Raw genomic sequence first — 115,343 nt, 5'->3', positions numbered from 1 at the left:
TCTGGCAGGTAACCTGATGAATTATGAGTTGAAAGACGAAGACATCCAGAAGAACCTGGACGAAATAAAGAATATGTAACTGTAAATTCACTCTAAAGGAAGCACGGACCACACAGAATTCCAATCCGTATTTGTGTTCGTCCGTGCTTTCTTTTTCACCTTAGAAATTATATTGCGCACTCAGGTTTATCCGGTTCGCTTCACGACTCAAGTCGTTGAAGTCCTTACGCCATCCGTGCAAGTATTCCGCACCCACCTGCAGATTGTGCGAAACATTCCAAAACACGTTTGCCACCAGATACTGACCCTTTTTATACTGAGTCTCATTAAAGTGAGCATAGCAATCTTCAGTAAACAAACGTGACTGGCTATAGGAAGCGGAAGCAAAAACACGTTTCGAAAAATTATATTGCAACCCTGCAAACCATCCGCGCATGGGAAGCACCTGCATCCGCCCGGCCTCATCCGCCACCGGCACAATGTCCACATTCAAATTGCTTATGTCATTCAGATATTGGGCAATACCCTTACCGTATGTAAACTGTCCGTATGCACGGAAATTGCCCCATCCGGCCGTAGCCGATGCCTGAACACCCCATCCGGTAATGGATTTCGCCTTGTTGCTGACCTCATCTTCATAAGTCATGCTACGCAAGATTCCGCCCACACGCACATGGCTACCCTTTGTCCAAGAGTACTGCACATAAGCAGGGATATCCGGCATACGCTGTTTACTGATTCTTACCTCTTTGGCCGGAGTTCCGTCTACGGAAGGCATTTCCACACCCACTCCCACTTTCAGTCCTTTCACCAAATCAGCCTCGTAACGCAACTGGGTGGCACGATAGAAAGTCATGCCGTCCGGACCCTGAAAGTCGATGGTCGGAGGACAAGCCGCCAGGTCCATGAACAACCCCGTGTCATACCCCATCGTGAATCCAAGAAAAGAAAGATAAGCGTTCTGAAGCTCGAAAGTTTTGCCGCTACCCCGAAAGTTGCCTGCTGTATAGACAATGAAATTGCCCAGATGCTTGGTGCGCCCCACTAATTTAAGGAAGATGGTAGACGTGCTGGCATCCATCTGGAACTGATTGCGCACTTGGGTGCTTCCCAGTTGCGGAATAAGAGCAGGAATAAAATCGATATCATCCACCGTTCCGTCAAAATCATACTCCATGGTAGTCTTCAAATAACCGCCAATACCGAGGGCAAATTTCCCCTGCTGGTCAGTGAGCAAGAAACGCGGTGCACGGGGATCATGGAAATGCGGACGTTGTGTTTCATTAAATACATCGATTAATTCTTGCTTTCCATTTTTATCCTTCGAGATAATAATTACCGGACCGGGCCCTTCAAGTTCCGGATAGTTGTCTTTTTGTTGCGCAACGGCCGGTGCAACCATCATTGCGCCGACAGCAACGCAAATCATTGATTTTAAGATTGTTTCCATAAAAATTGAGTTTAGGTAAATAGTCAATTCAATGGAGTATGAACAAAAAGTCAGAAAAAAAGTTTGGGAAATATTTGGTAATTCAGAAAAAGTCACTACCTTTGCACTCGCAATCGAGAGAGAAATCATCGATGCCAAGGATGGCCCCTTCGTCTATCGGTTAGGACGCAAGATTTTCATTCTTGAAAGGGGGGTTCGATTCCCCCAGGGGCTACCAACTAAAACGAGCAATCAAAATTTTGATTGCTCGTTTTAGTTTATCAGGGTAATTGAAACTCTCCCCACACAAAAGTAGGGTTCGTCAACACGGGCCAAGTCAAAAAGTATGTGGACATAATATTTGAGAAACATTTAAAGTTTGCAATACTAAACNACGGGCCAAGTCAAAAAGTATGTGGACATAATATTTGAGAAACATTTAAAGTTTGCAATACTAAACACATACATCCTTCCAAAGTATTATAAATCAAGTACATCAGACGAGCACTTGATTGGACGTCAGCATTGTAACTCAGAGTTCATGCTTATCGTCACAGGGTTTTCAGATTGACCCTTTTTAAACTCTGCATCGTTTTGAGCTCCCTAAGTCGTTTCATTAGGCAGCCTAAGCGTTTTCGTCCTTTCGATTATGCCTGTGTGTCCGTCGGATTACTACAGTCTCCGGCAGCGGACTGTATAGTCCGTTGCAGTGGACCGTACAGTCTGCTACAGTGGACTGTACAGTCCATTGCCGGAGTCTGTAATAATCTTCCATTCAAAAGACCTTAACCGACCCTATGAAACGGCTTATTCTTCCCTTTGCTAGTGAATATGATATGTAAATCTCCAAAAACAAGTGACCTAGCCCGACAGCTACTTCTCTCCTTTTTATTTCTTAATCAGTTGGAAAGCTTTAGCCAAAGCATCTTCCTGTGGCACTGTATAATCAGGCAATGTACCATGTATTTTCTTTTCATCCGCACCATATTGCCAAAAACGTTTGAACGAAATAGTACATCTCAATCCCGACACCGGCAACTTATAATAGACGATATCACCGAAACTCACATTCATGCCACCGGATTCCTCCCCGATAACCGTCCCCATACCAAACTCCTTAAAAGCCCAGGCAAACGAACCGGCAGAAGAGAATGTATGATGACTTATCAACAGATATACATCACCTTCGTAATGGCCTTCTTCTTTGGTGAGCGGAGAGATAAGATTTTCTTTTGATTCATCATTATAAAAGGACCATCCGGGAACCATTTGAGTTCTTCCCGTCAAGCGTATGGTGGTGGGCGTAACACGTACCAAAGCCTTGCCCATTTGCTTAAAAGGCTTAGGAGAGATATAGCGGAAAAGAATATCTCCTACCAACGAATTACCTCCACCGTTATTGCGTAAATCAATGATTAAATTCTTAATGCCCTTGTCGCGCAGGACGACAAACATAGAATCAGCAAACATCTTCATTCGCTGTGGATTGTTAAAGCTTCTAAAATCCATAATGGCCACATTCTTCTTTTCATCCACTCTGAAAGAATAATCCTGCACCCGAGTCTGTTCTTTCTTCTTCGGCATACGGGGGAGAAGTTCCGCCCATACAGTAGGATACAAGGTAGCTTCAAGTTTCTTATCACTACCTTTCATACGATAAACTACATCGTATTTATCAGCAGCATACATCATTTCAAAAAGTGCCGAAAAATCAGTGTTAATACGTTCTATACGGAAGAAATCGCGTTCTCCGCTTGCATAATCCATCATCGATTCTATCAACTCCCTACTCCCCTTTCCGTTGATGGAAAGGACTTCAGCATCTTGGGGTATCAAGTTGTCAATGCATGCTCTTGCGCGCAGTGTATAGTCGGACATTACATTGACAAACAAAGGAAACCGGACAGTAGATGGAGTAAAATAATCATTAAAAGGGAAACGAAGCATAGTGTGTCCATCGCCTAACTTTGTAACCAACGGAGCCGCATACTTAAACAGTTCCACTGTTGTAACAGAATCGGGCAACTGCTGTTTCACCTTATTTACCGATTTAAACCATTCGCTTTGTCTGCATACGGAAAACATATCGGGATGAACTTCGCTGAGAGTATAAACTAAGGCGTCGATGTCGAACTGTGCTTGCTTCTTTGAAAGCAATCCACCGGCAGAGCGCTTCAACATATCCCGCGAAGGTTCTTCCAAAGGATTTGCCGATACCCATTTTATTCGAGTCATGGCGGAATCACCTTGATTAGTGACCACTACAAAATCATAACATCCTTCTCGGGCTACATTGAACCGGATGGTATCTATTTTGCTTCGAAATACAACTTCCTCTCCCGATGTTTCAAATATGTCGGGACGAAGAGAGGGAGTAATCACCCATGGGCTTTGTTGTTCTTTACCATCAACTGTAATGCGCAGCACTTTGCCATCAGTTTTAAGTACTTGCATTTGTTCTACTTTCTTTGCTTTTTCTCCAACGACCTGTGCAGCCAATGGGCTTATCGCACCTGAAAGACATAGCAGCAACGCCCATCTGAAAAATTTTGTTTGTGTCATGTTGTTTCTTATTATTTTATACATCAATCTCTCTACATTCACAGATGGCAAAAACGTCTGCAGTCCATTCCATACTTAGTCTGTGAATATATTCAGTTCCAAAGTTATCTTTTTAAATCAATAAAACAAACGAGTCAACACTTTAATATGGGGATTTTACCATTTTTATAGCCAATGCCTCATTTATCTCTATCCACAACAGGAGCAGTCTCTTCTTTTCGCATACTAAACTCGCAACCGCAATATTTTTGGTTGTAAAAATCATATTCCTTAATAATGGCAATGCGACGCTCACTTAAACCGCCTTTACGCCAGTTCTGCTCCCAATAAGTAACGTCGGGATAACAGGCAGTAGCATAGCGTCCCGCCTCTTCTATCTGTTCCAGGCTTTTCCATCGGCTGGATGCCAGTGTGGTGGTTATCACCGAGAGACCATGCTCGTGAGCATAACGCGCCGTATCCAACAAACGCATCTTAAAACAACGGAGACAACGCCCTCCACGCTCAGGTTCCTGCTCCATTCCCGACATTTGACAGCGCCAAGCGTCATGGTCATAATCGGCATCTATAATCTCCAATCCCAAAGAGCGGGCATAACGGGTACATTCATCTTTCCTTATGTTATACTCTTCAAGCGGATAGATATTCGGATTACAATAATAGATGACAGGAGTAATGCTGTGTTGCATCAAACACTCAATGATGGCTGACGAACAGGGGGCACAGCAAGTATGGAGCAACACTTTGTCGGCTCCTCCCGGAACTTGAAGTTGGAATTTCTTTTTCATACGGCAAATTTAATAGATATTTGCCATACTGACCAGCGGCTCGTACAATTTTTCAATATCCCTGGCATCTATTTCTATCTCCACTTGGTCGCCGGGAACAAGTGTCTCACCTGCAGCAGGCAGAGTTTTGCGATCACGGTGGATGCTAAGAATAACACAGTTGTTGGGCAAAGTCAGTTTATCCACTTCTTTTCCATCAAAATAAGAGCCATCCATTATTTCTACGTACAGTTGATAACGTGCCCCCTCGACTTCGGGGAACTCCGGATTGTGGCTGCGAAACATCCTGTCATAAAGCAATACATTGTAAGGCTTAATCTGAAGAAGTTCCGTAAAATAATAAGTTAGTCCACCCACTACGATAGAAGGATAAAACACCTCAAAATGACCTGTTATTTCTGTTATCAGCACAATGGCGGTCAACGGAGTACGCACCACTGCTACTAAAAAAGCCACCATCCCGACAAGCATCATATAACTGACATTTTCATATCCTATCACTCCGTGCTGTACCAATATGAGTCCGAATAATTGTCCCAACAAACCTCCTGTCACCAGGGTCGGAATAAAACTTCCTCCCGGTAAGCCTGAAGACAATGAAAGCAAAGTGAATACAAAATGAATCAATATCATGAGGCCAAGCCACTGGATGTCATGCGTCCCATCCATTCCCTGCATCATCAAAAACTGTTCTCCACCTCCCGTCAAGTTTGTCTCGGTCAGAGAAATAGCGTATGCCACAATCAGCAAGTACAACATTTTAGTGTAAACAGAGAGTTTCAACGCCGGCAACCACCGCTGAAAAAAGGGAACAATAAGCGAATAGAACTTTGCTATGGCGGCAACCACGGCAGCAAAAAGAATATAAAGTTCTGCCTGTTGCTGAAAGGACAAAGCGGGAGACACGGCATTTATCAGATGATAAGGCGTAGTGGGAAACATCCAACTCGCCACACCGCCCGCCACCACGCCTGCCAATAAAGTGGTAATGGCGGTTTTGGGAGCATCAAACCGTTCAATGGATTCAATGACCAACAAAGAGGAAGACAAGGGAGCGGCAAAAGCTGCAGAAAGTCCGGCACCGGCTCCGGCAGCCAGCAACTGCTTTCTTTCACCCCGCAGAATATGTCCCCAGCGAGATACCAACGTGCCGATATATGAACCAATCTGGACGGAAGGCCCTTCACGTCCCAACGACAACCCTGCACTCAAAGCTAATATTCCCCCAAAAAACTTTGCAATCAATTCCTTGAAAGGATGGTCATAATGAATACGTCCGTTAATGACAGCCCTCGTTTGAGGAATACCGCCTCCGGCTATTAAAGGCATCTTCTTTACCATCAGGGCAACTCCGACAAGAATGCCCCACAGGAAAAAGAATAAGACAACATGACAGTACCACGGATAATGGGCTGTGAAGAATGCTTTTCGGATATCAAAGAATTCCCATAACAAATAATGATAGGGCACAGCAATCAGTCCCGTAAGCAAACCTACAAATATACTTACGAAGTAAAGGCGGGCATCAATCAGCTTCAACCTCCAGACACGCCATTTCCGCAGATTGCTCAACTGCTTCCATTTCTGTTTCCACTTGTCCAGTTCCATTGCGAGGAATAAACAAATGAAAAAGAAGAAGGTTTGAAACTATTGATAACCTTAGTCTACCGGAGAGGAAAAATAGAGATAAATCCTGAAATCTTTTCCTGCATCCGTATCCAGTTCTACCTTATAACGTTGTGGATATAATAATTCCAGTTTTTCATATACGCTCTGTATTCCATATCCTGGAATAAAATTTTCCGGGAAAGGCTTTCCATCATCCTCTACAGACAAAAGAAGTGTTTCATTAAATATAGAACAAGATACGTTTATTGTTAAAGTTGTCATATCAGGTTTCATGCCATGCTTCACACAATTCTCCACTATGGGTTGAAGCAACATTCTAGGTATCTTATAATGCTCTGTTTCAACCGGAAGCACAATCGTATAATTCAAAAGTTCACCAAAACGAATCTTTTCAATTTCCAAATATGTTTTCATCATTTCCACTTCCTCTTTCAAAGAAACCATAACTTGTTGCTCACGATTCATACTATACCGAAAAAAACACGAGAGTGCCAATGCCATTTGCCTGGTCTTTTCACCATCGACCGTAGCTAATCCGGCAATAGAATTGAGAGAATTATATAAAAAGTGAGGATTAACTTTGGCTTGCAATGCTTCAAACTGTGTTTTAATATTCTGCTTCTGATATTGAAGATCCTTATATTTACGATTTTGCCGTTCTTCCCATTTACTTAAAAGATAAATATACAGATACTTGTAATTCACTATAAGCAGTGATAAGATTATACTTAATACAATCATCTCATCCAAGTATCCCGGAGAGAAAGTATAACTACCGTCCGGAAATCGCTGATGAACAATTTGTTTAATGGGAATATCATCCAGTTCTGCCACAATACAAGCAGATAAGAACAATGTAAGCGAACACACTATAAAATCGATGACAGCATAATATACTTTCAAATGATTTCCTCTTTTATCCGTGTAAAACAAATAAAGATTGAAAATCAAAAAAATGAAGCTGACTGCCCACAAATAAGAAAGCATAAGTCTGTTGACAAACTGTAGGACCAAACCAACAGAAACTAAAAATAATAGATTTCTTTTATAAATGGCTTTCACCTTTAACATTCCCGGCAAATAAACCAAGGTATACCCCACAGCAAAAACAAGCATGAATGCGACCAAGAATTCAGTATACAGATTCATAAAGAATTATTTTAAGAGCGTTTGTAATTGTTTTCTTACTTCAATAGGATTTGAAGGCGAAGCTGCATTCATAAATGCAATTTTTCCATTCTTGTCAACGATAACATAACGTGGAATAGTCAATATCCCTTTAGAATCCTTAAAAGCAGAATATATGATTTGGGAGGTATTCTTATTCACCCGATAATGATATCCTTCTAAATTATAATAATTTATCATCCGGTTCCACTTCTCGTGCCTTTCATCTCTATCTATAGATAGATACAAAAGTACAATATCTTTTGAATCAGGAAAATGTTGTTTCATAGCTGCTACATTAGAAAATGACTGGATGCAAGGAGAACAGGTGGTTGCCCATATATCTATATAAACTATCTTTCCGGCAAACGGACGCATCATATCAGTAAAATCTTCGGGTTCTGTTTCATAACAAACTATCTGTATTTTATCATTACCGGTTTTCTGATGATAAAGAGCCGAAATCTTAGTCACTCCAGGAAGCAATATTTCGATATAGGGATTATCGGGAAATAAAGCAATATATTTATCGTATAACAAAGGAATATCCTTACTGTATCTTTTTTGAAAAATATCATCGTACAATAAATGGGCGGCTACATACTCCAGATTCTTATCTGAAAGCAGATGGCAATAATTTTCAAACAAAAAGGTATTCACAGATTCTTCGTCTACTGTTTTCGGATCTATTCCATCCAATACAAAACTCTTAATAAAAACATAATCCTTCAATATTTTAGGAAAGAATCCTGATTGTCTAGATATAGAATCTGAAAAACAAAAATCCATAGCTTTGAATTCATTCATCCAATCATCCGAAAAACTAGAAGACGCATACAAAGAAATGGCTTTTTTCAGAAACAATGCCTTATATCTTAAATCAATAAAATGCTGTTGTTGCAACATAAATCTTCCAGCCGGTATTGCTTTTTTAAGCAGGGCTTCCTCTTTGGCCTTTCGGTCGGCTATATTTTTTTTAAACATTGCCAATGATTGTACCTTTGCAAGAGGGTGGTTACGGGTATAGGAATAACTACGGCAATACTCATCTGCTCTTTCTGCCTCTTTCAGATATAAATTACAGGCCTGGTTATGACCACTAAAACAGATACTATCCCGATAGAAGAAAACTGTATCTACAGAGCCGGCAGTTGCGTAAACCAATGCTGTCTTACCCTTCCCTAATGAGAGTTTATATATAGTGTCACTACATGGGAGCTCAATCTCTGTCATCTGTCCGCAAACAGCAGTAACAGATGAATATAAACTATAAAAAGGTAGTTGTTTTCCGTCCAAAGGCCAATAACGCAATTCGGCAGATTCCTTGTCTGTTTTAATAACAAGTTTTTGTGACCGACCGTAGACAAGTGCGGTTACTGATAACAATAAAAAGAATGCAAAGTACTTTTTCATGATTATTTTGTTTTAATTATTTCAGATACAAAGATATGCTTCGGCAACCGCCATGAGAAGCTATTTTCCTTGTACCTGAACAATACTACAATAAACCTGAAAAAAGAAAGATTATCCCAGCATAAGTTCCTCTCTAATCTTATCAATATAACTTGTACCAGACGTTATTTTCGTATGATTATAATCCCTCATTTTTAGTATAAGCCGATTATTAAAGTATTTCTGTATCTCTTCTATTTTTTCTTTGTGGACTATATAAGACTTTTGTACACGAATAAAGTCGTCAGATAACCGTTCTTCTAATTGCTTCAAAGTAAGATTACAAACATACTCTTTTCCTTCATCGGTGATTAAAGAAACATATCCATCTTTTGCCACGCAATAAGTAATTATGCTGCACTGAACAAATACTATTTTTGAACCGATATTCACAGGTATTGCAAATGCTTTTTTAGGGGGATTAAGAAGTTTACCGAGTTCTTGCAGTTGACAAATATCCATTTTCCGCTCTTTGGGAAATAACCTTTCTATTTTCGCCATACATTGGGCAAAACGTTTTTCATCAACCGGTTTAAGTAAATAGTCAATAGAGTTTTGATTAAAAGCATCTATTGCATATTGTTCGTATGCCGTACAAAAAACAATGTAAGGCTGATAATCTAAATGATGCAATACATCAAAACCATTCATATCAGGCATTTGAATATCCAAAAACAATAAATCAGGACGCAACCTGTTTATCATTTCAATAGCTTGTTTGCCATTATAAGCCTGTCCGACAAGACTTATGTTGTCATACTCCTTTAGTAAAACTTGAATGGCATAATGGGCAGCTTGTTCATCATCTACCAATATTGCAGAATAAGCAGATATACTCTTCATCACCAAATATAACTCTATTTAAATAACGGTTTCAACATCTTGGGAACTTCTATTTCGTTCTCCTTCAACTGATTCAGACAAATCTTTCCCTTATCCGATAAAGTAAAATACATCTGCCGCTTGTCTTTATCGCCCAAACTGCGAACTATCAACTCTTTATCTTCTATCGAGCGAATCACCTTCGAAGCATGGGAAGCCGATAAACCCGTATTCTCTGATATAGCACTCGCCGTCAATCTGTCACCACCGATACAGCAAAGTGCCATTGCTTCATTCAATGACACCCCATGTTGCTCTATCAAATTTGTTTCCAATTCAGAGAGAGCTTTAAAAAGCTCTCTCATGACACATATTGATTTTATTTTCTCCATACATTCTTAAATAAACAAATTCACGTTTGCCTGCTCTGCGCGATTCATATAAGTAGCCACACCGCCAATGGTCACATTATCCAACAACTCCTCGCGCTTTACGCCCATCACATCCATCGACATCTGACAGGCTATGAACTCAACACCATTTTGAATGGCCTGTTCGCGTAACGATTCCAATGACTCAATATTCTTCTTATTCATTATATAACGCATCATTTTACTACCCATACCACCCATATTCATCTTTGAAAGTTTCAGTTTTAATGAACTGGAAGGAAGCATCATACCAAACATTTTGCCAAAGAAATCTTTCTTCACTGCAGGTTTATTCATCTTTTTGATGGCATTCAGTCCCCAGAATGTGAAAAAGATAGTCACCTTCTCCCCTGTTGCCACCGCACCGTTTGCAAGTACAAAAGTAGCCAAAACTTTATCCAAATCATCACTGAACAGAATAAAAGTTTTCCCTTTGTCTGCTTTACAAGTCTCTGTAGTACACATTTGAGGAGTATTCTTCTCCACTATTACCTGATATTTTCCTCCTCCTGAATGAACAGAGACAAAACGATTGCCGGTGGTCTGACACCATGCCTCAGCATCGCGAGGGAAGCCGGCATCCGTCGCCACAATCTCAAGACGCTCCCCGTCTGCCAGTTCTTCCATACTCTTCTTTAGCTTCATGATAGGGCCGGGACAAGATATGCCACAAGCATCTACTTTTATTGCTTTTATAGAAGGAATAACGGTGGATGGCACAACTTGTTTCCCTCCATCCGAGAGAGTTGCTGTAAAAGTCTTCGGTTCCGGCAGAGGAGCTGTTGCTGCTTTATAAAGTTTCAGACCACCTATTAAATTCTTTACTTCCTTATATCCGTTCATCAGCAATATATTGGAAGCCAGATAACCTCTCAAACCTACTCCGCAATACAAATAAACCGGCTTATCCTGAGGAATCTCTTGCATCCGCTCACGCATATCATCCAAAGGAATATTGACAGCTCCCTTCAAAGAGCCAAGCGCAAATTCATCAGGAGTACGAACGTCAACCAATGTAATCTTACTCAAGTCGGCAACCTGTAACTCACGCCAATAAAGAGGATGCATCTTTCCATTCAATATATTCCCGGCTACATATCCGGCTACTGCCACAGGGTCCTTGGCCGAAGAGAAAGGAGGAGCGTATGCCTGCTCCAAAGCCATCAAATCATAAACAGTCCCGTTATGCTTAATCACTTGCGAAAATTCATCTATGCGCTTATCCACTCCGTTATAGCCCACAATCTGTGCTCCCAGCAGCTTGCCGTCGGTAGGAGAGAATGTTATTTTGATGGACATTTGTAAAGCATCAGGATAATATCCGGCATGTGAACCTGAATGGATGGTTGCCGACAGGTAATCGATGCCCGCTTGCTTCAACCGCTTGGCCGGAAGGCCTGAAGCAGCGACAGTCATATCAAAAACTTTGGCTATAGAAGTACCAATGGCTCCTTCATACGTAACTTCATTCCCAAAGACCATGTTATCTGCAACAATGCGCGCCTGACGGTTGGCCGGCCCTGCCAGATAGTTCAACCAGGGTTTATCGGTCAGCGGATGGCGGAACTCAATAGCATCGCCCACCGCATAAATATGTTCATCGGAAGTCTGCAAGTAATCGTTCACCTTGATGCCACGCATCTCCCCTATCTCTAGTCCGGCCTCTGTTGCCAATGAGGTATTGGGACGCACACCGATAGACAACAATACCATATCCGCCGACAGTCTTTCGCCCGATTTAAAAATAACCTCCAGTCCATTGGCTGTACGCTCGAAAGCGTCTACCGCCTTTTCCAAATAAAGGCGCACTCCTTTCTGCAACAAATGCTCGTGCACCAACGATGCCATAGAGAAATCAATCGGTGCCATGACTTGATTTGCCATCTCGACCACCGCTACTTCTGCACCGGCTTCCTGCAAATTCTCCGCCATTTCCAGTCCGATAAATCCGGCACCGATTATCACTGCCCGTTTTACCTTATGCTGCTGCAGATAACCTTTGATGGCATCAGTATCATTTACATTACGAAGTGTAAAGATACCTTCATTGTCAATGCCCGGCAAGGGAGGACGGACAGGTGACGCACCCGGAGAAAGCAATAACTTGTCATAATGTTCCGTATAAGTTTTTCCGTCTGAAGTACGAATATCCACTGTCTTTTTAGTAGGATGAACGGCCACAACTTCAGACTGTGTACGCACGTCGATGTTGAACCGCTTGCCGAAAGCCTGCGGAGTCTGCACAAACAGTTTCTCACGCTCTGCAATCACACCACCTATATAATAAGGTAAACCACAATTGGCATACGAGATATATTCTCCTTTTTCAAACAGAATGATTTCGGCATCTTCTGTATTTCTCCTGATACGTGCGGCAGCGGTTGCACCTCCTGCTACGCCTCCTACTATTACATACTTCATAAGCTTAACTATTTTAATTCAATTAATATTTTCCCTTGGAAACTTTATGCAAACATACATGATATTTTTCACAAACAAAAGTTTCTTATGGAAAATATTATCCGGTTAACTCTTTTTAAAAGAAAGGGCGTGTAGAAACTCTCATAAACTAAAAATCACCCTCGTCACAGTAGTTGTAGCGAGGGCGATTTCGATAAAAGGGAAGTTTTGATACATCCCCCTCTTTTACATGATTCAGACCATAAATTCCTTCACTGCTTTTTCCAGTCTGTCCAACCCCAACTCGCCGGTCTGCCGCCATAACTGCTCTCCTTTCCTTAAGAATATATAAGTAGGAATATGCACGATGGTATAAAATTCGGCAAGCGGTTTCTCTTCGTCCACATTCACCTGTACGACTTCTACCTTCCCTTCCATCTGTTTTTTAAACTCCTCAATCACGGAATGCATACGGCTACTCTTCAATGAATTGATAGAATAAAATTCAGCCATCACCCAGTCTCCTGTAGTCAGTTTCTCTTTGTTCCGTTCTTCACGGGCTACTTTCTTTTCTTTCATCTTGATTCGTTTTTAAAAGTTATGTTTTGCCTATCAACAAGATTACCGGAAGAAAGTTTGCCGTGACAGGAATCGTTAGCAAAGGTTTATCCTCTAATTCTTCTACAAAGAAGCGAACATTCAGAAAAGTGTTTATTACCTTTGGGGCAAAATTCAAATTGAACAAACACGTATCATGTTATCCAAAGTAGACTTGACACAAGGAAACATCACAGGCACCCTGCTACGTTTCACCTTACCTATGATTATAGGCTCACTGCTGCAACAGTGTTACAATATAGCCGATACACTGATTGTGGGACAATATATCGGCTCCGGCGCATTGGCTGCTGTCGGATCTGCTTACACACTAATGGTTTTTCTTATTTCCATCCTGCTGGGATTGTCCATGGGAAGCGGTACTGTTTTTTCCCTGCAATATGGTGCAGGACAGATGAAGGCTTTACGACGAAGCATTTATGTATCGGCCGTGCTCATCGGAACAGTGACAATCGCACTAAACATAGTAGCTCTGTCTTTCATTCATCCTATTCTCAAACTATTACAGATTCCCAATGATATTTATCAGATGATGTATGATTATTTGTGGATTATCTTTTGGGGAATCGGCTTTACTTTTATCTATAATTTCTATGCCGCACTTCTGCGTGCCATCGGTGATGCGGTCACCCCTCTTTGGTTTCTGGCAGTTTCTGTTGTGCTGAATATAAGCTTGGATTTGTTTTTTATCTTACAGTTGGATTGGGAAATCAAGGGAGCCGCCATTGCTACGATTGTTGCACAAGGAGTATCTGCACTGGGAATTATGGGATATACCTATATTAAATGTCCCGAGCTGAGATTGCACCGCAGCGACCTGCATTTTGACCGCCGCTGCCTGAAAGAAATCACTTCGTTCTCTGCACTGACCTGTGTGCAACAGTCAGTGATGAACTTGGGGATTCTGATGGTACAAGGGCTGGTCAACAGCTTTGGCACTATGGTTATGGCAGCTTTTGCGGCAGCAATAAAAATTGACTCTTTTGCTTATATGCCGGTACAGGAGTTCGGAAATGCTTTTTCCACCTTTATCGCTCAAAACTTCGGAGCAAAGAAATATGAACGAATCCGCAAAGGAGTAAAGAGTGCACTGATTACGACAGTCGTTTTCTCCCTGTTCATTTCGGTTCTGGTCTTTTTATTTGCCAAACCATTGATGTTGATTTTTGTACGTCCACATGAAATAGAGATTCTGAATGTAGGTATCGGTTACCTGCGCATCGAGGGCGCATTCTATTGCGGCATCGGGATTCTATTCCTTTTATACGGATATTATCGGGCTATCCGTATGCCGGGAATGTCTGTAGTACTGACCGTTGTATCGCTGGGAACCCGAGTCGCTCTTTCGTATGGGCTTGCCGCCATCCCCTCTATTGGAGTAACCGGAATTTGGTGGTCTATCCCCATCGGATGGTTTATAGCGGATATGATTGGAATTATTTATTATAAATATAAGAAAAGGCTGAAGACCAGCGGCGTATATCACTCAAGCACGGATTACACGGTTAATGCGGAAAGAGAATAAACTTATTCGTGCAAACCCTATAATCCGTGCCTGAAAATCATGAGAAAATGCCCCGGCATACCTCCGGAAAATATATATCTCAGAAAGGAAACAGCAACGGAAGTACCAGCACCATCACGATTCCCATAATAATCTGCAACGGCAAACCTACCTTTACATAATCCATAAAAGTATATTGGCCCGCAGGCATCACCAGTGCATTAGGCGGAGTGGAGAACGGTGAAGCAAAACACATACTTGCCCCTAATGTCACCGCAAAGAGAAAAGGTACGGGACTCACCCCTATCTGCGCTGCACTTTGCATTGCAATGGGAGCAAGAAGCACCGCAGTGGCCGTGTTACTGATAAACATCGTCATCAGGGAAGTGGTAAAATAAATACCCGCCATCAAAGCCAAAGGCCCATAAGCCCCCAACTCGCTGACCAAACTGTTCGAGATATATTCGGAAGCCCCTGTCTTTTCCAAAGCTAATGACATAGGCAGCATAGCAGCTATCAGCACGATACTTTCCCAATTAATAGTCTTATACGCTGCCTCCACATTACGGAAACATCCCGTCAATACCATTAAGATGCCTGCAATCATTACCGCTGTCACCGGAGCCACCGGAATAAAGTCAAATACCATCATCGCCACCATCAGCACCATAATCACCGCAGCTACCGGAGCCTTGTAATCCAGCGTAACTTTCGCAGCCTCGGCCAGCGGTTGTCCCAATACCACCCAGTCGGCATCCTCCTTGCTCAGACGGGCGATATTGTTCCATGTACCCTGCACCAGCAATACGTCACCACTATGAATCCGTTCATAACCCAAATCCTGCAACAGATATTCTTTCTTCCGGCGGATGCCCAACACATTCACATTAAACTTATCACGAAAACCCGCTCCCTTGATTGTCTGGTTTATCAGATTAGAAGAAGGCATCAAGACTATCTCGGCAATACCTATATCATAGAAGTCCAATGAATTGGCGGAATCTTTCGCTTCTTCCGTCATATGCTCATCCAGCATTTCAAGTAAATAATCTTCGGCAAACGACTTTATCTTATTGAAATCGCCCGTTACATAAAGAATATCCTCTTTCTGCAGCACGGTACTCGGGTCTGCCAATTTCTGTGTTATCGTTTTCAAGAAACGATGTTGTGACATATCTCCACGGCGCACCTCCAGAATATTAAGTCCATACTTGCGACGGATGTCGAGTTCGATTATTGTCTTTCCATGCAAACGTGAGTCGCCTATCACTTTCAATCGAAAGAGATTGCTGGACAATCCGTATTCCTTCACTAACTGTTTCAATGATTTACCTGAATGTACATTGTCTTCTCCGCTTTGTCCACGCTTGGAGAGAAACCATTTGCTGAGCGGCATCAGTACCAATGTACCTACAGCCACACAAATCAGGCCCACCGGAAGAAAGGAGAAAAACGAAAGCGGAGGGAAACCTGCCGATGTCAATGCGTTCTGAATGACAAGGTTGGGAGGTGTACCGATAAGGGTCATCATACCTCCCATACTGCTGGCAAAAGCCAACGGCATCAGCAGGCGGCTGGGATTCATGTTGGCACTGACAGCCAGACTGACCACAATGGGCAACATCAAGGCTACCGTCCCCGTGTTGCTCACAAAGGCTCCGATAGCAGAAGTCACCAGCATAACGAGTAAAAATAATTTCAATTCACTCTTACCCGCCAACTTCAGGATATGCGAACTGATCATTTTGGCAAGCCCTGTCTGAAAAATCGCTCCCCCGACCACAAACAGGCCGACCATCATAATTACCACCGAATTGGAGAAACCGGACAAGGCCTCATCGGGAGTCAATATCTGAAAGACCAACAAGGCAACCAAGGCACAAAGCGCCACAATATCCGACCGTATTTTACCATTCACGAAAAACACGGCAGAGAGAACAAGAATAATAATGGTTATAAGCATAAGTATTAAATTATTATTTAATGATTCGTCATTGTATTTGTATAAGTACCGTTTGCAAAATTAAAAATATCTTCCAAAAACAGAAACAAAAAATAAAATGTTTTTGTTGCTAAAAGACATCCTTTCCAAGCAGTTGCATCCAAATTTTATGTATTTTTGTAGCCCTATAGAAAGAACAGACATGCAAATGAAAGAAGAAACAACTTGCAAACCCGATTATTCAAACTCAATGGCAGAACACTTGGGTATCCGGTTCCTGCCGTCTGCCACCAATGAGGTACGTGCCGAAATGCCTGTCGACCACCGTACCTCACAACCCTTTGGCATGCTGAACGGAGGTGCATCATTGGCACTTGCCGAAATTGCGGCCGGACATGGGTCAATGTCTTTATGCCACGAGAGAGAATATGCATGCGGTGTACAAGTAAGCGGAAATCATATATCATCGGTTCCTCTGGGTGGAAAAGTGATTGCCAACGGCCAATTAATTCATCGCGGCAATTCCTCACATATATGGAACATAGATATCACCACTCCAGAAGGAAAACTTGTTTCTACCGTTCGTGTCGTTAATTTCATACTTAAAAAGAAATGAATCTACCTAATAGACATACACAGAATTTATTGGATTGCCTTACACGCAGCCGACTCAGCTTCGCTCTCTACCGGTTGCCCTGGACAGACGAATGCTATTTTGTGCTGCAAACATCGGACGATGTGGAACAGCTAGCCGAGATTCAGGAGTTAAATGGAAAGAAAGGGTTTGTCATGGCTCCTTTCCTTCAGTCCGACCACCATCCATTGGTAGTGGTCCGTCCTGATATCACAGCCTATGACTGGAATGAAATCAGCGAAGCTATTTCCTCTTTAGAGTGTGCCGATGCCTTGTTGACATGCAAAAACCAGGCCAATGAACTGTCTCCTTTTATTTCGGAAGAAACAGATAAGGAACGATACGCTCAAGCTTTTGAACGCTTCATTACTCCCCTTCGGGAGAAACGTTTCCAAAAGCTTGTCTTGTCACGTTCTTCCGCCAGGCATATCAATGATGACTTCTCGCCATTGGCCGCATTTGTACGTGCCTGCAACAATTATCCGCGTATGATGATTTATTTGTGTCATACTCCCGTTTCCGGCACATGGTTGGGCAGTACACCCGAAATCCTACTAAGCGGACATGGCAAAGAATGGCACACCGTAGCCTTGGCAGGCACCATGCCGATGCAAAATGAAGTAATGCCGACAGACTGGGACAAGAAGAATCAAGAAGAGCAAGGCTATGTGGCTGATTATATCCGCCGTATTGTCAAAAAGTTCGGTAATAAGATGAATGAAAAAGGTCCTTATACAGCTCGTGCCGGACAATTGGTACACCTCAAGACCGACTTTTATTTTTTATTAAAGAACACGGATAATATAGGAAATTTACTTCAGGAACTTCATCCTACCCCTGCCGTTTGCGGATTGCCGAAAGAAGATGCTTTCCGGTTTATTCTGGAAAATGAAGGATATGACCGCAGCTATTATTCCGGTTTTACAGGCTGGCTGGACACCGAAGGGCACACAGATTTATATGTCAACTTACGCTGCATGAAGATAGAGCCGGGAGAAACCACTTTATATGCAGGCGGAGGAATTCTTGCCTCTTCTGAAGTAGAGTCGGAATGGACAGAAACAGGAGACAAGATGAACACGATGAAGAGCATACTTCATCCTGAATTTATAAACAGATAGCCTGTTATCGTAAGGAATTCAATTCCTCCCTACAGAGCAAGAACGATAAAAGAGAAATACATTTATATTAAAGTAAAAGAATTATGTATTCAGACAAAAAGAACATACTTCAGCTGGCAGCACTTCTCAAGGCACACGGTGTGCGGAAAATAGTGCTTTGTCCCGGCAGTCGTAATGCTGCCATCGTACATACACTGGCCAATATAGAAGATTTCACCTGTTACTCCGTAACTGATGAACGCAGTGCAGGATTCTTTGCTATCGGGCTGTCGCTACAGGGAGGAGGACCTGCTGCCGTATGTTGCACTTCCGGTTCGGCACTGCTGAATCTGCATCCGGCCATAGCCGAAGCCTTTTACCAACAAGTACCTTTAATCGTCATTTCCGCCGACCGTCCTGCCGCCTGGATAGGACAAATGGACGGACAGACTTTGCCTCAGCCCGGTGTGTTCGGTTCGTTGGTCAAGATGTCGGTCAACTTGCCCGAAGTACAAAGCGATGAAGACGAATGGTTCTGCAACCGTCTGATTAACGAAGCCATACTGGAGACAACCCACCACGGCAAAGGCCCGGTACATATCAATGTGCCCATCTCCGAACCCATCTATCGTTTCACCGCCAAAACGCTTCCCGAGGTGCGCGTCATCACCCGCTACCAAGGATTGAGTGTGTACGACCGCGACTACAAAGTACTGATTGAACGTCTGAATAAATATAACAAACGCATGATAGTGGTGGGGCAGATGAATCTGATTTATCTGTTCGAAAAGAAATATGTAAAGCCCCTCTACAAGCATTTCCTTTGGCTGACGGAACACCTGGGCAATCAGACCATTCCCGGCATTCCCATCAGGAACTTCGATGCAGCCATCTATTCCATGAGTTCCGAACGTCAGGACGATATGGCCCCCGAACTATTGATTACTTACGGTGGCCACATTGTATCCAAGGAACTAAAGAAGTACCTTCGGAAGCATCCTCCGCGTGAACACTGGCATATTTCCACCGATGGAAAGATAGCCGACTTATACGGTTGCCTGACGACCGTCATCGAGATGGACCCGTTTGAGTTTCTGGAAAAGATTGCTTTCCTTTTGGACAACAAACCGACCAACTATCCATTGATGTGGGAGAACTACTGCAAGACTGTTCCGATGCCGGAACTGCCCTATTCGGAAATCTCGGCTATCGGAAAACTCATTCAGTCATTGCCGGAGCCCTGTGCGCTGCATCTGGCAAACAGCTCTACGATACGTTATGCCCAGTTATTCACCATACCGCCAAGAGTAGAAATTTGCTGTAACCGAGGTGTGAACGGCATAGAAGGTTCACTTTCCACCGCCATCGGATATGCCGCAGCGTCCAGTAAACTAAACTTCATCATCATAGGTGACTTGAGTTTCTTTTATGACATGAACGCACTGTGGAATCAAAATTACGGTGCAAACATCCGTATTCTGCTACTGAATAATGAAGGCGGAGAGATATTCCACACTCTGCCGGGCATGGACAAATCAAGCCGCTCACGAGAATTCATCACAGCCGAACATTACACCACCGCCAAAGGGTGGGCGGAAGAGCGCGGTTTCATCTATATAAAGGTGAGCGACGATGAGGAACTGGAAGAAGCGATGAAGCAATTCGCCACACCGGAAACACTCATGCAACCCATGCTAATGGAAGTCTTTACAGACAAAGAAAAAGATACAACCCTATTAAGAGAATATTATCACAAGCTTAAAAATAAATAATTCCCCTACGGTGGACCATAAGCCCTACAATAAATAAAAAATAAGAATATATGGAAACAAGAGAATGGAAAACCATCAAAGAGTATCAGGACATACTTTTCGATTTTTATAACGGCATAGCCAAAATCACTATCAATCGTCCGCGTTACCGCAACGCATTCACCCCCACCACCACTTCCGAAATCAGTGATGCCTTATATTACTGCCGCGAGTGTCAGGACATTAATGTAGTGGTACTGACCGGAGCAGGCGACAAAGCCTTCTGCAGCGGAGGAGACATGCACGTAAAAGGTCATGGCGGCTACATCGGAACAGACGGTGTTCCCCGACTGAATGTGCTGGACGTACAAAAACAAATCCGTTCCCTCCCGAAACCTGTCATCGCCATGGTCAATGGCTACGCTATCGGTGGCGGACACGTGCTCCATGTGGTTTGTGACTTGACCATCGCTTCCGACAATGCCATCTTCGGACAAACAGGTCCCAAAGTGGGCAGCTTTGACGCCGGCTTTGGTTCATCATATCTGGCACGAATCGTAGGACAAAAAAAGGCACGGGAAATATGGTTCCTTTGCCGTCAGTACTCAGCACAAGAAGCACTGGAAATGGGATTGGTAAATACCGTTGTTCCTTTTGAATGTCTGGAAGACGAGACAGTGGCATGGGCAGAAAAGATGATGGAACACAGTCCGTTAGCCCTCCGTATGATTAAAGCCGGACTCAATGCCGAACTGGACGGACAAGCCGGAATCCAAGAGCTTGCCGGAGATGCCACCATGCTTTATTATATGACAGAGGAGGCACAGGAAGGAGGAAAGGCATTTCTGGAAAAGCGCAAACCACGGTTCCAAGATTATCCCAAATTTCCGTAATCACCCAGCTTTCCATTTAAACCACTAGCAGCCATGTTCCAAACCCGAATTATAAAGAAACAATTACACTTTAAACAACCTGCAGGCACATCGAGAGGAGTATATACCACCCGAAACGTGTCTTATATCGTTCTCACCGACACCGACAGCCGACACTATGGTGTGGGCGAATGTGCTCCTCTCCCCGCCCTGAGTTGTGACGATGTTCCCAACTACGATGAACAGTTGGCTACCGCCTGCCAGAACTTCGAAAAGACCGGAGAAATAGACCGGGAAGCCTTGCTTCCCTATCCGTCCATCCTGTTCGGTCTGGAAACTGCCCTGCTGCATTTCCGGGCACGCAGCCTTCAATTCTGGCACACTCCATTCAGTAAAGGAAAGGCAGGTATCCCTATTAACGGACTTATCTGGATGGGGAATTTTGACGAAATGTATCGGCGCATCGAAGAAAAGATGCAAAAAGGATTCCGCTGTATCAAACTCAAAATCGGTGCTATCGACTTTGAAAAGGAACTGGAACTATTGGCGCATATCCGCCGACACTTTACCCCCGAACAGATAGAGTTGCGTGTGGATGCCAACGGCGCTTTCACCCCCACCGATGCTCTCGACAAATTACAACGCCTCTCCGAGTTCCACCTTCATTCCATCGAGCAGCCTGTCCGCGCCGGGCAATGGCAAGAGATGAGTGCACTTTGTGCCTCCTCACCTTTTCCCATCGCTCTGGATGAAGAACTAATCGGTATCAACCAACGTGAGCGCAAGATTGAGCTTCTTGAAACCATCCAGCCGCAATATATCATTCTGAAGCCCTCCCTTCACGGTGGAATCAGCGGTTCGGAAGAATGGATAGAACTGGCTGCAGAAAGAGGTATAGGCTCGTGGATTACCTCTGCCCTAGAGTCAAATATCGGACTAAATGCCATAGTCCAATGGTGCGCCACCCTGCACCCTACCCTCCCGCAAGGCCTTGGGACAGGATTACTGTTTACAGACAACATAGACTATCCGCTACACATCGAAGGTGACTGTTTATGGTTTCATCCCGAAGAGCAAGAACCTGATTTATTACAATGGCTGTCACAATGAATACTTACTATACAGACATAACCACCCAGCGTATCCAAATAGAAGGAATCTTTTATACCCATTGGGAAATAGCGATGATACGCATGAATGTTCCTGCCGACAAGCAAAGCTTCCGGCAAGAACTTTTTACTTTCCTCGCCGAATGGTTCAACCATCAATCCACCGTCCTTGTCCACACCTCCGGTTCGACAGGCCAACCTAAACCGATGCGTGTAGAGAAAGAAAACATGATGGAAAGTGCCTGCCTCACCTGTTCATTCCTCGGTCTGAAAGAAAATGACACAGCACTACTGTGTATGCCTCTGCAATATATTGCGGGAAAGATGGTGGTGGTACGCTCACTGGTTGCAGGGCTGAACCTTCTCCCGGTCACCCCTTCAGGCCATCCATTGAAAGGACTGAAGGAAGCACCCGTATTTGTTGCCATGATTCCGATGCAGGTATATAATTCCCTCCAAGTTCCCGAAGAAAGAGAATTATTGAAACAAGTCAAACATCTTATCATCGGCGGAGGTGCGGTTGACAATGCATTGGCACACGCTCTAAAGGATTTTCCAAATCATGTATGGTCTACCTATGGTATGACAGAAACTCTTTCACACATTGCCTTGCGCCGAGTAAACGGAGCGGAAGCCTCCGAATGGTACACTCCTTTTGAAAGCGTCTCCATCCGGTTGAGTAAAGAAAATACACTGATTATCAATGCTCCCAAAGTGTGTGACAAGATATTACACACTAACGACATTGCAGAACTGAACGACAAAGGGCAATTCCGCATATTAGGAAGAAAAGACAATACGATAAACAGTGGTGGTGTGAAAATACAAATAGAACAGGTGGAAGCCGCACTGAAAGAACATTTCCACATCCCATTTATGATTACATCAGCTCCCGATGCGAAATTCGGTGAGATAGTGGTTCTACTCATTGAGAACAAGCTCGGAAATGAAGAAAGCTATGAAAGAATTCAAAAAATTTGTGAGGATGTATTGCCTGCCTACTGGTGTCCCAAACGTATCATACCAGTCGAGAACCTGCCTCTTACAGAAACAGGAAAGCCCAATAGGGCAACAGCTAAATTATTGGCACAAACATAATCAATAAAGAGAAAATGCAGATAAATCACCAAAACTTATTGTTCTCTTGGCTATATTCAAACCCCACGGAGTTCAGTTTTCGTATCAAAGAATCCTTATCTACATTCATATCTTCACAAAGCTCATCAAGCGAAGAATAACAATCGCGAAGTTTCATATTCACCATGCTGAACAGCATCATCGGGTCTTCCGGTAGTTCCATAACTTACAATCTTTTATTCATTTTCTAAAACCGGATGCAAAGGTACAAAACTTTTGCTTTCCGGTTATAGTTATGACTGAAAAAAAGATATAGAATCAAGTCAAAAAGTGTGTGGGCATCCTATTTTGAGAAAATTCGGGTCATTTATTATTCTTGGGGGGAGTAGATATCATATTCACTAGCAAAGGGAAGAATAAGCCGTTTCATAGGGTCGGTTAAGGTCTTTTGAACGGAAGATTATTACAGACTCCGGCAATGGACTGTACAGTCCACTGTAGCAGACTGTACGGTCCACTGCAACGGACTATACAGTCCGCTGCCGGAGACTGTAGTAATCCGACGGACACACAGGCATAATCGAAAGGACGAAAACGCTTAGGCTGCCTAATGAAACGACTTAGGGAGTTCAAAAACGTATGCAGGGGTTGAAAACCGGAGGAGACGACATCAGGAGACAGGTGTTTGATTGATATGTTAAATTCCCCAAGAATAATGACTGCCCCCTTATCACCTACAGGGTTTTCGGATGAATCCGTTACTTTCTCTTTATTGAAATCGGGATAAGGCTGCTGTGCGGTCATGGTGTACCCCATGCCGATGCATAAAAAAATAGAAGAAGAAAGCGAACTTTCCTCTTCTATTTATCAATAAACATTCACAGATATTATACTTGCTCACAAGTATACCTCATCAATCACCGCTATTTCCACTCGGGATGCTGTTCCAACATCGGATTGGTATCAATTTCACTTTGCGGAATAGGCCATACCAAGTCTTGTCCACCACGTAAGTTTCCACGTGTCACAGCACCGAAGCCATAGAATGACAAATCATGCTGCATACGTTTCTGAGCATTCTCAAACTCATTCCAACGATACAAATCGGCAAAGCGCAAGTCTTCAAAAGCCAGTTCTACGCGACGTTCGTGACGCACGATGGCACGCAACTCTTCCTGTGTCAGATTGGTTCCTTCCACATCTTCCACTGCAGGCATACCTACACGTGCACGCACCTCATTGATATATCGTGTAACTTCGGACTGCGGGTAACCGCCTTTCTCAATCATTGCCTCAGAAAGAGACAACAACACTTCCGCATAACGAATAATGTAGAAGTCAAGGCTTCCGTCATATTCGTTGGCCGTATCTTCAGGAGTATACCATTTGCGGATGCAGGCAGTAGAACTAGCCGGCAAATTATTGGTATAAAGTTTGCCGTTCCATTCCATACCGGGCAACATCAATGTGCCTTTCATACGAGGGTCACGGTTCTCATAACGTCCCATATCAGGTTTTTCCTTTGTATGTGCACCTGCCTCCAAGCTGCCTTTAAACAGAGGCGACTTATCTATCGGCAGTCCGTCTATGCAATAAAAGTCATCACAAAGATTCATTGTACCTTCAATGGCATTCATCGGACCCGACCAGCAAATACCGAAGCAGCTGCCCTCGCCCAGTCCGGGACCTTTATAGTGAACACTCAACAAGACTTCCGCTGCTGTCTCATTTTTCTCTTTAAACAAATCGGCAAAATTGGCAGCATAATCAGAACCATCTCCCGACTTAAATAACTGCACCTTACCTATCACATTCTGATAAGCAGCTATCGCATCATCCCAGCGCTGGTTAAAGAGAGCGATACGTCCCATAATGGCATACGCCGCTTCTTGAGTCATACGTCCTGTTTTGGCTTTGCCAATCACCGGAATTTTAGGAATCCATGTTTTCAAATCTTCCAATACAGACGAAACAATCTGTGCACGTTCCGTTTTCGGAGCCTGAGCCTCGGCCAGAGTAAGCGGTTTTGTCAAATAAGGAACATCGCGGAACACTGAGGTCAAGTTGCAGTACATCAATGCCCGCAGAGCAATGGCTTCTGCTTTATAAGCATCTATCTTGTCCTCTTCCATCGGAACACGGTCTATGTTATCAATCAACATATTGCAACGCTTAATCACTTCATAATTAGCATTCCAGTACATTGAAAAGCATTCGTCTGTTGTAGATGACGTACATTTGGAAATAGTACTTCCCAACATCCAGTCTCCCCACGTATGGTCTCCATTATCCGTACAAGTCTCACGACAGAGGAAACCATAATTCCAACCGTCGATATTATCGTCATACAGATTTCTGCTCTGCATGGCATCATAGCAGGCAGTCAGAGCCATCAAAGCGTCAGACTCAGTTTGCCAATAGGTACTCTGTGAAGGTTGGTTCGGAGAATCCGTCTGCAAAAAACTGTCCGAACAGGCACCGGTAGCCAATAAAGTACCGGACAATAATAAAATCTTGAATATATTTTTTGTATTCTTTACCATAATCTGTGTCCTCCCTATTATTAGAATTGAACATTTAAACCAAATGAATAAGTGCGCATATTGGGGTGCACGTCATTTCGAGCATCACCTGATGTCTTTTCAGGGTCCCAGTTCTTCAATGAAGTAAACGTCAGAAGATTAGTTCCTGCAAAATAAACACGGATACTGGAAACACCAAGTTTTGTCAGTCCGGGCTGGCGGAAAGTATAGCCGAACTCAAGATTCTTCAAGCGTAAATAACTGGAGTTCTCCAACCAGAATGATGAGTATTGGTCATTGATTGTATTACCCAGAGCAGGCATTGAACCATTTATATTGTCGGCTGAGTAACGATCCAACCAACGGTCGGTGAAGTTACCGCGAATATCCGTGGTTGTCTCCCAACTATAACGATAGATTCCTGCAACTCCCTGCCAGAAAGTAGATAAATCAAAGTTCTTCCAAGAAGCGCCCAGATTGAAACTGTAAGAGTACTTGGGGAATGGGTTACCGATAATGTCACGGTCGTCGGCTGTTATATTACCGTCGTCGTTCAGGTCAGCATACATGATATCGCCCAGTTTTGGAGCTACACCGTTTTGCTTTATCACTTCACCTTTTGAATTAGTGCGCTGCAAGTCAGCTTCCGTACGGTAGATGCCGATAGATTTATATCCAAAATAAGCTCCGATAGGCTCACCTACCCGATTGATTGAATTACCGCTGATGGTTTCTTTCAAACCGCCCATTTCAAGAATTTCATTGTTTACATGAGAGATATTAAAACCTGCATTCCAAGCCCAGTCACCTTTACTGTCCGAGTAGTTCAGGTTCCATTCCCAACCACGGTTACGTACGGCTCCCACATTCTGATAAGGAGCAGAAAGAGAACCGAGGAAAATGCCCGGCATGGACAAACGCATCAAGATATCGGATGTCTTTTTATCGAACCATTCGAACGTGGTCTGCACTCTGTTATTAAAGAAACCGAGGTCAATGGCAACATTGACTGAACGGGTTGTTTCCCATTTGATATTTTCATTGGGAACAGAGGTCTGCACCATACCCGCCTGCTTGTCTGCATTCTGATCGAAAAAGTAATTGCCACTGGCGCCCAATGTAGCCGCATACGCATAGTTACCTATTTCCTGATTTCCCAATTTACCCCAAGACAAGCGCAACTTTCCGAGTGACAACTCTCTGAAGTCTTCCATAAATTTTTCGTTTGAGAATACCCAACCTGCCGATACAGACGGGAATGTGGCATAACGATTGGCTTTAGGCATACGTGAGGAACCATCGTGACGGATATTGAATTCAAACAAGTAACGTTCTCCATAGCTGTAATTCAAACGGCCGAAGAAAGATTGCAGTTTATATTCTTCCGAATTTCCTTTGGCACTCGGATTAATTGTACCACCATTTAGTTCATAGATATTTTCGGTGGGGAATCCTTGGATAGCTGCTGTTGTCGTATAATAACGTGAACCGATAATTGAATGTCCCAGTAATACACTGATATTATGTTCATTGAATTGCTTATTATAAGTAAGCAGGTTTTCATTTGTCCACGTTGCATTTCTATACCAATAGTCGCTTGATTGATTAGTGGCGCCTTCCACCTTCTTCACATTGCCTTCGGCATCATAACGGGCTGGAGACTTGGGATTGTATGATTTCGTTGCATTCAGGTCGAACGCATAAGCGAAATTTGTCTGGAACTTTAATCCGTCTATCAAATCAATTCCTGCAAATGCCTTACCGTTAAAACGCCAATATTCGTTAGAACGATACCCCAAAGACATCAGTTCCACCGGGTTTTTCACATCCTCTGCATTAGTCATCGAACCGTCTACATATCCATAATGTCCGTTAGAGTACATCACCGGAACCGTGGGACGGGTAAACCATGAGACATATCGCATGATACCACCTTCACCCGACGGAGCCACGGCAGGAGCAGTCACATCGTTCTTATTACCAGACAGGTTCAAACCAAAAGTAAAACGTTTGTAACGAGTATCCACGTTTGAACGGAAAGATACACGTTCCACGCCCGTCTTCATCATAATACCATCTTGATTAGAGTAAGATACAGAAGTCATGAAATGTGTATTCTCACTACCGCCCGATACCGACAGATGGTGTTGATGCATACTGGCATTGCGCAATACGGCATCCAGCCAGTTGGTGTTTGCATAATGGTCAGGGTCAGAGCCGTCCTGCAATTTTTGCAAAGCCTCTTCCGAAAAAGTTCCCGCTTTTACTTCATTTCTCATCAAGGCCCAATTATAGCTGTCAATATAGTCGGGAACGATACCCGGAGTCTGCAAGGTATAACTACCTGAATAAGAAACCTTCACCTTACTTGATGCTTGTCCGCGTTTAGTAGTTATCAAAATAACACCATTGGCAGCACGAACACCGTAAATAGCAGCCGAAGCCGCATCCTTCAACACAGAAATACTTTCGATATCAGCAGATGGAATTTCCGCGATTTGAGAAATAGAACCTTCTATTCCGTCTATCAATACCATCGGATTGTTATTGCCGAATGTACCGATACCACGAATACGTATTTCGGGATTGTCATTACCGGCCTGTGCACCGTTCTGGGTCAATACCAATCCAGGCAAGCGGCCCTGCAACAAAGTGGTGGTATTGGCCACCGGAATATCCTGAATATCCTTGGCCGATACAGAAGAGACAGAACCCGTCAGATTGACTTTCTTCTGTGTAGCATAACCGACCACCACTACTTCGTCTAGTTTTTCCGAATCTTCTTCTAGTACGACTTTAAAGTTTGTCTTATTGCCAATGGAAAGAATCATATCCTTATAGCCCAAAAAGCTGATAACCAAAGACTGAGAAGGGGCAGCCTTTAGCTGAAACGCACCTTCCATATCAGTTATCACACCTTGTGTTGTGCCTTGTATGAGCACACTAGCACCTATGATAGGTTCACCTGCCACATCATACACCTTACCTGTTATTGTCCGTTCCTGTGCATTTACTGTAAATGTGAACAGCATTAGAACGCCCGCCAAAAACATACGGAATAATTTTTGCATTTGTCCATTCATAATATTAAAATTAATGATTATAGGTTTTTATATTAGATTTTGAGAGATTCAAATAGATTGAGCTTCAGACTGTTTTACTCCCACTGATAGTGCCGCACCCAGTCAACTTCCATTTCTACCGGTAAGTCAGCCGGTTCTACCGCTCCTACCCAAGTACCGCCCAACTGCATGTCAATCAACAGATATTGTGCAATATCGAAAGGGAACTGGCCTTCTTGTTCCGTTTCTATTCTCGGATAAGCAAAATGACGTTTGCCATTGATATGAAAAACCAGACTGTCCGGCCAGAAGTCCACACCGTACACATTGAAGTCGTCACGGTTAATGGGAGCAATACCTCCATGAGGCGGATTATTCTCAATGCCCAATGTATATGTATAATGTGAGTGCACCGTCTGATAGGCAATAGAATCATTGTTCAGACGTTCCATTATATCCACCTCGCCCCCTGTAGGCCAATGATACTTATCCGTTTCATAAGGCAAAGTCCAAATAGCGGGCCATGCTCCACGCGCTCCATGCAGCTTGGCACATACCTCAATGCGTCCGCGATGAAAGGCATGTTTGCCTTTCGTCCATACACCTCCGGTCAGATAAGCGGCTGTATCCGCCTCCCGGTTATCATTTACAATACCTTTTAGGATGAGAAGTCCGTTACGCATTTCATAGCAACGGTCATCAAAAGATTGTGTGTTCTGCCAGTCTGCCCTGCCCCGAGGGATACGGCTCCATACTGTGGTATCCAGTTCCGTACCGTCAAAGTTCTCTTCCCACACCAATTTCCATCCGGGCTTATGGCTGCAAGAGAGCATAACGAAGACTGTAAACAATAAAAGCATAATTTTTTTCATAATACTTTAATTTAGATTCACAAATTATCACTTCATAAATTATGGAGCAAACGTAGCTGTTTTGTACCAAAAAGGACTCAAAAATCGTATTAAACGAGTCAAATCTTGTCCAAACCTTCCATTATTCACCTCTAAGACACCCTTTTTTTGTAAAAAATCAGAAGAGGATGATTGCACAACTGAAAGAAAAATGTATTTTTGCCTAAAAATACAGTGACCATGTATCGGACCTTAATTATTATACTATTCCTGTTTTTGGGAAAAACCGTTTCTGCAACCAACCACAACACCGGTTATTCATTTACCCAACTTTCCATACAGCAAGGCCTCTCCCAACCGACCGTGCAATCAATCTTATTGGATGAAAGGGGAACGTTATGGATAGGAACTAAAAATGGATTGAACATTTATACTCAAGAAGGATTAAAAAAGTATCTTCACCATTCAGAAAACCCATATTCTCTGCCCGGCAACTATATCAATCATATTGCCGAGGACTCTATCGGCAACATTTGGGTAGCTACCCAAAAAGGATTGAGTATGTATAATTATGAACAGGACAATTTCACAACTGTTCTCCCCGACGCAATGTATTCTTCCATTTGTGTAAAAGGGGGCATCTGGTTTGGCGGCGATAACACCATCTGCTATTACGATTATAAAGACAAAACGCTGAAAAATATCCCGATAAAGAAAGAGGATAAAGACGCCAACCCGGTAGACTACAGAGTGCAAAAAATGCTCTACCTCGAAAAAGACAAGATACTGATAGGCACACGGAAAAAAGGAATGTACCTATACGATTGCCGCACACAACAGCTAACCGGCTTCATTTCGGACAAGCAGTATCTGCTTACGTCACTCTACATCACTGCAGACAAACACATCTATGCCGCCTTTTACGGACACGGTTTATACTATTATGACTCCAATGGAAATATGCAGGGGCATTACGATCAAAGCAATTCACAGTTACAAAACAATTATATCCTCGACATAACGGAACATAACGGATACTTATGGTTGGCAACAGACGGAAGCGGAATATTCATGCTTGACCCCCAATCCCGCCAATTTTCCCAATTATATCACATTGTCGGTGACTACTCCTCTCTACCTGTCAATTCCATTACCGTATTATATAAGGATAAAGAAGACGAACTATGGGCAGGAAGCGTACGCGGAGGCATATTCAGTATCAAAGAAACTTATATAAAGACTTATAAAGATGTAGCTTTGGGAAATACCAATGGACTGAGTGAAAAATCGGTCATCAGCCTCTATGAAGAAAAAAACGGTAATCTATGGATAGGAACCGACGGAGGAGGAATCAATCTGTATGATGCGCGAACCGACAAGTTTACCCATTTTCCATCTACCTATGGAGATAAGGTCGTTTCCATTTCAGGATTTTCCGAGAACGAACTATTAGTGTCCCTCTACACGAAAGGAGTATTTACATTCAATAAACAGACAGGAACCTACCGTCCTTTCATTATTGTAGATCAAGCTACAAACTATAAAGAATGCTTTTACGGTTATCTTCCCCTGGCCAATCAGGTGGCAAACGACAAAATCTATATCATCAGCAATAACGCTTATGCTTATCACACCCCTACCCGCACATTTACCCGAATGTGGATGGACAAAGAATACGACTTGTCAAATGACGCTCTGTGCCTCTCCTACTCCAACGACAAATTCTCGCTGTTGAAGTGCGCCAACCAAGCTTTCATCGTCAACCAGAAAAACGACAGTATCAAACTCCTGTTTGAATTGGACAAAAAAGAAACAATCACGTCAATGTCTTATGACGGTGACCGCATGATATGGACCGGCACAGACAAGGGGCTAGGCTGTTTCGACATGGAAAGAAAAGAGTACCACATTATCCATACCAAATTATTCAATAACATATCTTTTCTGACGGCCGATGGCAAAGGACGTTTATGGATTTGCGCCCAGAACATGCTGTTTTCATACATCATCAAAGAGAACAAGTTCACCTTGTGGAACGCTTCCGACGGTTTTCCGTCCAATGAAATTCTATTTGCCTATCAAAAGCCTTTCAACCGTGATTTCATCTATCTGGGAGGAGCTGAAGGATTAGTCAAAATCAATACAAATATCCCTTATTCCGAAGTAAAGACACCGGAAATATATCTATCCGATATTCTCTTCAATGGCAGCCCTTATATAAAAGAGCTCCAAAACAATACAATCGAGATTCCCTGGAATTACAATTCACTCTCGGTCCATTTTCGAATAAAAAAGAAAGATATTTTCCAAAAGAATCTGTTGCGATATACGATTTCAGGCCGGGGAAATCAAGAAATAGAATCATACGACCCATTCTTGAATCTGTCTTCCCTATCGCCAGGGAAATATGCGATATGGGTGTCATGCAATATGAAAAACGGAAACTATACCACTCCTAAACGCCTGGTTGACATCATCGTTACACCTCCATGGTATAAGACCGGATGGTTTATAAGTATAATTATCCTCATTTTCATATCTGTAACCGCAAGTACAGGGTATATCATATTCCGATGGAGAGAGCAAAGCATGAAAGGCAGCATGAACCATTTTCTACAAGCTGTCCTAAATGATATTCTAAAAAATAAAGAAGAAAAGTTTCAAGCAACAGTAGTAGAAGAAGAAGAACTTCAAAACACTACTGTTCCATTAAATGTCTTATCGGAAAAAGTAAAAGAAGATAATAACGAACCGATGCAACAGAAGCAGACTTTTACCAAAGAGGATGAAGATTTTATTGAGAAACTAAACAAACTCATCAATGACAATATGGCGGGCGAAGAACTCTCCATTAAATTCCTGACCGATAATATGGCTATGAGTCGGGCTTCTCTTTATCATAAGGTGAAAACACTGACCGGACTGGGTGTGAATGACTACATAAACCGATTACGTATCGAGAAATCAGTATACCTACTCACAAATACCAATCTCAATATCAATGAAATATCCTATGAAGTCGGTTTTACCTATCCCCGTTATTTCAGTACCTCTTTCAAGCAAATAAAAGGGATGACTCCCACCCAGTTTAAGGAAGAAAAGAAAAAGAACAATGCTGACTCAAAATAAAAAAGAGCGATTTCCGGTCGCTCTTTACATATATTATATACAATCGTTGATTAACAAGCCTTGAAACTCATATCCAATCCTTTTACAGAATGTGTCAATGCTCCGAATGATATAAAGTCTACCCCTGCCTGTGCATAAGGTAGCATCGTCTCATAAGTGATGCCGCCGGAAGACTCAGTTTCACAACGTCCACCCACAATCTCTACTGCCTTACGTGTATCTTCGGGAGTAAAGTTGTCAAACATAATACGGTCTACCCCTTCTGCCAATGCCTGATTCAGTTCATCAAAATTGCGAACTTCCAATTCTATCTTCAAGTTCTTGCCTTTGGCTTTACAATATTCTTTAGCACGGGTAACCGCATTGTGTATGCCTCCTGCAAAATCCACATGATTGTCTTTCAACAGAATCATGTCGAACAGACCGATACGATGATTGCATCCTCCACCTATCTTTACAGCCATTTTCTCCATGATACGCATCCCCGGAGTAGTCTTACGAGTATCAAGAACCCGAGTTTTGGTACCTTCCAACTTCTTCACATATTTATGGGTCATAGTAGCAATACCACTCATACGCTGCATGATATTCAGCATCAAACGTTCTGTCTGAAGCAGAGACTGGACTTTACCTTCAACCACCATCGCCACATCACCCGGCTTCACATGACTGCCATCCTGAATAAATACCTCCACTTTCATGGTAGGGTCAAAACGGTGGAATACTTCCTTAGCCACATCAATACCTGCCAATATACCTTCTTCCTTAATCAATAATTTTGATTTACCCATAGCATCCGCAGGGATACATGACAAGGTAGTATGATCTCCATCACCTATATCTTCGGCGAAAGACAAATCTATCAGTCTGTCTATCAAATCTTTTACTACTAATTCATCCATTGTGTTATTGTTTTTTTATGAATTGATAGGCAAAGGTACAGATTTTCCGTACTTTTGCAAAGTAAACAAGAGAAAGAACGTATGAAATTTACATTATTAGTCGTAGGACGCACGGTTGAAAAACACTATATCGCTGCCATCAATGATTATGTGGAACGTACCAAACATTTTATTTCCTTTGATATGGAGGTCATTCCCGAACTAAAAAACACGAAGAGTCTGAGCATGGAACAGCAAAAGGAGAAAGAAGGAGAACTTATCTTGAAAGCATTGCAACCGGGTGATGTAGTGGTTCTGCTGGACGAACACGGCAAAGAATTCCGTTCTGTCGAGTTTGCCGAGTGGGTAGAAAGGAAAATGCATACGGTGAATAAAAGGCTGGTCTTTATCATAGGGGGCCCTTATGGGTTCGCTCCGAAAGTATATGATATAGCACAAGAAAAAATTTCACTGTCCAAGATGACTTTCTCTCACCAGATGATACGACTCATTTTTGTGGAACAGCTCTATCGAGCTATGACCATTCTGAATAACGGCCCTTATCATCATGAATAAAAACATTAATGTGTCACACCTTAAAATATAATATCTATGACTGAAAGTAACACCCCATTAAATATAGAAAAAGTTATTTCTTTTATAAAAGAAGACATTTTCTCCAAAGATTACCATTGCCCTTATGCAGAAGCAGAAAGCATTTTGAAAAATCTCAAGAAGTTACATGAAGAACATGATTTAAAATGGATTGAGCAAGCGGCCCGATATTATGCTTTATACAGCCACTATCTCCTTCAAGACGAAGCAGAAGACCCCGGATATCATCAAACAGCCTATCGGCTATACACTTGGATAAGTGAAGGGTCACGCTACCTGCAAACAGTCTATCCCGAACAGTTGACCGCCAAACGGGAGGAGATGGAACAGTATATAGAAAGTTTACGCGCCAGACGCAATGCATTGAACCTTATCGGAGACCAGCAGTCAGACTCTTTTATCCGTACGATGCTTTATAAATTGCAGGCAAGTGATTATCTGCTATACGCTTCTCATAAAATAGAAATGTTTCTCTATTTTATGGCCTATGACAAATCCTTGTTGAGAAAGCAATTGCCCATGATTGCCGAAACAATTTATCTGATGAAAAAGAATGGGATGATAAACGACTATCACAACGCTACCCTGCAAAACATATTAAAGCTGGAAATAGAACAATATGAAATCATTATTTCGGAACTTTGGTACACAAATGCACAATGTGTATTGCAAACAAAGATAGAGGAAGCAATCCATCTCATTGTTTTGTCATTACTCAGCAATAAGGTGCCTTTCGAAGAAACCGATAACACCAGAATCCTGTCTGCACGCATATACAGATACTTGTCAAGACTGGACACTCCCTTTAGTTCTCAGCTGAAAAACAAAGCATACACGATGCTCACCGGTGAAAGTTCTTTGGAAAAAAGACTTGACTGGGAACATCTGTTGAACTTCGAACTGAACCGATTTATAGCTCAAATAGTAAACATACGCATTGACGAGCTTAATATGACTGCCGAACCTCAAGATAACAGATGGCAACAATATAGCAACGGACATAATACACTGACGCTCGATAAGGATGGATTTACGCTCAGTACCCTATTTCCACATACCGCACATACATGGAAAGGCAGAAAAGAAAGAGCGGCACTGATGGAGAACAGGGTTTTTATTGCCTTATTCAGTAAACCTACTTACCTATTCAATAATTGTAAAAGCATTGCTGAACTACAACTTTATTGGCATCAGTTGACGGAAGACTATCCTTTATATGAACGCAACCAGTCGGAATACCCTCAAAACAGTTCTATTTCGGGAACTTCTTCCATCGAGACCAAAGCTATCGATACAAAATATCCTTCCGCAAATGAAGAAATCACCATTGGAATTATCGGGCCGGACCGTACCCGGCAATATATAGAAGGAGTCATACTCGATGAACAATACCGAGGTCTGAAAGCTATTCTTCCATTGACACAAATCAATGCCTGTTACTTTTGCATCGAGAACTTTGAAAACTACTTCTCGAGTAATGATACTTATAAAGTAAAGGTATTAAGCAGCAGTAATGAAGGGGTCAGGGTCTCATTGGCATCGTGCTACAATGAATTTGTATATGCAGAAAATGTAAAAAGGAAAAAGATGCCGGCTATGATTGCCGACTGTGAAGGGAATAAAATAAAATGGCTTCTTATTACAGGAGCTACTGCCACCACCTCTGTCAATAGATGGATTAAGCCCCAGACTGGAGATATATACCAAGTAGAATTTCCGGATAACAACACTTCTCTAAACAATAACATCAATATAGGAAAAGTAAAAGCAGATATCTCTGTGGAAGCGTTCTACCAAGAAGTACACGCTCACTTACAGGAGTTTTTCACCCATCTGCGCGAATATCAAAACAACAATCTTGAACGGCAAATAAAAGAACAGACACTGAAACTAAAAAACAACCCTTTTGTTAATGCTCTGCAAAAAATAGATATACAGTCTTTCCTCGGTTCGGACGTACCGGAAACCCATACAATGGAAGAGGCGGGAGAAATGGAAGAAAAAACAGAGAAGTCTGGAAAAGCAGAAAATAAAACATGGCTGATAAACGAAAAAGTTGCTACAGAGTTGATTTTCTGTCTTGACCAACTATCCAAAGACTTGAATGAGCCCGATGAGCAATTTAATGCTTATAACTTTCTGCGACTGCTGTGTCTCTTCTCTGGTGAAAAAGAAAAAGCCACTTATTATGAACTGTGTGCCGAATATATTTATGATATCAACCAAATCGCCGTCCTGCCATCCGGTGAACGTTTTTCGCATGACAACATTCAGCGATTCAATATTCTCTTGGCACGCATGGAGCAATTAGGCATCAAACAGTACGGAATTACGTTTGAATTCTGTCAAAAGATTACCCATATCCTCTCTCTAATGGCAGACAATAACACCGACCGTCTGAAACAGCTTATGCAAAGTGAAGACCTGACCATTGCCGAGCTAGCCCGCTATTTTTGCATGAGCACACTCCTTTCCAAAGAAGATGCCGAGCTGCAACATATCATCTACAAAAACATTAACTCCCTGCTTGGCATCAAAGAACAGAAAAAAGAAGAAGCCCCTTCCATCCCTGTTTATTTCGGACACGAAGGAGTAGAACGCGAATTTAAATCATCAGCATTCAGTCACGCCAAAAAAGACGCTCACGAAGATCAAAGTATGGTGTTGGCCCGTGTCATCGCTTCATTTATGAACACCGACGGAGGTACTCTTTATATCGGTGTGAACGATAAAGGATATCTGACAGGAATCCAAGAAGACATGAAGTTGGTGCACAACGACTGTGATATTTATCTGCGCACTGTGAATCATAATATAATCTGCCTGCTGGGTGAAGGAAAAGAAGATTATAACCGCTATCAGGAATACATACGTTGCAACTTTCAAGAATACGGCAAAGGACGCATCGTACTGGCTTTTCGCGTAGCCCCCATCAATGAGGCAGTAAAAGTGAACGGTAAGATTTATACTCGTTCGGGAAGTTCGTGTATCTGCAAGCCGGAACAAAATATCCAGGAGTTCATAGCGACACGACGTAATCTGAAATTAGACTCTGTGCCTCGAAAACCGGAATTTCCAACCTTGTTCTCTGCCGAAAGAAACGAATATATCTTTGATGAGTCCACTCCGGTAGCAACCACTCCCGATGCCCCCGAAAGCAATTCTCATGAGAGTATTTCACTTTCTCTTTTTGACAATCCGCAAGAAGAGGATGTAAATGCGCCTGCCCCAGTCCTTGCAGCACCCACTCCAAAAAAGAAAAAAGCTACTTTCAATATTCAAACATCTGCATTACGCCCCAATCCCCTACAAAAGAAAGCGGAACTGGGCTATAACAGTAATTTCCAATTCATATCATTTTTCAACAATGGTAAAATAGCCGGCTCCGCCAGTCCCAAAATCGGAATATGGGGAGAAGATAGTGGAAAAGTAATCTGTTCGTATGATACAGAAGGAGATGAAGAACTGCTGGTCAGCGTTTTTAAAACAGGAGAAATCGGTATTTCCAACTTGAAAAAAGGTTTTTCACAGCTTAATTCTCCTATTGCCTTTATCGATAATATCAATGAATTGTTCTTTTGCAGTCCGGCGTCAAAAGACAAGTTCTTGCTTTTGATAGCCGAAAAAGACGGAGTCAAACGCTATCGCATTATCCGCCTAAGTGATTTTGACAAGCCTTTGGGGATACAACCCAAACTGTATACCCTTTTGGTTCCGGATAAAGGAGAATACATATTTGCTGAGATATTGGACAAAAATATAATGGAAAAAATAGAAGATGACAAAATAGCACTTAATAGTTTTGACCAATACAATGCCGGACACTACTGGGAACATACCTCTTATAAAAATGGCTTAGACACCATTAGCAAATTATGCAACCTTCCCTACTAAAAGGGAAAGGTTGCATAACCTTTATTTTCCTATTTCAAAATCTACACTTACCGGCAAGTGGTCGCTAAAACCGCCATGATATTTCCTTCCCCAATAAGTACGGAAAGGAATGTCACCGCCATATTTTTCGTCTTCTTCCAACAAGAATGGGAATCTCACTATCTGTGCTTTGTCGTAAGAAGTCCGAATGCCGTCATGTCCCTGCAACAGGAAACCGGACACAATCAACTGGTCAAGTACTCCCCACTCGCCACGGTAACGGTAAGTTCCGTCTTTACGGCCGTCCATCAGGTTGTATAACTGTGTAGCTTGCACCTCTCCTTTCGGAGCAACGGCCCCCAAGACTTTGGCTATCGAATTATTGGTAGGATAATCATTGAAATCACCCATAATCAAAATATTGGGATGCCGACGGACGTTCATCAAAGAATCGACCGAAGCATGCAGTATCTGTGCAGTAAACAAACGATAAGGCTCGCTCTTTTCCTCGCCTCCGGAACGTGAAGGCATGTGACAGACAAACACATCCAACGTATCGCCCGACAATACCTGCCCTGCCACATGAAGAATATCACGGGTAGGAGTTCTGTCAATTTCTTCGTGCGGAATACGAATGGAGTTCTTATCCAACAATTTAAAGCTTCCGCGCTGATAAAGCAATGCCACATCAATGCCGCGCTGATCAGGAGAGTCAGTCATGACATATCGGTAACCGGCTTCACGTAACAGTGAATGCTCGGTCAGGTCTTTCATACAACGGTCGTTTTCCACTTCACACAAACCAACCAAATCCGGTACATCCTTCACGCCTGTCGCCACAATTACTTTGGCTATCTTTTTCAGTTTATCATAGTATCTTGCCTGAGTCCATCCTTTGGCAGCATCAGGCAAGAACTCATAGTCGTTTTTCAATGTATCATGCTGACAGTCGAACAAGTTTTCCACATTATAAAACATGACTCTGAAAGGTTCTTGAGCATAAGCAACCCCGACCCAACAACATACACATAGAAATAGGATAATTTTCCTCATGTCTTATTTATTAGAGTTATTTTTCGGGTACATGCACCAGTACATCCAACAAATGACGCCAGAATTTGTCTACCGTAGGTATCAGCATACGTTCATCCGGCGAATGGACGCCACGCAAAGTCGGTCCAAAAGAAACCATATCCAACGAAGGGTATTTCTCAAGGAACAAACCACATTCCAGTCCGGCATGAATAGCTTTTACTTTCGGCTCCACACCAAATAATTTCTTATAGCTGTCTACGGCAACTTTCAGAATGGGTGAAGACGGATTCGGTTTCCAACCCGGATAACCTTCACCGGTAGTTACTTCAGCACCACCCAGCATAAAAGCAGAACGAATCATTTCGGACATATCCTTGCGGGAGGACAAAATAGAACTACGCTGACTTGTCACAATCTTTATCTTTCCGTCTGCCTGTTTGATAGAAGCCAGATTGGAAGATGTTTCCACCAGTCCGGGGATATCCTGACTCATCGCATACACACCGTTATGAACAGCATAAACCGCTTTCAGCAGACGACCGGCGGTTACCATATCAATAGCCTCCTTACAGGGAGCTTCGGAAGACAGCTCGGTTTTCAGATTAGGTTCGGTCACTGCAAATTCATTCTCTATCTCAGCCGTATAGATGTTTAAATCCACACGCACCGACTCTTTATCCTTCATCGGAACCGCACAAAGTGCGCGTGCTTCACGCGGAATGGCATTGTGAAGATTTCCTCCGTCTATTTCACACAAATACATCGAATACTTAGCAGCCAACTGAGTCAGGAAGCGAACCAATAATTTATTGGCATTAGCTCTTCCTTTATTTATATCATCACCGGAATGCCCACCGGTCAAGCCCTTTACTGATACACTAAAATAAAAATAATCCTGTGGTGCAGGAACCGGCTGATAAACAAATTCAGCCGTCGTATTAGCTCCTCCGGCACAACCGATAAACAGTTCACCTTCGTCTTCCGAATCAAGATTAATGAGAATATCTCCACTCATAAAGCCTCCCTTTAATGCAAATGCACCTGTCAATCCGGTTTCTTCGTCTACAGTGAAAAGACATTCCAACGGCCCATGTTCAATATCGGCAGATGCCAATATAGCCAACTCGGTAGCCACGCCTATTCCGTTATCAGCACCCAAAGTCGTACCTTTCGCCTTCAACCATTCTCCGTCAATCACAGTCTCGATTGGATCAGTCAGAAAGTCGTGCTCCACATCGCTGTTCTTTTCACAGACCATATCTATATGTGATTGCAGAATCACCGTCCTCAGATTCTCCCTACCCGGAGTTGCCGGCTTCTTAATCAATACGTTTCCGGCTTCATCTGTCTTAGTTTCCAAGCCGTGTTTCTCACCAAATGCTTTTAGATAAGCAATTATTTTCTCTTCCCTTTTTGAGGGACGGGGTACCTGGCATATTTCTTCAAAATAATGAAAAACAGAGGCCGGTTTCAAATCCTTTTTATCCATGTCTATAATTGGTATTAGTGCAAAATCCAATTGTGTTTTTGCAAAAATTAGTTAAATCAGTATCTTTAACTGACTCCTTCCTCTTTTTTAATGGAAAAAGAGAAAGCTAAGTCACTGCAAAAGTCTATATTTGCTCCGCGAATTTAGAGTACGGTTCGGAAATGCTCAAATAAATTTGGCATTTAGCTCACCTTACACTAACTTTGCACCACAAAAATAATAGAAATGCTTGATACTCTCTTTATAACAGTGTTAATAGTTGCTATATGCATAGCATTATTATGTATAGGAATCTTCATAAAAGGAAAATTCCCCAATACACATGTCAGTGGTAACAAAGCACTTCGGAAGAAAGGAATCGGATGCGTGCAGTCGCAAGACCGTGAGGCACAGAAAATAAACAAAAGAGCGATTCCCGAAGTAGAGAAACAAGACAAAGAAGAAGAATAACTAATAAAAAACATACGTAAAAAAGATTATGAAAAGAACAAATTTCATCCTGAATGGATTTTTAGCGTTGGCTACCGTGCTGGTATTTGCACAATGTACCGACAAAAACAACAATGCTTCCACTACTTCTACTGTTGCTCCCGTTGCGGGTGTTGCCGGTTCTTCCAACATGAAGATTGCTTACGTAGAAATCGATTCATTGCTCACCAAATATAGCTTTTGGAACGACTTGAATGAAGCCATGATAAGCAAGGAAGAAAACATCCGTACCACCTTGAATGAAAAAGGTAAAAAACTGGAAGTTGAATTCAGAGAATTTGAACGCAAACTTCAGAACGGAGGTTTCGCAAGCCGTGAACGTGCAGAACAAGAACAGATGCGTTTAATGAAACAACAGCAAGATTTGCAGGCTTTGCAACAGAAGTTAAGTGCAGAACTTGCCGACGAGAACCAAAAGAACAGTTTACAATTGCGTGACTCTATCAACTCATTCCTGAAAATCTATAATCAAAACAAAGGTTATGATTTGATTATCAGCAATACCGGTTTCGACAACTTGTTATATGCAAACCCTGCATACAACATCACTCAGGAAATCATCGACGGATTGAACGCACGTTACACCTCGCCTACAACAAAGAAATAAATCGGGAGTATCCCTATTAAAATAATAAGAATCCGAAATGGCCAAGCTGTTTCGGATTCTTGTTTTTTAGCCTGTCGCTCAACAAAAAGCTTTCTACAGGCGTTTATTATAAAGAATGAATTAATAATGAAAGGAGATAATATGGAAAAATTCGACGATTTAATCACTTCAAATATTCCTGTGCTGGTAGATTTTTATGCAGAATGGTGCGGCCCGTGCAAAATGATGAAACCAATCTTGGAAGATGTAAAAGCAATGAAAGGCGAAAAAGTAAGAGTAGTTAAAGTAGATGTAGACAAACACCAAGAGTTGGCTGCCTACTACCAAATACAATCAGTTCCCACACTCATGATTTTTAAAGATGGCAAGCAGTTGTGGAGACAAAGTGGTGTGCTACAAGCCAGAGAGCTAAGTGAACTGTTAGCACAATACGAATAACCTATGAAGAAGAACAAATAAAAAAGCCGTGCAAAACAAATCTGCACGGCCTTCTTTATTTATAATATAACAACTTGTTATTTCTTGAAATATCTGTTGTACAAGCCTTCGAAACCTTTGCCATGACGAGCTTCGTCTTTAGCCATTTCGTGAACAGTATCGTGGATAGCATCCAAGTTCAGAGCTTTTGCACGAGTAGCAATACGCTTCTTGTCAGCGCAAGCACCTGACTCTGCATTCATTCTCTTTTCCAGGTTAGTCTTAGTATCCCATACACAGTCACCCAGCAATTCAGCAAATTTAGAAGCGTGTTCTGCTTCTTCCCAAGCATATCTCTTGAAAGCTTCAGCAATTTCAGGATAACCTTCGCGGTCAGCCTGGCGACTCATTGCTAAGTACATACCAACTTCTGTACATTCACCCATAAAGTGGTTGTTCAAGTCTTTAATCATTTCTTCATCACAACCTTTAGCAACACCGATTACGTGTTGGTCAGCAAATTCCAAACCACCTTCAGTTTCTACCATTTCGTTAAACTTAGAAGCGGGTGCTTTACACAATGGGCACTTTTCGGGAGCTGCATCACCTTCATGGATATAACCACAAACTGTACAAATAAACTTTTTCATAATTTCTTTTTTATTAGTTAGTCAATATTTTATTTATTAGTCAATCTCAATGTTGTCAGCTTACTTCTTTTCCCTGCTCTTTTGCAGCACAAGCCGGACATATTCCTTTGTAATATTGATGTATTTCTTCAATAAAGAAACCATTCATATCAATACGTTCCACCTGTTTCATTTCGCCACTAAAAGGCAAATCATATATTTTGCCACATTTCTTACATAAAAAGTGAGCGTGCAAAGAGGTTTCCGCATCAAAACACGCATTCTTTTCATCAATTGTAAGCATTAAAGCTGCGCCATGTTCCACAAAGAGCTTCAACGTATTATAAACCGTAGTTTTCGATAAGGTAGGGATATCGTCACACAAAGCCATGTAAATTTCATCGATACACGGATGAGTTTTATGAGTTAGCAAATAGTCCATAATAGCTATTCTCTGCACAGACGGCTTTATATTATGACTGAGTAAATAATCATAAGTCTTCATAGGAGCTTTCTTTCATATTTGTAATTGTTACAACTTTATTTCACGTGCAAAGATATGTACTTTCTAGTAACTAACAAATAATTTCCTTACTTTTTTTTATTTTTTTTCTTTCATGCAATAAATCAATCAGGAATGATTATTTTTGCACCTATATATAATAAGGTATAATTATGAAATATGGTTTTGTAAGAGTAGCGGCGGCTGTTCCGACAGTGAAAGTAGCCGACTGTAAGTTTAACGCACAACAAATTGAAACCCAAATTGCTATTGCTGATGGAAAAGGTGTCCAAATCATTATTTTTCCCGAACTTAGCATTACCGGATATACTTGTGCCGACCTGTTTGGCCAAACATTGTTATTGGAAGAAGCAGAAATAGCTTTAATGCAGATTATGAATAATACCCGACAAATGGATATTATTTCTATCATAGGTATGCCGGTCATCATGAACTCCACATTGCTTAATTGTGCCGTAGTCTGCCAAAAAGGAAAGATTCTGGGTATCGTTCCCAAGACTTATTTACCTAATTATAAAGAATTCTATGAACAACGCTGGTTTACCTCCGCATTGAATCATCCTGATACCAACATACGCCTTTGCGGACAAAATGTACCGGTCAGCGCCAATCTGCTTTTCGATACTCCTGACACTTGTTTCGGCATCGAAATATGCGAAGACATGTGGGCACCTATTCCGCCCAGCTCTTCATTGGCGTTGAAAGGAGCGGAAATCATTTTCAATATGTCGGCCGACAATGAAGGGATAGGAAAACATGCTTATGTACGTTCACTTATCAGCCAGCAATCTGCACGCTGTCTGGCAGGATATGTATTCAGTTCCAGCGGGTTTGGAGAATCTACCACCGATGTGGTTTTTGCCGGCAATGGACTTATCTACGAAAACGGTACCCTATTGGCTGAGTCTGAACGTTTCTCATTCAAAGAGCAACTGGTAATCAGCGAAATAGATGTAGAACGTATTCGTGGCGAACGCTTGACCAATACCACTTTTGCAGCCAACATCGGCAACTGTCCCGGCCGTCCTGCCATCCATATCGGTACCGAATTTGTCAATGCACGCGATTTAACGCTGACACGCGCCATCGAGCCGCATCCATTCGTACCTCAAGGAAGTGAATTAGACCAGCGATGCGAAGAAATATTCGCTATCCAAATAGCAGGTTTGGCCAAACGGCTTGTACATACCAACTGCAAAACCGTAGTAGTGGGTATCTCGGGAGGGCTGGATTCCACTTTGGCATTACTGGTATGCGTCAAGACTTTTGACAAGCTGGAACTTCCGCGCAAAGATATCATCGGCATCACGATGCCCGGTTTCGGCACAACCGACCGCACCTATAATAATGCGCTTCACCTAATGGCTTCATTGGGCGTCACCATCAAAGAAATAAGTATAAAGGAAGCCTGCATTCAGCACTTTAAAGATATCGACCACGATATGACTGTTCATGACGTGACTTACGAAAACGGACAGGCACGCGAACGTACACAAATTCTGATGGATGTGGCAAACCAGCTGGGCGGTTTGGTCATCGGCACAGGCGACCTTTCCGAACTTGCTTTGGGATGGGCTACTTATAATGGTGACCACATGTCCATGTATGGCGTCAATGCCAGCATCCCCAAGACATTGGTGAAATATTTAGTGAATTGGATTGCCTTGAATGGTGTGGACAATGAATCACGCATTACGCTGCTGGACATTGTAGATACCCCCATCAGTCCCGAATTGATTCCGGCAGACGAACAAGGCAATATCAAGCAAAAGACAGAAGATTTAGTCGGTCCTTACGAACTGCATGATTTCTTCCTTTACCAATTTCTGCGTTTCGGCTTCCGCCCCGGCAAGATATTCTATCTGGCAAGCCTCGCCTTCCGCGACACATACAACGAAGAAGTCATCAAAAAATGGCTGACCACCTTTTGCCGCCGCTTCTTCCAGCAACAGTTCAAGCGTTCTTGCCTGCCCGACGGTCCGAAAGTAGGTTCCGTCTCTCTCAGTCCACGGGGAGATTGGCGTATGCCCAGCGATGCCAGTGCTGCCATGTGGTTGAAAGAATGCGAGGAGTTATAACTTTTTATCCTTCTACCGACTCATTCGCCAAGCTCTGTCGATGCGTATATCCGCGCAGGCTCACACATACGTTCACGCAGGACCACACATATATACGCGTAGGCTTACACGAACGTACGTGTAAGCCTATACGTATATACGTGTGGACACCTGCATATTATCAGTATTTCCGGTACACTCGTTATCGTTAAATGCACCCTTTGCTGGACGGTACCTCAAAATGATAGATATCTCTTCGGACCGCCATCTTCATGGCACGCGCCAGAGCCTTAAAGATGCCTTCTATCTTATGATGTTCATTCTGACCTTCCGCCTTGATATTCAGATTCATACGCGCTGCATCGCTCAGTGACTTAAAGAAATGGAGAAACATCTCGGTAGGCATCTCTCCTATCTTTTCACGATGAAACTCGGCATCCCATACCAGCCACGCCCGACCGCCGAAGTCCAAAGCCACCTGACAAAGACAATCGTCCATGGGCAGACAATAGCCATAACGTTCAATTCCCCGCTTACTGCCCAATGCCTGATAAATACACTCTCCTAATGCAATGGCCGTATCTTCGATGGTATGATGTTCATCCACCTCCCAATCACCCTTCACGCGGACAGTAAGGTCAATGCCGCCGTGCTTGCCAATCTGCTCCAACATGTGGTCAAAGAAACCGAGCCCGGTAGAGATATCGCATTGACCGCTACCATCCAGATTAAGACGAACCCATATATCTGTTTCTTTCGTTGTACGGCGGACTTCGGCAATACGCTCTCCGGCAAACAGAAATTCTGCTATCTTGTCCCAATCCGTCGTGGCCAACACACAATATGCTTCCAGGTTCTTTTCCTTCAGAATCTCTTTATCGTCTTGAAGCAAAATAGCCTTGCAGCCCAAATTCTTGGCCAGTTCCACATCTGTAGCACGGTCGCCGATAACAAAACTGTTCGCAAGGTCATATTCTCCCGTCATGTATTTGCCCATCATCCCGGTACGCGGTTTGCGGGTTGGAGCATTGTCTTCGGGAAAGCTGCGGTCTATCAGAATATCATCGAATGTGATACCCTCCCCTTCCAATGTCTTCAGCACCAGATTATGCACCGGCCAGAAGGTGTCTTCCGGGAAAGAATCTGTTCCCAACCCATCTTGGTTGGTAACCATAACAAACTCATAATCCAACTTACTCCGAATGAAGCCCAGATTGCGGAATACTTTAGGACAAAACTCCAGTTTCTCGAACGAATCGAGCTGATAGTCTACCGGCGGTTCCACCACCAATGTACCATCACGGTCTATAAATAATGCTTTCTTCATCTGTTACAATCTTTTTGTTTACCAAGCTACACGGCAAAGGCATTCAGTGCTTCCAGCAACGTATCATTTTCGGGACGAGTACCGATAGTAATGCGTAGGCAGTCACGGCACAAAGAAACGTTGGTGCGGTTGCGTACAATGATTCCTTTGCTTACCAAGTAAGCATATATTTTCTTTGCATCCGTTACTTTTGCCAAGAAGAAATTGGCATCTGTCGGATAAATCTTCTCACAGCACGGCAATTGAATAAACTCATTGATGAGGCGTGCACGCTCTTCCAACAGTGATTTCACCCAACGGTCTACCTCATAATGGCGGTGCATCATGGCAATGGCTTCTTTTTGCGTCAGCAGGTTCACATTATAAGGATACTTTATCTTGCTGAAAATCGAGATAATTTCGGGAGAAGCAAACGCCATGCCCAACCGGATAGCAGCACAGCCCCATGCTTTGGAGAAGGTCTGAAAAACGATAAGATTGGGATACTTCTCCAAATCAGGCAGGAAAGAAGGTGCATCCGAGAAATCGGAATAAGCTTCGTCAATGATAACCAAACCCTGAAAAGCGGATAATGTTTTTTCTATTTCTTCACGGTCCAATGCATTCCCGGTCGGGTTATTGGGCGAACAGAGAAATATTAATTTAGTATCATCATCCGTCGCCGCCAACAGTTTGTCTGCGCTGAACTGATAATTCTCGTCCAGCAAGACTTTACGATACTCCACATCATTCACTTCGGCACACACCTGATACATGCCGTAGGTAGGGTCGATAGCCACCACATTATCCACTCCCGGACGACAGAAAGCACGATACACCAAATCAATCGCCTCATCGCTGCCATTCCCTAAAAAGATATTCTCCGGTTTGACTTTCTTGACAGGTGCTATCATATTCTTCAGTTCACGCTGCATCGGGTCAGGGTAGCGATTGTTCGGAGTATTGTAGGGATTTTCGTTCGCATCCAAAAAGACAGACGCTTCCGCCCCATTATATTCGTCACGTGCCGATGAATAAGGTTTTAAAGCCCGGATATTGGGGCGCGTCAATTCATTCAACTCTTTCATATAGTCTCTTTTTTACTTTGCTTTTAATCTGACAGTAACAGCATTTTTATGCGCATCCAGCTGCTCGTTGGCCGCCATAACTTCGATGGCGGGACCGATAATCTGAATACCTTCAGGGGTAATTTCCTGAAACGTTATCTTCCGTATAAAACTATCCAGACTCACTCCGCTATAAGCTTTGGCATAACCGTTTGTGGGGAGCGTATGATTAGTGCCCGACGCATAATCGCCCGCACTCTCGGGAGACAGAGCTCCCAGAAACACAGAACCGGCATTGACGATGCGTTCGGCTTGCTCCGCATAATCCTTGGTTTCGATTATCAGGTGTTCGGGAGCATATTCATTGGTCAAAGCAATTGCCTCATCCATATCTCTGACTAATATCAGTTTGCTGTTGGCCAAAGATTTCTCCGCGATTTCCCAACGGGAAAGCAAAGCCAACTGCCGTTGTACTTCGTATTCCACTTCTTTCGTCAGTTTTTCGGAAGTAGTCACCAGTATCGCCTGACTATCCACTCCGTGTTCTGCTTGCGAAAGCAAATCAGCGGCAACAAAGGTGGGATTGGCCGTCTCGTCTGCCAGTACTTCCACTTCTGAAGGACCGGCAGGCATATCGATGGCCACATCACGCAGAGAAACCTGCTGTTTGGCAGCCGTCACGTATTGATTGCCGGGGCCAAATATTTTATAGACTTTCGGCACACTCTCCGTCCCGTATGCCATTGCACCGATAGCCTGCACTCCGCCTGCCTTGAATATCTTATTGACTCCCGCCAACTTTGCCGCATAGAGGATGGCAGGATGAATCTTGCCCGCTTTATCGGGAGGAGTACAAAGAACTATTTCTTTGCAACCGGCTATTTGTGCAGGAGTAGCCAACATCAACACGGTAGAGAACAACGGAGCCGTGCCACCGGGAATGTACAACCCGACTTTCTGAATGGCAACCGCCTTTTGCCAGCAAGTGACTCCCGGAACAGTCTGTACTTTCTTTCCTTCAAAACGCTGCGCAGCGTGGAAGGCATGAATATTCTTCTGTGCAAGCATGATAGCAGCTTTCAGTTCGATAGGAACTTCTTTTTCCGCCTCCGCCATCTCCGCTTCAGTCACAGCCAACGAGTCAAGTTTCACTTTGTCAAATCGTTCCTCGTATTCAATGACGGCTTTATCTCCTTCTGCTTTTACGCAGTCCAGCACTTCCTTCACGGTGTCGCGAAGCGTTTCGGTATTGAGGGCAGGACGGCGGAGTATGTCCGCCCATTCTGCTTTATCAGGATATATAATTTTCTTCATAGTCTTTCTTTTTAAAGATGGAATACCTTCTCGTTTTACACTATCATCTTCTCTATGGGCAATACCAGGATACCTTCCGCTCCCAATGCTTTCAGTTTTCCGATAATCTCCCAAAAACGTTTCTCATCCAACACCGTATGTACAGAGCACCAACCTTCTTGTGCCAAAGGCATCACCGTGGGGCTCTTCATGCCGGGCAATACTGCAATAATCTCTTTCAGCCGGTCGGCAGGCGCATTCATCAATACATACTTCTTATCTTCCGCCGCTTTCACCGCTTCAATGCGGAACAATAATTCATTCAATATCTCCTTCTTATCTTCGGACATATTCTTGTTTCCAATCAGTAATGCCTCGCTCTTCATCACCACTTCCACTTCCTTCAGACTGTTGCTGACCAATGTAGAACCCGAACTCACAATATCAAAGATAGCATCTGCCAAACTGATTCCCGGAGCAATCTCCACCGAACCGGTGATGACATGAATATCTGCATTGATGCCATTCTTCTGCATAAATTCCTTCAAGATACCCGGATAGGAAGTGGCAATCTTACGGCCTTCAAACCAAGGCAAGCCCTGATAATCCACATCCTTGGGGATGGCCAAAGACAAACGGCACTTACTGAACCCCAGCCGTTTAATAACGGCTGCATCTTCTTTGCGTTCCAAAAACTCATTCTCCCCCACAATGCCCAAGTCGGCCACACCGCTAGCCACGGATTGGGGAATATCATCATCACGAAGAAAAAGCACCTCGATGGGAAAATTAGAGGATTGTACCAATAAGATTCTTTTGGAAGAGGAAATCTTGATATCCGCTTCCTGTAGCAATGCCATTGTCTCTTCAAACAAACGGCCTTTGGATTGTACTGCAATTCTAAGCATATTTTCTATCTTTTGATTATTATTGTTCAAGTGAATAAAAAAGGGCTTACCGCATCGGCAAGCCCTTATATCATCATACTACAATATCATCACAGCCCACCGCGTTATTCGTTAGGAAAATGATGATGATGTGTAGCTGTTCTAACCATAGTTTTTCTTTTTATTTGCGACAAAAATAAAGTATTAAAATGAATACAGCAAATAATTATCATAAAAACTTCGGTTTTTCTTTCAAATTAAAGGAAGCTGCTCGTCGTTCTCCACATCGCAATGCAAGAAGTGCATCTCTTCTTTTGCCTTCTCCTGCGAGAAAGTAAAGTAAGTGCAAAGCGCTTTGGTACACAATTCCTCCTTATTGTTATAGATAGCCGCATCCACCAAAATGATATTGCGCTTCACTTCCCTGATAGAAGCACGCAGCACGATATGTGAATCATTCGTACTGATAGGTTTCATATAGCGGGTTTCCATCTTCGAAGTCACACCGGTGGTCTGCATCTTGCGCAGAATCACCCACGCACAAATCTCGTCCAGCAACACAGCCTGTATGCCGCCATGCAGCGTGTCAATCCATCCCTGGAACTGTGGCTGAGGTTTCCAAATGCTGATTACCTCGTCGCCATCTTCATAAAATTCCATCTTCACTCCGGCTTCGTTATTGGGTGCGCAGCCAAAGCAATTATATCCTTCCATCCCCTTCCAGGGATTGATTATCTTTTTCATAAGCTACATTTAGAATTCGTAATCCACGCATGCGCGTCCTTCTTTCGCATCTTTCAGGATGCCGGCAGCCGCCACATGATTGGGATGAGTTGCATACGCATTGACGTCTGCCAATGTATCAAACTCACTCTCCAAACAAATATCCCACGCTTCGGCAGAATTGATATTCAGACCGACAAATATCTTGCGAATGAAATTAATCTTTGCGGGCAATGCTTCGATAGCAACCTTAAAATCATTCATCACTTTCTGTTTTTCTTCCTGCGGAAGTGTTTCTTTCAATTTAAATAAAACTATATGCTTTACCATACTTGATATTTTAATTAATTATTCTACTTTTGTAACTAAACACCGGCTAACGCAAGTAGCCTGATGCAAAAATAACAGTTTTGTTTTAAAATACATCCTATTATTATGATAATTATTGGTATAGCCGGAGGAACCGGTTCAGGAAAGACCACCGTAGTCAAGAAAATAATAGAGAGCCTGCCCGAAGGTTCCGTTGCTGTTATTCCACAAGATTCTTACTACAACGACCAATCTTCCCTTCCTTTGGAAAGGCGTAAACAGACTAACTTCGACCATCCCGACGCTTTTGACTGGCCGCTTTTTGAGCAACAGATAGCCGAGCTGCGCAAAGGACACTCCATCGAGCAGCCCACCTATTCCTATATTGTATGTACACGTCTTTCCGAAACCATTCATATAGAGCCAAAGGAAGTCATTATCGTAGAAGGGATTATGAGTTTGTACGACAAAGAATTGCGTGACCTGATGGACTTGAAGATTTTTGTAGATGCAGAACCCGACGAACGTCTGTTGCGTGTCATTACCCGTGACATGGTGGAAAGAGGGCATCCTCTGGAAATGCTGATAGACAAATACCGCAATGTCCTGAAGCCGATGCATGATGAATTCATCGAGCCGACCAAGCAGTATGCCGACATTATTATCCCCAATGGAGGCAACAATCAGAAGGCGATTGAAATCCTTAAGTTATATATCGAAAAGATTCTGGGCAAATGAAACAAGTCTGGCTACTTCTTCTCGCCTGTATCTGCATGATGGCGTGCCGCCCGAAGCCGCAGAGCAATGAAGTGACAAATTATGATTTGCCGCAAATAAAAGACAGCGGGGAATTAGTAGTGCTGACCCTCAACAGTTCGACTTCTTATTTCAACTACCGGGGCGAACCGATGGGGTTTCAATATGAACTGGCCGAACAGTTCGCCCGTTCACTCGGTGTGAAACTAAAGGTGGAAGTTGCCAAGAATACACACGACCTGGTACATAAATTACTGGCCGGCGAAGGCGATTTAATAGCTTATAACCTTCCCATCACGAAGGAGTTTAAAGACAGCGTAGAGTTTTGCGGTGAAGACATCATCACCCACCAAGTGCTGGTGCAACGAAACGGCAACAAGGTGCCCCCCCTGAAGAATGTGACCGAACTGATAGGTAAAGAAGTGTATGTGAAACCCGGCAAGTACCTCGACCGCCTGATAAACCTGGACAAGGAACTGGGCGGCGGCATCCTGATTCATAAAGTAGAGAACGACAGTGTTACCACCGAAGACCTCATCATGCAGGTGTCCAACGGCAGCATCGATTATGCCATCTGCGACAACGACCTGGCCAAACTCAACAAAACATATTATCCGAATCTGAACATTTCCCTTGCCATCAGTTTCGACCAACGTGCTTCGTGGGCGGTAAGAAAAACCTCTCCCCTGCTGGCAGCTGCAGCTACCCGATGGCATCAGGAGAACATGACTTCTCCGTCTTACCGGGCAAGCAGTAAACGTTACTTTGAAATCAGCAAGCGGATGCCTCACGGCTCTATCCTATCCGTACAGAAAGGAAAGATATCCCACTATGACCCGTTATTCAAGAAATATGCCAAAGAGATTGACTGGGACTGGCGGTTGCTGGCTTCGCTGGCCTATACGGAATCGAACTTCGACACTACCGCTGTCTCATGGGCAGGTGCCAAAGGATTAATGCAACTGATGCCCCGCACCGCATGGGCCATGGGTGTTCCCGCCGGAATGGAACAGAACCCGGAAGAAAGCATTAAAGCAGCCGTGAAATATATTGCCGCCACTGCCAACTCTTTCAGCCGTATTCCCGACCCCGACGAACGGATTAAGTTTATTCTGGCAGCCTACAATGCCGGTATCGGACATGTCACAGACGCCATGGCACTGGCCGAGAAATACGGAAAGAACAAGTACATTTGGGACAACAATGTGGCCGACTACATCCTTCTGAAAAGCAATGAAGAATACTTCAACGATCCTGTTTGCAAGAATGGCTATTTCCGTGGAGTGGAAACTTTCAATTTTGTAAAGGAAGTAATAGGACGGGGTGAAGTCTACAAGAGCAAGATTAAACATTGAAACGGATACGGAAGCGGGTCAATCCGTCAGAATAAGTGCGCAAAGAGAACGTACATCCATGCTTCATCAGCACTTCACGAATAAATATCAAGCCGATACCCTGTCCATTGGGCTTGGTGGAAAAGAAAGGACTGAACAATTTCGCCTCCACCTCTTTACTGATGCCGGCCCCTGTATCGGCAATTTCAAGCATGGTGGGAAAGACAGAGGTGCGGATAAAGATATTGCCTTCTCCACCGATACTCTCGGCGGCATTCTTTATAATATTCACCAGCACCTGTTCAAATAGAGATGTATCCATATTGACACGCGGATTTTCATCACATAAAGTCATGTGCAGCGTAATATTACGATTGCGGCAAACAGTCTCCATAAACATTTTACAGGCTGCCACACGCTCATTCAGACAAACCGATTGTAACTGTGGTTCGGGGATTTTCACCACATTGGCAAAGTTTGTGATGAAACGGCTCATACTATAACAACGATCCACACATACCTTCATCACTTCGCGCAAATCTTCGGTATCGTCCATACATTCCAAAGCACCATCCACCGTATCAAGGGTAGAAGTAATGCCCGCCACCGTATTGTTGACTTCGTGCGCAATCATGCGGATTACCTTCTCATAAGCCTTCTTCTCCGCCTTTACCACCTCGGAAGTCAGGCTCTCTATCAAGATAAACGGATGGGCAAATCCCCTGTCGACAAACGAAAGCCGCGAACAACGGTAAATCATGGAGTCACTCAGGCGAACCGTCTCACTGGCATCTTTCGGTATGCGTTCTATCTCTTCCGCCAAAGGTGAGGTAAGCTCACAAAGCAAACGCCCCTTCACTTCATCACCTGCCGCATAGTCCAAATAACGGAGCGCAGCAGCATTAATCATTGAAATATGTCCGTCAAGAGTGAGGATAATCAGTCCCATTGGAGATACGCTGACCAGCAAATCAAGAAAATGATTCTGCTCGCGCAAGCGCAGTCGTTCATCTTTCAATTGCTCCATCATGCGGTTGAAGACGAGAACAATGCGATCCGCCTCTTTCTGTCCCACCAGAGTGAGCCGGCTACTGAAATCCTGTTCGCGAAGCAAATCCATACCATTGCCGATAGTATCCAACGGTTTAACCACCTTACGGTAAAAAAAGACAAGAAAGATGAGGCTGAAAGTAATAAGTCCCTCCACCATATAAAAAAGCATGCCACGTTCCTTAAGGGAAAGCACCAGCAAGACTCCCCAGACAGCCAGCAACAGTAATGAGAGTATAAAGAAAAAGAACTTCAGCTTCATGTTCCAATTTAATCGTTTACCACAATATTATACTTCTCCAATCTACGATAAAGGGCAGCGCGGCTGATACCGAGTGCCGTTGCTACCTGAGACATATTGTTACCATACTTCTCCAATGTCTGCAAAATGGTTTGCTTTTCAATCTCTTCCAGTGTCATACCCTGTAAGTTGGCAGTCACTTTCGGCTCCAACGGACATTGGTATTGCGCTTTAAAGTCTTCGGACATCAGCACCTGTTTACCGCTCACCAGCAACGTGCGCTCCACCAGATTCTTCAATTCGCGGATATTCCCCGGATAAGGCAATCGGCTGAGGTAGTCCATCGCTTCTACCGTAAAGTCCACTTTAGGCAAGCCGTTTGCTTCACATTGCTTATCGGCAAAGTGACGCACCAACAAGGGAATGTCTTCACGGCGTTCGCGCAAGGCAGGAAGATGTACCGTTATCAGATTAATGCGATAGAACAAATCTTCACGGAAAGTATGCTCCTGAACCATTTGGGCGAGGTCGGCATTGGTAGCGCTCACCACACGGATATCCACCTTACGGGGACGACTGTCACCCAAAACCTCAAAGGTCTGCTCCTGCAACACCCGAAGCAATTTCACTTGGCAACTCAAGTCCAAGTCTCCTATCTCATCCAAAAAGATAGTTCCTTTGTCTGCCAGTTCAAAACGTCCCATACGGTCGGAAGTGGCATCCGTAAACGCTCCTTTCTTATGGCCGAACATCTCACTCTCAAACAATGTATGCGAAATGCCTCCCAAATTTACTTTTACGAACGGTTTCTTGCCACGGGGACTATTGATATGCACCGCTTCGGCTATCAACTCCTTGCCGGTTCCACTTTCGCCCGTAATCAGCACAGACGCATTGGTGCGGGCTATCCTCTTGATGGTAGCCAGCACATCCATCAACGGCTTACTCTTTCCGATGATATGGCTGCGGTCAAAACCGTCATTGTCCACTACCGGCACTTCAGGCTTCTGCTTATCGGCAGTCAGTTCGAGAGCCGTTTCTATACGTTGCATCAAAGCGACATTGTTCCACGGCTTCGTGATAAAATCGAAAGCTCCTGCCTGCATACCCTGCACGGCCAACTGAATACTTCCCCATGCGGTCATCAATATCACAGGAACATCGGGTTGGAATATCTTTACTTGCCTTAAAAGCGTCAATCCTTCTTCTCCGGTGGTGGACAAAGTAAAATTCATATCCATCAAAATCAATTGAGGAGCCACAGAACGGACAATTTCTATCGCTTCCCGCGGACCTGCAACCGCCTGAACCTCATACTTTGCTCTTTTCAGCATAAAGCTGAGAGAAGAACGGATGGCACTATCATCGTCTATAATCAATATCATAATGATGCAAAAATAGAAATTATTATTCAATTACTGCTTGATAATCTTCTCAAAATCCGCATCAATGCCTGTATTGTCCGTAAAGTCCCATAAAGTAAGGCTGCGAATCTGATAGTAATAAGACCAATAGGCATACAATTCATTGATATGCTTTTGCCGCGCCTCGTCCTTCTTCAACTGAGAATCGTTCAGGTCGAGTGTGGAAATCTTTCCAATCATAAAAGTCTCCACATTGGTATTATAACGCTTCTCGGCAATCTTATCCGCTTCATTGGCTATCTGAAGCTGCATCTGCTGATTGTTAAACTGCTCTACAAGGATGAAAAGATCCTGGTTGAAGTTCATTGTTTCCTGACGCAATCTGCTTTCCACCACATCGCGGTTGCTCTTTGCAATCTTTACTTTCCCCCTGCGCTTGCCCCAGTCCAGAATAGGAATCTTGAAGCCGACTTCCACTATCTGATTATCTTTCAGATTACGGTATGCGGTGTTCAGCTCATTATTCGTTCCCGTAAAACCGACCTGCGCATACAATGTTATCTCGCGAAGGTCACCTTTGGCCTTTGCCACTTCATAATCAGCCTCCAACTGACGGCGACGGATATTCTGAGCAAAAGAGTTATTAGTCAGTGCCTTGTCGAGCACATCATCGTAATTAAGCAAAACCGAAGGGATACTTCCCGGAACGACCGGTTCCAAGTCTTCATCCTCGCTCAACGCCAAAAAAGAGCGAAGTTGGAACATACGGCTTTTCAAGGTACTCTCGTTATCGGTCAAGGTAGAACGGGCATCCAGCACATTCAATTCCAATTGCAATAAATCATTTTCACTAATTTGCCCCATACTGCGCTTAGCCTTTGCCACTTCGTGCAACTTCTTGGCATTCTCCAAGTTCTGTCGGGCTATATTTACATTTTCTTTTGCCAACAAAAGATTGAAGAAATAATTGATGGTCGTTCTTGTCACATTCTCGGTAGCACTGAGGAATGAGGCTTTTGCTTCGGCATATCTCACAGGCTCTATACGGCGATCCCATTTGATGTTATTAACGCCGAAGATAGGCTGGTTCAGCGTCAAGGCGATAGGCACAGACATGTAGCGTTTAGACTTGTCACCGTCCAATTGTTTCAGGAAATCAAGAGAAGAGTTCAACGAAAGCGTACCGCCTGTGAACCAAATATTTTGGTCAATGGACAATTCGCCACTCATCTGCAAGTTATTATTACGGACATAGGTATAAGTACCGTCCTCCTGCTGATATGAATTATATTTTTTGTTATAGCTGGGCAGTGTAGCCTTCAGATTCATTTCCGGCAACAGATTGGCACGAAAAGTACGATATTCCCAATAAGCGGTTTTCAATTCATTCAATGCCACGGCTGCATCCACACTCTGAGTGCGGGCTATCACAATTGCCTCGTCAAGCGTAATGGGACGTTGATGTTCTTCAGTCTGTGTCTGCGCTCCGACGGTCATTGAAAGGCCGATGGACATAAACAGAGATATTACTTTTTTCTTCATTGTCTTATGATTCTTTTTTGCAAGAGAACAGACAAATGGCATGCCAAAAGTTTATATCATTGAATAATAAGGAGTTAATATAAAAATAGAGTGTCCGAAATCGAACACTCTATTCATATACGAACAGCTGATTATTTATCTTTGTCATTGCCTCTTAACACTACTCTCTTGATTCGACAAGAAAGGAATCCAAGTTAAGCGCATTACCTTTACCATTAGTCCGGGTTCTTAATTTCTTGCATTTTCCCGCTACAACCAAATTACTTGCGGCATTCAAGCTGATATTTAAAAAATTGGCATCGACTGCAATTGCTCCATGCGAAGAACCCAAAGTTATATTCAGTGAATCAACCGTGAATGCCTTCTCCATGGCCAACACCGAATAGTCCATCCTTATCTCTCGAATAGCATTGGTATACACGATGACAGTATCCTTGGGCATTTTTCCTTCCGCATCTATCAACTTCAGACTCAATGTATTTCCCTTTATCTTCTTTTCTCCCAATTCCGGGTGTTTGATATCGATACGGAATTCTTCAGATGGTATAACCACAACCCTATAGCCGGCAAAATAAAATCTAGTAATATCTTGAGCCATACCTACGATACACACTACAGATAGGAGACAAATAAAAAATAGTTTTCTTTTCATTACATATTTATATAAAATGATTAATAATATACCATCAGTACATCATTGTGTTTGTCTTTTAGAAAAAAGACCTAGGCCTTTTAAAAAAAGACCTTGAAGCTTTCAAAAAAGACCTTGAAGCTTTTCGAAAAGAACAAGGTCTTTTTAGGAAAAGAGAACTGATGAAATCTCCTTTCACACATAACGGTGCTCAAACCTCCTATTCATGGGGATTCCCGTGTGAAAGCAACCTTCACCGCTTCCTTTCACATCAAACACCGATAAACAAAGGGATTCAATGGGTGCAATGCGTGAAAGCAACTTTTATCAACTTTCCTTTCATACTCTTATTCCCCATGCAACGCCTCGGCCGGCTGAATCTGCATAGCCTGACGAGCCGGGAACCAAATACCTAATAAGATAATAACCACTAATAACAGTAAGGCCACCAAGAAACAGAAAACAAACCGCCCTGAAGTGGCATCCATCAATGTATGTACATTTAAATCAGCCAACTGCATATGAATGCAGATAACCACAGCCGGAACCGCCGCTGATAACAAAAGTAGAATTCCTTCCAGCGAATAATATATAAATACGCCTATTCTGCTGCTTCCCATTGCCATACGTAAAGCAATCTCCCCTGCACGTTTCCTTGTGCGAAACCAAAATGTACCCAACATTCCCAAAAAGACATTGAATATAAAGAATACAATAACAGCATAAGCAGTATTCAAATAGTTCACTGTTCCTTCCTCAATATCAAAAGCCTCTTTCATATCCGCATACGAGTTCATGTCATACAAATAATAAGGCCCAATGGCCAGCTTCACCTGCATTTCCTTCATAAAACGTTCTTTAAAACCAACTGTGGCATCGGATGAAACACGTACTGCTATATGATGCCAAGAAGTTAAAGTAGAACTAGGCAAGTAAATAAAAGGCTTGTATCTCTCATAATCATCTGTCTTATGAGCCGGCAACACAGTCATTACTTTATAATTGGTTACAGGATATTGACTTTGGAGAAAATAAGGATTAAAACAAGTCGCTCCAATGCAGCCCCTATCGCCAAACAATGAGTCGCTTAGCGTAACACTCATCATTACAGGTATCGGGTATTCGCCTTCACGCCAACGAGTTTCCTCAAAAGTACCGGCCGATGGTTTCAAACGAAAAACTTTAAAATAAGTCGGGCTAACATATCGAATATAACAATTTACCAAATGAGTGGAATCCGAATGGGGGGCGTAACCTTCATGCATGGTATGTTTGGAATAAGGAATTGTACCATAATAAAAGCACGCTTCCTCCACTCCCCTATATTCCTGAATCAACTTGTAAATCTGTTCCAAATATGCCGATGAGCGACTCATCAGCACAGAATCATTTTGTAATTCAGATTTTATGCCCAACTCAACATCGAATACGTTTTCAGTATCATATCCTTTGGGCTGAATAGCTGCCGCCTCGTAATTATAGACCAAATCCACTCCATACCACAACAACACAAGTACCACCATCAATTCCATCCATACCCAAGCATTGGAGTAACGCTGATTCCATATCTGTCTAAATAAACTTTTTATCATATTTCCTCCTTCCTATTCTCCTTTGATAGCCACTGCTATATTCCGCCGGGTAGTAATCCAGGCAGGCAACAATACCGACAGCATATTAAACAAAACACATATACCGAATACCAATGCAAACAAATTGGGACGAAGCAGCAAGCCGCCCTCCAGACTGATGCCTGACAATTCCACATCACCGCTTCCGAATAACCATACACGCCCTATCCACACCATACAACAAGAAAGTACATACCCCAAAATACCACCCACAATAGCTGTCAACATATTTTCGGCAAACAAACGTCCCATTATAGAAACACGCGATGCACCATACGCCTTACGAACGGCAAATTCAGTGACACGCTCCTGCATCTGTGCATGCATCATGCCCGAAATGTTAATGGCAGGAACAATGAGCAATATTATTATCAACAGACCGTAAACCAACGATGCACTGATATCCTTTCCACGAAAGAAAGTATATTCTGTATGCGTATAGAGTTCTTTCATCTCAAAAGCATACTCGAAGGCAGCACTATTCAAACGGTCTTGCCTGCGTTGCACTTCTACACGGATATCATCGGGAGTGATGCCTGGCTCCAATTTCAGCAAGCCTAAACGAATCCCTCCCAAGCCACCTGTCCACGAAGAATATAACTCTTCGTCCTCTAATGAAAAGGGGATAAAAATATCCGCATAAGCAGTCTGAAAAATAGCACTCACATTTCTGATTACACCCACCACTTTAGCAGAAACGAAATTACACAAGAACTCTCGGCCAATCACATCCACTGTCCCAAACAATTGCAATGCCATCCGCTCGGTAATCACACTTACCCTACGGCGTGCATCGTATTCTTCTTTCGTAAATGCCCGGCCGGATACAAATTCATAATCAAAGAATTTAAACCAATTGGAGGCTACCGGTCGCACAAAACAATGAAAGGTTTCATTGGAAGCAGCCATGCTGCAAGGTGTCTTTGACACACCCCGATACCAGGTCACCTCTTTTACTCCGGGCAGGCTGTCAAACAGCACCTCAAATGCCTTGCGCCCCATCCCTGAGCTTATATTGGTATGGTCCGCTTTGCGATAGGTCATCCCTCTTCCTGTATAAACCATACAGCTACGAGAGTTTTCAGGCGAGATGTCTGCTGTCCGGAAATCATAAATCATCACCACTGCCATAATAAAAGCAATGGTCACAGCCGTTCCCATAATGCTGATAACCGTGTGAAACGGATTTTGCCGCATCAAATGCAATGCTTGTGTTAATAACTGTTTCATCAATCCTGTTGTTTTTTATACTTATTCCCCATGCAACGCCTCGGCCGGCTGAATCTGCATAGCCTGACGAGCCGGGAACCAAATACTGAACACCACTACCAACAACAAAAGCAGATAAGTGAGTATTCCTCCGATAACAAAACGCCCGATACTCCATTCCACCGGCCACGTGTTTACCAAATCGGAAACACCCAGATTATAGGCAACGAACAATGCCGGAATATAAGCAAAGGTAACCAACAAGATGCCCTCTCCCATCAATAGCCCCATAAGACTACGAGGCGTAGCTCCCGAAGTGAGTCGGATGGCAAGTTCCTCCCGACGGTGTTGGGTACGGAACCAGAAAGTGCCAAGTACCGCCAAGAATGCATTAATCAAGAAGAAACCGGCAATAGCCAGATAAGTATAAAGTTCGCTGCGGTAATCCGACAATTGTTCATTGCGGAACTGGCTCATCGGACGCATATCCGCCAAATAGAGATTGCCCACCCGAAGCTGCTTCTTCATCTCCTTGCGGAAAGACTCTACAAAGCCGGGGCGGTCGGCATCCGCCTTTACGCGAATGAACAAGTCCTGATAAGGAATACTGGCATACGTACATTTAAATCCATCATTACGGACATAATAAAATGCCGCTTGTTGCGAAGTATATTCGTTGTATTTCTGATTTTCGCAAACAGCAGATACCCGGACAGAATCGCTTCCATCCTTATTGAAGCTCACGAGCTTGCCTACCATTTCCACACCTTTGCGGGGCGTATATTCCTTTCTTCCTTTTCCACTTATCAGGTAACGTGCAAGATTGTCCGTCATCACCATTTCTTCGGGGCGGGCACGTTTCGAAAGTTCTTCGGGAGAGCATCCGTCTGCCCCCTTCACCCCGAACACGGCGAAATAACCGGGACTGACCATGCGCGTATAAGCACTTGCCTGCAAAGTATCACGAAAGACAGTCTGAGTCCCATTCTTCCACACATAATGGAAATGCATACGGGTATAGCACAAATCCTTCACTGCAGGATGGCGCCGCAAGCGACTGCAGAATTCCAGATATTCACCGGTCATCGTCTCGGGAGAACGGCTGGCCGTATCACGTTCCAAACTTTCTTGAGGCAACACACCCACTTGTATATAATAAACATTCTCCCATTCAAAGCCGAGAGATTTCTGTCCGTTGACCGCCACAGCATATACATAGTCTACGGCATACCACAAAGAAGTGGCAATCACAAATATTCCAGCCACCAAAAGCAAATTGGCGCGAAGGTTGTTCTTTATAATCTTTAATATATGTATCAGCATGGTTTCAGAGTTTTTCGTTCAACGAATCTACAATTGGAGTATGCGCCACTCTCCATGCAGGCACATAGGCCGAAAACATATTGAGTATCAGGCAAAAGCCAAATGCAACAAGAAATATCAGGGGGCTTATCATGGAAACGTTCATCGTAGCGGTGGCTCCCCATACCGTCTGTAGCAACCAGTCACTCATCAGCCACAAGAACAGATAGGATAATGCCAATCCTAACAGTCCGCCCATAACGGTCAGTACCAGATTTTCGTTCAATACTTGCCATACCAGTTCATTGCGAGTCGCACCAAAAGCCTTGCGGATGCCCAGTTCTTCCAAACGGCGGCGCATACGGGTATTGGTCAGCCCACTCAAATTGATGGCAGGAACCAAAAGAATAATCAGTATCATAATACCATACTTCCAGAAATTGGCATTCAGGTTCTCGTATTGATTGGCAAACTTACGATTGAGCTGCATACGGAAATTATCGGGCTGCCCCATCAATTGCAATTCCATATCACCCAAGGTCGTGTTTATCTGCGCCACGCTACGAGCCACTTCATTGCGGATAGCATCAAAGTCGTCGGTGGAACGGGCAAGGATGGTAATGACATTATTGCCGCTGGTCTGCCCCGCCTCCGCCTCGTTAGCCACAGCATTAGAGGTGTAGGGCGCATATACTTCGCTCCAGGTAAACTCACAAAAACGATTCACGTCATCCACCACACCACATACTGTATAGGTGGCAAAGTTAACCAGAATATCTTTTCCTATGGCATTCTCCACCCCTCCGAAAAGCCGGCGTGCCACACTCTTGGCAATGACTGCCTGCTTCAATCCCGATTGGAAATCGGCTTCAGTAAAAGGCTTGCCCGCCAAGAAACGAAATTGATATACTTTCCAGAAAGCGGCATCGGTCAACATAAGCGGAGTATTCATTTCTTCATCGGAACCGATGGTACCCACAAGAACCTCTCCTCCCTCGTAAGTGGCGGTAACCGCTTCCGGAGTAGTCAAGGGATAGAATATCTCCTTTACCAGCCACAATGAAGGACGAGAGTGCCCCGCACTGTTGGGGTCTTTTTTATCATAGACAGTACGTTCCCACTTGACGTAAAGCGAACGGGAACGGTTCACTTCAGGGGCATAATCTGCCGTCTTTGCCTGATATACTATCAGTATCACCATAATCAAGGCGATGGCAAGTGCGGTACCCAAAATGGTTATCACACTGAGCAAGGGCTGATTACGCAACTGAAAAAAGGCTTGTTGTATTATCTTCTTCATTTACACTAAAATTTATTTCATCATTGTATCTATATATATTCTTATTCCTCATGCAACGCTTCGGCAGGCTGAATCTTCATAGCTTGTGTAGCAGGCATCCAAATGCCGAAAACAATCATTAGCGCCATCAATAACCAGGTAACGCTAATGCCTGCCACAAACCGGAATGTACTCCATTCTACCGGCCATACGGCTATCAACGGACTATTGCCGACAGAAGGTTCCACCAATGCCACATTCAGGCATACAATAGTAGCAGGAATTGCAACAACCGTCAACAAGATAAGCCCTTCGCCCAGCAGCAACCGCCTCACTTGTCTGCGACAGCTTCCCATACTCATGCGTAAAGCTATTTCACTACGGCGCCGGCGAGTGCGATACCAAAACGTACCGACAATGCCCATAAAAACATTCACCAACAGGAAGAGCGCCACAAAAGAATGGGTCTGCAAACGGTCACGGCTGCCATCAGATTCATGGCTGTCCACAATCTTTTCATAGGGCACCAGATTCATCACCATTACATTATCCACCTCAATGGCAGGAGCTATCTCTTTCAAAAAATAAGCCGGGAAGTCACTTCTGTCCGCTTCGGGAAGCACACGTATCGTCACCGTAAGCGGCATATTTATCGTAGTAATGAGATTGTCATCAATACGTTTGATAAACCAACCTTGTGATTTTTCAAATCGTCCCGGACGGAAATCATCCAACACGGAATAGATGCGTATGCCGCGCTCGTCGTCTTTGCCGGTACGGAGAATGGAATCTCTGGTAAAGGCCGGATTACGCTGCTGCATCCAATGAATCAGCATACGGGTAACCATACCATAAGAATCCGACACAGGCATCGAAGCAAAGTCAGGTTGCCCGGGCTCCGGACGGAAACGGAAGACCTTCATCATATCATTGTCCATCATGGCGTAACGTACAGACACCGAAGTCGAATCATTACAGAAAAAAGCACTCCAACGATTGGAAGCTCCCATCGGATCGGAACTATAGTGCAAACCTACCGCTTCCACCACTCTGTCCATCCGGCGAAGACGGTCACGAACCATCAATACTTTCTCTATATAAGAGTGCGTGGTATCACGTTCCTCACCTCCGGCATCCAATTGCAACTCATACACATGGCTATAATCGAACCCAAGCGGACGAGTAAACGTATAAGTGAAACACCCAATGGAATCACACAAAAACCACAGGACTATGAACACCACAAAAAGCTCGCCCAACACCCAACCATTGTTACGTGCCCGGTTCATCAACATCTTCAAATTGTGATAAATAAATCTCATAAAGCTAATTATCGTTTAAAGAAACAACAATGGGTTTTCGGGAAGCATACCATGCCGGGATACCGGCACTGAGCAGGTTCATCAGCAAACAGAACAGCAAAGCATAAGCAAAAACGGCCGGGCTGAACAAAGAAGAAACCGGAAGTGTCATTTCCCCATGAGAATATACCGTCCAGAAGGTAGAGAATATCCACCCCCGCAACAGATACACCGCCCCATAACTGAAAGCAAATCCTACAATTCCACCCAATATCGTCAATATCAGGTTTTCATCCAGTATGCGCCGCACCAACATCATACGAGTGCTTCCATACGCCTTTCTCACTCCCAACTCACTCATCCGTTGCTGCATACGGCTGCCCGACAAACCGCAAAGATTCAATGCCGGAACCAACAAAATAATAAACAGGACAATGCCATATTGCCAATACATTCCTTTCATGTCAGGATCAGGGAATATACGGTTGCGTGCCGTCATCGAATCGTCAGGCTGATTGTATATATTCAATTCATAATCGGCAAGAGAAGTATTCATTTGTGCTTTCCGGTTATGAATATCATCATAAATCGATTGAAAATCTTTCGCATTGCGGGCAAGAATACTTATTTCGAAGTCGCCTGCATATTCACCCGCCTCTTTAGGAGTCTGTAACAAATTTGCCGGATACATACACCATAGTTGTGCATAAGCATGGATAGCCGTCAACGAAGGATTACGCACCACCCCCACTATACGTTTGAAATGACGGTTCATCAAAACCGAACGACCGGCAACATGCTCCGTACCAAACAGGCGCCGTGCTACGCCGGCAGATATGACAATGGCCTCACTGCCGTCATCCTGCAGGTCTGTATCTGCAAAGGGACGTCCGTCTATAAAGTCAAATTCATACACTTTCCAAAACATGGCATCCGTATAACGAAAGTCCACACTGGCACGCGCAGATTCATCGGGCGTGGCAAGCACAGCGACCGAAACTGCCGTAGCCGATGTAGCCGTTTCTATATAAGGAGACGGAAGCACCAAGTCTTTCATCAGTGCCGGTGTGCAATACCACGAAGTATACCATCCATTCTGTGAGGTGAGCCCGATGGTGAAGGATTTGATAAACATAGTACGCTCCAGATTCGTTTCGGGAGAGGCACCACGGTATTTTACCTGCCAAGCTATCACCATGACCATTATCAGGCAAATGGCAAAGGCTGTACCCAATATGCTGATGACACTCAGTAACACGTTATGGCGCAATAACTCTATGGTCTGTCTTATTAATTGCTTTATCATTGCTCTTATACACTTTTTTATACCTCGGCATAGCGCATTTTCATCGTGGAAGCAGGTGGAAAGCCCGCATCTACGAGTGAGAAATGCACGATTTTACATCACCTGACGTCCGTCAAAGAAGCGAATCGTGCGTGAAGTCTGTTTGGCTTGTTCTTCATTGTGAGTTACCATTACAATGGTGCGTCCGTCTTCTTTATTCAGTTTATGCAATAGTTCCATCACTTCCGCACCCATCTTTGAATCCAAGTTACCGGTGGGCTCATCGGCAAGGATTATTTCAGGATTACCGACAATGGCACGCGCAATGGCTACACGCTGGCATTGACCACCGGACAACTGAGTGGGCATGTGGCGCATACGATGGCTCAGCCCTACACGCTCCAACACTTCCTTTGCCAAACGTGTACGTTCTTTGGCCGGCATTTTTCTATAGAGCAAAGGAAGTTCCACGTTGTCAATCACATTCAATGAGTTAATCAGATGGAAAGACTGGAAAACAAAACCAAGCGTCTTGTTACGGAAAGCCGCCAGTTCTTTGTCTTTCATGTTTTCCACCGACGTACCGTTTATCTCAATCTTACCGCTACTGGGCGCATCCAGCAGGCCCATGATATTCAGAAGGGTAGATTTTCCACATCCTGAGGGCCCCATGATACTTACAAACTCACCTTTTTCCACGTCCAGATTTACATTCTCAAGTGCCAAGGTCTCAATTTCATTTGTACGGTAAATCTTGTTGATACCGGTTAATTTAATCATTGCCATAATCGTTTTTATTTTTAATTGTTATTATTATCTTTATCTAATCCATTATCTTTTAATGTTCAAAAGCTATGCCAAACAGATAAACATCTTATTTTCAACAGCTTGAATCCAGTCTAAAGTGTCCGAAAACGAACACTCTGCCCGATTTCGTGAGTATCGGGAACTATTCGTCACGCAAAGCATCGGCAGGCAATATATGTGAAGCGCGCTTCACCGGTATATAGGTACCTATCAAGGCGATGACGAGCAATATGATATAAGTTATCAGTGTAACGATGCAAAAATGGGCTACAGGTTGGTTTTGCCATAAACTCATATTATATCCTGCCATTCCGCCTCCCGAAGAGAAAGTGGCAAACCCTATTTCGTGCACCAGATGGACAACCGCCGGAAGAGCCGCCACAAAAGCAACCGTAACCAATAAAAAAGCTTCCGTCAGGAACTGATTACGGACTGAATTTTCTGATGCTCCCATGCTACGCATGATACCTATCTCCTGACGGCGTGCATTGCAGCGAATCCAGAAAGTACCTACCATCCCCAAGAAAATACAGAGTAGCGCAAATCCGGCTAACGAATATTTCAGGCGAAGCTGATTGATGACACCACTTCGTTGTGCATACAGATAACTGACCTCCTCGAAAGACTGAAGCCCGGCACAATAAAAGTTACCCGCTTTAAGTTGGAGCATCACTTCTTTATTGAAACGTTGCTCAAATACATCGGCATCTACTCCCTCTTTCAGCGAAAAAGTGATGCTATATCTCCAATGCATATAAGTGTTACCTTCTATCTCACTATACGCCCATACCAACAAAGGGTAAGGCTGCTCATACTTGCGGTGCTTATAATCTTTAAACACACCGGCAATCTCAAAACTATTCTTATTCCTAAAATATATCTTCTGCCCCACCGCATCCGTTTTTCCATAAAGAGCCCGTGCCAAAGACTCCGATACAAACACTTTATGACGCGTTGCCACATCTGCCGGTATATGTATCTCCTCTCCCGTAAAAGCATCTTTCATGCCGTAAGTGCGAAACATATTACTGCCGTCCTGCATATACATTTCATAATACTGCGTATGCACGTATTTATCATTTTCAATGTTTGCCGTGTCACTAAATATCTGTGCTCCGTTCCACGAACCACAATTGGGGAAACTGGCAGTGGAAGCGACAGAGAAATCTTTCACCTCAGGAAGCTCACGCACCACACGGATAATGCGACTATAAGCCTCTTTGTTGAGAGAATCTGTAGCCATTTCCTGCTGATAGTTCGTATTGGAAGCATCATAAGCATCTATCTTTACTACATATTTTTCATGCGCATCATACCCCGGATCAATAAGCCCGGTAGCGGTCAGCACATAAATAGGGTCGACCACCGTCCAAAGGAAAACGCTGACAATAACCAGTTCTATAAATATCCAGCCATTCATTCTTCGCTGGTTCCACAACTGACATATAATTTTCTTTATCATAATCGTATCTCCATTTTAGCGTTTTGAATTAAGTGACTGAATGATAGTGCGGCGCAAAGACCATACGGCAGGTACAAATGCCGAAATAAGGTTAAGCAGCACACAAAGCCCGAAAGCAAAGCCAAACACTGCCGGATTGAACAACATCTCGAAGGTGAGGAACGGAGTCTTTGTCGGATCATCGACATAATTATCAAACAAGGTAAGTATCCAGTCACTTGCGCTCAGTACAATCAAGTAGGATATGAAGATACCGACCAACCCGCCCAGGCAAGTCAACAGCAGATTTTCCCACAACACCTGTCCCAACAATATTTTATTGGTGGCTCCATACGCCCGGCGTACACCCAACTCACACAAACGATGATCCATACGCGATGAAATCATGCCGCTCAAATTCATGGCGGGAATGAAAAGCAGGGCCAACAATATATATACTATTCCCATCACCTCCCCTTTTATATCGGGTGCACCACAAGAATTCTTTCGGAACGTGCTTTTCCAAAAATCATCAGGCTGCTCCATCAAATCATTTTCATATTCGGAAGTCTGAAGATTGTATTTACGAAAAACATCCTGTACTTCGGCACGCAAAGCTTCTTTATCAGCCGATGTCGGAGCAAGCATATAAATATGGGCATTACCTATCAGTTTCTCACCCTCAGACGTTCGGGACACCCATGATTGTAAAAACAAAGGTATCCATAAGTCACCTGCCGTATCAGGAGTGGCATTCGACACATCTTGCACAACTCCACACACACGAAACTCCTTACCATTGAGGGTGAAATATTTCCCTACTACATCTGTCGAAGCAAAAATGCGTTTAGCAAGGCTTTCCGACAAAACAGCTACAGGCAAACTGGCATCTACATCAGCCTGAGTAAAAGGTTTCCCGGTCAAAAAGCGAAAAGAGAACACAGACCAGAACCCGGAATCAGCATAGTATGGATTTACCGTCATTACCTCTTTCTTATCAGGCAAAGCTATCGTATTATTACCCATAAAATCCTGTGTACCGGCACCGATAGCTTCCAAATGAGGTAAATCTTTCAGCATCTTATCCACCAGATAGTAGGAAGCACCGCTATTACAATTCCAACTTTCCTTATTTGTCCTAGGATAACATTTCATTGCCTTAATTGTCAATATCCTATCACGGTTGTACTCCGGATAAATCGGAGCAAACTTCACATAAAAGATAATGAATATAGTCATGGTCAAGGCAATGGAAAGCCCTGTACCCACCACATAGATAGAAGTAAAAAGCTTGTTTTGCTTTATCAGTGTCCATGCTTGTCTTAAATATTGTTTTATCATTTCTTAGATAGATTAAAATGTTTATTTTATTCATCGCGAAGCGCATCTACCGGTCTGATGCGGCTGATATTACGTGCCGGTATATAAACAGCCATAATCATGGTAGTGGCAATGGCAAGGGCTGTGCCAGCTACATAAATGGAGGTGAACAATTTGTTTTGTTTCACCATTTCCCACGCCTGTTTTACATAAAGTATAATCATATCGAGAACGAATATAGATTGAAGGTTGATTAAAACCAAGAACCCGGCAAAAGACCCGGGTTCTCCGTCAATCCCCCTATGAAATACTTATTATTAAAGAGAGAGTTTTATTTCTTCGTTTATGTTGTAACTGTCCCTACTTGACTTTCAACTTGTTCTTGTTCTTATAGTTGCTCATATCGCTGACCACCACTTTATCACCGGGTTGCAGTCCGCTCACCACCTCCACATATTCAAAGTTGCTGTCGCCAAGCTGTACCTTACGCTTTATAATCTCATTATCACTGTCCTGCACGAACAATTCATATTCGCCACGGCCTACATAATAAGAAGCATTTGCTATTCTCATCACATCCTCTTTCACGGCATTCATTACATATACATCTGTTTTCAGTCCTGAACGGAGACGCTTGTTATTGTCTTCCACCAACTGAACGGTAAACGAAATTACACCATTCTTTGACAGCGGTGTGACACTGCTCACGGTGCCTTCGAGTTTTTCATTACCGATTTTAACAATGGCTCGTCCTCCTGCCGCTACACGGTCGCCATACGTATCGGCTATTTCACCTTCCACCTTAAAATGGCTCAAATCTGAGATGACAGCCACCTGTGTGCCTTGCGGGACCTGTGCACCGACCTGATTATTAATATAAGTAAGAATGGCTTTGCGCGGCGAACGAATTTGGGCGTCATCCAATGTCCGCTTCATTTCGGCCAGACTCTTTGTAAAGATATTAAATTCCAATTCCTTCACTTTGAGGTCGGCTGCCTTAACTTCTTTTTCATTCGCATACTGCTGGCGGAGCTGTTCCAGCTCCAACTTTCCCGTATTAAAGTTCAATTCAGCCTGACGCACTTTATCCGTAGTTCCCGACCCCAGACTATCCAAATATCTTTCATTACGAAGTTCCACTTCCATACGGTTCAATTTCATGGCAGAAATCTTCACCTGCATTGCCAAATCACTCAGATAAGTATTGTTGTTCACCTTCAACTGCTCCAACTGATAACGCTTCATCTGCTCCTCATCCAGCAATTTCTTATATTCCGTCTCCGTACTCTGAAGATCCAGCTTAAGAATCGGTGTTCCCACATCCACACTATCCCCCCCCTTCCGGTAGATTTCTACAATACGGGTATTGATAGGCGAATTGATAATTTCCTCAAAAGCCGGAACCACCTTACCGGAAGCACTCACACTTACTTCTATTATCCCGCTATCCACTTCCGAGAATACCAGATCCTTCCGGTTCACACTGCTCCGCATAAAAGAAATCAGCAAAGCTATGCATACAACGCCGGCAATGCCTATCGCACCATATTTAACCAACATTTTCTTACGCTCTTTATCACGTACCTCTTTTGGAATTTCTCTGTCCATAATTCTATTGTTGTTTTATTATTTTTTTCCGTATCAAATATGAAGCAACATTCATGCCAAAGGAACAATAGTTTGATTATCAACACCAAACAAAAAAGAAAGGGTGTCCGATATCGAACACCCTGTACGTTTTTAAACTTCTGCAAACGGACATCCTCCCGGTTCCGTTTCATCGCAGACGCAATATTTCCCCCACCTTCGGTGCTGCATCCTCAGGCTTCATTTTATTCATTTTATATAGATTCTTCAGACGGATTCCATATTTCTGTGCGATGGAATACATGGAGTCTCCACGACGTACCACATGGACAATATGCTCTTTGTCGGCACGACGGTGTTTCTTATCCAAATAGATAATATCTCCCGGTTTCAATACATATCCTTTATACAAGTCATTATACTTTCTAAGTTTACGCTGGCTGATACCAAACTCTTTCGACAGGCTTTTAAAAGTATCCCCGCTACGCACCACAATATATAGCAAATCATTTGCCAAATAAGGCTGGTGTGGGTTTGGAAATTCTTTCATCCACTTGATACCGTCACGAGTATCGAATTTATGCAAATCATACAATTCGATAATGTCAATCAAACGATAGGCATAGCGGGGATCTGTTGCATATCCGGCTTTTTTCAGTCCATGCGCCCAACCTTTATAATCCGTTATCTTCAACTTAAACAAAGAAGCATAACGCGAACGCCCTTTCAAAAATTTGGAATGGTCTTCGTATGACTCACGCGGATGCTTGTAAGCACGGAAACATTCATTACGGGCATCATCATCATAACGCACCGTACGTCCCGTCCAGTCTCCCCCGCACTTAATGCCAAAATGATTGTTCGACTTACGGGATAAAGTACTTTTTCCGGCCCCCGATTCCAACAGCCCCTGTGCCAGTGTGATACTGGCAGGGATGCGATAACGCTTCATTTCCTCAATAGCTATATCCTTATACTTATGAATGTATTCTTCGTATTGGCGGTTACGCGTCTGAGCCTGTGCCGTAAAGAAACAGCATCCGCACAGCACCATAAGAATAATATATCCAAGCGTCGTTTTCATCTTCTAGAATTGTTCCAATATTTGTATTCGTTTTTCGATAGGAGGATGTGTCGCAAACAGTCCGCTCAGCCCACTCAATGCACTCTCCGCCTGCTTTCCCGGATGCTGAATAAAGAGCTGGGCCACATCTTCACGCTTCACCGCTTCTATATCAGGATCGGCCGATATCTTACGCAAAGCACTTGCCAAAGCCAAAGGATTCTTCGTCATCTCCGCCGAACCTGCATCTGCCAAATACTCGCGTTTGCGCGAAATGGCAAAACGCATCAATATGGCAAAGAAATATCCGACAGCCGCAACCAACATAGTCAACAGAATAATCAAGGCCGCCCCTCCTTTGTCATCACGTTTACGTGTAAAAGAAGAATAATAAGCGGAGCGCAATGCTATCTGTGCCAACATCGAGAAAATTCCCACAAACACGATGGAGATGATAAGCAAACGTACATCATGATTACGGATATGGGACAATTCATGGGCGATAACAGCTTCCAGTTCTTCATCATTCAGTTTCTCAATGATGCCTTTAGACAATGTTACGGTGTAGCTTTTCTTATTTATACCACTGGCATAGGCATTCAGTGAATCATCATTTATAATGTTGATTTTAGGCATCGGCATCCCCTGACTCATACAAAGATTTTCCACCAGATTATAAACACGTTTATTTTCTTTCCGCTCCAAAGGACGGGCGCCCGTAGCAGCATTGATGATGGAAGTATTGGCAAAGTAGGCTATCAGAAACCAAATGAATACGCCTCCCAATACATAAGGAGCCATTTCTATAAATAAAGCCATTGACCGGTCGGTGACACTCACCTGATAATAATGGGGGGCATCACCTTGTGTCAAATAAACCAGCAAATAACAAAACACAAACAAAAGCCCCACTACCAGGCAGGGAAACAAACAGAGCAGAAGCAGCGAACGAAGGTTATTCCTGCTCTGCTGTGTGTGTATGCCAACATATTGCATCGTCCTTAAAATTTAATTTTAGGAGCTTCCTCCAAAGTAGCGCGTTGCTCTCCCAAGTCAAACATCACTTCTTTACGGAAACCGAACATACCTGCCAAAATATTGGAAGGGAATGTCTCTACTGCATTATTATATTCTTTTGTAGCAGAATTAAAATAACGGCGCACGGAAGAAAGCTTATTTTCCAAATCGGCTATTTCTTCCTGCAACTGAAGAAAGTTTTGGTTTGCTTTCAGGTCCGGATAGGCTTCCAATGTTATTTTCAATCCACTCAAAGCAGAAGACAAGGCATTCTCTGCTACAATTTTCTCATCAATGGTTTTGGCACCGATAGCCCCGTTGCGAGCATTGATAACCCGTTCCAACGTATCTTTTTCGTGAGCCGCATATCCTTTTACAGTTTCCACCAACTGAGGGACCAAGTCATGGCGCTGCTTTAGCTGAACATCGATGTCTGCAAACGCATTCTCGCGGTTATTACGCATTTTAACCAATGAATTATACATGGAAACCAACCAGGCCACCAAGATAACGACTACTACAATCACGATAATTGCTGTCATAATTTTCTCATTTTAAATTGTTACTCGCAAACATACTGATTTTATCCGGCAGTATGTATTCTTTTTCAAATAATTCACGTTTTTACTCAAATTCCAAGGAACCAAAGAAATCGGGTCTGTGGAAATCCGGTTTTTCTATATTAATGGGGTTCCACGACAAGAAATGTGGAGTTTGCAATTCATCACCGCATTTGTAAAAGTTAGCCTTCACCGTATGCCCGTCCAATGAAGTAATCCGGTGCTTAAAGAATACGGCATAAGGAATGACCAAAGCCACTTCCCACGTACATTCCCCTATCCGTTCTTCAAAAGGTGTACGGCCCAAGCTCGACCAACGGGACACTTTTTCCATCACTTCACGCGGTGCATGTTCCCGATTATTCCGCCCAGCTCCTGCCCCAACCAGAAATGTGCCGATACAGCTACACTCCATATTGTAATACACACCATCGTCTGCAGGAATAGAAAAAAACTCCATGCATGAATCAGTCCAGACCGCTCCGTTATCTTCGCCATATTTGGCACGAACACTGCCTTCGGTCACTTTATAATGTATTAAAATGGAATCAGCCGTATGCGCAATGCGAAAAGCAGCTTCAGGGTGATAAGGATATTCTTTCCAATTTACAGTATCTATCTTTTGAAATGATACGCCTTCATTGTCCAGCACTTGGGGCACAGCTTGTGCATCATTAACAGATGTAGTTATTTTCTTGACTTTCATGGTTTTCTTTTTAGATTATTGAATTCATTTTGGTTTTGTTCTCGCAAACATACAAAAAAGAGTCGACACTCGGAAAGAATCTTTCTTTTTTTCGAGAATGATGAAAGGATTATTCATTCTCTTTACGGCGGATAAAAAACTTTTTTGTATCTGTCCGGTTGGACAGCATACAGCAGAGCCCATACGTCCGCACAGGCTTATGCGTACGCATGTCTTTTATGAAAAATGCTAATACAAAAAAATATATTGGCGGACAGGTATCTAATCCGTTGTTAAATAATCTCCGTCGAAGGACAAAGGCAACAAAGCACTTACCCCTTTCATGATATAAATGTCTGATTTGCTGTAAAGTAAGATGCGCATTGGGTGTCCAAACCGCTTTTCAGTTTCCAGTAACACTTGCCGGCAGGCACCGCAAGGAGGAATAGGAGTGTCAAGGAAGTCATGTTCGGTACGTGCGGCAATGGCAAGCACTTTTACCGCTTGGTCGGGGTATTGGGAATTGGCATAAAATAGAGTAGTGCGTTCGGCACATAATCCGGAAGGATAGGCCGCATTTTCCTGATTGGTTCCCGTTACCACAACGCCGTTTTCCAGCAGGGCGGCGGCTCCTACCGAAAAATGCGAATAAGGTGCATAACTCCTTTGTGTTGCTTCGCACGCTGCATCCACCAATTTACGGTCTTCTTCCGTTAATTCGTCATAATTACGTGCTTCGATATTGATTTCCAGTTTGATTTCTTTCATGGTGTTTAAGCCTTGGTTTATATGCAAATGTAATCTTTTGTTTTTGATTTCCAATTTCTTTCTTTTCATTAATTTCCAATTTCTTGCAAATGCTGTTCATTACACTTCTTCTTTTCGTAAAATAATCACCGTATATGATTAAAAGTCATTAAAAAAGCTGTATATTTGTGCTTCGTGATAGAAAACGAAGAACGGAAAATGATAAATCAAGCAGTAATTGACAGAATAAATAAAGGCGATGTAAAGGCTTTCGAGCGTCTTTATAATGACTATTTCGTTTATTTATGTGCTTGTGCTAATTCTTATATCTTCAATTCTCAGGAGGCTCAGGATATAGTGAATGAAGTCTTTATGAAATTGTGGTATAAACGTGGTGATTTATTATTTCCTATTCATTCTTATTTAGTGCGCAGTGTGCAAAACGGATGTTTGAATTATTTGCGTTCACTCCATAGCCGTGAGCGCGTGGTGGATGAATATCGTGAAACGTTACTTGAATATCAGGAAGAATATTGCATGAGTGAATGTAGTCCTTTAAAAGAAATGGAACAGGCCGACTTGGAGCGTCAGGTACAAGCTGTAATTACTTCCCTTCCCGATAAGTGCAAAACTATTTTTGAACAATATCTTTATTCTGAACTTACTCCGCAGGAGATTGCTGAAAAGAATGGAATCTCTGTCAACACTGTGCGCGTACATATTAAAAATGCGATGGACAAGCTGAAGGAGAAGTTGGGTTCACGGGTCGGAATTCTCTTATTTTTTCTTTTTTAAATAGATAATAAAAAAAAGTCCGTATTTTATTAAATGCTTTTAAGATGGCGCGTGTATTATTAATAGTTAGTAATACAAAACCAACAGAATGAGCAATTCAATACATGAGTTTGATGGCTTGATGCTGGATTATCTGAAAGGTGATATAACGCCTGAAGATATACAGAGGATGACCGAATTATTACATACAGATGCTTCCTGCCGGGAGAAGTATCGTGAAATGTCACGTGCTTATGCCATTGCTTCTGTGCCTTGGTTTGAACGGAGGAAGGAGCAGAACCTTGAGTCTTTGCGTGAAAAGTTAGGTCTTCGTTCCTCTCCACAGCGTACTTTATTTAGAAGGATGAGAGTTGGTAGCTTTGCTGCAATGGTCACATTACTGATTGGCTTTAGCATTAGTTTCATTTATTTGAACAATCATTCGGCAGAAGTGGTTGCCCCGCCTGTTTCCTACTGCCAAATAGAAATACCTCAGGGTGCGCAATCCAAACTGATATTGCCGGACAGCACATTGGTTTACCTCAACGGAGGTACAATCATAAAGTATGATGCATCATTTCAGAATAAGGCTGAACGTGAGGTTTATCTGAATGGGGAAGCGTACTTTGAAGTGGCAAAAGATGCGGAAAAGCCCTTTATCGTTCATGCGGCGGATTTGAATATCAAGGTACTTGGCACCAAATTTAATGTATCGTCTTACCTGGACGAGCCCAACATAAAAGTCAGTCTTTTGGAAGGAAGGGTCAAGGTGTCCATGGCTTCGGATGAGACTGATAAGTTTTACCTCTTGCCCAATGAACAAGCTGTGTATGACAAGGCAAAAAATATCTTGTCTGTAAGGGGTGTAGATGCCGGTTCTCAAGTGATGTGGACAACAGGACGTCTTGTCTTTGTAAACGAAACCTTATTTCATATCTTGAAAACTGTCGGAAAAAAATATGATGTTCAGATTCTAATCCAATCCCAAAAGGTGAATACGGAATATTTTTCCGGTAGTATAGATGCGGACCTGACTTTGGATGAGGTTCTTTCTTATCTGGATGTAGATAATAAATTTGTCTGGAGAAGGAAGGGGAAAACCGTGGTTATTGCTGATAGATAGTATGTAAAACCGTACCTATAGGTACACCTTAAATATTTTTGTTAACTAATAATTCTAAGTATGAAAAAAACTTTTTGCAAGACTCGCAGGGGGCATTGGGTCCCTCTGGCATGGGCAGCTTCATTCCTTTTATGGGGAAATGTCGCTTTTGCTGCATTGCCTATTCAAGAGGCAAGATTTTCCATGCAGCAGCGTTCTGTATCCTTGAATCAAGTCTTCAATGAAATTGAAAGACAGACGGGTTATTCTTTTTTGGTTCGTAACAATGATATCAATACGAACCAGAAGATTTCTATCGATGTGAAGAACAAAAGTGTCAAGGAAGTGCTGGAGATTTTATTTGCCGGCAAGAATATACGTTATGAAGTAGAAGGAGAACGTATTTCTGTTTATAAACCGCAACAGGCCAAACAGACTACCATTTCCGGAATCGTTGTAGATGCCGCTCAGGAACCGATTATCGGAGCTTCTGTGATGGTGGCAAACACAACGAATGGTTGTATTACAGACCTTGACGGAAAATTCTCTTTGGAGGTGTCGCAATTACCGGTGAAAGTACAAATCACTTATATCGGTTATAAACCGCAAGTGGTAACAATCAGTGATTCCAAAACGGCTCAGATTGTTCTTCATGAAGACACGGAGACATTGGATGAAGTAATAGTGGTGGGTTATGGTTCTCAGAAAAAAGCCAACCTGACCGGTGCTGTCGCTTCTGTAAAGATGGACGAAGTGATAGGTAATCGTCCGTTGTCTAAAGCGGCAGATGCATTACAAGGAACTGTTCCGGGTTTGCTGGTTTCCAGCAATGGTAATGCTCCCGGTAAGAGCAAGTCTTTCCAGATTCGCGGAGCATACTCTGTAGGTATCAAGAATGACAACGGCTCTTATGGCAATACCATTAGTCCTTTGATTTTGATAGATAATGTGGAAGGGGATTTGGACATGATTAATCCCGAAGACATCGAGACTATTACTGTATTGAAAGATGCAGCTTCGGGTGCCATTTATGGCGCACGTGCTGCTGGCGGTGTTATTTTGGTTACCACCAAACGTCCTCAAGGGCAAACTAATTTCCAATTAAACTACAATAATAATTTTGCGTTTGCATCAGCGATGAATTTGCCTGAGCAAGCTCCTCTGACGGAGTATTTGAAGGCATATTCGGATGCTGCCGGAGATCAGTTTTGGACAATGGGATCGCCGAGTGTGAGCAAATGGTTGGGCTATCTGGAACAATACCGCAACAATCCTTCTTCCATCCCGACGGTAGGCGATGGTATTTATAAAGATGAAGAGGGTGGTGTATATTATTTGAATGAAAAGGATTTGGTGAAAAACATGCTTGAAACCAGCTTTCAGCAGACTCATAATATTTCCATGACAGGCGGTACCGAGAAATTGCGCTATCGTTTGTCGGGCGGCTATATTTCGCACGACGGTGTGCTTATCACCAATAAAGATAAATATGAGCGTATGAATGTGAGTGGATTTATATCTGCAGATATTACTAAGTGGTTTACCCAAGAGGCAACATTTAGTTATGCACACACTAAGAATATGGAACCTTCATCGGCTTTGGGTGCAATATATTCAACACGCTTGGGATCCTACCATCCTGAAGGAACGATGCCTGAAGGCATATCAACGGCAGGGTCTGCCGGCCTACCGTTCAATACTCCTAGTAATCAGATTCGTTGGTCTAACCCTGCAAAAACATTATATGATAATCCACGTATTTTCTTGAAGTCTATTTTGAAACCTTTCAAAGGTTTTCAGGTAGCATTCGAATATACGTTCGACAAAAATATATATGATTATCATTGGTATACCGGAAGTGTAGACTATACAACCATTCAGGGTGGCAAGAATACGACTCCGACCAGTGATTATCTGCGGAAGATAAAGAGATATACCGATTATAATTCAATAAACCTGTATGCAACCTATGACTTTAGTTTGGGAGAGCATAAATTTAAAGTAATGGGCGGTTTTAATCAGGAATCAAGTTATCGTGAAACAATGGAAGTATATTCATACGGACAGGCAGTGGTTGAAGTGCCTTCATTAGGCTCGGGCGATTCCAGCCTGTTGAAAGCTACCGATAAATATAATGAATATGCAGTACGTGGCGGATTTTTCCGTGTGAACTATAGTTATAAAGATAGATATTTATTGGAAGTGAACGGCCGTTATGACGGTTCTTCCAAGTTCCCGAAAGATTCTCGTTACGGTTTCTTCCCGTCTGTTTCCACAGGTTGGAATATTGCTCAGGAAAAGTTTATGGAGGGTGCACAGAGCTGGTTGGGCTCTTTGAAACTGCGCGCTTCTTATGGTATGATTGGAAACCAGAATGTACCGGCTTATTCTTTTATTCCCACAATGAGCATGACCAATAAGTACAACGGTTGGTTGTCCGGCGGTAGTTATGTGACGGCTATCAATTCTCTTCCTGCTTTGGTTAGTAGTAATTTTACTTGGGAAAAGGTAGGAACATTCGACATCGGCCTTGATTTCTCTATGTTTAGCAACCGTTTCACCGGTACATTCGACTGGTATCAGCGCAATACAAACGGCATGTTGGCTCCGGGTATGCAATTACCGGGCGTTGTCGGTGCAAATGCTCCTTATCAGAATACGGCAGATATGCGCACCCGCGGTTGGGAGCTAAGCTTTAATTGGCGCGACCGGATTGGCAAAGTGGGTTACCGTGTCGGTTTCAACTTGTCGGACAGCAAGTCTGTAATTATGAAGTATAATTCCAATGAATCGAATATCCTGACCAGTTCACTGAGTGATGGAAGTACTTTCTGGAATTATTATGAGGGCAAGGAACTGGGTGAAATCTGGGGATATGAATTTGATGGATTCTATACTGTAGATGATTTTACAGATACTTCTTCGTGGAAATTGAAGGACGGCGTTGCCACTATTGATGGTTATAATCCTCGTCCGGGTGACGTGAAGTTTAAAAATCTGATGGATGACGAAAGAGGCACCAATATGATTTCGAGCGGAGACAATACAGTGAATAATCCGGGCGACCGTAAAGTGATTGGCAATAATACCCCGCGCTATCTGTATGGCATTACGTTGGGAGCAAACTTCAAAGGATTCGATTTGAATGTATTTATGCAAGGTACGGGCAAACGTGACTCATGGATTGCCAATACGCTGACTTTCCCCTTGTATTCAGACTTCAAGTTTATCGCTTTATATAAAGACCTGAGTAATTACTGGCAGCCGGTAGATGCAGCCAATGGGGATTATACAGCTCTAAATCCTAATGCCGAGTTCCCGCGCATTTATGGTAACTATGGTAATCAGGCCTCTAACTACCGTCAGTCAGATAAATATTTGTCAGATGCTTCCTATTTCCGTATCAAGAATGTTACATTGTCCTATACTTTCCCGAAAGCATGGATAACAAAAGCATCCTTGTCGCAGTTGAAGGCCTTTGTCAGCATTGAAAATCTGGCTACATTCTCATCATTGCCGAAAGGTATTGACCCGGAAACATTGTCATGGAACTATCCGGCATTCCGTACCATATCTTTCGGGCTTAATGTCACATTATAAACCTAAAATTAGTACGAGTATATGAAAAAACTATTTATAAGTTTGGCTATCATCGCAGGAATCAGCCTTTCTGGTTGTAATGATAGTTTTCTGGAAAAATCCCCTGTTACGGACTTGACAGAAGAAAACGCATTTAATTCCTACGATAACTTCAAGGCTTTTATGTGGCCTTGCTATGAAATGTTTACGAATAATACCATCCGTACTTCTTTGAACAGCTGGGGACAAAACGGACAATACAAGGGCGATATGGATGCCGGCTATTTTGAACAGAAATACGAAAGCGGTTATAATGATTTTGCCTATCAGACGGTGGCTAGTGTCGCATCGGGCAATGGCTGGAATTTCAGTTCATTCATTCGCCGGATCAATATCATGCTTTCACATATTGATGATTCCAGTATGACTGAAGCACAGAAAAACCATTGGCGTGCGGTAGGTTATTTCTTCCATTCCTTCTGGTATATGGAGTTGATAGACCGCTTTGGCGCTGTGCCTTGGGTCGATCAGGTCTTGCAAGAAGATTCCCCCGAAGTCTATGGACCCCGCATGGACAGAAAAGAAGTGGCGGACAAAGTATTGGAACGTCTGAAATGGGCTGAAGAGAATATCGGCGATTTCACCTCGCAAGATGGAGAAAACACTATAAACAAAGCGTGCATACAAGTGGCCATTTCACGTTTTGGCTTGCGCGAAGGTACATGGAGAAAGTATCATGAACTGGGAGATTATGATAAGTATTTGCAAGAATGCGTACGCGCTTCGGAGCTGTTGATGAGCGCTTATCCTACTCTTTATACCGGAACGGACGGACAGCCGGCGGCAGGATATGGTGAAATGTGGACTACAGAGGACTTAAGTACCGTTCCCGGCATTATTCTGTATAAACAATATGTGGCGGATATCAATCCGATGGGCGCTTCCTATATCGAACATACTTCTTCACACTATGTGGAAATGAATCAAAAAACGGTAGACTTGTATCTGATGAAGAACGGTAAACCTATCTTGAATACAGAATCGGGCTATCATGGAGACAAAGATATGTATGCCACCTTCCGCGACCGCGACCCGCGTATGTATCACACCGTCATACCTCCTTATAAAGTAAAAGCCGGTGGAGGTACATACCGCACCTGGTCGTATACCGACAATGAGGCCGACCGCGAATATATCGACATTATGGGAGCCAATACCAGCTGTAGCAATCCGGGTATCGGCATGAAACGTTTGCCGGGACAGAACTGGAGTGCATCCCTCGTACCTACCATTCCCCGACTGGGAACCGGAGCCTTTGTGACTTGTCGCTCGGGTTACTATGTATGGAAGAATTGGGACAATTGGGAAACCAGCTTCAATAATGGCAACCTGAATACGGCGGACAAACCGATTTTCAAGATTGAAGAAGTATTATTGAACGAAGCTGAAGCCAAATTTGAATTGGGAGCGTTTAACCAAACCGTCGCCGACAACACAGTCAACAAATTGCGTGGGCGTGCAGGTGTGGCAAAGATGGTGGTGGCCGAAATAGATGATAACTTTGATGTCAATCGCGGAAAATATTATCCCAAAGGAAATGATACCGGTATCTTGGTTGATCCTGTATTGTGGGAAATTCGGCGCGAGCGTATCATTGAGCTGATGGGTGAAGGATTCGGATTCTACGATATCCGCCGTTGGCGTATGGCTCCCTGGTTCTTGAACAGACCGGCAACCGGACTCTGGATGAGTAAAGCGGATGCGGTAAGTAACAGTATGACATTGTATAATCCTGAAACGGGTTATTCCGATGGTACATCAGGTACAATGTCCGAAGGCTATCTTTATCTTTTCAATGACCCTCTGAAAGAAGGAAAAGGCTGGTTGGAAAAATACTACTTATATCAGGTGCCGACTACCGAAATATTATTGAATCCTGCTCTGGAACAGAATCCGGGCTGGTAATTTGAATAGTATATAAAAAACAAGCAGATGGGAGGCCGGCTCAACTAAGCAATTAGTAAGAGGTGGCCTCTTTTCTTTAAAAACAGAAGTGAAAATGGGAAACCAGAAAATGTGGTTTAATGCCACGCTCTTATGTACAGTAGGAATGCAGCAACTCCTTGCGGCAGAAAGTGTAAAGGAAGCCAAACCTAATATCGTGTTCATTCTTGCGGATGATTTGGGCTGGACTGATTTGGGAGTGATGGGAAGTGACTATTATGAAACTCCGAATATAGACCGCTTGGCCGCAGAAGGATTGCTTTTCGATAACGCCTATGCTGCTGCAGCAAACTCTGCACCCAGCCGGGCCTGTATGATGACAGGCATGTACACACCCCGTCACGGTGTATATACCGTTAGTCCTCCCGACCGGGGCGACCGTAGGCTGAGAAAATTAGTCCCAATCGCCAATACAGATGATGTACGTGCCGATTTTGTGACAATGGCTGAAGCACTCCGGCAACAGGGATACCGGTGCGGTCATATCGGTAAGTGGCATTTGGGAGATGATGCAGACGGGACAGGTCCTCTTTCGCAAGGATTCATTTGGAATGTCGGAGGAAACCGGGCCGGAGCGCCTTATTCTTATTTCTATCCTTATTGCCTGCCCGATAAAAAAAAGTGCCATCTGGGATTGGAGGAAGGAACACCGGGAGAATACCTTACCGACCGTTTGACGGATGAGGCTGTTTCTTTTATAAAATCCCACAAAGAAGGTCCGTTCTTTCTTCACCTCTCTCACCATGCAGTCCATACGGCTTTGCAGGCTCCTGCAGCGGTTGTTGATAAATACAAGAACAAACCTGTAGGAAAGTACCACACTAATCCTGTATATGCTGCGATGATTGAAAAACTGGATGATGGAGTAGGAAAAATATGTCGTGCCATTCAAGAGATGGGAATAGAAGAGAATACCATTATTATATTCTATTCCGACAATGGCGGTTCCGAACCGGTGACTGATAATTATCCGCTTCATGGCGGAAAGGGGATGCCATACGAGGGGGGCTCGCGTGTACCTTTGATTATCAGATGGCCCGGAAAGATACCGGCCGGCACACGCACTTCTGTTCCGGTCATCGGAGTAGATTTTTATCCTACTTTTGTCCACCTTGCCAAGGGAGAGACATCGGGAAATCTGGATGGAAAAGATATCTTTGAAGTTGTGGAAAATGAGGAGACGGAGCGGGATTTATTTTGGCATTTTCCGGCATATCTGGAATCGTATCTCAATGGCGGTAAGGACTTCAGAGCCCGACCTTATTCGAGTATTCGTTCGGGTGATTGGAAATTGATTTATAATTACGAGGACAAGTCAATGGAATTGTATAACCTGAAAGAAGATTTAGGAGAGACAAGGAATATGGCAGAACTCAATCCTCAAAAAAAAGAAGAACTTTATAACAAGCTTATGAAGTGGATTGATGATACAAATGCGCCTGTTCCTACCCAACCCAATCCGTATTATCAAGGCATAAAGTAATCTTTGATGATAGGGCATATTCCCTTTGCCTTTTCTGAAGAATGCCTGCCATAGCTACTATTTGTTTTAAGTAGATTATGGCAGGACTTTTTTATTATATACGGATGAAAAAAATGACTATCGTCTTTTTGAAATGCCAAGCATTTCTTTGGCTTTGTTTTCACTGGATAGAAAGTCAAGTGAGTTGATAATCTCATCATAATTCTCTCTGTCTACAATGCGGGTTGCCAATATTTTCAGCACTTTCAATTTGTCATCGTCGAAGGTATAGATAGACATAAGTCTCACACACTGTCGGCAGCTGAACCAGCGGCGCTCGGCAGCCAATGACAATATATCCAATTGGTCGTCTTTGAAAGGTTTCTGCTTTACCTTATTGTATAATTGTTGGAAATCATTGTCACCCATTATTTGGGGATAACCAGGGCGGTATCCATCGTGATGCGGCGGACGAGGCGGAGCAATTGTCGATTCCACTTGAGCGGGAGGACATACTGCCACCGCAGGAGGAGTGGGGACACTCTCAAAAGAATCCAAATTGCTAACCAGGCTGTTCTTGAAATCAATCAGGATGGTGGTTCCATAGCGTCCTAGTCCTTCTCCCTTCCTGTATTCCCATTGCTCTCCTTGTTCGTCGAACCGACGATAATCGGGGCGTCCCAGCAGTTTAGTCACTTCTTCCTGTGTCATACCTTTGTGAATGGATAGTAATATGTTATTGTCCATTAAGCTCCCGCAACTTCCGAGAACAAGGCTTAACAAGAAAATAGCTAGTGTTTCTTTTACTCTTTTCATATACTGTTGTTTTTATGTGTAGGCAAAGATAGAAAGGGAAATTCGATATAATTGGATTCTTTTCCCTATTTGACGATAGGGATTTCCCTACAATTGTTATTGTTTGGAAGAAATATGCATCGGATACTTAATTAATGCAAAATCCGTCGTTACACATTTAACTTCGTCACATTTAAAGGTTCTAACCGATAAACATTGCAAGAAACAGATGATAAATGAAGATAAAATCCGAGAAGCTTGCACTTCTGATAAGGAACGTGGATTCAAATTGCTGATGGAACATTTCCAACAGCCTATATATTGGCACATCCGACGGTTGGTGGTAGCCCACGAAGATGCGGAGGATATCCTTCAAGAAGTATTTATCCGTGTCTTTCGTCACCTTGACCGGTTTAGGGAAGAGAGCTCGCTGGGCACATGGATGTATCGGATTGCAACCAATGAATGCCTCCGTTTCTTGAACAACCGGAAAGAGCAGGCTGTTTCGGCCGAGGAAGTGCAAGAGGAATTGATGAATAAATTGATGGCATCCGATTATGTGGATTACGATAATGCAATGGCAGTGAAATTTCAACAAGCCATTCTTTCGTTACCTGAAAAGCAACGTATCGTGTTCAACCTGCGTTATTATGATGAACTGGATTATGAGGAAATTAGCCGGATAACTGATACGCGGGCAGAAACGTTGAAGGTGAACTATCATTATGCCAAAGAGAAAATAAAAGAATATATGACTAATAATTAAGGACAGGATGGAGAAAGAATTTGATTTTAAAAACATTGGAAAGCAGATGCCTTATCGCACACCGGATGGTTTCTTTGACCGGATGCAGACACAGGTGTCGGCACGTATAAAAGTGGAGAACCGTAAAAAACAACCTCGGATGAAGTTGGTGATTGCGGCTACACTGGCGGCGGCAGCGATGGTGTTAGGATTGGTTTTCTTCCCGGCTGCGAATCCGGAAGCGGGACAAGTATCTTCCAACCCTTTACTTGTTGCGACCGATATTGATTGCTCATATTCGGATGCAATAGATAATTTTATCGCAGAAATGCCGGATGATGAGTTGGAGGAATGGGTGGAATTATCAGAGTATGATATATTTATGAATTAATTATTTATTTAAAAAGTAACAGATTATGAAGACAAAAAAGTTTTTTATGGTGTTGGTAGCCCTCTTTATGGGTAGTCAAGTGGCAATTTTTGCACAGGGTAAGAAAGAAGGAAAGACGGACAGAAAGCAGTTCAGCCAAGAACAGTTGCAGGAAATGCAATGTAATCACATTATAAATGCACTGGCATTGGATGATGCGGAGACCGCTAAGTTTAAACCTGTATACACCAAATATATGGAGGAAATGCGTGCTACCCGTAATATGAATCCGCGTACTTCCCGTTCTGAACTTACGGATGCAGAAGTAGACCAGGCAATAAAGGCTCGTTTTGCCCAAAGCCGTAAGATGCTGGACATTCGTGAGAAGTATTACAATGAATTCCGTAAATTCCTATCACCGAAACAAATACAGAAAATGTATAATATGGAAAAAAGAACCGGTGATAAAATGAAAAAGGAAATGGGTAAAAGGCAAGGAATGAAGAAGAATAATAATAATCGTGGCGCTAAGAAATAACTCCTGTTCTTCATGAATAAATGACACGGATTTTACGGACAATAAAGAGCGAATCTTTTGAATCCGTAAAATCCGTGTCTGAACAATAATAGACGGTCGATTTTAGCTTATTTCCTGTAAACTTTCAAGTTGGATATTTTACTCTTGAACGCTCCTGCCTGTTCTAATGGGAATACCAGTGTGCGAACATAGTTCATTTTTGTTTTTCCTTCTTTATCGAAAAAGCGTTGCTGGGTATTCAATTCTTCTACTAATTTTCCATTGATGAACAGACGTGTAGCCTTGTTATCTCCTTCTATACCGATATTTAAACGTTGGCCCGGTTGGATATTGTAACTGAATGTGTTTAAGTATCCGTCGCGTGCAAAACCTAACATTCCACGTATGGGGTCGGACAGATAGAATACGGCATCCGGCGAACGGAACAGTTCGGTTCCCAAAGTTTCTGCTGCGCCTTCCACATCAAATGTCACACGATAGTCATAACCGATTTCACGATGTGGCGTGCGGCTTTTAGGAGCAACATTAGCTTGTTCGTATACCAGTCCCGGAGCACAGCCGATGCGTCCCATTTGGTTTACTCCCGGTGCTTCGCTCAATGCCTCGCGCATGCGGTCGAATTCATTATACGGAAGTGAAGTTGCTGTTCCTGTCCACATTTTTACGGCTAAAGTTTGCAAAGCAGGGAAAGTGCGGTGATGAATATCTTTGGTAGAGATACCATTTCCTACATGGTCATTCCATACTGCAAACATACCTCCCAGAATGGCAGGGTCTTTTTCGTCGAAAACGGCTTTACCTACATGGGCAGGAGTCCAGGAGTTATATAGTTCTTCCGTGTTCAGATAATCATAATAATAACCGGCGGCAGGTACGATATAAAGAAATCCGTCGGGAATGGAAATCAGTTTGTATCCTTGCTTGACCATTTCTTTGGGATCTGCATATCCGTTATACCAGGCGCTCATGATTACATTTTCTGCTTTCACGGGAGTTTCTCCTTGGGCATGTGTCAATGCTCCCCATACACAAGCTTGTTTTCCGAAGCCTTCTACATAACGAATATAATGGTCTGTAAACTCACGGAATTTTTCTACTACTTTCTTGTCTTTATTTGAGTATTCATCTGTGCCGATATGTACGCGTGGGCCACGGAAGACAGGTTCTTCTCCTTCCAAATACTCTTTAAAGAGTCCGTCCATGAATTTATATGTTTCGGGATTGAACAAATCCAGATGATCCATTCCATACTCTTTACTTCCTATCTCGGGTTTATAATGGCTGAATGCCAATGTGTGGGCAGGTGCATCTATTTCCGGGATAATTTCGACGAAACAATCTTCTGCCAACTTCTGCAAATCGATAAATTCTTTTTTGGTATAGAATCCGTCACGTGCCGTAAGTCCGGGATAAGTATCCGATTCCAGGCGGAAAGCTGCATACGTCTTGTCCCAGTCCTGTTCAAAATACTGTTTAAACCCATTATCATTCAGATGGATTTGCAGCGTGTTCATTTTGTAGTATGCCATGATTTTCACATAATCGCGCAAATAAGACAGAGGAATGAATTTTCGTCCGCAATCAATCATAAATCCACGCATGGCATAGTCGGGATAATCACGGATTTCACCTTTGGGAAGAGCCAGATTTTCTTTGTTTTGTTCGGCTATCTGCAGCAGGGTACGTGTTCCCCAATATACACCGATTGCTTTGGGGGCAGTCAGCTCAATTCGGTCGGTAACGCGGATGGTGTATCCTTCCTCCCCTAATGATTTGTCTTTTTTAAGTGAAAGAATGAGGTCGCCTTTCTTTCCTTTCCCTTCCACTATCTGCGGAGTATGATTAAATAAAGTATTGCAGTCATCTGCCAGCATACGGGCGATGCGCTGCAATTCAGCGTTTCCTTTGGGATAGACAATACGAGTTTGTTCTGTAGGAATAAATTTGCCTTCGTTTCCTTTCCATTCTTTCAGCTCAGGGACGACAAAAGGTTTGGGATTAATGGCAGCTTGTGCTATGTTTATACAACATACGCAACAAAGAATCATCATTAAATAGATTCGGTTAACTGATTTCATAAACTATTTTTTTAGATATTGTGTAAAATGTAAGTTTTGTTTTTCTTTTGCAGGACAAAGATAGAAATAAAAAATGAAAATGGAAACGGATTGGGCCAAGAAGGTTGTAAACAAAGCATTTAGGATAAAATGAATGTAGGAACGAAGTCGGGCGAAACCTTCGAACAACCGGATGAACCTTTCAAAAAAAACAGCTGAAACCGGAATTGCATTACATACGGTGGCACAAGCCTGCGCGTACGTATGCATTGACCTACACGTACGTATGCATCGGCCTGCGCGTATATACGTGTAGCCCTACGAGGACGTACGTGCAGAAGCGTGCTTTCTGTCGGCTGTCAGTTTTGGATATATAGTAAAGGAACGTACTACACTTAATCTGTAACCTTTTTGTTATAGTACTCCCCCCAATACCCCTTCGTCTATCTCACTCAACCGTTTCTGATTAACCCGACTCCTTCGCAAGGTCTTTTTCTTTTGTATATAGGGGACATCTCCACAAAGACACCACAAGCAGGAATACGACCTTACAAAGGCTTGACTTTAGCTACTCCCTTTGCCATCCAGAAATTAGTAAGAGAAAGCTGATTCGCCTTGCGCTTTTGTTCTTCCTCTACTACATAACCTTTTTTTTCAAAGAAAGGGCGGGCAGTTAAACTCACTTCGGATGTAATCCGCATAATCCCGGATGTAATTGCATACCGTTCTATTTCTTCCAAAAGCATCGTAGCAATACCTTTACCTTGAAAATCCTTGTGGACAAACATAGAATGTAAATAGCCTTGGGACGTAATAGATGAAAAGCCAACGATTTGCGACTGTTGATTAACAGCTACAATAAAATAGTGGGTCTTTATCATATCTTCTATTTTAGAAAGATTATCTCCGCACGATGCCCAATCTTCAACTTCCGCTTGTGAGTAATCACGCCTGTTTATCACAAGAACTGTATTTTGAAATAACTCTCTCAGTTCAACCGCATCTGGCTGTTGAGCTTGCCTGATTGTAAATTCTGTCTTCATAGTATTACCTCCTACCTTTCTTCTTTTGTAGTTATCATAGAATATCCATATCTTACACTTGTTATTTCATCTCATTTTTTCTCTTTTTCCACAACTGATAACTATTAATCGTGTTTTGCCACACGACATAGCTACCGGGACCGACAGAGGATAAAGGATTGAGATAAGTCACTGCCATCCAGATGGCAAGCACTGTGTTTTTCTGTCCCAATGCCTGCCCCGCGCTGATTCGGTCATGATAGGCGCTGCCAATCCTTTTACCGAAATAAAATTGCAGACAGCAAGTGACAAGTCCCGCCAAAGCAATCATTATCTCGATGGAAACATCGGCGGTACTGGTAACTAGCGAGCGCACAGTTTGCCCCGTTACAATGGTCAGCGCAACCGCCCACAAATAAAAAGCAACCCCATGATACTTCAATAACAGTCGATGCAAAGACGGGATATAATAACGAAGCAACAATGCCACAAAGAAAGGAGCAAGTAATAAGGGGAACACTTTGCTCAGAATCTTAAGAAAGGCAATCACGAAGGTAATGTCGGCATGAGGCTCTACAAGCGGAAACACAAGCGGCACCGCTATTGCCGCCAATATATTCGAAAGTAATGTATAAGTAGTAAGCGTAGAAGCACTTCCTCCCAATTTTCCTGTAATGACAGCCGCCGCTGTAGCTGTAGGACAAATCAGACACACCATTGCCCCCTCAAAAATATCTCTGTAAGCCTCCGCCATCGGACAAAGAATCAGCAACAAAGCAATAATGCCGCTCGACACTGCCTGAATAGACAACAACCATGCATGCCATGCCTTGGGTATGAGCTCCTTAGGCTCAATTTTACAGAAAGTGAGCAACAACTGTGCGAAGATAAGAAAAGGAGTCAAGACCACAATCAGCCCATTCACAAAAGGTTTTACCGGCTCCAAAATAGTGACGTTAGCTAATAGGAAATATCCGATAGCTCCGGCAAGCATTGCCAACGGCAACGTCCAATTCTTCAGAAACTTAAGCATATTATAGATTATTTGGGGATGCAAAGTAATAGAAAATCAACCAAATACTCGTCTGTTTTTCGGGTTTTATGGCATCTTTCTACTAAAAAACACAAAACTTGAGGGTAAAAGCCAAGTTTTCATTAAAAATCGCTACATTTGCACCTTAATTAATATGAGAACCGATAGACTTAAAATAATAATTCTGTTGTGTAGCCTTGCGCTAGTCTTGCCTTTTCTTTGTCTGACAGCCAAAGGAAAGGACTTCACTGTTGTCATTGACCCCGGTCACGGCGGCCATGACCCCGGTGCTATCGGCAGACGCGGAAAGGAAAAGAATATCAATCTGAATGTGGCGCTGAAAGTAGGACGCCTGATACAGAACAACTGTAAAGATGTAAAAGTCATATTCACACGTCGCACCGATGTGTTTATTCCTTTGGACCGCCGCGCACAAATAGCCAATAACGCCAAAGCAGACTTATTTATTTCCATTCATACCAATTCGGTAGCCCGCGGGCGTACCGTCAGAGGTGCGGAAACTTATACCCTCGGTCTACATCGAACGGAAGAAAATCTGGAAGTCGCTAAAAAGGAAAACTCTGTTATTTTAATAGAGGATGATTATCAGCAACGCTATGCCGGTTTTAATCCGAACTCTTCGGAAAGTTACATCATCTTTGAATTCCTGCAGGACAAGAACATGGAGAAGAGTGTAAAACTGGCCACTCTGATACAAAAACAATTCAAGACTTCGGCACGCCGCATAGACAAAGGCGTACACCAGGCGGGATTTCTTGTACTTCGTGAGACATCCATGCCCAGCGTTTTGGTAGAGCTTGGCTACATCTCTACTCCCGATGAAGAACAATATCTTCTGTCTGAAGCGGGTAGCGAAGCTTTGGCAAACAGCATTTACAAAGCTTTCTTAAACTATAAGCGCGAACACGACGCACCCATCAGCCGTAGCAAAGTGCAGCAACAGGAACTGCCTGAACCGGAAGAGAAACCGGAGGAAGCTATAGCAGAAACACCGACTGATGAACCAGACAGTGCATCCGAACCGGCAGTCATCCATAAACCGGTATTCAAGATACAGATATTGGTATCCGACAAGGTATTGCCCAAAGGCAGCAGACAGTTAAAAGGACTTTCTCCGGTAAGCTATTATAAAGAAAAAGGACTCTATAAATACACCTATGGCGAAAACACCGACTATAATAAGGTATTACGCATGAAGCGCGAAGTTACTGCCAAATTTAAAGACGCATTCATCATTGCCTTCAAAAACGGGAAAAAGATGAATATCAACGAAGCCATCAAAGAATTTAAGAAAAACAGATAAATAATATAAAAGAGATAACAGAAATGACGAAAGAGGTAAAAATAGGATTAATAGGCATCGCTGCTTTAGCCATGCTCATCTATGGTATCAATTACCTGAAAGGAATCAATATGTTCCAATCAGCAAACTATTATTATGTAGAATATACCAACATAAACGGTTTGGCCGGCTCCAGTCCCGTATTCGCCAATGGTTTTAAAGTAGGTACTGTGAGAAGTATCAACTATAATTATAAGAAACCGGGACACGTGACGGTAGAGGTGGAGGTAGATAAGGAAATGCGCATCCCCAAAGGAAGTAGAGGGGAATTGGTTACCGAAATGCTGGGAACAGTAAAAATGAACCTCCTCTTGGACGATAAAAACAACGAGTTCTTCCAGCCGGGGGATACTTTACCCGGAATAACCAACAATGGCCTGATGGGAGTAGCCGAAGAAAAGTTGGTCCCCCAAGTAGAACAGCTTCTTCCCAAGATGGATTCCATTCTTCAATCATTGAACAAACTTCTGGCAGACCCGGCACTGACAGCAACCATACACAATGCCGAGAAGCTGACAACCAACCTGGATGTCACTACACGCCAGCTAAACTCATTAATGAATAATGAGTTGCCGCAGATTACCGGCCGATTAGTTACCATTACCGACAACTTCTCTGTCATCAGTGAAAACTTAAAAGGCATTGACTATGCAAGCACTTTCAGCAAAGTGGACTCTACATTATATAATGTACAACTACTGACCGAAAAGCTCAACCGTAAAGATAATACCATCGGCTTACTGTTCAACGACCCGACGTTCTACCATAACTTGAATACAACGACAGCCAATGCAGCTTCCCTGCTTGAAGACCTGAAGGCACATCCCAAACGGTACGTACACTTCTCGCTGTTCGGCAAGAAAGATAAGTAACGCCTCTGCTTAAAATAGAAATATTCTAAATAGAGCCTTATTTCCTTTTTTTCACTGTTGATTAGTAAAAGGCTGTCAACAGGGAAGAAAGGTTTAAAGAAACGGAGTTAATCACCAGGATAGCTCCACAATAAAATCTCAATAGGAAGCTAATAATCAGGAGTTTACAAATGTGCAACTTTTGTTCTAGACAGACTTTAAAGCGATTTTTATAAGTCATTGAAACTAAAGAGATTACTTTTTAAACATAAAAAGCAAGAAAAAAGCGATTTGTTTTTCTAGAATTTCATTTCGAAATTTGCATTGTAGAAGTTTCGCTTTTTATAATAAATGTCTTATATGATTGAAAACGATCACGTCGTTTTATGGAACCGATGTCTCAATATCATCAGAGATAATGTTCCTGACACGACCTATAAAACTTGGTTTGAGCCTATCGTGCCTCTGAAGTACGAAGACCACGCCTTGACCATTGGAGTCCCGAGCCCCTTCTTCTATGAGTTTCTGGAAGAAAAGTTCGTGGATTTATTGCGTGCAGCCCTTTATAAAGAAATAGGGGAAGGTACGCAGTTGATGTATTGCATATTGACAGACAAGACCAATCATATAACTGTGAATATAGAGGGAACGAAGCGTTCTTCGGCGTTACCCGCACAAACAGTTATAAAAGATGGCAATAAGGCTCCCAACCCGATGCAGGCTCCGGCTCCGCAGGATTTGGATCCGCATTTGAACCCAAACTACAATTTCGAAAACTTTATTAAAGGAAACAGCAACGAGTTTTCGCGCACTGTAGGAGAAACCGTAGCAAAGAATCCTGCCCGAACATTCAATCCGTTGTTTTTGTACGGACCGTCAGGGGTGGGAAAGACTCACTTAATCAATGCCATAGGTACACGCATCAAGGAACTTTATCCGGAAAAACGAGTATTATATGTATCGGCACATTTGTTCCAGGTACAATATACTGATTCTGTGCGTACAAACCATTTCAATGATTTCATCAGTTTCTATCAAACAATAGATGTACTGATTATCGATGATATTCAGGAATTTGCCGGTGTAACTAAAACCCAGAACACCTTCTTCCACATCTTTAACCACCTGCACCAGAACGGCAAGCAACTTATTCTGACTTCCGACCGTGCACCGGTGATGCTGCAAGGTATGGAAGAACGCCTTCTGACCCGTTTTAAATGGGGATTGGTAGCTGAACTGGAAAAACCTGATGTGGAATTGAGGAAGAACATTCTCCGCAACAAGATTCGCCGTGACGGATTGAATATTCCTGAGTCTGTGGTAAACTACATTGCCGAGAATGTCAACGAAAGCGTACGCGAACTGGAAGGTATCATCAACTCTCTGTTGGCACAGTCCATCATCTTTAAGCGTGATGTAGACATCGATTTGGCAGAACGCATTGTCCGCAAAGCCGTCCGTTGCGAAAGCAAACCGATTACCATTGAAGACATTATTGCCAAAGTATGCAGCCATTATGAAATAGAAGAATCAGCCATCCACACCAAAACACGTAAAAGGGAAGTCGTGCAGGTACGTCAGGTGGCCATGTTCCTTGCCAAAAAGCATACGGATGCCTCCTCTTCCAAAATCGGTCAGCTCATCGGGAATAAAGACCATGCTACCGTGCTGCATGCTTGCAAAATCGTGAAAGATCAGGTAGAAGTGGATAAATCATTCAAAGCTGATATAGAAGAAATTGAAGCTTTGCTAAGAAGAAAATAAAACGTTTCATTCTCCGGAGAATACTTTTTAGGCACGAATAACACACAATTGACGGAAAAGATGAAAAATCCGTGTTTAATCTGTGTCATTCGTGCCTAAACTACAACTATTCGGCCGGATTATTTTTCAAACCCCTGTTTCTTCAATGTTTCCTTCAGAACACCCGACATATATTCATTATCAGACTTCTTATAGCGCACATCAGTAAACACCTGGGCCAATGTCTCTTTATGATTCTCCTCTATAAACTGATGATTCTCAGGCAATGATTCCTTATAAGCATAAATACGGTCAATATCTTCGACCGAGTAATCATGGTAAACTTCATCATGCAATATCCCCTGAATAGGAAGGCGGTCCACCTGTGAAGGACATTCGTCAGGATAGCCCACTGTTATGGTAGCCACCGGCATCACCAATTCCGGCAATTGGAGTATCTCAACAATCTGATCTGGGTTATAGATTGTAGTACCCAAATAACAAATACCCAATCCGTGCGCTTCTGCCAATGTACAGAAATTTTGTGTTACCAACAATGCATCCGTCGCCGCATTCAGAAAAGAAATAGGATTATCATATCCCGGCTCCGCCTTACGTGCCCGGCACCACTTGCTAAAGCGGTTAAAGTCGGCACAAAAGGTAAGAACCACCGGTGCACCTGTTACCATAGGCTGATTAAAATGAGCCGGTGCCAACTTTTCCTTCATTCGTTTATCACGAGTGACTACAACACTATACAGTTGCATATTCCCCATGGTAGAAGCACGAAAAGCCTCTTCAAGCAAATCATTTAACAAAGATGCGGGGATTTCATCCTGTTTGTATTTACGGATAGACCGTCTGTTCTTTATTGAATCCATATTCTTTTTCTTGCAAAGATAAGAAAAGAAAAGCGTATTCAATCACCTTTTTCGCAAAATAATCCACTTCAAACATTTGGAGTTTTCAATTATTTCATTACCTCATTGTTTAATTGAATTTTCCAAATAGAAAACTTCGCCGACCAATGATTTTACAATCAGTACTGAAAATCAAACAATTAACAAGCGAGTTTGGATAACTTTCAAATTGTTGAAAACTTATTCGATATTTATTTTGTTTATTCAGAAAACATCTATAGCTTTGCCGAAGCTTTTGTTATAATGAGTTAGGACTTCTACATCTTTAAACTTATTGATAAATATAGTAAATCTGAATATAAAAGTGGAAAAACAAACTTATTCCTACGATGAAGCCTTTGAAGCATCTTTACAATACTTTAAGGGTGATGAACTTGCTGCAAGGGTTTGGGTAAACAAATACGCAGTAAAGGACTCTTTCGGTAATATTTACGAAAAGTCACCGGAAGACATGCATTGGCGTATTGCCAATGAAGTGGCCCGCATTGAAAGCAAATATAAAAATGGGCTGGACGCACAACAACTTTACGAGTTATTGGACCATTTTAAGTACATCGTTCCACAAGGAAGCCCGATGACAGGTATCGGCAATGATTATCAAGTAGCATCATTGTCCAATTGTTTTGTTATCGGAATGGAAGGTGCGGCTGATTCTTACGGCGCCATTATCCGTATTGATGAAGAACAGGTTCAGCTGATGAAACGCCGTGGAGGAGTAGGTCATGATTTGTCCCACATCCGTCCGAAAGGTTCACCGGTCAAGAACTCAGCATTGACTTCTACAGGATTGGTTCCTTTTATGGAGCGTTATTCAAACTCCACCCGCGAAGTGGCCCAGGACGGTCGTCGCGGTGCATTGATGCTGAGTGTATCTATCAAGCATCCCGATTCAGAAGCATTTATTGACGCCAAGATGACAGAAGGCAAAGTTACAGGAGCCAATGTTTCTGTAAAATTGGACGATGCTTTCATGCAGGCAGCCATTGACGGTACTCCGTATACACAACAATATCCTATCGATGCTGCCACTCCTTCGACAACCAAAGAAATAGACGCTTCGGCTTTATGGAAAAAGATTGTACACAATGCGTGGAAATCGGCAGAACCGGGCGTGCTGTTCTGGGATACCATCATACGTGAATCCGTCCCCGACTGTTATGCAGACTTAGGCTACCGCACGGTGTCTACCAATCCTTGCGGCGAGATTCCATTATGTCCTTATGACTCATGCCGCCTGCTGGCTATCAATCTATATTCTTATGTAGTCAATCCATTCACCAAGGATGCCTATTTCGATTTTGAACTGTTCAAAAAGCACGTTGCTTTGGCACAGCGTATCATGGACGACATTATCGATTTGGAGCTGGAGAAAATCGAAAGAATTATGACCAAGATAGAATCTGACCCTGAAAATGAAGAAGTGAAAGGGGCAGAAAGACATCTGTGGGAGAAAATATACAAGAAAAGCGGTCAGGGACGCCGCACCGGTGTAGGTATTACTGCCGAAGGAGATATGCTGGCCGCTATGGGATTACGCTATGGAACAGAAGAGGCAACCGAATTCTCGGAAAAAGTACATAAGACCGTTGCCTTGGAAGCATATCGTTCTTCTGTAGAAATGGCAAAAGAACGCGGTGCCTTCGCCATCTATGACAGCGAAAGAGAGAAAAACAATCCCTTCATCAACCGCTTGAAAGAAGCCGATTCGAAATTGTATGAAGACATGCTCAAATACGGACGCCGTAACATTGCCTGTCTGACCATTGCACCGACAGGCACCACCAGCTTGATGACTCAGACTACTTCGGGCATTGAACCTGTGTTTATGCCTGTTTACAAGCGTAGAAGAAAAGTCAACCCGAATGACCCGCAAGTGCATGTTGATTTTGTGGATGAAACAGGTGACGCCTTCGAAGAATATGTGGTATTCCACCATAAGTTCGTAACATGGATGGAAATAAACGGCTACGACCCTGCCAAACGTTATACACAGGAAGAGATAGACCAATTAGTTGAGAAATCACCATATTATAAGGCCACATCAAATGATGTAGACTGGCTGATGAAAGTCAAGATGCAAGGCCGCATCCAGAAATGGGTAGACCATTCCATCAGTGTCACTATCAACTTGCCAAACGATGTGGACGAAGACCTCGTAAACCGTCTTTACGTAGAAGCATGGCGCTCGGGTTGCAAAGGCTGTACCGTATATCGTGACGGTTCACGTTCCGGCGTATTGATTTCCAACAAGAAGAAGGATAAGAAAGAAGAGATGCCACCTTGCAAGCCGCCTACGGTAGTCGAGGTCCGTCCGAAAGTATTGGAAGCTGATGTAATCCGTTTCCAGAACAATAAAGAAAAATGGGTAGCCTTTGTCGGCCTGCTGGACGGTCATCCATACGAGATATTCACCGGTCTGCAAGACGATGAAGAAGGTATCTTATTGCCGAAATCCGTCACTAGCGGACGAATCATTAAAAATGTAGACGAAGACGGCAACAAACACTACGACTTCCAGTTTGAAAACAAGCGCGGATACAAGACGACTATCGAAGGCTTGTCCGAGAAATTCAACAAAGAATACTGGAACTATGCCAAACTGATTTCAGGTGTGCTCCGCTGGCGTATGCCTATCGACCGTGTCATTAAGTTGGTGGACTCACTGCAATTGGACAGCGAAAGTATCAATACATGGAAGAACGGTGTAGAACGTGCCTTGAAAAAGTACGTTACCGACGGAACCAAAGCCGACGGTCAGAAGTGTCCGAATTGCGGACATGAGACTCTCGTTTACCAGGAGGGATGCCTTATCTGTAAGACATGTGGAGCGTCAAGATGCGGATAATGGTTTATTATATAATGTAATCACAAAAAGAGAAGAAAAGAGGAACTGCCATTCGATACAGGCAGTTCCTCTTTCTTTTAGCACTTCTTCTTCTTCTTCTTCTTCTTCTTCTTCTTCTTCTTCTTCTTCTGCTGCTGCTGCTACTGGTGCTGTTACTGGCTGCTAATGACTACCGGTGCTACTACTGACTACTGCTGCCGGCTACTACCTCTGCTACTACTCTGCAGTTACTATCTCTACTGCTGCTACCTCTACTGCTCTGTTTCTTCAGCTACCACCACTGTCCCTCTTCCCCACCCCATCCTTTTTTTATGGTTCAGTTTAAAAGGGTCAATCCGAAAGCCCTGTGAGTGACAAGCGTGAACTATGAGTTACAATGCTGACGTCCAATCAGGTGTTCGTGTGATGTACTTGATTTATAATACTTTGGAAGTATGTATGTTTTTAGCATTGTAAACTTTAAATGTTTCTCAAATATTATACCCACATACTTTTTGACTTGACCCGTTTGAAATCATGGGGTATTGAAACTCTGCATAGGTTTTGAACTTCCCTAAGTCGTTTCATTAGCCGGACGAAGCATCTTCGTCCTTTCGATTATGCCTGTCTATCAGTCGAATTGCTACAGTCTTCGGCAATGAACTGTATAGTCCGTTGCCGTAGACCGTACAGTCCACCGTAACGGTCTGTACAGTCTGCCGTAGTAGACTGTAATAATCTTCCGTTTAAAAGGACTTGGCTGACCCTAAGAAACGGCTTACTCTTCCTTTGGTTAGCGATATGATATGCTACTCCCCAAGATTTCAAGCTGAGCCTTTTTATCCGGTCTTTCCACAAAAATCTCTTATCAGTTCTTTCCCACAAGAAAAAAGTACCTTATATTTGTCCATTCATTAAACCGGAAGTATGAAAGCAACATCGATGTATATATGCCTGGAAGGTATCAAATTCTTTGCCCGCCACGGAGTAGACCCGCAAGAAACGGTTGTGGGAGCCAATTTTACTATTGACTTAAAATTAAAAACAAACTTTATCCATGCTGCCCAAACAGACAGACTGGAGGGAACCGTGAGCTATGCCGACGTGCATACCGCAGTAAAGGAAGTGATGAAAACCCCTTCCCGATTATTAGAACACGTGTGTGAACGCATAGCGGAGCGGCTGTTCCATGACTTTTCCGCTATCGAGGAAATAGATATCCGTCTATTCAAAGAAAATCCGCCTATGGGGGCGGATTGTCAAAAAGTAGGAGTCGCCGTGCACTACGACCGATAAGATACACCTTACGAGGATGTGTCAAAATTGAATTAAACCAAAGAAGAACTTTTAGTCTGAGACTTGAGCATCCTAAAAAGCAAGAGAAAGAGCCGTATCATTACTCGAAACAGAGTTCGATACGGCTCTTTTAAATTGGGTAGTTACAATCTATAACTTTTCGGAAGGGTCATTTTTGTTTTGACACATCCTCCATTATTTGTTCCTTCTGCCTTTTCGCTTCTTGACCTGCTCCACTGCCTCAGACACCACCGGTTTATTGGCAAAACGCTGAGTATATCCGGTATAATCCGGATGGGTACGCTCATATTCCCGGTCAAGAAACAGAGGGCTGGTTATGATATGGTCAGCCGTAGAACGATTACAGCAGAAAACAATATTCTCCACGCCCGCCAAACGGGTCAATGCCTTTACATCCGTATCATGCGGCTGGAGAGTCATCGGGTCGGTAAAGAAAAAAAGATAATCTATTTCCCCTTCCACAATGCGTGACCCAATCTGCTGGTCACCACCCAGCGGTCCTGATTTCAAGATAGTGATATCCCATTCCACATCCGGATGTTTCTCCTTCAATGCTTCCCGAATAAGTGTCCCTGTAGTTCCCGTGCAATAAAACTTATGACCCACCAACCGTTCCGAGTTCCAAAGAACCCATTCTATCAGGTCTTTCTTCATGGCATCATGTGCCACCAAACCAATCTTTCTAACCAACTTGTCCATAGTCGCATTTTTTAATATACAATATTTTGTTTACCCCTCGCCTGCCGAGATGAAAACAAAGTTAATTACTCTATATATTAAAACAAATGAAATCCGTTTTTTCTCACGAAAGAAACGGATTTCATTGATATAAGTCAAAGTTTTTATGTCAACTGCATTACATTCAGGCAGTCAGTCCTTTCACAAAATTACGCAGTTGTGAGAACCTTTTCTTGCCCAACGCATGATATTTCCATAAAATGCTATACCCCACTCTTTCGGGAATAGGCCCGTCGGCAGCCTTCATCATATTCTCTACGCGGGCAGAAGCAAAACCATAACGGGTGCTCTCAAAATCTTTCCTTGCCTGAAGAACAGCCTTAGCATTCTCTTTATCCTTCTTAAGATAAAAAACTACCACCGCAATCCTATCCAGCAAACTACGCACGCGAAGCACGTGATTTAATTCCTTTTCGGGCAAATTCTTGTAAAGCATCAATAAATTATTGCGAAAGTTCAGATATGTTTTCCGGGGACTTTCTTTTTTCAACGTAGCTGCACCTACATGATACACCACACTTTGCGGAATACACACCAATCCCCTTCCACGGCTGCGAAGACGCCAGCAAAGGTCGATTTCCTCCATGTGGGCAAAAAAGCTCCCATCCAGTCCCCCTGCCTCGCGATAATCTTCCAAACGGACAAAAAAGGCAGCCCCGCTCACCCAGAACACAGGCATTACCGTATCATACTGGCCGTCATCCTTCTCTACCGTTTCAAAAATCCGTCCGCGACAAAAAGGGTAACCATAACGGTCGATATACCCTCCTGCAGCACCGGCATACTCAAAAAACTCTTTATTGCGCCGGCTCAGAAGTTTGGGCTGGCAAGCAGCCACTTCGGGATGAGCCTCCATAAAATGCAGCAAAGGCTCCAACCAATGGGGCGTCACTTCTACATCACTGTTCAAAAGAACCGCATATTCCGCATCCACCTGCTGCAAGGCACGGTTATACCCTTCGGCAAAGCCATAGTTTTCTTCCAGTTCAATCAGGCGCACAGAAGGAAATTCTTTCCTCACCACATCACACGACGCATCCGACGAAGCATTATCAGCTACACACACCTCCACTCCTTCCGCTTCAGAATATTCCACCACCGAAGGAAGAAATTGGCGAAGCATGGCTTCCCCATTCCAATTCAATATGACCACTGATATCTTTTTCATATAATTGTACCTTTCAAGGCAGTGCCGTCTTCATCAAAATCACCTAACTTCACCCGCACCAGTCGATTGTCAAGCGCATCATCGTGTTCCAATTCCACACGGATATAATTATCCGTAAAGCCATGCATCGGCATTCCCGCCTTCGACTTTTCAGCCAGCACGACAGCCTCTTTGCCTATATGCTTGGCATAAAAGGCCTTTGTCTTTTCATCCGAAAGCGCCAATAGACGCTGGCTGCGCTTATGTTTCTCTTCGGGAGAAACCACGTGCTCTATTTTCAACGCCTGAGTGCCGGGACGTTCAGAATAACTGAACACATGAAGTTGGGTCACCTCCAGCCCCTCGATAAAACGGTATGCGTCTTCAAAATACTCCTCCGTCTCACCCCGAGTCCCTACAATCACATCCACACCGATAAACGCATCCGGCATGATATCCTTGATTTTATGAATTTTGGAAGCAAACAATGCCGTATCATAACGGCGCCGCATCAACTTCAGCACATCATCACTGCCACTCTGCAAAGGAATATGGAAATGAGGCATAAAGGCACGCGAACGAGAGACATACTCGATAATCTCATCCGTCAGCAAATTAGGTTCGATGGAAGAGATACGATAGCGTTCAATCCCCTCTACTTTATCCAGCTCCTTCACCAAATCAAAGAATGTTTCACCGGTCGTCTTTCCAAAGTCCCCGATATTTACCCCGGTAATCACAATTTCCTTTCCCCCTTCGGCTGCAGCCTGACGAGCTTGCGCCACTATTTCTTCCACCCGTCCATTACGGCTGCGCCCACGTGCAAACGGAATCGTACAATAAGAACAGAAGTAGTCACAACCGTCCTGTACCTTCAAAAAATAACGGGTGCGGTCTCCCCGCGAACACGAAGGAGAGAAACTGCGAATATCCTTGGTAGCCGTTGTAATGGCTTCTCCCTTCTCGTGCTTTTCCAGATTTCCAAGATAACTCATCAATTCCCCTTTCTGCTCTGCACCGAGAACAACGTCTACCCCCTCAATCTTCGCCACCTGTTCCGGTTTCAGCTGGGCATAACATCCGGTCACAACGACAAAAGCACCCGGATGCTGCTTAGTCAGCCGGTGAATAGCCTGACGGCACTTTTTGTCGGCAACTTCGGTAACCGAACACGTATTTATGACACAAATATCAGCTTTTTCTCCTTTACGCGCAGTACGGATACCGGCTTCTTTCAGAGTTTTGCCAATCGTTGAGGTTTCTGAGAAATTCAATTTGCAGCCCAATGTATAATAAACGGCTGTTTTATTTTGAAATATCGTCGTATCAATCATACCTAATTTATCTGTTTAGGCGACAAAGTTACGCATAATTCTCCTTAATTCTTTTAGAATACCAATAATTATGCTTATTTTTGCACATTACATCAAAAAATGTGCAATGATAAAAGAGAACTTTATCAAGCTATACGAGAATAGCTTTAAGGAAAACTGGGATTTACCATGTTACACAGATTATGGCGAGGACAACACCTTTACGTATGGACAAGTGGCGGAAGAAATAGCCAAATTACACTTGCTATTTCAACATTGCAGCCTCCGGCGCGGTGACAAAATCTCAATCATAGGCAAGAATACTTCTCGCTGGTGCATAGCATATATGGCAACCATCACCTATGGAGCCATCGTTGTGCCCATTCTTCAAGATTTCAAGCCGAATGACGTTCATCATATTGTCAATCATTCCGAATCCACTTTCCTGTTTGTCAGTGATAATATATGGGAAAACCTGGAAGAAGAAGCATTGGGCAACCTGCGTGCAGTCTTTTCATTGACCGACTACCGTTGTCTGCACCAACGTGACGGAGAAACGATTCAGAAATTCATGCGCAATATGGGTACGGCTATGAGAAAAGCCTATCCCAAAGGATTCCAGAAGGAAAACATCATCTATACCGAACTGTCCAATGACAAAGTGATGTTGCTTAACTATACATCGGGCACCACCGGCTTCAGCAAAGGAGTGATGCTGACAGGCAACAACCTGGCAGGCAATGTCACCTTCGGCATCCGGACAGAGCTGTTGAAAAAAGGAGAAAAAGTACTTTCTTTCTTACCATTGGCCCATGCTTATGGTTGCGCCTTCGATTTTCTGACCGCCACAGCCGTAGGAACCCACGTCACGCTGTTAGGCAAAACCCCCTCTCCGAAAATCCTGATGAAAGCATTCGAAGAAGTGAAGCCCAACCTGATTATTACAGTCCCCCTGGTGATAGAAAAGATATACAAGAATGTCATCCAGCCGCTTATCAACAAGCGCAGCATGAAATGGGCGCTGAATATTCCTTTGCTGGACAATCAGATATATGCACAAATCCGCAAAAAGCTGATTGATGCGTTAGGCGGCCGGTTCAAGGAAGTTATCATTGGCGGTGCAGCCATGAATCCTGAAGTAACAGACTTCTTCTACAAAATAAAATTCCCCTTTACCATCGGATATGGCATGACAGAATGCGGGCCGCTCATCAGCTATGCCCCATGGAGTGCTTTCATCCCCGGTTCTGCAGGAAAAATCCTCGACATCATGGAAGCGCGCATCGAGTCGGATGACCCCTACAATACGACAGGCGAAATTCAGGTACGCGGAGAAAACGTGATGAAAGGATATTATAAAAACGAAGAAGCAACCCGCGAAGTATTTACCGAAGACGGCTGGTTGAAGACCGGTGACTTGGGAACCATTGACGCAAACGGCTTCATATATATCCGCGGCCGCAGCAAAACGATGCTGTTAAGTTCCAACGGACAGAATATCTTTCCCGAGGAAATTGAAGCGAAATTAAATAACATGCCCTTCGTTTTGGAAAGTCTGATTATAGAGCGCAATAAGAAACTTGTGGCTTTGGTTTATCCGGATTACGACAGCCTTGATTCTCTGGGACTGAACACCCCTGACAATCTAAAAACAGTAATGGACGAGAATCTGAAAAATCTGAATAAACTGGTAGGTAACTACGAACAGGTCAGTACCATCCAGCTTTATCCTACCGAATTTGAAAAGACTCCCAAAAAGAGTATAAAACGCTTTCTCTACAACAGCATTGCAGAGGAATAGAATCATGTTTTAAAACATACTATAAATCAGTAATTTAGGTTGTATAACATAAAAACATAGAAAAAAAGTTGGTCTCAGGAGTACAACGTATTGAAAAAGTGTATACCTTTGCAACGTTTTAATAAAGCAACTATTTAGTATTACAGATTTAAAAAGCAAAGAAAATGAAAAAATTAGTATTTTTGTTCGTAGCATTTGCAGCTGTTTCTTTCGCATCTTGCGGAAACAAGGCTGCTAACAATGAAGCTGAAAACGCAGACTCTACTGCAGTTGAAACAGTTGAAACTGCTGTTGTTGAAGTAGTTGACACTGTAGCTGCTGCTGATAGCGTAGCTGCTGACTCTGCAGTTGTAGCTGAATAATATTCAGAACGAACATTAGAGAGAATTGAAAGTCTGCCATGCGAAAGCATAACAGACTTTTTTTATGTCCACTACCTGCATCTGTCTACCTATACGTTTGATCTATCAATGCAATCATTTCTTTTATAGCTTTCTGGGGAGCAGTAAAAGGATTTTCGTCAAAGGTATTTGGCATAGACAGAATTAGTTGCTTTATTTCAGTTTCTTGCAATCTCAATTTCCATTCCTCATAAATGTTTTTATAGTTCTTTTGGGGATTGTAAACTGTTGGATGAGACATAAACCGGGTAACATACTCTTGCTTATGCTTATAATAATCTGCATTAGTCCCATGTATTTTTCTACAACCTTTATAGGCCTGCAAAAGCTTTAAGATAAAGCCTTTGTCGGATATTTGCTGCATGAGTGCCGAGTTTTTCAGGACTTCCAGTGCATCTTCCGAATACTCAATGTCCCGTGAAATAAAAGGTGCATTGATATTGTCTTCCAAGATAGAGGCCTCGATGGTTTGAAGCGAATCCTGCTTTTGTATCAACAGCCGAAAGAAGTTGATTTCATCCAAATAGGCATCCTCCGCCCAATTGATACTTTTCAGATTCTCACTTAGCTCTATTTTTATCATCTGCATGCTTTCCTTTATCTGCTTCTCTTGCGAGGCAGTGTTTATAAAGTCAGTACCGGCAAAAGTGATAACAATACCTAGCACTACGGCAATAAAATTGCGAAAGAAGTCACCACATTTATACTCTGTACTTATGTACTTCATCTTGTCTGTCAGGTTTGTTTTCATAGTTTACTTATATAAAAATACGTGCTAAAGGTAGCGAAATTTATGCATCCAGCAAGCTAAACTCTTCAAAATCTCCTCCCAAGGACAAATTAGTTTAAACAGAAGAAGCCCGGCTCTTTCGAACCGGGCTTCTTCAACATATACTTAAAGTATTTACAGATTATTCAGCAACTACTTCGAACGGAATTTCTACAGAAACTTCCTTGTGAAGTTTAACGATAGCTTTGTAAGAACCAACTTCTTTCACAGCCTCTTTCACAACGATAATCTTTCTGTCGACCTTGTGGCCTAATTTTTCCAATTCTTCAGCAATCTGGATGTTGCTAACCGAACCAAAGATAGTACCAGTAGCACTAACTTTAGTAGCAATAGTCAAAGTTACATCCTTCAACTGTTCTGCCATAGCTTCAGCATCCTTCTTAATCTTTTCCAATTTGTGAGCGCGTTGTTTCAACTCTTCTGCCAACATTTTCTTAGCAGCAGGTGAAGCAATCACAGCTTTACCGGTCGGAATAAGATAGTTACGGCCGTAACCTGACTTTACAGTTACAATATCATTCTTGTAGCCTAAGTTTACTACGTCTTCTTTCAAAATTATTTCCATACTTATTCCTCCTTATTATTTCATCATGTCAGTTACAAATGGAAGTAACGCCAAGTGACGTGCTCTCTTAACAGCCTGCGCAATACGACGTTGGAACTTCAAAGAAGTACCGGTAATACGGCGAGGAAGGATTTTACCCTGTTCGTTCAAGAATTTCTTCAAGAATTCAGGATCTTTGTAATCGATATACTTAATACCACTTTTTTTGAAACGGCAGTATTTTTTCTTTTTAACGTCTACTGAGGGCGGAGTTAAATATCTGATTTCTGATTGTTGCTGTGCCATGATTAATCCTCCTTTTTAGTTGATTTAACATTTCTTCTCTTAGCAGCGTATTCAGCAGCGTATTTATCCATTCTGAAAGTCAGGAAACGGATAACACGTTCGTCACGACGGTAGTTTACTTCTAACTTTTCAATTACCTGCGGTTCTGCTTTGAACTCAATCAGCTGATAGAAACCAGTTGATTTTTTCTGGATGGGGTAAGCCAATTTTTTCAAGCCCCAGTTTTCTTCATTGATAATCTCTGCACCTTCTGCAGTCAGAATACCTTTGAATTTCTCTACCGCTTCCTTCATCTGAACATCAGATAAAACGGGAGTCAAAATGAAAACGGTTTCGTATTGATTCATACTACGTTTATTAAATTATTAAATTAAAATTTTAAATTGCGAGTGCAAAGGTAGACATTTTATCTTAATCCACAAAGAGTTGCAAGTATTTTCTTCAAAAAATATAGTTTCGTTTTACAATCAACCTTGCCTTTTAGTATTTTTTCGTCCTTAAATTCTGCGTTATTTCCATAAGAATCGTATCTTTGCAAAGTTGTTTAAACAATAATTATATGATAGAACAATTTAGTTTTGACATCCAACTGATATTCGCTATTCTGAACGGAAAAGTGTCGGCAGCCATCAATAGGAAACTGAGCCGCAACTTCCGTCAAAACGGAGTAGACATTACTCCCGAACAATGGACTGTGCTTCTGTTTTTGTGGGAACGGGACGGAGTAACCCAGCAAGAACTGTGTAATGCCACTTTCAAAGACAAGCCCAGCATGACTCGTCTTATCGACAATATGGAACGTCAGCATCTGGTGGTCCGTATATCGGACAAGAAAGACCGCCGCACAAACCTGATTCATTTAACCAAGACAGGACGTGAACTGGAGGAAAAAGCACGGTTCATTGCCAATAAAACATTGAAAGAAGCTTTGCAGGGACTAACGTTGGAAGAACTGAAAGTGAGCCAAGATGTACTAAGGAAGATATTTACGAACACCAAAGATTAAAGAATTTCTTCATTTTCATCTTTTTTTCCTAAAATAATTTCCTTCATAAGAGAATTATGCTTTAATTTGTGCACAAGAAAAATAATCTATTAATAAAATACACACATGAAAAGCTTACTTAAGAATTTAGGTCTGATACTTATGATCATTGGTGCCGCTATTTTGGTTGGTATCTTCTGTGCAGGAAGTTCTGCTATTAATGATAATGCAGTTTTAGGTGGTTCAGCTGCCCTTATCGTTATTGGACTAATTGTTTATATCGTCTTGAACAAACGCATAGTCGATTAAAGTATACAAGAAAAAAAAATTGAATGAGGTTGTGTCACAATGCTGGCACAACCTTTTTTTATTTTAAACTTTTCAAGCGCCCGCAATTATATGAACACCGACAACGGTTGGTATAAAAAAATATTAGGAAGACAATCGCTATTGCCTCCCTAATATAGCCCTTGCGCTTTTCACAAAGAACAAGGGTGAATTATTCTAACATATAATTGACCGGCTATATTTGTTTTCCGACCGGCCGCGGAAATGGCATATATAGTATAAGTCTAGTTACCACCACCTGTGTGCTGACGATTGGACGTAACAACCGCAACCGTCACATTACCGTAACGTGTTCCGGAAGCCGACTTGCCGAATGCACTCGCCGATACGCTCCATTTTGTCTGCACGCCACTAATCTCCAGCATCGTACCGATAGGCAATGTAACATTGATGGGATAAGAGCCGTTGACAGTAGCCACCGTTGCTCCAAAACGTTGCGCCAGCTTCTCTACCAAGAGAGCAGTCAGTTTACTTGTACCTTTGGTAGTGATTTCAGTACCTGCCTTATAAGTATAGGCAGCCTCACCCACAGACATATCCTTTGAACCATACAGGTTATCCCATTTGCCTTGTGTAAACGAAACCGCTTCCGTGCTCTTCTGCTCAGAGAATTCCACACCGAGGAACAGACCATAAGAGGCGAACTCGGTTGCGGCAACAATCACACGGCCGTCTTCGATACGGCTGTCTGCCTTCACCCATTCACCGTTCTTGTACTGTTTAGCCTCCACCTTGCTTGCCAATTCGGAATCCAGTTCAAAGCCCAGGTCTATCGCTTTTTTCAAGGAAACGTCCTCCAGGTTACAAGAAAGACTGGCCCCCACCAGCATCGTCTCATCCGTAGCGCGTGCAGCACGTGCCACTACATCTTCCTCCTTATAAAGCGGAGAGATAACGACCTTCACTTCCTCCTCGGTATCCGCTTCCACAGCACCGGCAGCAATTTCAGCCTTCACTTCCACCTTCGCCTCGTCATTGCCTTTCAAGTGCTCCGTTTCCACTTTTCCTTCACTTGCCTCCTCAGCAGATACAGTCACTTCCTTCTTCACGTCAGAGATAAGTACCGCATTCCACACCAGATTCTGGCTCTTTTTCTCGTCGGCAACAGTCAGTGTGCCTTCTTGCGACAACTTGCCTTCAGCTTCCGCTTTCACCTGGTAAGTACCTGCCTTGACATCCTTAAACAGATAAATACCATCGGCACCGGTCGTAACGGAATTATCCGCACCCAATGAAACCTTGGCACCCGAAATTCCCTCACCGTCCATACCGGTAATGACACCTGTCAGCGTATTGGCAACCACCTCAACTACAGGAGGAGTCACATTTTCATAATCAGGATCGTCATCACTACAACCGGCTGCACCCATGGTCAAACCGGCAATCAGGAGCATATAAGCTCCTTTTTTTACTAAATTGTACATAATAGATTAATTAAATTAAAAAATGATATTGATTTTCTTCTTTACAACAGATTGATGCAGAAGCACACCCCGCCCGAAAAGTACTTGCCGTCCTGCAGCGAAGACTGTATCAGCAAGTGCCGCCACAACTTCCAGTCAAAGCCCACGTTCACCTCATCGCCCGTATATTCCGCTATCAGTCGGAAATTCCTCTGAAACGAAGGGCTGAACGTGATGCCGCCCACCGGTCCGTTCCATTTCGAGTTCAGGCTCCATCTCCAGTGGCGGTAAGCCATGTGCACTCCCACCACATTCCCTTTCAGCCAGAAATGCTTGGACAGGGCTATGTAATAATTGGAAAAATAACTGTTCACCACACGTGACACCTTCTCCTCATGCTGTGTCTTCAGCCAGTTTACACGGAGGTCGAGGTCATTGACCCCTATCGCCACACTCGGCCACCACCTGCCCGGCTTTTCACGGAGCGGCTGTAACTTGAGCGAAAAATAACGGTCCTTGCGGTGTAGCCCCGGATGCTCCTTATCTTCTACACCGTCAATAATCCTCGTCGATTTCAAAAGCGTACAGGTATACGCGATTTCCATCCACCGGAACGGCGTGACACTCAGGTAATAATCCATCGTATGATATTTATCCTCTCCATACGTCAGCACGTTCGGGGTAAACTCCCGGTTCAGGAAATGCCCCCCTACGCGGGCCTCCCCCTCTTCACTCATGTCCGCTGAAGGAACATGTATCAAACCGCTCATGCCCGTATACTGCTGTGCCATGGCCGTCACCGAAAACAGCAATGCCATAAAGCACCCCATTATATATCTCATCTTCATTCAGTGCCTCCTTTCTGCCTAACAGTAAAATCAGGCGTCATGCCATTCGCACCCCAGTCCCACCGACTGCGGTCAAACCATCCTTCGCGTTCATTCTCTTCAGGATCAGTCGTGTACATTTTACCCGCATAAGCATCCGCCTCCTGATTATACGTCAGGCGGAAATTAGATGCCGGACGGAAACGCACCCTTCTATTGCTCCGTTTATAGGGAGGAATCATCATCACCACCTTAAAACCAAAATTCTCTTTTCCCTCATCGGTGTATTGGGCAAATACCCCCACCGTGCAATGTCGGAAATGCCTCATCGCCTCCCCCTGCACACCGCAGTCCTCGTACAGAAAACGACCGCCTCGCACCCGGAGTTCCGTATTCACCCCCTTCAGATAGGCGCGCACCCCAGCAAGAGCCGTCAAACGCTCCATCGGGCTGCACTCCCATCCCGCCGCCATGGAGCAAAACCCCGTCCATCCCGCCTGCGCGTCCAAGGCAAGCCAGTCCGTAGCCGCATACATCCACTTCACGTCCCATCCGTAGCGTTCCATCGCAAACAGCCCTCCGCTCACTTTCAGAAAATGCCTTCGATGCCAGTCCCATTCCTTGCTAAGCACAGCCATGTTCAGGCGGACTTTCTTATAACGGTCGCCATAATCATTATAAACAGGCACGATGGCCTGTCCCGCCAACTGCCAGCGGTTTCCCATATACCACTTCACTCCGGGAGTCAGGTTCACCAGCACCTCATATATCTTATTGTGAAAAATATCACGATAATGCAATTCGGCTCCCATAAACACATCCACCCGCGTGTTCTCCGCCGATTGCGCCCTTCCGGTGCAAACAAGCACCACCCACAAGCACACCGACAAAAGCCATCGGTGCCCGCCCTCATTTATCCAATACTTCATACACCGAATGTTTACTTTTGAATTCGGGAACCATTTCCTTCATCTTCCTTACAATCTGCATATCATCCTCCGTCACGCTGAAGCCGACCAAAGCATCCACCTGCCGGCACACCCCGGCATAATCATACTCACGCACCTGCGCAATCTTGATTTTAGGATGGAAAGTAGGCTTGGTCGTCTCTTCCTCATTCAGCACCTCCTCGTACAACTTCTCACCGTCGCGCAGCCCCGTGAACTTGATTTCCACATCCTTCGCCCCGCTAAGCTGAATCATGCGCCGGGCCAAATCCACAATCTTCACCGGCTTACCCATGTCGAACACGAAAATCTCGCCGCCGTTGCCCATTGTACCCGCCTCAAGCACCAGCTTGCAGGCTTCGGGAATCAACATAAAGAAACGGATAATATCGGGATGCGTCACCGTTATCGGGCCGCCCTGCCTAATCTGTTCCTTGAACAGCGGAATGACCGAACCGTTCGACCCCAGCACATTGCCGAAGCGGGTCGTCACAAACTGGGTGATACCCTCCACCTTGCCATCCTTCACAGCCTTGTCCAGACTCTGCACATAAATTTCGCAGATACGCTTGGAGCAGCCCATCACGTTGGTAGGATTCACCGCCTTGTCCGTAGACACCATCACAAACTTCTTCGCCTGATACTTCACGGCCAAATCCGCAATGATACGCGTGCCCTCCACATTATTGCGCACACTCTCCCCCGGATTATTCTCCATCATGGGCACATGCTTATACGCCGCCGCATGAAACACATAATCCGGACGATACCTGTCGAAAATCTCCTCCATACGTTCCTTCATGCAGATATCACTCACAATGGTCTCCGCACTGATGTCGGGCCACCGGCGCGCCATCATCAGACGTATATCATGCAGGGGCGTCTCCGCCTGGTCTATCAGGACAAGCTTCTGTGGGCCGAACCTGGCAATCTGCCTTACCATCTCGCTGCCGATGCTGCCGGCAGCCCCCGTTATCAAAATACTTCTGCCTGCAAGCAGTTCCTCCACCGCTTTCAGGTCTATTTCTATCTTATCGCGGGGCAGTAAATCTTCAATATCCACCTCCTTAAGCTGGCGGTGGTCGATGTCACTCTTGCCGTCCCACTCCTGCGCAGCAGGAATCATATAAATCCGTATACCCGCCTTTATCAGCCTATCCACCATTTCAGGATTATTCCGAACATCCTCATTCTTCAGCGGAGAGACCAACAAGATATGCGCCCTGCAGTCCTCCATCCTTTCCACCAGACGCTCATCATTTGGGAAAACCCTTTTTCCCATCAGGAAACGTCCCTGCATATCCGACAAATCCGAAACGAAACCGCTCACCACATATTGAGAGGCCGTCTGATTGCGGATACTCTTGGCCAGTCCCACTCCACCGGTTTTCACCCCATAGATAAACACACGTCTCCCGCGTTTCCTGTTAAAAGTAGAGTCATACAGATACTTCACAAACACCCTCACACTCCACATCAGCAAGACGGCAAGCAGTGCGGCAAGCCCGATATCCCTCATGCGGACAGCCATCAGCCAGCAGTCTTCATTCAGCAGATACCTGACACCTATAATCAGCAACAGGCCCGTAAGCATGGCAAACCCCATCCGCTGCAAATCGATGAACGAAGAATAACGAATCACCCCCGAATACGTGTGAAACATCCGGAAACTCACCATATAGAACAACAGATAAAAGCAGAAAGCCCCCGCCAGTTGTCCGAAGTTCTGCAGTAAAGAAAGCATTCCGTTATTCAGGGCATAAACCAAGAAATCCGCGCCCAGCACTATCAGGCAATCCAAAACGAATATGCACCAATAGGGCAACGCATCTTTCGAAAAATACCAGTTTGATAATTTCCAAATCATATCCAAATACCGATAATAGTCCATTATTTTCTTATACAATCCCTCATTGTCTGCACGATGTAGGCCACATCCTCATCACTTACCCAAGGACCTGCGGGAAGACACAATCCGGTCTTAAAGATTTCCTCTTCCACCCCATTGGTATAATGGGGCGCATCCGCATAGACCGGTTGCCTGTGCATCGGCTTCCACACAGGGCGGACCTCTATCTTCCTGGCGAGCATGAAGACACGCATTGCCTCCACATTCTCATTGGGCTGGCAATCCGTGGTAGCACTGTCTACTGCCTTAATCACACCGGCAGCACCGCCCACCGCTGTCTTAATAACTTCTTTATACGCATTCTCCTGACCGGCAACCTTTACATCAGGGTCAACGGTAACCGTGCACAGCCAGAAGTTGGCATCATAACGCGAATCCTCAGGCTGCCTGTGAATGTGGATACCCTCCACATCCTTCAACAGTTCTTCATACAAAGCCTGTACATGCTTATGGTGGGCAATATGTGCATTCGCCACCGTCATCTGTCCGCGGCCGATACCGGCACAGACATTGCTCATGCGATAGTTGTAGCCGATTGCTGTATGCTGATAATAAGGATAAGCATCGCGCGCCTGGGTAGCATACCACATAACCGTATTTTTATCTTCGGCATCCCGGCAAATCAAAGCACCGCCGCCCGAAGTGGTAATCATCTTGTTGCCGTTGAAAGACAACACGCCAAACCTGCCGAAAGTGCCCAGCACCCTGCCGTCGAACCTGGAACCGAACCCTTCTGCCGCATCCTCCACTACCGGAATGTCATAGCGGTTGGCAATCTCCATAATCCGCTCACAGTCGTATGGCATACCGTAGAGCGCCACCGGAACAATCGCCTTGGGTTTCCTGCCAGTCTTCTCCATACGGTCTTTAATCGCTTCCTCCAGCAGCACCGGGTCCATGTTCCATGTATCCCTTTCAGAACCGACAAACACAGGCTTTGCACCCAGATAAGTAACCGGATGCGATGAAGCACAGAAAGTAAAGCTTTGTACCAGCACCTCATCACCTGCCCCTACGCCACAGCCTATCAATGCAAGATGTACCGCAGCCGTACCCGCTGAAAGTGCGACAACTTCATTCTTTCCCCCGACAAAGTTCTTGAGGTCTTCCTCAAAAGCATTTACATTGGGGCCCAAAGGCACTACCCAGTTGGTATCGAATGCTTCCTTTACATATTTCTGCTCTATTCCGTCTTCACTCATGTGAGCAAGACAGAGATAAATTGTTTTTCTTTCTTCCATAGAGCTATCAACTTATTTTAGTTTGTATCATACGCATAGCATGTTTGTTGCCACCGTCCCAGACAGTAGCAAAAACTATTTAAATATATATTTATGAGGTATGGAGCCTGACAGTGTAACGCAGCTTTTACTCGCTACACCGAATAAGGCCATAAAAATAGCAGGCCGAAAGAAGTACGATTCGACCCAAATGAAAAAAATATGTAATTATTTATTCTATCCTATTATAAAAGAAGTAAGATGTTCATAACTGCTGAGTTTACAAAGCAGGTGACATCCGTCTAGCACACGGAGACCGTCGTTTATTCAAGTTTCATCTTCATGTCATTGATAGTCTTTATGGACAATCCGGTGGCTTTCGATATTATTTCAGGAGAAACACCTAAACTAAGTAAATTTTCGGCGTCTTCCAATTTGCCTTTCTGCAATCCTTCTTCACGGCCTTTCTGCAATCCTTCCTGCAATCCTTCCTCATGCCCTTTCCATTTTGCCGTATCAATCACATTGGTCAAGTCGCGATAAGCCTTCAAACTCTCTTCATATTCCATCCGCTTCTGAGGAGTAAACCTCGCTATCTCGGCAGCCTCAAAAAGACGGGTAAACACACGTTCCTGCAAGGCGGCAGGGCGTTCCAGCAAACGAGACAGATTGTGCAAAACAAACATCCACTTGTCAAACGGTGTAACCAGTTCGTCCTCACTCTTATGGAATTTGGGCATTTCCAAGTAGACAAAGGTCAGCTTGTCATAAAACACTTCCTTGCGATGGATATCCATCAGTTTCACTTCATGGTGGAAATAATTCTCATCATCACGGTCTTCATCAAACACAAAGTTCAGAATACCGACGGTGTATACAGCCTTCAATTCATAGTTCCAGTCGCCGCGTTTGGCCTGCTCACGAATAGGAAAAGAAGCATAAAACACGCTGCGGTCCTTGAA

At 43.4% G+C, this 115,343-nt stretch carries 99 protein-coding genes and 1 tRNA gene (1 of these 100 running past the window's edge); 35 read left to right on the top strand and 65 right to left on the bottom strand.

The window, feature by feature from the left end:
• On the top strand, window positions 1–79 hold the final stretch of the coding sequence (locus IR173_RS06865) for a TrpB-like pyridoxal phosphate-dependent enzyme (RefSeq protein WP_237038927.1). The gene continues 1,286 nt to the left of window position 1, outside the view; only the last 79 of its 1,365 coding nucleotides appear in the window; its start codon lies beyond the left edge, outside the window; its stop codon occupies window positions 77–79.
• Between the two features lie 81 nt (window positions 80–160).
• On the opposite strand, the gene IR173_RS06860 is transcribed toward IR173_RS06865, so the two are convergent.
• Window positions 161–1,450: a porin gene (locus IR173_RS06860; protein ID WP_237038926.1), complete on the bottom strand. Its 1,290-nt coding sequence runs from the start codon at window positions 1,448–1,450 to the stop codon at window positions 161–163.
• Between the two features lie 142 nt (window positions 1,451–1,592).
• Between IR173_RS06860 and IR173_RS06855 the strand changes: the two genes are divergently transcribed.
• Window positions 1,593–1,667 (top strand) — tRNA-Glu (locus IR173_RS06855).
• Between the two features lie 650 nt (window positions 1,668–2,317).
• Here IR173_RS06855 and IR173_RS06850 read toward each other — a convergent pair.
• From IR173_RS06850 to IR173_RS06810, 9 genes are all read right to left on the bottom strand, one after another.
• Window positions 2,318–3,991 carry a S41 family peptidase gene (locus IR173_RS06850; RefSeq protein WP_237038925.1) on the bottom strand — a complete coding sequence of 558 codons (1,674 nt, stop codon included), beginning with the start codon at window positions 3,989–3,991 and terminating at the stop codon, window positions 2,318–2,320.
• 179 nt (window positions 3,992–4,170) lie between these two features.
• Window positions 4,171–4,779 (bottom strand): epoxyqueuosine reductase QueH, encoded by a 609-nt coding sequence (locus tag IR173_RS06845; protein ID WP_237038924.1) that lies wholly within the window; start codon window positions 4,777–4,779, stop codon window positions 4,171–4,173.
• Window positions 4,780–4,788: 9 nt separating this feature from the next.
• Window positions 4,789–6,387 carry a ClC family H(+)/Cl(-) exchange transporter gene (locus IR173_RS06840; RefSeq protein WP_237038923.1) on the bottom strand — a complete coding sequence of 533 codons (1,599 nt, stop codon included), beginning with the start codon at window positions 6,385–6,387 and terminating at the stop codon, window positions 4,789–4,791.
• Window positions 6,388–6,438: 51 nt separating this feature from the next.
• Window positions 6,439–7,557: a sensor histidine kinase gene (locus IR173_RS06835; protein WP_237038922.1), complete on the bottom strand. Its 1,119-nt coding sequence runs from the start codon at window positions 7,555–7,557 to the stop codon at window positions 6,439–6,441.
• A 6-nt stretch (window positions 7,558–7,563) separates the two neighbouring features.
• Complete coding sequence (locus tag IR173_RS06830) at window positions 7,564–8,988, bottom strand: TlpA family protein disulfide reductase (RefSeq protein WP_237038921.1); 1,425 nt, start codon at window positions 8,986–8,988, stop codon at window positions 7,564–7,566.
• 111 nt (window positions 8,989–9,099) lie between these two features.
• Entirely contained in the window at window positions 9,100–9,870 is a 771-nt protein-coding gene (locus tag IR173_RS06825; RefSeq protein ID WP_237039009.1) for a LytR/AlgR family response regulator transcription factor, read from the bottom strand.
• A gap of 14 nt (window positions 9,871–9,884) precedes the next feature.
• Entirely contained in the window at window positions 9,885–10,214 is a 330-nt protein-coding gene (locus IR173_RS06820; protein WP_237038920.1) for a helix-turn-helix domain-containing protein, read from the bottom strand.
• A 33-nt stretch (window positions 10,215–10,247) separates the two neighbouring features.
• Window positions 10,248–12,701, bottom strand: coding sequence for an FAD-dependent oxidoreductase (locus IR173_RS06815; RefSeq protein WP_237038919.1), 2,454 nt, complete (start codon window positions 12,699–12,701; stop codon window positions 10,248–10,250).
• A 234-nt stretch (window positions 12,702–12,935) separates the two neighbouring features.
• Window positions 12,936–13,259: a thioredoxin family protein gene (locus IR173_RS06810; protein WP_237038918.1), complete on the bottom strand. Its 324-nt coding sequence runs from the start codon at window positions 13,257–13,259 to the stop codon at window positions 12,936–12,938.
• A gap of 175 nt (window positions 13,260–13,434) precedes the next feature.
• Between IR173_RS06810 and IR173_RS06805 the strand changes: the two genes are divergently transcribed.
• A complete protein-coding gene (locus IR173_RS06805) occupies window positions 13,435–14,823 on the top strand; it encodes an MATE family efflux transporter (protein ID WP_237038917.1) in 1,389 nt (462 codons plus the stop codon).
• 79 nt (window positions 14,824–14,902) lie between these two features.
• On the opposite strand, the gene IR173_RS06800 is transcribed toward IR173_RS06805, so the two are convergent.
• Window positions 14,903–16,765, bottom strand: coding sequence for an SLC13 family permease (locus IR173_RS06800; protein ID WP_237038916.1), 1,863 nt, complete (start codon window positions 16,763–16,765; stop codon window positions 14,903–14,905).
• A gap of 187 nt (window positions 16,766–16,952) precedes the next feature.
• Here IR173_RS06800 and IR173_RS06795 point away from each other — a divergent pair, with 187 nt between their 5' ends.
• From IR173_RS06795 to IR173_RS06770, 6 genes are all read left to right on the top strand, one after another.
• Window positions 16,953–17,360 (top strand): PaaI family thioesterase, encoded by a 408-nt coding sequence (locus tag IR173_RS06795; RefSeq protein WP_237038915.1) that lies wholly within the window; start codon window positions 16,953–16,955, stop codon window positions 17,358–17,360.
• Window positions 17,357–18,499: an isochorismate synthase gene (locus IR173_RS06790; RefSeq protein WP_237038914.1), complete on the top strand. Its 1,143-nt coding sequence runs from the start codon at window positions 17,357–17,359 to the stop codon at window positions 18,497–18,499. The genes IR173_RS06795 and IR173_RS06790 overlap by 4 nt, the downstream gene beginning before the upstream one ends.
• Before the next feature lie 83 nt (window positions 18,500–18,582).
• Window positions 18,583–20,250: a 2-succinyl-5-enolpyruvyl-6-hydroxy-3-cyclohexene-1-carboxylic-acid synthase gene (gene menD, locus IR173_RS06785; RefSeq protein ID WP_237038913.1), complete on the top strand. Its 1,668-nt coding sequence runs from the start codon at window positions 18,583–18,585 to the stop codon at window positions 20,248–20,250.
• Between the two features lie 50 nt (window positions 20,251–20,300).
• The gene (gene menB / locus IR173_RS06780) at window positions 20,301–21,122 is read left to right on the top strand and encodes a 1,4-dihydroxy-2-naphthoyl-CoA synthase (protein ID WP_237038912.1); all 822 of its coding nucleotides are present in this window, start codon (window positions 20,301–20,303) and stop codon (window positions 21,120–21,122) included.
• Between the two features lie 33 nt (window positions 21,123–21,155).
• Window positions 21,156–22,211: an o-succinylbenzoate synthase gene (locus IR173_RS06775; protein ID WP_237038911.1), complete on the top strand. Its 1,056-nt coding sequence runs from the start codon at window positions 21,156–21,158 to the stop codon at window positions 22,209–22,211.
• Complete coding sequence (locus IR173_RS06770; protein WP_237038910.1) at window positions 22,208–23,308, top strand: AMP-binding protein; 1,101 nt, start codon at window positions 22,208–22,210, stop codon at window positions 23,306–23,308. The genes IR173_RS06775 and IR173_RS06770 overlap by 4 nt, the downstream gene beginning before the upstream one ends.
• A gap of 25 nt (window positions 23,309–23,333) precedes the next feature.
• Here the strand turns inward: IR173_RS06770 and IR173_RS06765 are convergent, their stop codons facing one another.
• The 5 genes from IR173_RS06765 to IR173_RS06745 all read right to left on the bottom strand — a co-directional run bounded on the left by IR173_RS06765 (window position 23,334) and on the right by IR173_RS06745 (window position 29,743).
• Window positions 23,334–23,510, bottom strand: a complete 177-nt coding sequence (locus IR173_RS06765; protein WP_005940265.1) for a DUF4250 domain-containing protein — start codon at window positions 23,508–23,510, stop codon at window positions 23,334–23,336.
• A 215-nt stretch (window positions 23,511–23,725) separates the two neighbouring features.
• A complete protein-coding gene (locus IR173_RS06760; RefSeq protein WP_237038909.1) occupies window positions 23,726–24,103 on the bottom strand; it encodes a hypothetical protein in 378 nt (125 codons plus the stop codon).
• A 107-nt stretch (window positions 24,104–24,210) separates the two neighbouring features.
• A complete protein-coding gene (locus tag IR173_RS06755) occupies window positions 24,211–25,830 on the bottom strand; it encodes a RagB/SusD family nutrient uptake outer membrane protein (RefSeq protein WP_237038908.1) in 1,620 nt (539 codons plus the stop codon).
• 20 nt (window positions 25,831–25,850) lie between these two features.
• A complete protein-coding gene (locus IR173_RS06750; protein WP_317207928.1) occupies window positions 25,851–28,892 on the bottom strand; it encodes a SusC/RagA family TonB-linked outer membrane protein in 3,042 nt (1,013 codons plus the stop codon).
• A 74-nt stretch (window positions 28,893–28,966) separates the two neighbouring features.
• Entirely contained in the window at window positions 28,967–29,743 is a 777-nt protein-coding gene (locus IR173_RS06745; RefSeq protein WP_237038906.1) for a glycoside hydrolase family 16 protein, read from the bottom strand.
• Window positions 29,744–29,962: 219 nt separating this feature from the next.
• Here IR173_RS06745 and IR173_RS06740 point away from each other — a divergent pair, with 219 nt between their 5' ends.
• Window positions 29,963–32,851: a two-component regulator propeller domain-containing protein gene (locus IR173_RS06740; RefSeq protein ID WP_237038905.1), complete on the top strand. Its 2,889-nt coding sequence runs from the start codon at window positions 29,963–29,965 to the stop codon at window positions 32,849–32,851.
• Between the two features lie 50 nt (window positions 32,852–32,901).
• On the opposite strand, the gene nadC is transcribed toward IR173_RS06740, so the two are convergent.
• Window positions 32,902–33,753: a carboxylating nicotinate-nucleotide diphosphorylase gene (nadC, locus tag IR173_RS06735; RefSeq protein WP_005940268.1), complete on the bottom strand. Its 852-nt coding sequence runs from the start codon at window positions 33,751–33,753 to the stop codon at window positions 32,902–32,904.
• An 81-nt stretch (window positions 33,754–33,834) separates the two neighbouring features.
• Here nadC and rlmH point away from each other — a divergent pair, with 81 nt between their 5' ends.
• The gene (rlmH, locus tag IR173_RS06730; RefSeq protein WP_237038904.1) at window positions 33,835–34,308 is read left to right on the top strand and encodes a 23S rRNA (pseudouridine(1915)-N(3))-methyltransferase RlmH; all 474 of its coding nucleotides are present in this window, start codon (window positions 33,835–33,837) and stop codon (window positions 34,306–34,308) included.
• Between the two features lie 36 nt (window positions 34,309–34,344).
• A complete protein-coding gene (locus IR173_RS06725; RefSeq protein WP_237038903.1) occupies window positions 34,345–38,241 on the top strand; it encodes an AlbA family DNA-binding domain-containing protein in 3,897 nt (1,298 codons plus the stop codon).
• A gap of 21 nt (window positions 38,242–38,262) precedes the next feature.
• Here IR173_RS06725 and IR173_RS06720 read toward each other — a convergent pair whose 3' ends face one another.
• Together IR173_RS06720 and IR173_RS06715 are read right to left on the bottom strand one after the other, a co-directional pair.
• The gene (locus IR173_RS06720; protein WP_237038902.1) at window positions 38,263–39,273 is read right to left on the bottom strand and encodes an endonuclease/exonuclease/phosphatase family protein; all 1,011 of its coding nucleotides are present in this window, start codon (window positions 39,271–39,273) and stop codon (window positions 38,263–38,265) included.
• Between the two features lie 16 nt (window positions 39,274–39,289).
• Complete coding sequence (locus IR173_RS06715; RefSeq protein ID WP_237038901.1) at window positions 39,290–40,744, bottom strand: aminoacyl-histidine dipeptidase; 1,455 nt, start codon at window positions 40,742–40,744, stop codon at window positions 39,290–39,292.
• A 225-nt stretch (window positions 40,745–40,969) separates the two neighbouring features.
• Between IR173_RS06715 and IR173_RS06710 the strand changes: the two genes are divergently transcribed.
• The 3 genes from IR173_RS06710 (at window position 40,970) to trxA (ending at window position 42,278) form a co-directional block, all read left to right on the top strand.
• Complete coding sequence (locus IR173_RS06710; protein WP_237038900.1) at window positions 40,970–41,194, top strand: hypothetical protein; 225 nt, start codon at window positions 40,970–40,972, stop codon at window positions 41,192–41,194.
• A gap of 28 nt (window positions 41,195–41,222) precedes the next feature.
• On the top strand, window positions 41,223–41,840 hold the full coding sequence (locus tag IR173_RS06705; protein WP_237038899.1) for an OmpH family outer membrane protein: 618 nt from the start codon (window positions 41,223–41,225) through the stop codon (window positions 41,838–41,840).
• Between the two features lie 141 nt (window positions 41,841–41,981).
• The gene (gene trxA, locus IR173_RS06700) at window positions 41,982–42,278 is read left to right on the top strand and encodes a thioredoxin (RefSeq protein WP_237038898.1); all 297 of its coding nucleotides are present in this window, start codon (window positions 41,982–41,984) and stop codon (window positions 42,276–42,278) included.
• Window positions 42,279–42,355: 77 nt separating this feature from the next.
• Here trxA and IR173_RS06695 read toward each other — a convergent pair whose 3' ends face one another.
• Complete coding sequence (locus IR173_RS06695; RefSeq protein WP_005940397.1) at window positions 42,356–42,907, bottom strand: NADH peroxidase; 552 nt, start codon at window positions 42,905–42,907, stop codon at window positions 42,356–42,358.
• A 55-nt stretch (window positions 42,908–42,962) separates the two neighbouring features.
• On the bottom strand, window positions 42,963–43,391 hold the full coding sequence (locus tag IR173_RS06690; RefSeq protein ID WP_237038897.1) for a Fur family transcriptional regulator: 429 nt from the start codon (window positions 43,389–43,391) through the stop codon (window positions 42,963–42,965).
• 170 nt (window positions 43,392–43,561) lie between these two features.
• On the opposite strand from IR173_RS06690, the gene IR173_RS06685 reads away from it, so the two are divergent.
• Window positions 43,562–45,487 carry an NAD(+) synthase gene (locus IR173_RS06685; RefSeq protein ID WP_237038896.1) on the top strand — a complete coding sequence of 642 codons (1,926 nt, stop codon included), beginning with the start codon at window positions 43,562–43,564 and terminating at the stop codon, window positions 45,485–45,487.
• Between the two features lie 187 nt (window positions 45,488–45,674).
• On the opposite strand, the gene hisB is transcribed toward IR173_RS06685, so the two are convergent.
• The 6 genes from hisB to IR173_RS06655 form a co-directional block, all read right to left on the bottom strand.
• Window positions 45,675–46,793: a bifunctional histidinol-phosphatase/imidazoleglycerol-phosphate dehydratase HisB gene (gene hisB, locus IR173_RS06680; RefSeq protein ID WP_237038895.1), complete on the bottom strand. Its 1,119-nt coding sequence runs from the start codon at window positions 46,791–46,793 to the stop codon at window positions 45,675–45,677.
• Window positions 46,794–46,819: 26 nt separating this feature from the next.
• Window positions 46,820–47,860, bottom strand: a complete 1,041-nt coding sequence (gene hisC, locus IR173_RS06675; RefSeq protein ID WP_237038894.1) for a histidinol-phosphate transaminase — start codon at window positions 47,858–47,860, stop codon at window positions 46,820–46,822.
• 12 nt (window positions 47,861–47,872) lie between these two features.
• Window positions 47,873–49,153 (bottom strand): histidinol dehydrogenase, encoded by a 1,281-nt coding sequence (gene hisD, locus IR173_RS06670; protein ID WP_237038893.1) that lies wholly within the window; start codon window positions 49,151–49,153, stop codon window positions 47,873–47,875.
• A gap of 35 nt (window positions 49,154–49,188) precedes the next feature.
• Window positions 49,189–50,040, bottom strand: coding sequence for an ATP phosphoribosyltransferase (gene hisG / locus IR173_RS06665; RefSeq protein WP_237038892.1), 852 nt, complete (start codon window positions 50,038–50,040; stop codon window positions 49,189–49,191).
• A gap of 231 nt (window positions 50,041–50,271) precedes the next feature.
• A complete protein-coding gene (locus tag IR173_RS06660; protein ID WP_237038891.1) occupies window positions 50,272–50,763 on the bottom strand; it encodes a PaaI family thioesterase in 492 nt (163 codons plus the stop codon).
• Between the two features lie 9 nt (window positions 50,764–50,772).
• Complete coding sequence (locus tag IR173_RS06655; protein ID WP_237038890.1) at window positions 50,773–51,072, bottom strand: Dabb family protein; 300 nt, start codon at window positions 51,070–51,072, stop codon at window positions 50,773–50,775.
• A gap of 105 nt (window positions 51,073–51,177) precedes the next feature.
• Here IR173_RS06655 and udk point away from each other — a divergent pair, with 105 nt between their 5' ends.
• Together udk and IR173_RS06645 are read left to right on the top strand one after the other, a co-directional pair.
• On the top strand, window positions 51,178–51,789 hold the full coding sequence (udk, locus tag IR173_RS06650; RefSeq protein WP_237038889.1) for a uridine kinase: 612 nt from the start codon (window positions 51,178–51,180) through the stop codon (window positions 51,787–51,789).
• The gene (locus IR173_RS06645; RefSeq protein ID WP_237038888.1) at window positions 51,786–53,162 is read left to right on the top strand and encodes an MltF family protein; all 1,377 of its coding nucleotides are present in this window, start codon (window positions 51,786–51,788) and stop codon (window positions 53,160–53,162) included. The genes udk and IR173_RS06645 overlap by 4 nt, the downstream gene beginning before the upstream one ends.
• Here IR173_RS06645 and IR173_RS06640 read toward each other — a convergent pair.
• The 20 genes from IR173_RS06640 to cdd form a co-directional block, all read right to left on the bottom strand.
• A complete protein-coding gene (locus IR173_RS06640; RefSeq protein ID WP_237038887.1) occupies window positions 53,152–54,453 on the bottom strand; it encodes a sensor histidine kinase in 1,302 nt (433 codons plus the stop codon). The two genes, IR173_RS06645 and IR173_RS06640, sit on opposite strands and share 11 nt — an antisense overlap.
• A gap of 8 nt (window positions 54,454–54,461) precedes the next feature.
• Window positions 54,462–55,817 carry a sigma-54-dependent transcriptional regulator gene (locus IR173_RS06635; protein WP_237038886.1) on the bottom strand — a complete coding sequence of 452 codons (1,356 nt, stop codon included), beginning with the start codon at window positions 55,815–55,817 and terminating at the stop codon, window positions 54,462–54,464.
• 30 nt (window positions 55,818–55,847) lie between these two features.
• Window positions 55,848–57,338 (bottom strand): TolC family protein, encoded by a 1,491-nt coding sequence (locus IR173_RS06630; protein WP_237038885.1) that lies wholly within the window; start codon window positions 57,336–57,338, stop codon window positions 55,848–55,850.
• 160 nt (window positions 57,339–57,498) lie between these two features.
• On the bottom strand, window positions 57,499–57,990 hold the full coding sequence (locus tag IR173_RS06625) for a GIN domain-containing protein (protein ID WP_237038884.1): 492 nt from the start codon (window positions 57,988–57,990) through the stop codon (window positions 57,499–57,501).
• 326 nt (window positions 57,991–58,316) lie between these two features.
• Window positions 58,317–59,561 (bottom strand): ABC transporter permease, encoded by a 1,245-nt coding sequence (locus tag IR173_RS06620; RefSeq protein ID WP_237038883.1) that lies wholly within the window; start codon window positions 59,559–59,561, stop codon window positions 58,317–58,319.
• Window positions 59,562–59,573: 12 nt separating this feature from the next.
• The gene (locus IR173_RS06615; protein WP_237038882.1) at window positions 59,574–60,830 is read right to left on the bottom strand and encodes an ABC transporter permease; all 1,257 of its coding nucleotides are present in this window, start codon (window positions 60,828–60,830) and stop codon (window positions 59,574–59,576) included.
• A 21-nt stretch (window positions 60,831–60,851) separates the two neighbouring features.
• Window positions 60,852–62,132, bottom strand: coding sequence for an ABC transporter permease (locus IR173_RS06610; RefSeq protein ID WP_237038881.1), 1,281 nt, complete (start codon window positions 62,130–62,132; stop codon window positions 60,852–60,854).
• Between the two features lie 4 nt (window positions 62,133–62,136).
• Window positions 62,137–63,411, bottom strand: a complete 1,275-nt coding sequence (locus tag IR173_RS06605) for an ABC transporter permease (protein ID WP_237038880.1) — start codon at window positions 63,409–63,411, stop codon at window positions 62,137–62,139.
• A 41-nt stretch (window positions 63,412–63,452) separates the two neighbouring features.
• The gene (locus IR173_RS06600) at window positions 63,453–64,712 is read right to left on the bottom strand and encodes an ABC transporter permease (protein ID WP_237038879.1); all 1,260 of its coding nucleotides are present in this window, start codon (window positions 64,710–64,712) and stop codon (window positions 63,453–63,455) included.
• A 4-nt stretch (window positions 64,713–64,716) separates the two neighbouring features.
• A complete protein-coding gene (locus IR173_RS06595; RefSeq protein WP_237038878.1) occupies window positions 64,717–65,997 on the bottom strand; it encodes an ABC transporter permease in 1,281 nt (426 codons plus the stop codon).
• A 93-nt stretch (window positions 65,998–66,090) separates the two neighbouring features.
• Window positions 66,091–66,756, bottom strand: a complete 666-nt coding sequence (locus IR173_RS06590) for an ABC transporter ATP-binding protein (RefSeq protein WP_005940428.1) — start codon at window positions 66,754–66,756, stop codon at window positions 66,091–66,093.
• Window positions 66,757–66,925: 169 nt separating this feature from the next.
• On the bottom strand, window positions 66,926–68,245 hold the full coding sequence (locus IR173_RS06585) for an ABC transporter permease (protein ID WP_237038877.1): 1,320 nt from the start codon (window positions 68,243–68,245) through the stop codon (window positions 66,926–66,928).
• Between the two features lie 15 nt (window positions 68,246–68,260).
• Entirely contained in the window at window positions 68,261–69,565 is a 1,305-nt protein-coding gene (locus IR173_RS06580; protein WP_237038876.1) for an ABC transporter permease, read from the bottom strand.
• Between the two features lie 26 nt (window positions 69,566–69,591).
• Entirely contained in the window at window positions 69,592–69,768 is a 177-nt protein-coding gene (locus IR173_RS06575) for a hypothetical protein (RefSeq protein WP_237038875.1), read from the bottom strand.
• A gap of 136 nt (window positions 69,769–69,904) precedes the next feature.
• The gene (locus IR173_RS06570) at window positions 69,905–71,152 is read right to left on the bottom strand and encodes an efflux RND transporter periplasmic adaptor subunit (RefSeq protein WP_237038874.1); all 1,248 of its coding nucleotides are present in this window, start codon (window positions 71,150–71,152) and stop codon (window positions 69,905–69,907) included.
• Window positions 71,153–71,321: 169 nt separating this feature from the next.
• Window positions 71,322–72,215, bottom strand: coding sequence for a glucosaminidase domain-containing protein (locus tag IR173_RS06565; RefSeq protein ID WP_237038873.1), 894 nt, complete (start codon window positions 72,213–72,215; stop codon window positions 71,322–71,324).
• Window positions 72,216–72,218: 3 nt separating this feature from the next.
• Complete coding sequence (locus IR173_RS06560) at window positions 72,219–73,190, bottom strand: M48 family metallopeptidase (RefSeq protein ID WP_237038872.1); 972 nt, start codon at window positions 73,188–73,190, stop codon at window positions 72,219–72,221.
• A gap of 5 nt (window positions 73,191–73,195) precedes the next feature.
• Window positions 73,196–73,753: a LemA family protein gene (locus tag IR173_RS06555; protein ID WP_237038871.1), complete on the bottom strand. Its 558-nt coding sequence runs from the start codon at window positions 73,751–73,753 to the stop codon at window positions 73,196–73,198.
• An 82-nt stretch (window positions 73,754–73,835) separates the two neighbouring features.
• Complete coding sequence (locus IR173_RS06550) at window positions 73,836–74,477, bottom strand: carbohydrate-binding family 9-like protein (protein WP_237038870.1); 642 nt, start codon at window positions 74,475–74,477, stop codon at window positions 73,836–73,838.
• Between the two features lie 261 nt (window positions 74,478–74,738).
• Window positions 74,739–75,224, bottom strand: coding sequence for a cytidine deaminase (gene cdd, locus IR173_RS06545; RefSeq protein ID WP_237038869.1), 486 nt, complete (start codon window positions 75,222–75,224; stop codon window positions 74,739–74,741).
• Window positions 75,225–75,422: 198 nt separating this feature from the next.
• On the opposite strand from cdd, the gene IR173_RS06540 reads away from it, so the two are divergent.
• The 5 genes from IR173_RS06540 to IR173_RS06520 all read left to right on the top strand — a co-directional run bounded on the left by IR173_RS06540 (window position 75,423) and on the right by IR173_RS06520 (window position 84,145).
• Window positions 75,423–75,998, top strand: coding sequence for an RNA polymerase sigma-70 factor (locus IR173_RS06540; RefSeq protein WP_237038868.1), 576 nt, complete (start codon window positions 75,423–75,425; stop codon window positions 75,996–75,998).
• A gap of 88 nt (window positions 75,999–76,086) precedes the next feature.
• A complete protein-coding gene (locus IR173_RS06535) occupies window positions 76,087–77,100 on the top strand; it encodes a FecR domain-containing protein (protein WP_237038867.1) in 1,014 nt (337 codons plus the stop codon).
• Between the two features lie 60 nt (window positions 77,101–77,160).
• Window positions 77,161–80,679 carry a TonB-dependent receptor gene (locus IR173_RS06530; RefSeq protein ID WP_237038866.1) on the top strand — a complete coding sequence of 1,173 codons (3,519 nt, stop codon included), beginning with the start codon at window positions 77,161–77,163 and terminating at the stop codon, window positions 80,677–80,679.
• Between the two features lie 21 nt (window positions 80,680–80,700).
• Window positions 80,701–82,623, top strand: coding sequence for a RagB/SusD family nutrient uptake outer membrane protein (locus IR173_RS06525; protein WP_237038865.1), 1,923 nt, complete (start codon window positions 80,701–80,703; stop codon window positions 82,621–82,623).
• 145 nt (window positions 82,624–82,768) lie between these two features.
• Entirely contained in the window at window positions 82,769–84,145 is a 1,377-nt protein-coding gene (locus IR173_RS06520) for a sulfatase (protein ID WP_237039008.1), read from the top strand.
• Window positions 84,146–84,262: 117 nt separating this feature from the next.
• On the opposite strand, the gene IR173_RS06515 is transcribed toward IR173_RS06520, so the two are convergent.
• The gene (locus IR173_RS06515) at window positions 84,263–84,940 is read right to left on the bottom strand and encodes a DUF4476 domain-containing protein (protein ID WP_237038864.1); all 678 of its coding nucleotides are present in this window, start codon (window positions 84,938–84,940) and stop codon (window positions 84,263–84,265) included.
• Between the two features lie 208 nt (window positions 84,941–85,148).
• Between IR173_RS06515 and IR173_RS06510 the strand changes: the two genes are divergently transcribed.
• From IR173_RS06510 to IR173_RS06500, 3 genes are read left to right on the top strand one after another with little or no spacing between them, the layout of a single operon-like run.
• Window positions 85,149–85,685, top strand: a complete 537-nt coding sequence (locus IR173_RS06510; protein ID WP_237038863.1) for an RNA polymerase sigma factor — start codon at window positions 85,149–85,151, stop codon at window positions 85,683–85,685.
• Window positions 85,686–85,692: 7 nt separating this feature from the next.
• Window positions 85,693–86,055 carry a hypothetical protein gene (locus tag IR173_RS06505; RefSeq protein WP_237038862.1) on the top strand — a complete coding sequence of 121 codons (363 nt, stop codon included), beginning with the start codon at window positions 85,693–85,695 and terminating at the stop codon, window positions 86,053–86,055.
• Between the two features lie 25 nt (window positions 86,056–86,080).
• Entirely contained in the window at window positions 86,081–86,572 is a 492-nt protein-coding gene (locus tag IR173_RS06500) for a hypothetical protein (protein WP_237038861.1), read from the top strand.
• Between the two features lie 107 nt (window positions 86,573–86,679).
• Here the strand turns inward: IR173_RS06500 and IR173_RS06495 are convergent, their stop codons facing one another.
• From IR173_RS06495 to IR173_RS06485, 3 genes are all read right to left on the bottom strand, one after another.
• Window positions 86,680–88,650, bottom strand: a complete 1,971-nt coding sequence (locus IR173_RS06495) for a family 20 glycosylhydrolase (protein WP_237038860.1) — start codon at window positions 88,648–88,650, stop codon at window positions 86,680–86,682.
• A gap of 527 nt (window positions 88,651–89,177) precedes the next feature.
• A complete protein-coding gene (locus IR173_RS06490) occupies window positions 89,178–89,672 on the bottom strand; it encodes a GNAT family N-acetyltransferase (RefSeq protein WP_237038859.1) in 495 nt (164 codons plus the stop codon).
• Between the two features lie 61 nt (window positions 89,673–89,733).
• Window positions 89,734–90,684, bottom strand: a complete 951-nt coding sequence (locus tag IR173_RS06485) for a transporter (protein WP_237038858.1) — start codon at window positions 90,682–90,684, stop codon at window positions 89,734–89,736.
• 154 nt (window positions 90,685–90,838) lie between these two features.
• On the opposite strand from IR173_RS06485, the gene IR173_RS06480 reads away from it, so the two are divergent.
• From IR173_RS06480 to dnaA, 3 genes are all read left to right on the top strand, one after another.
• Window positions 90,839–92,008 carry an N-acetylmuramoyl-L-alanine amidase family protein gene (locus IR173_RS06480; RefSeq protein WP_237038857.1) on the top strand — a complete coding sequence of 390 codons (1,170 nt, stop codon included), beginning with the start codon at window positions 90,839–90,841 and terminating at the stop codon, window positions 92,006–92,008.
• A 23-nt stretch (window positions 92,009–92,031) separates the two neighbouring features.
• Complete coding sequence (locus IR173_RS06475; RefSeq protein ID WP_237038856.1) at window positions 92,032–92,919, top strand: MlaD family protein; 888 nt, start codon at window positions 92,032–92,034, stop codon at window positions 92,917–92,919.
• A 339-nt stretch (window positions 92,920–93,258) separates the two neighbouring features.
• Window positions 93,259–94,662 carry a chromosomal replication initiator protein DnaA gene (gene dnaA, locus IR173_RS06470; protein ID WP_237038855.1) on the top strand — a complete coding sequence of 468 codons (1,404 nt, stop codon included), beginning with the start codon at window positions 93,259–93,261 and terminating at the stop codon, window positions 94,660–94,662.
• Between the two features lie 119 nt (window positions 94,663–94,781).
• Here the strand turns inward: dnaA and IR173_RS06465 are convergent, their stop codons facing one another.
• Entirely contained in the window at window positions 94,782–95,522 is a 741-nt protein-coding gene (locus tag IR173_RS06465) for an NADPH-dependent oxidoreductase (protein WP_237038854.1), read from the bottom strand.
• Window positions 95,523–95,865: 343 nt separating this feature from the next.
• Here IR173_RS06465 and IR173_RS06460 point away from each other — a divergent pair, with 343 nt between their 5' ends.
• Window positions 95,866–98,406 (top strand): adenosylcobalamin-dependent ribonucleoside-diphosphate reductase, encoded by a 2,541-nt coding sequence (locus tag IR173_RS06460; protein ID WP_237039007.1) that lies wholly within the window; start codon window positions 95,866–95,868, stop codon window positions 98,404–98,406.
• 906 nt (window positions 98,407–99,312) lie between these two features.
• A complete protein-coding gene (folB, locus tag IR173_RS06455) occupies window positions 99,313–99,681 on the top strand; it encodes a dihydroneopterin aldolase (protein WP_237038853.1) in 369 nt (122 codons plus the stop codon).
• A gap of 195 nt (window positions 99,682–99,876) precedes the next feature.
• Here folB and IR173_RS06450 read toward each other — a convergent pair whose 3' ends face one another.
• The 3 genes from IR173_RS06450 to mtaB all read right to left on the bottom strand — a co-directional run bounded on the left by IR173_RS06450 (window position 99,877) and on the right by mtaB (window position 102,921).
• Entirely contained in the window at window positions 99,877–100,401 is a 525-nt protein-coding gene (locus IR173_RS06450; protein ID WP_237038852.1) for a methylglyoxal synthase, read from the bottom strand.
• A 163-nt stretch (window positions 100,402–100,564) separates the two neighbouring features.
• Complete coding sequence (locus tag IR173_RS06445; RefSeq protein WP_237038851.1) at window positions 100,565–101,608, bottom strand: glycosyltransferase family 2 protein; 1,044 nt, start codon at window positions 101,606–101,608, stop codon at window positions 100,565–100,567.
• Complete coding sequence (gene mtaB / locus IR173_RS06440; protein WP_237038850.1) at window positions 101,605–102,921, bottom strand: tRNA (N(6)-L-threonylcarbamoyladenosine(37)-C(2))-methylthiotransferase MtaB; 1,317 nt, start codon at window positions 102,919–102,921, stop codon at window positions 101,605–101,607. Before mtaB ends, IR173_RS06445 begins: the two co-directional genes overlap by 4 nt.
• Window positions 102,922–103,027: 106 nt before the next feature.
• On the opposite strand from mtaB, the gene IR173_RS06435 reads away from it, so the two are divergent.
• Window positions 103,028–104,701 (top strand): long-chain fatty acid--CoA ligase, encoded by a 1,674-nt coding sequence (locus IR173_RS06435; protein ID WP_237038849.1) that lies wholly within the window; start codon window positions 103,028–103,030, stop codon window positions 104,699–104,701.
• A 164-nt stretch (window positions 104,702–104,865) separates the two neighbouring features.
• The gene (locus tag IR173_RS06430; protein ID WP_237038848.1) at window positions 104,866–105,063 is read left to right on the top strand and encodes a PG1828 family lipoprotein; all 198 of its coding nucleotides are present in this window, start codon (window positions 104,866–104,868) and stop codon (window positions 105,061–105,063) included.
• A gap of 85 nt (window positions 105,064–105,148) precedes the next feature.
• Here the strand turns inward: IR173_RS06430 and IR173_RS06425 are convergent, their stop codons facing one another.
• The 4 genes from IR173_RS06425 to rpsF all read right to left on the bottom strand — a co-directional run bounded on the left by IR173_RS06425 (window position 105,149) and on the right by rpsF (window position 107,089).
• Window positions 105,149–105,853, bottom strand: coding sequence for a hypothetical protein (locus IR173_RS06425; protein WP_237038847.1), 705 nt, complete (start codon window positions 105,851–105,853; stop codon window positions 105,149–105,151).
• Window positions 105,854–106,013: 160 nt separating this feature from the next.
• Window positions 106,014–106,457, bottom strand: coding sequence for a 50S ribosomal protein L9 (gene rplI / locus IR173_RS06420; RefSeq protein ID WP_237038846.1), 444 nt, complete (start codon window positions 106,455–106,457; stop codon window positions 106,014–106,016).
• Window positions 106,458–106,472: 15 nt separating this feature from the next.
• Window positions 106,473–106,742 carry a 30S ribosomal protein S18 gene (gene rpsR, locus IR173_RS06415; RefSeq protein ID WP_005841178.1) on the bottom strand — a complete coding sequence of 90 codons (270 nt, stop codon included), beginning with the start codon at window positions 106,740–106,742 and terminating at the stop codon, window positions 106,473–106,475.
• 2 nt (window positions 106,743–106,744) lie between these two features.
• Window positions 106,745–107,089: a 30S ribosomal protein S6 gene (gene rpsF / locus IR173_RS06410; RefSeq protein ID WP_237038845.1), complete on the bottom strand. Its 345-nt coding sequence runs from the start codon at window positions 107,087–107,089 to the stop codon at window positions 106,745–106,747.
• Between the two features lie 212 nt (window positions 107,090–107,301).
• Between rpsF and IR173_RS06405 the strand changes: the two genes are divergently transcribed.
• On the top strand, window positions 107,302–107,748 hold the full coding sequence (locus IR173_RS06405; protein ID WP_237038844.1) for a MarR family winged helix-turn-helix transcriptional regulator: 447 nt from the start codon (window positions 107,302–107,304) through the stop codon (window positions 107,746–107,748).
• Between the two features lie 105 nt (window positions 107,749–107,853).
• Window positions 107,854–108,036 (top strand): hypothetical protein, encoded by a 183-nt coding sequence (locus IR173_RS06400; RefSeq protein ID WP_237038843.1) that lies wholly within the window; start codon window positions 107,854–107,856, stop codon window positions 108,034–108,036.
• 263 nt (window positions 108,037–108,299) lie between these two features.
• On the opposite strand, the gene IR173_RS06395 is transcribed toward IR173_RS06400, so the two are convergent.
• The 6 genes from IR173_RS06395 to IR173_RS06370 form a co-directional block, all read right to left on the bottom strand.
• The gene (locus tag IR173_RS06395; RefSeq protein ID WP_237038842.1) at window positions 108,300–109,499 is read right to left on the bottom strand and encodes a carboxypeptidase-like regulatory domain-containing protein; all 1,200 of its coding nucleotides are present in this window, start codon (window positions 109,497–109,499) and stop codon (window positions 108,300–108,302) included.
• 41 nt (window positions 109,500–109,540) lie between these two features.
• Window positions 109,541–110,326, bottom strand: a complete 786-nt coding sequence (locus IR173_RS06390) for a YjbH domain-containing protein (protein WP_237038841.1) — start codon at window positions 110,324–110,326, stop codon at window positions 109,541–109,543.
• Window positions 110,323–111,117 (bottom strand): YjbH domain-containing protein, encoded by a 795-nt coding sequence (locus IR173_RS06385; RefSeq protein ID WP_394800648.1) that lies wholly within the window; start codon window positions 111,115–111,117, stop codon window positions 110,323–110,325. The genes IR173_RS06390 and IR173_RS06385 overlap by 4 nt, the downstream gene beginning before the upstream one ends.
• Before the next feature lie 97 nt (window positions 111,118–111,214).
• Window positions 111,215–113,143, bottom strand: a complete 1,929-nt coding sequence (locus IR173_RS06380) for a polysaccharide biosynthesis protein (protein WP_237038839.1) — start codon at window positions 113,141–113,143, stop codon at window positions 111,215–111,217.
• Entirely contained in the window at window positions 113,143–114,402 is a 1,260-nt protein-coding gene (locus IR173_RS06375) for a DegT/DnrJ/EryC1/StrS family aminotransferase (protein ID WP_237038838.1), read from the bottom strand. Before IR173_RS06375 ends, IR173_RS06380 begins: the two co-directional genes overlap by 1 nt.
• A 302-nt stretch (window positions 114,403–114,704) precedes the next feature.
• The coding region (locus IR173_RS06370) for an Rpn family recombination-promoting nuclease/putative transposase (protein ID WP_237038837.1) at window positions 114,705–115,343 on the bottom strand (639 nt) is incomplete at its 5' end.

It is taken from the genome of Phocaeicola faecalis (genome assembly GCF_021730445.1).
Lineage (GTDB): Bacteria > Bacteroidota > Bacteroidia > Bacteroidales > Bacteroidaceae > Phocaeicola > Phocaeicola faecalis.
Note: the sequence above shows the minus strand (reverse complement) of the source record. Positions and strands in the feature narration are given on the sequence as shown.

Bases quoted from the DNA above. Each gene is read 5' to 3' on its own strand.
- IR173_RS06860 (WP_237038926.1), bottom strand. From the start codon at position 1,450: ATGGAAACAATCTTAAAATCAATGATTTGCGTTGCTGTCGGCGCAATG.
- IR173_RS06850 (WP_237038925.1), bottom strand. From the start codon at position 3,991: ATGACACAAACAAAATTTTTCAGATGGGCGTTGCTGCTATGTCTTTCA.
- IR173_RS06845 (WP_237038924.1), bottom strand. From the start codon at position 4,779: ATGAAAAAGAAATTCCAACTTCAAGTTCCGGGAGGAGCCGACAAAGTG.
- IR173_RS06840 (WP_237038923.1), bottom strand. From the start codon at position 6,387: ATGGAACTGGACAAGTGGAAACAGAAATGGAAGCAGTTGAGCAATCTG.
- IR173_RS06835 (WP_237038922.1), bottom strand. From the start codon at position 7,557: ATGAATCTGTATACTGAATTCTTGGTCGCATTCATGCTTGTTTTTGCT.
- IR173_RS06830 (WP_237038921.1), bottom strand. From the start codon at position 8,988: ATGAAAAAGTACTTTGCATTCTTTTTATTGTTATCAGTAACCGCACTT.
- IR173_RS06825 (WP_237039009.1), bottom strand. From the start codon at position 9,870: ATGAAGAGTATATCTGCTTATTCTGCAATATTGGTAGATGATGAACAA.
- IR173_RS06820 (WP_237038920.1), bottom strand. From the start codon at position 10,214: ATGAGAGAGCTTTTTAAAGCTCTCTCTGAATTGGAAACAAATTTGATA.
- IR173_RS06815 (WP_237038919.1), bottom strand. From the start codon at position 12,701: ATGAAGTATGTAATAGTAGGAGGCGTAGCAGGAGGTGCAACCGCTGCC.
- IR173_RS06810 (WP_237038918.1), bottom strand. From the start codon at position 13,259: ATGAAAGAAAAGAAAGTAGCCCGTGAAGAACGGAACAAAGAGAAACTG.
- IR173_RS06805 (WP_237038917.1), top strand. From the start codon at position 13,435: ATGTTATCCAAAGTAGACTTGACACAAGGAAACATCACAGGCACCCTG.
- IR173_RS06800 (WP_237038916.1), bottom strand. From the start codon at position 16,765: ATGCTTATAACCATTATTATTCTTGTTCTCTCTGCCGTGTTTTTCGTG.
- IR173_RS06795 (WP_237038915.1), top strand. From the start codon at position 16,953: ATGAAAGAAGAAACAACTTGCAAACCCGATTATTCAAACTCAATGGCA.
- IR173_RS06790 (WP_237038914.1), top strand. From the start codon at position 17,357: ATGAATCTACCTAATAGACATACACAGAATTTATTGGATTGCCTTACA.
- menD (WP_237038913.1), top strand. From the start codon at position 18,583: ATGTATTCAGACAAAAAGAACATACTTCAGCTGGCAGCACTTCTCAAG.
- menB (WP_237038912.1), top strand. From the start codon at position 20,301: ATGGAAACAAGAGAATGGAAAACCATCAAAGAGTATCAGGACATACTT.
- IR173_RS06775 (WP_237038911.1), top strand. From the start codon at position 21,156: ATGTTCCAAACCCGAATTATAAAGAAACAATTACACTTTAAACAACCT.
- IR173_RS06770 (WP_237038910.1), top strand. From the start codon at position 22,208: ATGAATACTTACTATACAGACATAACCACCCAGCGTATCCAAATAGAA.
- IR173_RS06765 (WP_005940265.1), bottom strand. From the start codon at position 23,510: ATGGAACTACCGGAAGACCCGATGATGCTGTTCAGCATGGTGAATATG.
- IR173_RS06760 (WP_237038909.1), bottom strand. From the start codon at position 24,103: ATGGGGTACACCATGACCGCACAGCAGCCTTATCCCGATTTCAATAAA.
- IR173_RS06755 (WP_237038908.1), bottom strand. From the start codon at position 25,830: ATGGTAAAGAATACAAAAAATATATTCAAGATTTTATTATTGTCCGGT.
- IR173_RS06750 (WP_317207928.1), bottom strand. From the start codon at position 28,892: ATGAATGGACAAATGCAAAAATTATTCCGTATGTTTTTGGCGGGCGTT.
- IR173_RS06745 (WP_237038906.1), bottom strand. From the start codon at position 29,743: ATGAAAAAAATTATGCTTTTATTGTTTACAGTCTTCGTTATGCTCTCT.
- IR173_RS06740 (WP_237038905.1), top strand. From the start codon at position 29,963: ATGTATCGGACCTTAATTATTATACTATTCCTGTTTTTGGGAAAAACC.
- nadC (WP_005940268.1), bottom strand. From the start codon at position 33,753: ATGGATGAATTAGTAGTAAAAGATTTGATAGACAGACTGATAGATTTG.
- rlmH (WP_237038904.1), top strand. From the start codon at position 33,835: ATGAAATTTACATTATTAGTCGTAGGACGCACGGTTGAAAAACACTAT.
- IR173_RS06725 (WP_237038903.1), top strand. From the start codon at position 34,345: ATGACTGAAAGTAACACCCCATTAAATATAGAAAAAGTTATTTCTTTT.
- IR173_RS06720 (WP_237038902.1), bottom strand. From the start codon at position 39,273: ATGAGGAAAATTATCCTATTTCTATGTGTATGTTGTTGGGTCGGGGTT.
- IR173_RS06715 (WP_237038901.1), bottom strand. From the start codon at position 40,744: ATGGATAAAAAGGATTTGAAACCGGCCTCTGTTTTTCATTATTTTGAA.
- IR173_RS06710 (WP_237038900.1), top strand. From the start codon at position 40,970: ATGCTTGATACTCTCTTTATAACAGTGTTAATAGTTGCTATATGCATA.
- IR173_RS06705 (WP_237038899.1), top strand. From the start codon at position 41,223: ATGAAAAGAACAAATTTCATCCTGAATGGATTTTTAGCGTTGGCTACC.
- trxA (WP_237038898.1), top strand. From the start codon at position 41,982: ATGGAAAAATTCGACGATTTAATCACTTCAAATATTCCTGTGCTGGTA.
- IR173_RS06695 (WP_005940397.1), bottom strand. From the start codon at position 42,907: ATGAAAAAGTTTATTTGTACAGTTTGTGGTTATATCCATGAAGGTGAT.
- IR173_RS06690 (WP_237038897.1), bottom strand. From the start codon at position 43,391: ATGAAGACTTATGATTATTTACTCAGTCATAATATAAAGCCGTCTGTG.
- IR173_RS06685 (WP_237038896.1), top strand. From the start codon at position 43,562: ATGAAATATGGTTTTGTAAGAGTAGCGGCGGCTGTTCCGACAGTGAAA.
- hisB (WP_237038895.1), bottom strand. From the start codon at position 46,793: ATGAAGAAAGCATTATTTATAGACCGTGATGGTACATTGGTGGTGGAA.
- hisC (WP_237038894.1), bottom strand. From the start codon at position 47,860: ATGAAAGAGTTGAATGAATTGACGCGCCCCAATATCCGGGCTTTAAAA.
- hisD (WP_237038893.1), bottom strand. From the start codon at position 49,153: ATGAAGAAAATTATATATCCTGATAAAGCAGAATGGGCGGACATACTC.
- hisG (WP_237038892.1), bottom strand. From the start codon at position 50,040: ATGCTTAGAATTGCAGTACAATCCAAAGGCCGTTTGTTTGAAGAGACA.
- IR173_RS06660 (WP_237038891.1), bottom strand. From the start codon at position 50,763: ATGAAAAAGATAATCAATCCCTGGAAGGGGATGGAAGGATATAATTGC.
- IR173_RS06655 (WP_237038890.1), bottom strand. From the start codon at position 51,072: ATGGTAAAGCATATAGTTTTATTTAAATTGAAAGAAACACTTCCGCAG.
- udk (WP_237038889.1), top strand. From the start codon at position 51,178: ATGATAATTATTGGTATAGCCGGAGGAACCGGTTCAGGAAAGACCACC.
- IR173_RS06645 (WP_237038888.1), top strand. From the start codon at position 51,786: ATGAAACAAGTCTGGCTACTTCTTCTCGCCTGTATCTGCATGATGGCG.
- IR173_RS06640 (WP_237038887.1), bottom strand. From the start codon at position 54,453: ATGAAGCTGAAGTTCTTTTTCTTTATACTCTCATTACTGTTGCTGGCT.
- IR173_RS06635 (WP_237038886.1), bottom strand. From the start codon at position 55,817: ATGATATTGATTATAGACGATGATAGTGCCATCCGTTCTTCTCTCAGC.
- IR173_RS06630 (WP_237038885.1), bottom strand. From the start codon at position 57,338: ATGAAGAAAAAAGTAATATCTCTGTTTATGTCCATCGGCCTTTCAATG.
- IR173_RS06625 (WP_237038884.1), bottom strand. From the start codon at position 57,990: ATGAAAAGAAAACTATTTTTTATTTGTCTCCTATCTGTAGTGTGTATC.
- IR173_RS06620 (WP_237038883.1), bottom strand. From the start codon at position 59,561: ATGATAAAAAGTTTATTTAGACAGATATGGAATCAGCGTTACTCCAAT.
- IR173_RS06615 (WP_237038882.1), bottom strand. From the start codon at position 60,830: ATGAAACAGTTATTAACACAAGCATTGCATTTGATGCGGCAAAATCCG.
- IR173_RS06610 (WP_237038881.1), bottom strand. From the start codon at position 62,132: ATGCTGATACATATATTAAAGATTATAAAGAACAACCTTCGCGCCAAT.
- IR173_RS06605 (WP_237038880.1), bottom strand. From the start codon at position 63,411: ATGAAGAAGATAATACAACAAGCCTTTTTTCAGTTGCGTAATCAGCCC.
- IR173_RS06600 (WP_237038879.1), bottom strand. From the start codon at position 64,712: ATGAGATTTATTTATCACAATTTGAAGATGTTGATGAACCGGGCACGT.
- IR173_RS06595 (WP_237038878.1), bottom strand. From the start codon at position 65,997: ATGATAAAGCAATTAATAAGACAGACCATAGAGTTATTGCGCCATAAC.
- IR173_RS06590 (WP_005940428.1), bottom strand. From the start codon at position 66,756: ATGATTAAATTAACCGGTATCAACAAGATTTACCGTACAAATGAAATT.
- IR173_RS06585 (WP_237038877.1), bottom strand. From the start codon at position 68,245: ATGATAAAGAAAATTATATGTCAGTTGTGGAACCAGCGAAGAATGAAT.
- IR173_RS06580 (WP_237038876.1), bottom strand. From the start codon at position 69,565: ATGATAAAACAATATTTAAGACAAGCATGGACACTGATAAAGCAAAAC.
- IR173_RS06575 (WP_237038875.1), bottom strand. From the start codon at position 69,768: ATGATTATACTTTATGTAAAACAGGCGTGGGAAATGGTGAAACAAAAC.
- IR173_RS06570 (WP_237038874.1), bottom strand. From the start codon at position 71,152: ATGGACAGAGAAATTCCAAAAGAGGTACGTGATAAAGAGCGTAAGAAA.
- IR173_RS06565 (WP_237038873.1), bottom strand. From the start codon at position 72,215: ATGAAAACGACGCTTGGATATATTATTCTTATGGTGCTGTGCGGATGC.
- IR173_RS06560 (WP_237038872.1), bottom strand. From the start codon at position 73,190: ATGCAATATGTTGGCATACACACACAGCAGAGCAGGAATAACCTTCGT.
- IR173_RS06555 (WP_237038871.1), bottom strand. From the start codon at position 73,753: ATGACAGCAATTATCGTGATTGTAGTAGTCGTTATCTTGGTGGCCTGG.
- IR173_RS06550 (WP_237038870.1), bottom strand. From the start codon at position 74,477: ATGAAAGTCAAGAAAATAACTACATCTGTTAATGATGCACAAGCTGTG.
- cdd (WP_237038869.1), bottom strand. From the start codon at position 75,224: ATGAAAGAAATCAAACTGGAAATCAATATCGAAGCACGTAATTATGAC.
- IR173_RS06540 (WP_237038868.1), top strand. From the start codon at position 75,423: ATGATAAATCAAGCAGTAATTGACAGAATAAATAAAGGCGATGTAAAG.
- IR173_RS06535 (WP_237038867.1), top strand. From the start codon at position 76,087: ATGAGCAATTCAATACATGAGTTTGATGGCTTGATGCTGGATTATCTG.
- IR173_RS06530 (WP_237038866.1), top strand. From the start codon at position 77,161: ATGAAAAAAACTTTTTGCAAGACTCGCAGGGGGCATTGGGTCCCTCTG.
- IR173_RS06525 (WP_237038865.1), top strand. From the start codon at position 80,701: ATGAAAAAACTATTTATAAGTTTGGCTATCATCGCAGGAATCAGCCTT.
- IR173_RS06520 (WP_237039008.1), top strand. From the start codon at position 82,769: ATGCAGCAACTCCTTGCGGCAGAAAGTGTAAAGGAAGCCAAACCTAAT.
- IR173_RS06515 (WP_237038864.1), bottom strand. From the start codon at position 84,940: ATGAAAAGAGTAAAAGAAACACTAGCTATTTTCTTGTTAAGCCTTGTT.
- IR173_RS06510 (WP_237038863.1), top strand. From the start codon at position 85,149: ATGATAAATGAAGATAAAATCCGAGAAGCTTGCACTTCTGATAAGGAA.
- IR173_RS06505 (WP_237038862.1), top strand. From the start codon at position 85,693: ATGGAGAAAGAATTTGATTTTAAAAACATTGGAAAGCAGATGCCTTAT.
- IR173_RS06500 (WP_237038861.1), top strand. From the start codon at position 86,081: ATGAAGACAAAAAAGTTTTTTATGGTGTTGGTAGCCCTCTTTATGGGT.
- IR173_RS06495 (WP_237038860.1), bottom strand. From the start codon at position 88,650: ATGAAATCAGTTAACCGAATCTATTTAATGATGATTCTTTGTTGCGTA.
- IR173_RS06490 (WP_237038859.1), bottom strand. From the start codon at position 89,672: ATGAAGACAGAATTTACAATCAGGCAAGCTCAACAGCCAGATGCGGTT.
- IR173_RS06485 (WP_237038858.1), bottom strand. From the start codon at position 90,684: ATGCTTAAGTTTCTGAAGAATTGGACGTTGCCGTTGGCAATGCTTGCC.
- IR173_RS06480 (WP_237038857.1), top strand. From the start codon at position 90,839: ATGAGAACCGATAGACTTAAAATAATAATTCTGTTGTGTAGCCTTGCG.
- IR173_RS06475 (WP_237038856.1), top strand. From the start codon at position 92,032: ATGACGAAAGAGGTAAAAATAGGATTAATAGGCATCGCTGCTTTAGCC.
- dnaA (WP_237038855.1), top strand. From the start codon at position 93,259: ATGATTGAAAACGATCACGTCGTTTTATGGAACCGATGTCTCAATATC.
- IR173_RS06465 (WP_237038854.1), bottom strand. From the start codon at position 95,522: ATGGATTCAATAAAGAACAGACGGTCTATCCGTAAATACAAACAGGAT.
- folB (WP_237038853.1), top strand. From the start codon at position 99,313: ATGAAAGCAACATCGATGTATATATGCCTGGAAGGTATCAAATTCTTT.
- IR173_RS06450 (WP_237038852.1), bottom strand. From the start codon at position 100,401: ATGGACAAGTTGGTTAGAAAGATTGGTTTGGTGGCACATGATGCCATG.
- IR173_RS06445 (WP_237038851.1), bottom strand. From the start codon at position 101,608: ATGAAAAAGATATCAGTGGTCATATTGAATTGGAATGGGGAAGCCATG.
- mtaB (WP_237038850.1), bottom strand. From the start codon at position 102,921: ATGATTGATACGACGATATTTCAAAATAAAACAGCCGTTTATTATACA.
- IR173_RS06435 (WP_237038849.1), top strand. From the start codon at position 103,028: ATGATAAAAGAGAACTTTATCAAGCTATACGAGAATAGCTTTAAGGAA.
- IR173_RS06430 (WP_237038848.1), top strand. From the start codon at position 104,866: ATGAAAAAATTAGTATTTTTGTTCGTAGCATTTGCAGCTGTTTCTTTC.
- IR173_RS06425 (WP_237038847.1), bottom strand. From the start codon at position 105,853: ATGAAAACAAACCTGACAGACAAGATGAAGTACATAAGTACAGAGTAT.
- rplI (WP_237038846.1), bottom strand. From the start codon at position 106,457: ATGGAAATAATTTTGAAAGAAGACGTAGTAAACTTAGGCTACAAGAAT.
- rpsR (WP_005841178.1), bottom strand. From the start codon at position 106,742: ATGGCACAGCAACAATCAGAAATCAGATATTTAACTCCGCCCTCAGTA.
- rpsF (WP_237038845.1), bottom strand. From the start codon at position 107,089: ATGAATCAATACGAAACCGTTTTCATTTTGACTCCCGTTTTATCTGAT.
- IR173_RS06405 (WP_237038844.1), top strand. From the start codon at position 107,302: ATGATAGAACAATTTAGTTTTGACATCCAACTGATATTCGCTATTCTG.
- IR173_RS06400 (WP_237038843.1), top strand. From the start codon at position 107,854: ATGAAAAGCTTACTTAAGAATTTAGGTCTGATACTTATGATCATTGGT.
- IR173_RS06395 (WP_237038842.1), bottom strand. From the start codon at position 109,499: ATGTACAATTTAGTAAAAAAAGGAGCTTATATGCTCCTGATTGCCGGT.
- IR173_RS06390 (WP_237038841.1), bottom strand. From the start codon at position 110,326: ATGAAGATGAGATATATAATGGGGTGCTTTATGGCATTGCTGTTTTCG.
- IR173_RS06385 (WP_394800648.1), bottom strand. From the start codon at position 111,117: ATGGGAGCCGAATTGCATTATCGTGATATTTTTCACAATAAGATATAT.
- IR173_RS06380 (WP_237038839.1), bottom strand. From the start codon at position 113,143: ATGGACTATTATCGGTATTTGGATATGATTTGGAAATTATCAAACTGG.
- IR173_RS06375 (WP_237038838.1), bottom strand. From the start codon at position 114,402: ATGGAAGAAAGAAAAACAATTTATCTCTGTCTTGCTCACATGAGTGAA.